This is a genomic window from Pseudomonas sp. ADAK2 TE3594, from assembly GCF_053628675.1.
Map to the genome: position 1 here is coordinate 3,351,533 of NZ_JBRJGV010000001.1, position 115,343 is coordinate 3,466,875.

Consider the following 115,343-nt stretch of genomic DNA (forward strand, 5'->3'; position numbering starts at 1 on the left):
GCGAAAGCAGCTCCAATCGTTCAGGCAGCCTCTAAGCCAGTTGCGGTGCAAGCCAGCCAACCGGTAGCGATGCAGGCTGAGGTTTACGATCTCGACGCATTGATCAAGGCCGTGGCCCACGACCAAGCCCCAATCTCGATGCTCACAGTGGACTGGACAGCGCTCGACGCACTTGTCGCGGACCAAGGCGCCCAGTTCAGCATGGCCGGCGTGAGGCTAGTAAAGGTGGCTGCATGATCAGCAATCACCTCAGCATGATCCATCAGCGCCAACCGTTCGCCAACGAGCTTGCCGCCCAGGTCGCCCTGTATCTGACTATGGGGCGCGAGATCCACGCACCTGAGTCCAACGTCTCGAAGAAGTCGATATCCGAGGGGCGTCGGACGCCCAACTTCCAAAGCGCTGCGGTTAAAGCCGAGACGTCGCAGCAGGTGTCGCGAATTAGAGCTCTGGCCAAAACACTGAATCGAAGTGAGATATGCAAGCAGGAAGGCATATCCATGGGGTTCTTCGAGGTATCGCCAAACGCTACGCAATCGACTTCACTGCGGGCTCCAAGAAGACCTTCGCATCGAACAAAACTGCCCCAGAGTCAGATGCGATGCTGATCATTCGGGTGAAGGAATGCATAGCGAAAAGCGTCAACCGCACGCGGTGCTGCGAAGACCTAGGGATAAGCTCAACGCTGCTCTACCGCCTGATCAAGGATTTCGACATCGATTATCCAAAGCTGAAGCCGGCGTTCCGATGAAGCACCGCCCACAACAACGCAAACGACAAACCTGGCTGGCGATGCCGGCCAGCGGCATAGAAGGGGTTGGCCATGGCCAAGAGTGGACAAGAACGATCGGCGAAGGCCGCCGGGAAACGGATACAGTACGACGAGAAGGAGTTGCGGCACCGGTGCCGGCTTGGTACGCGGCAGAAGCTTGAAGATCTGATGGAATGGACTGAGGATACTGGGCAAGCTTCAGTGATTGAAGGCTTTCTTCGTTAAGTGCATTCACTCGGGACGGAGGGCGCGCGGGAAGCATTGAAAGCGCGCCACAAAATCGTGATTAGCGAAATCGTGGCGCGGGAATCTACACCAGAGGCCAGCGGCAAGCCTTAAGGCTTGCTGTCAAGGACGCTTAGAACTGTGTTTCGCGGGTGCGCTGCCATATGAGATAGCCGAAACTAGTGCATCCGTTTGTTACCCTTGAGTCAACGTCAAGCGAAAAACAAGTCGTGACAACTCCTCAGGGTAGCAACTCAAGCGGCACGATAAGGTGTGGAGGATTTTTCAACACGAATCTCATGTTTCAGCGATTTTTCCCTACCTACTTGGGCCACAAACTCCTTCATAGACTGGAACGCCATTTCTTGATACTTCATTGGTCCTACCTGAATTGAGGTGACACACTCCAACGGCATACCTACCTCAATGTAGGGAATTAACAAATCACCTCTTGCGCGGTATTTGGTATCACGGGTCTCAGCTGCACGATCGTCGAGAAGCAACCTCCACTCTTTTTCTTCTTGGAACCCTGGATGCTTAAATGTTGCAACCACCTTGATCAAGTCCATATACCCCTCTGTTCCGCGATACTCCACACGCCCAGCAAGATCACGTATATCTCTGCCTATGCTGCGCATGGCATCCACAATAGGGGGAAACGTTATTTCCCGAGCCTTCGCCAGACCGTATTGACAGCGAGTCAGATGCTGATCCCACTGTTCACTATCAATTTCAATGGCGTAGGCACCGTAGGCTCGCCATTGACTCAAAAGGTCACCCTCTTCGCTGAACGATAGGGAGTAACTAGGATGGCCTCACTCTGCTCTCCGGAGGCCAGCTACACCGTTAAGTTTTTGGTCACTCTAGACCCCGTAGGACAAGGGTTTTGGGTATGGGTGGGATCGGACATTTACAAGTCTGAGTCCTCACCTATTGCCGAAACCTGGATCAATATTCGGGCAAATTCCAGCCAACCAGACTCCTCCGATGGCGTAGCAAAATTTGGAGAGCACTGGATAATCACCGATGGCCCGACCATGAACAAAACAGTGGACATTCATCACGCCTCGGCAGGCTGGATGTTCATAGAACCCGTTCAAGGAACAAAGTCCGCTTGCGACCTGATATTTGACTCCATCAATGGTATTTTTGGCCAATGATCCGACATCGCAGTTTCATTTACGCATCGATACTCCTATGCACTGCTTGCGCAAAAACAGCCAGCATCCCGCCAGCCGACCTGACGCTGTCGTCTTTTGGGCTTGGATCGAATAATCTTTACACAATCATTTTCACGTCAAACATCGATCTACTGAACGCCTTCAACACCTACGAAAACGCCAACCAGTTAACGCCTATGTTGACCTGTTCTCTAGATCATGACTTGGACTTCTCGGTGGATCACTCCATCAACGTAAAAGCAGAGGGACGAGTGACCTCGAAAAACGAAAGCAAAAACAACTATACTTTTCTAGCAGATCTTGTTTTTTATCATACCAATGTGAATGGAACCCAACTCGATCAAAATAGCTATGACGTAATCAAGCCGCTAATTGCAGCCCAAACATCAATTCCTTGCAAGGTCCGCATAACAGCATATGGATACAAAGCCTATTACACCAATACCTTACTTATCCCATCTACACTCATGATGGATCAGATGAGTAAATAAGCACTCGCCTCCGCTGCGCAAGCATCGACATCTGACGATGCTCAACGCAACTGCGCCCTGCTGACCGTACAAATCAAACCTCCCTGCAATACCATGACTACGCGTACAGAACACCTTCGACCTCATTCAGACCGCTCAACATGAGGGTGAACGCTGCCTGTGGATAACCCCACCCCACTTCAACGAATCACGCCAACTGACTGGACCGGCAAGAGTCGTTACTGTGGTTTGGTAAAAATCCACCAGCCCACACCTTGACCCATAGCGTTCCTTGGTTATACGCGGAACACAAAAGACCTGAAGGTTTAGCCAATCCGCCGCATCGACCAGTTGAATCCACAGCCCAAAGCGGCCACTGATAAGGCACCTCAGCCCTTCAACGACCAGAGTGCTGTTCCAGTATTGCGCAGGCTTCGGTGGTAAAGATGTATCTCTTGTCTGGTTGAAAAAGGATGACACCTTCATCACATAGGCGTTTGAGCACTTCACGCACACAAATGAACGACAACTCGGCCGCGAATGATTCCAGGTAGGCATGCACGTCGCGCGCATTGATGGAACGTCCATCTCTGGCGGCGACCAGCAAGGCATCGATAACTTTCAAGCGGATCAAGCTGGTGCGCAGTCCGTAGTAACACAGCAGCTCACGGATATGTTTATTAGTGCCGCGATCTGACTCGGACGCTCGTTGAGTTGCCGTCGTCTGGAATTGCAATTGCGTAACGTGGGGGGCCGATGCTGAGTGGTTGTACATGCGAATACTCCTTTTCAGAAATGTACGGTTTGCGAAGATTCGTCGAGTCCAAGTCTCCAGACTTAGAGGCAAGACTGTTTTGTTTGGGCTTTCTTGCCCGACATAACGGCGCCCGCAAAAGGTAACGTGGGCGCTGAATCCACGTTACCGCGTTCCATCGTCTGCCATGGGCTCGGTGAGGATGACACGGCGACTACGCAACCGATTTGCCGCGGACAAGACCCAGACAAAGAACACCGGCACCCACAAGACCCCGAGCACTGTCGCCGCCAGCATACCGCCGATCACGCCTGTGCCGATCGATCGCTGGCTGGCGGCACCTGCACCGGTGGCGATCGCCAGAGGCACCACGCCGAGAATGAAGGCCAGGGACGTCATGACAATCGGACGAAAACGCAGACGCGCGGCCTGAGCCGCCGCTTGCGTAAGGCTCGCGCCCTGAACGTGAAGTGCCTTGGCAAACTCGACGATGAGGATTGCATTCTTCGCCGCCAGTCCAATGATCGTGATCAGCCCCACCTTGAAATAGACATCATTGGGCAGGCCCATGACCGTCACCGCGGCTACCGAACCGAACATGCCGACAGGCACGATCAACAGCACGGCAAAGGGAATCGTCCAGCTTTCATACAGCGCCACCAGGACCAGCAGCACCACGATCAACGATAACCCCACCAGCAGCGGCACCTGATCGCTGGCCTGTTGTTCCTGAAGTGACAGCCCGGCCCACTCAAGGCTGAAGCCGGCTGGTAACTGACGGGCGATTTTCTGCAGTTCTTCCATGGCTTGGCCGGTGCTGTAACCCGGCGCGGCATCACCGGAAAAACGCAACGACGCCGAGCCGTTGTAGCGCCCGATCTGCAATGGCCCGACCTGCCACTCGAAACGACTGAAGGCTTCCAGTGGCACCAATCGGTTCTGTCGGTTGGGCACTTGCAGGCGCAGCAGCGCTTCAGGCGTCTGGCGACTGATGCTGTCCGCCTGAACGATCACCCGCTGCATCCGTCCCTGATTGGCAAACTCATTGATTTGTTCCGAGCCCAGCGCCGAGGACAACGCTGAGCTGATCACATCAAAACTCACACCGAGGGCTTCGGCCTTTTCGCGGTCGATGCTGACAGTGATCTGCGGCGCATCCGCCAGGCCATCCTCCATCAGGTAATCGATCACCGGCGACGCCTTGGCCGCCTCCAGCAATTGGGTTCGGGCCTTCAGCAGCGCTTCGTGCCCCTGCCCTGCCAGATCCTGCAACCGTAACTCGAAACCGTTCGAGGTGCCGAGGCCGTCCACCGGCGGCGGCACCACGCTGAACAGCGTGCCGTCAGCAGCGTTCTCAAAAGCCTCATTCGCGCGCCGGGCCACCGCGTCGCTGGCCTGGCCATCGCCGCGAACCGACCAGTCCTTGAGGCTGGTAAACGACAACGCCGCGTTAGCCCCGACCCCGGAAAAACTGAACCCCATGATGGCTAGCACCTGATCCGTGGCGGGTTGCGCCAGGGCATAGTGCTCCCACGCTTGCACCGTCACATCCGTGCGCGAAGCCGAAGCCGCAGGTGGTAGCTGGATATCCGTGATGATGTAGCCCTGATCCTCGGACGGCATGAATGAGGATGGCAATCGGTGATAGGCAAAAGCGAGTACCAGCAACAATATAAGGTACAGGCCCATGCTGCGAGTGCTGCGCCGGACCCAGCTCGAACTGAACCGCTCGTAGCGCCGGGCCAAGGCATCGAAGCGTCGATTGAAGCCGTTCGCCCAGCGGTTGGGCCGTAGCTCTTTTGTCGGGTCGAAGGGTTTTAGCAAGGTGGCACACAGGGCCGGCGTCAGGGTCAACGCCAGGAACCCGGAGAACAGAATCGACACCGACAGCGCCATGGAAAACTGCTGGTAGATCACCCCCACCGAACCGCCCATGAACGCCAACGGCAGGAATACCGCCGCCAGCACCAGGGTGATGCCGACAATCGCCCCGCTGATCTGCTGCATCGCTTTGCGGGTCGCGTCTTTGGGCGACAGGCGCTCCTGGGTGATCAAGCGCTCGACGTTCTCTACCACGACAATGGCGTCGTCCACCAGAATGCCAATGGCCAGCACCATGCCGAACAGGGTCATCATGTTGATCGAAAACCCTAGCGGCGCCATCACCGCGAGGGTGCCCAGCAGGCAGACCGGCACCACGATGGCCGGAATCAGTGTGTAACGCAGGTTCTGCAAAAACAGCAGCATCACCAGGAACACCAGCACCATGGCTTCGATCAGGGTGTAGATGACTTGCTTGATCGCTACATCGACAAAGTATGAGGTGTCATAAGGCACGCTCAGCGCCATGTTCGCTGGCAGCGTGCTCGACAGTTGATCCAGCCGGGTCTTGATCGCCGCCGCCGTTTGCAGCGCGTTGGCACCGGGCGCCAATTGCACCGACATGGCCGCCGCAGGTTTGCCGTTCAGACGAGCATCGAAGCGGTAGTCCTGACGGCCCAGTTCGACTCGGGCCACATCGTGAATCCTGACACTGGAACCGTCGTCATTGGCCCGCAGCACAATGTTGCCGAACGCCTCCACGGATTCGAGCTGCCCCTGCACCATGACGGTGGCGGTAATGTGCTGCTCGGCAGGCCCCGGACGTTCACCCATGCTGCCGGCGGGCACTTGCACGTTCTGCCCGGCGATGGCCTTGCTTACATCGGCCATCGACAGGTTGTAACCCACTAGCCGGGCAGGGTCGACCCAGATACGCATCGCCCGTTCGGCGGTGTACATCTGCACCCGCCCTACCCCGGCCACGCGACGAATCTCGTTATTGATGCCCCGCGCGGCGTAGTCTGCCAACCCGATCGAATCCTGCTGCCCATCGGTGTAGGACAAGGCATAGATCATCAGAAAGTTGGCACGTACCTGTTCCACTTTCAGGCCTTGCTCGATCACCGCTTGGGGCAAGCGCCCGACGACCCGTTGCAAGCGATTCTGGACGTCGACCTGCGCCATGTCGGGATCGATCCCTGGCTTGAAGGTGATGGTGGTTTCGGCGCTGCCATTGGCACTGCTGGACTCGTAATACAACAAATCCTTCAGGCCGTTGAGCTCCTCCTCGATCAGACTGGTAATGTTCTGATTGATGATCTGCGCCGAGGCACCGGGATAGCTGGCGCTGACACTGATTTGCGGCGGCGCGACGTCCGGGTATTGGCTGACCGGCAAGGTGCCCAGGGTCAGCGCTCCCGCCAGCGCAATGAACAACGCGATGACCCAGGCGAAGTTCGGACGATCAATAAAGAAATCGGGCATCGGTAAGATCCTGGCTGCCAACCGTGAGCATCATGCCCTCAGTTACGGGCCTGCTGTTCGGCCAAGGTGATGATGTTGACCTTGGTGCCGGCACTGAGTTTGTCGGCGCGCTCGACCACCACTTGCTCACCGGCCGCCAGTCCCTGGGTGATCTGCCAGTCGGAACCGAGCATCGCACCGGTGCTGACCACCCGTTCGCGCACCACACCCTGGACATCCACCAGCATCAACCGGGCCTGACCGTCTGCACCGCGTTGCACCGCTTGCTGCGGCACGAACAACGCTTGCGGATCGATCCCCGCCGGCGCCACGACCCGCACGTACATGCCTGGCAGCAAAACGCTGTCCGGGTTAGGAAACTCGCCGCGCAAGGTGACTTGCCCGGTGCTTCGATCCACGGAGATATCGGAGAACATCAACTTGCCTTGTCGGGTTTGCGCCGCGCTACCGACCGTCACCGTTACCTCGGCTGCACCCGTACCGGTCAGGGTCAAGCGACCACTGGCCACAGCTTGTTGCAAGGCGACGACTTGATCGACGGACTGGGTGAAGTCAGCATAAATCGGGTCCAGTTGTTGAATCCGCGCCATTTGCGTGGCTTCGTCCTGGCCTACCAGTGCGCCCTCGCTGACCAGGGCGCGGCCGATACGACCACCGATCGGTGCTCGCACCTGACAGTAACCAAGGTTGAGTCGGGCAGTCGCCACATCGGCTTGAGCAGCCAGACGGTTGGCCTTGGCACTCTTGAGATCAGCGACCGCGTCGTCGAATACCTGCGGGCTGACGGCGTTGATGTCCACCAGTTGTTGGTAGCGCTGCACATGAGCGTTGGCGCGATAGACATCCGCCTCGGCTTTGGCCAAGGCGCCTTCGACCCGCATCAAGGCGGCCTTGAGCGGCGCCGGGTCGATGCTGAAGAGCAGTTGGCCAGCCTTGACGTCGCTGCCCTCTTCAAAATGGCGGGTCAACACAACACCGGCAATTCGTGCGCGCACCTCGGCGATGCGCACCGGTTCGATTCGGCCAGGCAAGTCTGAGGTCATGGCAAACGGTCGGGGTTGCACGGTGAGCGTCTTGACCTGCGGCGTCGATGTACTGTGTTCAGCGGGCTGATCCTGTGCTCCACAGCCGTTCAATGCCAATACGGTCGCCAGCACCCACGCCGGTTTCATCGTCGCTACAGCCTTGCGCATTATCAGTCCCTGTTCAAAAAAACGGGTTTGCCGTTCCATGTCGGCAAACCCTGTGCATCGGCAGATCATTAATGCGTGGAGCGCTCATTGATCGAGCTCGCTGCCTGGAACAGGATTTGCGCGACGAAATCGATTTCCTGTTCGGTGATGATCAGCGGCGGCAAGAAGCGTACGGTCGCACCGTGGCGGCCGCCGAGCTCGACGATCAAACCGTGCTTCAGGCAAGCCTGCTGGAAGGCCTTGGCCCGGACCGCGTCTACCGGCGGGTGCCCCTGGACGTCGAGGGCGCCTTGCGGGTCGACGATTTCCATGCCGAGCATCAAACCACGACCGCGAACATCGCCAATCCAGGCGAATTCGCTTTGCAGCATCTGTAATTGCTTACGCAGATGCGCGCCAGCGGTTTCGGCGTGTGCCACCAAGCCTTGATCGCGAATGAAACGCAAGGTCGCGGTACCCGCGGCCATTGCCAGTTGATTGCCACGGAACGTGCCGGCATGGGCACCCGGCTGCCAGACATCCAGCGAATCGTTGTAGACCATGACCGACAGCGGCAGACCGCCACCGATGGCTTTGGACAGGGTAATGACGTCAGGCGTGATACCCGATTGCTCGAAGCCGAACATCCGGCCGCTGCGGGCGATGCCACACTGGATCTCGTCGACGATCAACGGAATGCCGTGGGCCGTGGTCAAACGGCGCAGCTCCTGTAGCCAGCGGTCCGGCGCGGCAATTACCCCGCCCTCGCCCTGGATCGGCTCCAGAATCATTGCCGCCGGTGCGGTGACACCGCTTTCCGGGTCGTTGAGCAAATGTTCGAGGTAACGCACGTTCAACGTCACACCCTGATCACCGGCCACACCGAACGGGCAACGGTAATCGTGGGGGAATGGCAGGCGCTGAACACCTGGCATAAGGGCACCGAGAGCATTTTTCGGTGACAGGTTACCGCTGATGGAAAGCGTCCCCAGCGTCATGCCGTGGTAAGCCCCTTCAAACGCCAGCACCGAGTGCCGTCCGGTGGCGGTTCGGGTCAGTTTGAGCGCCGCTTCAACCGCATCAGCCCCGCTTGGACCGCAAAACTGGATGCGTGCATTACGAGCGAATTCTGTGGGTAAACAGCCAAATATTTCTTGTACGAATGCATCCTTCACCGGCGTCATGAGATCCAGCGTGTGCATCGGCACACCCGCAGCCATGACTTGGGTTATGGCTTCGATAATCACCGGGTGATTGTGACCCAGCGCCAGCGTACCGGCACCGGCCAGGCAATCGACAAACACCTGCCCACGACTGTCCTGCACGTAAATGCCATAAGCTCGCTCGAGTACCAGCGGAATACGCCGCGGGTAACTGCGGGCATTGGATTCCTGCTGTTGCTGGCGTTCCAGCATTGGCGTCGGATCCAGGCAGTAAGGGCTCGACAGACCGGTGTGCAACAGGCGTAGCTGTTGCGCGTCACCCGCCGTGACATTCGAAAAAGCACTCATGATTTCCTCCATGGAGGCTGTGTTTGGAAGGGAACAGGGCTGCCTGAAAACGAACGCATCAGGCAACGACAGCCGTGAAACCGGACGCGAGGAACCTGCTTCCCCGCGCCCCTGGGTTTACATGTCGTAACGCAGAACCAGACCCACCGTGCGCGGTGCACCGACATCGATGATGTCGCCGCCGCGGTTGTTGGTGATGTATTCCTTGTCGAAGGCGTTTTTCACGTAACCGGATACGGCGACGTTCTTGGTGAGCTTGTACTCGGCGTTGAAGTTGGCCAGCCAGTAAGCGTCGCTCTTGCGCTCATCAGTGACTTGACCCGCGTCATCGAACTCGTACTCCGACGGCGAGGTGCTCTGGTAAATGACGTCGGTGTTCAGGGTCAACCGGTCATTCCAGCGATAGGTACCGCCCAGCGACATCTTGTACTTGGGCGAATAGAGGAAGGCCTCGCCACTCATGTCCCTGCCATCGCCTGTGACGAAGTCCTTGTACTTGCCATCGGTAACGGAGGCACCAGCCATCAGGGTCAGCTGTTCGGTGAAGTCCTTCTCGACGGAGACTTCCAGGCCCTTGATGTCACTGCGCCCGGCGTTGAACACGTGAACAAATTGGGTGTTCGTATCCAGCACACTGACCTGCTGGTCTTTCCAGTCGGTGTAGTACAGGTTGGCGCGGGTACGCAGGGTCTGGTCGAAGAACGAGCCGCGGTAGGACAGCTCGTAGTTGGTGGTGTATTCAGGATCGTAAGCTTGGTGACCGGTACCGGTACGAACGTTGACGCCACCGCCGCGATAGCCTTTCTGCACCATAAAGCCTACGTACTGATTGGCAGCCAGTTCATAGTCGATACCCAGCTTCGGCAATACGGCATCGAACGACTTGCTGGTTTTGCCCGAGGTGGAGAAGTCGTCCTGTTCGATATCGGTGTCGTTCGTCTCGTGGTCGTAGCGCAGCCCGGTGATCAGTGTCCAGCGCGGGGCGAACGTCCAGTTGATTTCACCGAACACCGCCTTGTTTTCTATCTTCGTATCGCCCTTGACGGTACCGACCAGTTCGTTGTCAAACAACAACCGGTCGTGGAAGTTGTTGGTGTTGTGGCCGTAGTAGACACCCATGAAGCTCTTCACCGTGTCACCGGTGTAGTTCAGGCGCAGCTCCTGACTGAACAGGTCACCATCCTGCTTGCGCAGAACGACCTGGTTGGCATCGGCGGTCTGGTCGAAGTCCAGGCGGGAGTCATAGTCCGAACGGGTATTGGCGGTGAGGCTGGTAATGGACCAGTTGTCGTCCAGGCGGTAATCCACCTTGGCGCTGACGGTGTCTTGTTCGAGTTTGTCGAAAGCCTTGGTGTCGGACGACACGTCGTAATAGCGGGCCTTGCCGTTTTCGCGCATGACCGAGTTGTCGCCCTTGCGGCTTTCACCGTGGGCGTAAGTCAGCAGCACATCCAGATCGTCGTTCGGCAGGATCAGCAGCTTGCCACGGGCATTGTAGGTGCGGGTCGGGTTGGCGTCATTATCGAGTGCGATGTTGTCGATGTAACCGTCACCGTCCTGGTAATCCACGGCGATACGACCGGCGATCTTGTCATCGACGATCGCGCCACCACCGGCAAGCGCCCCTCCGCTCTCACCGTAGTTGCCCATGTTGCCCTGCAATGAAAGGCTCGGCTCGAAAGTCGGGTTCTTGGTCTGGATGACGACCGCACCGGCCAGCGAGTTGCGGCCCTGGGTAGTGGACTGCGGACCGAGGAACACTTCGACCTGCTCGACGTCCCACAGCGGCATCGGGCTTAGGGTCAGTGCGCGGTTCGGTTGCACGGCACCGTCGACGAACACCGAAACCGCACCGTTGAGCGTGGCCGGGCCCTGGTCTTCGAAACCGGATACCGGCACGCCTCGAATACCCCAGTTTTCGTTGCCGGACTGGTTGTAGACACCCGGCGTACGGGCGAACACATCAACCAGGTCGTGGTCCTCTTTCTCGCGCAGTTGCTTGCCGGTCACAACAACGACACTCGACTGGGTTTTCTCCAGGGAGCGGTTGATTTTTTCACCCGTCACCGTGATCGGAGCGATCTCCATTGTGTTCGACTGCTCGGCCGCCCATGCGCTGTTAGCCAGGCACACCGCCGACCCCACAGCCAACGCAATTGTGTTCTTTTTGAAATTCACGCCCCGCTCCCATGCGACAGATATTTGTTGTTTTTCCGGCCGGTCAAATGCTCATTCGGGCCAGCGGAGCGGAGTCTAATTCAAAAAAAAAATTAAAGGAATAAGATTGATAATCCATCTCATTAACAACTAAGATGCTGCCGTGTATCAGAGCGAATACATTCCAGTCGAACTCTGCGCCGGCGACCTCTGCCCTGTTTTCAAGGTCTGCCCAAGCCGCCCCGACTGGTCGAACAAAGATAAAAGGATGTGTAAAGGATGACCTCAATCGAACACCTGAGCGGGCGTTCCGAGTCTTTCTCCATTGCTCCAGCGGATGGCAACGAGCAGTCGTTACCCGTGTTGGTGCAGGCGACGCCGGGACAGTCGATTCATGATCTCGACGCGTCGGTTCGCGACACGTTGCCCCAGGCACTGTCCACTATTGGCGGCGTGCTGTTTCGAGGGTTCACTGTCGCCACACCTATCGACTTCAAGCGCTTCGCCGCCAGTTTCGGCGCACCGCTGGCCAGTTACGAATTCGGCTCCACACCACGCAGCAAAGTCTTCGCCGGGGTCTATAGCTCTACCGAATACCCGGCCCATCAATTCATTCCCTTGCACAACGAGCAGGCCTACACCCGGCCGTGGCCTTCGCGCATCTGGTTCCATTGCATCAAGGCCAGTGAAACCGGTGGCGAAACGCCGATTGCCGACAGTCGCCTGATCTACCAGCGCATGCCCGCCGAGATCCGCGAACTGTTCGCCAGTCGCGAGTTGCTCTATGTACGTAACTACAGCGGCGCGCTGGATCTGCCGTGGCAGAAAGTGTTCAACACCGAGGATCGCGCCCAGGTTGAACGCTACTGCCGGGACAACGACATCGAGTGGGAATGGAAAGCCGACGGCGACCTGCGCACCCGCCAGCGTTGCGCGGCCGTTTTGCAGCATCCCGATACCGGTGAGTGGGTCTGGTTCAATCAGGCGCACTTGTTTCATGTCTCGGCCATCGAGCCGGGCGTGCGCGCCAGCCTGCTCGCCGCAGTGGGTGAAGAAAACCTGCCCCGCCATGTTTACTTCGGCGACGGCTCGGCCATTCCCGACGAGGTGCTCGACACCGTACGCGAGGTCTATCGCCAGACCGCCATCAGCTTTCCCTGGCAACCCGGCGACATCCTGATGCTCGACAATCGACTGGTCGCACACGGCCGCAATCCTTACACCGGTGACCGCAAAGTCATCGTTGCCATGGCGTGAATACCACCATGTTCTCATTCAATCACTGGATCGAAGTGCTGGAGGCCAATGCCCAGCACTTCCCGCAGCGTGCTGCCCTGCACTTCTTGCCGGACGGCGTCGAGATCGGCGAAACCCTGACCTTTGCCCAATTGCACGAACAGAGCCAGTCGCTGGCGGCCGCGCTGCAATCGTGCTATGCGCCGGGTGATCGGGTGCTGTTGATGTTGCCCAGCAGCCTCGACTACGCCCGTGCATTTTGTGCCTGTTTGTATGCCGGAATGATCGCCGTGCCGTTGTTTCCGCCACCGTCGCGCAAACCGCGCCACCTGGATCGCGTGCGCAACGTGGTGGTGGATGCGCAGCCGGCGTTGATTTTGGCACCAGCGGATCATTGCCCGGGTTTGATGGAACTGGTGGAAGGCAAGGTCGATGTGTCGACCGTTCAGGACCTGGGTCTGCCACCGGCCAGTGAATGGAAACGTCCGGATGTCGATGGGGCAACCGTGGCTTTTCTGCAATACACCTCGGGTTCCACCGGTACACCCAAAGGCGTTGAAGTGCGTCAGCGCAACCTGATCGCCAACGTCGAACTGATGCGCCAGGCATACGGTTTCGATGAGCATGGCGGCATGGTCAATTGGTTGCCGCTGTACCACGACATGGGTTTGATCGGTGGCATGCTGGCCCCGCTATACAGCGGCATGCCTTGCTACCTGATGGCGTCGCAGACATTCGTCAATGCACCCTCGACCTGGCTTCAGGCGCTGAGCCGCTACCGCGCCACCGCCAGTTTTGCCCCCAATTTCGCCTATGCCCTGTGCAATCGGGTAGTCAGCGATAACCTGATTGCCCAGCTCGACTTGAGTGCCTGGCAACACGCAATCAACGGCGCCGAGCCGATCCACCCCGGCACCCTCGAAGCCTTTGCCCAGCGCTTTGCTGCTTGCGGCCTTAACCCTTTGGCCATCAGCCCCGGTTATGGCCAGGCCGAAGCCACGCTGTGCGTCAGCGCCACGCCAGCCGACGCGCTGCCGGTGGTGCTTCGCCTGGATAAAGCAGTGCTGGAAACCGGTCGTGTTGCTCTGGCGGCCACCGATGCCGCCGCCGTGGAATTCGTCGCCTGCGGTTACCCGCAGGCCTTGCACAGCATTGCCATTGCCGATCCTCAGAGTCACGAGCGCTGCGCCGACGACCGCATTGGCGAAGTCTGGCTGAGGGGCCCGAGCAACGCCGAAGCCTATTGGAAAAACCCTGAAGCCAGTCGCGAAGCCTTTGAGGCGCAGATTGTCGGCGAGCCGGGGCATTACCTGCGTTCCGGCGACCTGGGCTTCATGCACGAAGGTCAGGTGGTGATCTGCGGGCGTCTCAAGGACTTGCTGATTCTCAACGGACGCAACCTGTACCCCCACGACATCGAATTCGCCATTACCGATTCCGAGCCGGGCATTCGTACCGGGCGCATCGCCGCGTTTTCGGAAATGGACCCGCTGCTGGGCCGCGAGAAACTGGTGATCGTCGCTGAGCCGCAACGCAAGTTCGTCGACCCGGCGCATCACCCGGCGCTGTTTGCGTCGATGCAAAACGCCGTCCGCGAAGCCGTCGACTGCGGCATCGATCAGATTGTGTTGGTGGAGGCCGGCACCATCCCGATGACCACCAGCGGCAAGATCGCACGTCAAGGCGCGCGCAAACAACTGGCCGCCGGCACATTGAGCATCATCGCCCAGAGCGGTGGGCAGACAGCACCAAACAGCGAAACCATTGCCCTCAATCAACTGAAGCACCTCGTGGGCACGCCGCAACGGGCGCAAACCGCGTGCCGCCAATGGCTTGAGCAAACCTTGCGCGAGGTCAATCCGTACCTCACGGCAGACTTCAAACTCAGCCTGATCGGCCTGGGCCTGGACTCCATCAGCGTGGCCGACTTCGCCGCCCGCCTGCACAAGGATCTGGGCTGGAACCTCGACACCCAAAGCCTGTTCGGTGACCAGACACTGGCCGAATGGGCGCTGGCCTTGCAGGTATACCTGAGCGATTCGGTCCCGGCGCCCAGCGTCTCAAGCACCCGTGCAAACGTCAGCCAAAGTCGCCAATCCTTCGCCCAAAGCCGCCTGTGGTTCTTGCGCCAGCTGAACCCGCACGACACCCGACACAACCTGGTGCTGCACCTGAGCCTGCAAGGTCCGCTCAACGTCGAAACCCTGGCGCTACGGCTGAACACACTGGTTAACCGTCACAGCATATTGCGTACGGTGTACCGCGACGGAGTCAATGGCCCGCAGCAACAGGTGTTGCCCGCCAGCGCCGTGCCACTGAACTGGCACGACCTGCGCAACCAGAGCGAGCAGCAGCAACAGCAAGCACTCCACGATTGTCTGGCCAATGAACACGCCACGCCGGTCGAACTGGAAACCGGCCCGCTGCTGCGCGCGCAACTGCTCAGCCGCAACGACGAGCGACACGACCTGCTGCTGACCCTGCATCACATCGCGTTCGACGGCCGCTCGGCGCAAGTGTTGCTGGCGGAACTGGCCGGTGTCACCGACACCGACCAACCCGTGCAGTACCTGGATTTCGCCCACTGGGAAGCCGGGCACTGGAGCGCACAACGTATTGCCGCCGAACAGGACTTCTGGCGTGAGCATCTGGCGCATGTACCGCAAACCCTCGACCTGGGTGGCAACGGCCAGACTCAAGGCGAGCACAGCCTGAACTTCACCGTGCCTCAGGCCACCTGCGAACACCTCGCAGCCATGGCCCGCGAGCAAGGCATGACGCTGTTCATGCTGTTGCTTTCCAGCTATCAACTGGTGCTCAAGCAATTGGGTGGCCAGGAGCAATTTCTGCTGGGCACCGATGTCAGCGGCCGGCCGTTGGCGGAACACAACGACGTCATCGGTTTCTTCGTCAACCAATTGACCCTGCGCTGCGACCTGCACGGTGAGCCGACCCTGGCCGGTTTCCTTGAGCGGGTGCGCGATGAAGCACGACTGACCTATGCCCATCAGGGCCTGCCTTTCGATCTGGTGGTGTCGGCACTGGCACCGGAGCGCCGCCCCGGGCACTCGCCGCTGTTCCAGGTCAAGCTCAACTATCAACCGTCGCGGGTAACACCGACCGATATCGCCGGTGCGCACATGACCGCACTGGACGTGGCGCAGGCACCGGGCGATTTCCACCTGGTGCTCGATCTGGTGCACGGTCCCGAAGGCATCGACGCGACCCTCAAATATCGCGGCGACTGCTTCGATCAGGATCGCGCCCTGCGCCTGCAACACCTGTGGACACGGCTGTTGGGCGAAATCCAAAACCTGCTGGACGAACCGCTGCCGGCACTGACCGAACGCCTCCACGCATGGGACCAAACGTTCCAGCGCGAACGCCAACAGTCCCAAGCCCTGGCCGGGCGCAGCCAGCTGATGCAAACCAAACGTCGCTCCTTGACCCTTTAACCGAGTTGGATGCCTTTATGTCTATCGTGCCCCCATCGTCTCGCGCCCTCGGCGCTGTGCGCCGCAAAGCCATGAACGTCTCGGAACAGCAACTGGTCAGCGAGCGTTTACTTAGCCCTGACCACGCGTTGCCGCTGGTGATCGAACCGGCGGTAAGCGGCGTCGACCTGGTTGCCTGGGCAACCCGGGAACGTGAAAGCCTGGAGAAGAAACTGCTGCAATACGGCGCCCTGCTGTTTCGCGGTTTCTCCGTATTGTCCGTGGAGCAATTCGATCAGGTGATCGCCGCCCTCTCCCCCGGCGCGCTGGAATACATGTTCCGCGCCTCGCCGCGCACCCGGGTTGGCGGCAACATCTATACCTCGACCGACTACCCGGCCGACCAGATGATTTTTCCGCACAACGAACACTCCTATTCGCCGCGCTTCCCACTGCGTCTGTTCTTCTACTGCCATATCCCGTCCGAAACCGGCGGCGAAACGCCGATCGGCTCGACGCGTGCCGTGAAGGCGAGCATCAGCCCCGAGATCGAAGCACGTTTCCGTGAAAAAGGTGTGCTGTATGTGCGCAACTATGGCGACGGCTTCGGTCTGCCGTGGCAGACCGTGTTCCAGTCCGAAGACCGCAGCGAAGTGGAAGCCTACTGCGCCAGCGTCGGCATCGAAGTGGAATGGAAAGAAAACAACCGCTTGCGCACCCGCCAGCGCGGGCCGGCAGTGGTGCGTCACCCGCGTACCGGTGAAGAAGTCTGGTTCAACCACGCGACCTTCTTCCACATCAGCACCCTGCCCCCGGCGATCCGCGATTCGCTGCAAGGCAACTTCAACGACCTCGACCTGCCCACCAACACCTTTTATGGCGACGGCGAACCGATCGAACCGCAAGTACTGGAATCCCTGCGAGCAGCCTACCTCGACTCGCTGGTGCGGTTCAGTTGGCAGCAGGGCGACGTGTTGTTCATCGACAACATGCTCGCGGTACACGGTCGTGAACCCTTCACCGGCAAGCGCGCAATCATGACCGGCATGGCCGAAGCCCTGCTGCAGAGTGACGTTGCCGTCTGACTTTCAGCGGGTGCACCCATTGCTCGCCAGGCTTGCCTGACATCTGTCCGGCGAGCCTCGGCGCTGCGGTCGCGGCCCGGTTTCAAGCCCCATTTTTAGTCGAGTTGAACATGAGCGGACTTCAAGGTTTTCGTATTTCGCCGCAACAGGCATCGGTTTACCCGCACATTAACGACGCGGTCGAACACCCGTTCAGTTGCCATTTGCAGTGGTCGTTATCGCGGCCGGTGGATGTCGACGCGCTGAACAGCCGTCTACTGGCATTGATGGCCGACAGTGAAATCCTGCGCACGCGCCTGACGCCGGTGCCGGGCCTGCGCCACCCGGTGCAAGTGATTCACGACAACTGCGCACTGGCCGTGACCGTTCAGGACTTGCGTCAACACAGCTGCGCCGAACAGGACATCGAGCTGACCCGTCTTGTCACGCAGGCCCGCGACTGGACCAATCCGCTCGCCGTGACACTGGTGCAACTGTCGAACGCACAATCGGTGCTGGATCTGGCCGCCGCCAGCAGCCACTTCGACCTCGCCAGCCTGAAACTGCTGGCGGGCGTATTGCTGCAAGACACCCAACCCGACCTGTCCGAAGCGCTGCAATACGCCGATTACGCCGAGTGGCGCTGGAGCCTGACGGAAGACGAACCGGACCATCCGGGCGTGAACTTCTGGAAACCTGTGAGCGAAACCGAACAGCCGACCTTGCAGCTGTCGCTTGAATCCACCATCGGCAGCGGATTCGCGCCGGCACACGCGGAGATCGCAGTGCCCACCGATCTCGCCCGTCATCCGTCCCTGACCTCAAACCTGATGTTGACAGCATGGGCCGCTGTACTCGGACGACTCGCCGGCCAGCAGCAGGTCCCGATCACATTGATCCACGAAAGCCGTGGCCCGGAACTGGAAAACGCCTTGGGCTTGTTTGAGCAGTGCCTGCCGGTAAGCATCGATCTGGATGCTCAGACGACCCTGCTGGAGCAAAGTCAGCACGTTGGCGCGATGATCGAACGCACGGCTGGCTGGCAGGACTACTACACCCAGGATCTGACGGGCGGTTACGCCTTCGCCTGGCGCTCGGGTGATACCCAAGAGCGTCATGCCAGCGCAGTAATGAGCCCGGTAAAGGCTTGCCTGGACGTCCGTCAATTGCCCGACAGCCTGCGCGTTCAAGTGGTTTACGACCGCCACACGTTAAGCAACGAAGCGGCAGCCTGTCTCGCCGAACAATGGCTGCAACTGCTGTTGGGCGCGCTGGCCGAACCGCAACAAGCCTGGGCTCATCTGCCACTGGGCGGACCGCTTCAGGCACAGATTATCGATGCCCAACCGAGCTTGCCGTCGATTGAACCGGTGACCCTGGTCGAGCTGATTGCCCGTCAGGTTCAGCAGCAGCCGAACGCTGTCGCGCTCAGCGACAAGGACGGCGACCTGAGCTACACCCAGCTCGATGCCTGCGCGACTTGCCTGGCCCATCAACTGGTGGCGGCCGGAATCGGTCCGGGCGTACCCGTCGGCATTCTGTTCGCCCGCAGCAACGCCGCCATCGTCGCCATGCTTGCGGTATTGAAGGCTGGTGGCGCTTACGTGCCGGTGGATCCGACCTACCCGGCGGATCGTCGCGCCTACATGCTCGCCGACAGTGCCATTGCACACATCGTGGTCAGCGCCGAGCTGGCCGACAGCGTGCCCGCCAGCCTGCAACGTTTCGTGCTGGATGACCTGACGGCGTCCAACACCAACGACTTGCCGCCTCTGCCGATGCCCGGTGCAGACGACTTGGCCTATCTGATTTACACCTCCGGTTCCACCGGCGCACCGAAAGCCGTGGAAATCAGCCACGGTGCACTGAGTTTCTCGACCCAAGTGCGCATGGCCGCTTATGAAGCGCCTGTACGCGCCTACTTGCTGTTGTCTTCATTTGCTTTTGACAGCTCGGTCGCCGGGATTTTCTGGACCCTGGCTCAGGGCGGGCGTCTGGTATTGCCGGCGACAGGCGAAGAGCTGGAGATGGCCCGTCTGGCGCAGTTGATTGCCCAGCATCGGGTCAGCCACGGTCTGTCGCTGCCGTCGCTCTATCAAGCACTGCTCGACCAACTGCAGCGCGCCGGGGCTGTCGACAGCCTTGAGTGCTGGATTGTCGCCGGTGAAGCCTGCCCGCCATCGTTGATCGCCCAGCACGGCAAGACCTTGCCGCACGCGCGGCTGGTCAATGAATACGGGCCCACCGAAGCCACGGTCTGGGCCACTTATGAAGTGCTGGACCCGAGCCGGACATTGACCATTGGCCGGCCGATTGCCGGCATGGACCTGCGCGTACTGAATGAACACGGCGTCACCAGTGGCATCGGTGAACCGGGCGAAATCGTCCTCGCCGGCCCAACGCTGGCGCGGGGTTATCGCAACAAGCCCGAAGAAACCGCCAAGGCCTTCGTCACCCTGGCCGATGGCACCCGCGCCTACCGCACCGGCGACCTGGCCTGCTGGCTGGCGGATGGGCGCCTGGCGTTCCTGGGCCGCAAGGACCATCAGGTCAAGTTGCGCGGCTACCGCATCGAACTCGGGGAAATCGAGCGTCAACTGTGCAGCCATAGCGATGTGCGCGAAGCCGCAGTCATCGTGCAGGAGCACGCCGCCGGCAAGCGTCTGCTGGCCTACATTCTGGCGGCGCATGGCTACGCGCCGGACTCGGAAGCGATCAAGCGCTTTCTCGGTGAACGCCTGCCGTCGTACATGGTGCCGGCCCGGGTGCTGACCCTGGCGACCTTCCCGCGCACGCCCAACGGCAAGCTCGATATTCGCCAATTGCCCGACCCGGACCAGTTCGACGAAGGCGCCCACGTAGAACCGCGCAATGCGCTGGAAACCACCCTGCAAGCGATCGTCGCCAAGGTCTTGAAGCTGTCGACCGTGAGCGTCACCGAGAACTTCTTTGCCATCGGCGGCGACTCGATCCTGAGCCTGCAAGTGGTGGCCCAAGCCCATGAGCAAGGCATCGCGCTCTCCGCCAAACATGTGTTCGAGCGCCAGACCATTGCCGCCATGGCCGAAGTCGCACAGCCGCTGGCCGCCGTCGCCGCTGAACCGCAAGCCGACAGCACCGAGTTCAGCGCTTCGGGTATGTCCGATGACGAAATGCAAGCGCTGATGGCTGAACTGAACGAGGCCGACCTGTGACCGGTTTCCCTCGCCGCCGCGCCATCGCCGTTGCCCCTTTTTTTGCAGGACGCTTTCAATGACCACCGAAAAAACCACCGCCAATCCGATTGAAGATATCTACCCGCTGTCGCCGTTGCAGCAAGGGATGCTGTTCCACTCCCTGCTGCACGAAGATTCCGGCGTGTACCTGATGCAGGATCGCTACCGCATCGGCGGTGCCATTGATGAAGTGGCGTTCCTTGAATCCTGGCGCCAGGTGGTGGCGCTGCACCCTTCCCTGCGCGCCAGTTTCCAGTGGAAAACCCAGAAGCAACCGGTGCAAGTGATCCATCGCGAGGTCAAGGTGCCGCTGGACACCCTTGACCTGCGCGGGCTCGCCCCACACGAACAGGAAGCGCGGATCCGCACATTGCTGGAAGACGAGCAGAAAGTCGGTTTCAATCTGTCGAAGCCACCACTGATTCGCTTTCGCCTGGTGCGATTGGCCGATGAGTCCTACGAATTCATTCGCAGTTTCCACCACATCCTGATGGACGCCTGGTGCATTTCCCTGGTGACCGTGGACTTCCTCAAAGTCTACGAGGCGCTGTGCAACGACCGCACGCCTGCGCTCAAGAGCCCGCGCCCGTTCCGCGATTATATCCAGTGGCTGCAACGCCAGGACGCCGGCAAGGCCGAGCAGTTCTGGCGCGGTCAGCTGCAAGGGCTGAATGCACCGACGCCACTGACCGTGGACAACGGCGTGGCCCGCGACCGCTACACCGACGCGGTGTTGGTGGACGATCAACTGATTCAGCTGACCGAACCAGAAACCCAGGCTCTGGCGGCATTCTGCCGTAGCCGCCGGATCACGCCGAACACCTTCTTCCAGGGTGTCTGGTCACTGTTGTTGTCACGTTACAGCGGTCAACGGGACGTGCTGTTCGGCGTCACCGTCGCCGGTCGCCCGGCAGAGCTGACCGGGGTGGCGGAGATGATCGGCTTGTTCATTAACACCTTGCCGCTACGGGTGTCGGTGGATCCCGAAGCATCGCTTGACCAGTGGCTGAGTGCGCTGCAAGGGCTGAACGTCGACATGCGCGACTTCGAGCACACGCCCCTGACCGACATTCAGGGCTGGAGCGATTTCCCCCGAGGCGAAACCCTGTTCGACAGCATTCTGGTGTTCGAAAACGCCCCGATCGACGAGCAGATTCTGGAAGGCGGTTTCCAGTTCAGCCTCGAAGGCATGGACCACAGCGTGCACACCCACTACGGCTTGACCGTGGTGATCCTGCCCGGCGAGCAGTTGGGCATTCGCGTGTCCTACGACCGCGAGCGTTTCGAGGCGCCGACCGTGCAGCGCTTGCTCGGCCATATCGCCAGCCTGGTGCGCAGCATGCTTGCCGCACCGGAGGCGTTGCTGGGCAGTTTCGAACTGCTGGCTGCCGATGAGCGTCAGCAACTGCTGGGTGAGTGGGCGGTCAATCCCCACGACTTCCCACTGGATCACAGCTACGCCGAACTGTTTGCCGCCCAGGTCGCCCAACGCGGCGGGCAGATTGCCGCGATCTGCGACGGTGAGTCCCTGACCTATGCTGAACTGGATCAGCGGTCCACTCGCCTGGCCCACGCCTTGCGCGAAGCCGGTGCCGGTGAAGATCAACTGGTTGCGCTGGTGGCCCCGCGTGGTCTGGCGCTGTTGACCATGATGATTGCCGTGTTCAAGGCCGGCGCCGCGATGCTGCCGCTTGAAGTCAATCATCCGCCGGAACGCCTGCGGGAAATCCTCAGTCTGTCCCGCGCCCCCTTGCTGGTGGCCAGTGAAGGGTGCAGCGCGCTGCTCGATCAGTTGCTCAGCGGCCTCGATCAGGCGCCGAAGGCCTTGTTCGCCGAAGCCTGCTGGACCGGTGGCAACGATGCGCCGCTGCCGTTGGCGGGCGGCCCGGACAGCCTGGCCTATGTGCTGTTCACCTCGGGTTCGACCGGTACGCCCAAAGGCGTGATGATCGAACAGCGGGGCATGCTCAATAACATCTTCGGCAAAGTGCCGGCGCTGGGGTTGAGCGCCGAAGACCGGATTCCACAAACCGCTTCGGTGGCGTTCGATATTTCCGTCTGGCAATTCCTTGCCGCGCCCGTACTGGGCGCCACGGTGCATATCCTGCCGGACGACGTGGCGCATGACCCACAACGCCTGCTGCAAGTGATCGCCAGCGAACGCCTCAGTGTGCTGGAAATCGTCCCGAGCCTGATGCGCACACTGCTTGCGCTGTGCCCGTGCGATCTGCAACTGCCCGACCTGCGCTGGGTGCTGCCCACCGGCGAAGCCTTGCCGCCGACCGTGGCCCGGGACTGGTTTGCGCGTTTCCCCGACATCGCACTGATGAACGCCTACGGCCCGGCCGAATGCGCCGACGACGTGGCCTTCCAGCCGATCTTCGAAGCGCCGGACGCTAACGTCAGCCATATGCCCATCGGTCAGCCGACCGCCAACAACCGCTTGTACGTGCTGGATGAAGCCCTGCGGCCGGTGCCGATTGGCGTGGCGGGGGAAATCTGTGTCGGTGGCGTCGGTGTCGGCCGCGGCTACCTGCACGATCCGCAGCGCACCGCTGATGCGTTCATCGACCATCCGCAGCTGGAAGGTCGCCTGTACCGCACCGGCGACCTCGGGCGCTGGCGTGCCGATGGCGTGATCGAATACCTCGGCCGCCGCGACCAGCAGGTGAAATTGCGTGGCCACCGGATCGAACTGACGGAAATCGAACACCGCCTGGCGCAACACCCGAACGTGCGCGAAGCCGCCGTGCTGCTGCGCGAAAACAACGTGGGCGAAGCCTGGCTGGTGGCCTACTGGTCGGCCCATGACGAGACGTTGGGCAACGACGGGCTAACCGAACACCTGCGCGCACAACTACCGCCGTACATGGTGCCGGCCGCGTTCGTGTGCCTGGAGCGCTTGCCGCTGAACAACAACGGCAAGGTCGATCGCAAGGCCCTGGCCGCCCAGGAATTGAGCTGGCAGGCCGACACTCAGGAAAGCATCGCACCGCGAAATGAGCTGGAAGCCGCCGTGGCGAAAATCTGGGCTGAGGTTCTGGGTCGCGACACCGTTGGCGTGGAAGACAACTTTTTCACCCTTGGCGGTCACTCACTGCTGGCCACCCAAATCGTTGCGCGCCTGCGCGGCCATTTCAAACTCGACCTGCCGTTGCGGGTGCTGTTCGAACAACCGACGGTGGCACTGCTGGCCGTCGCCATCGCCGCGCGCCAGGCTGACGCCGCCGCACCACAAGCCGTCGCAATCAGCGTGCCAAAGGCCCTGGTCCGTCCAGCGCTGCTACCGTTGTCGTTCTCGCAACAGCGCCTGTGGTTCATCGAGCAACTGACGCCGGGCACGACGCTGTTCAACATCCCCTTCGCCCTGCACCTCAAAGGTGAACTCAACGTCGCAGCGCTGCATGCGAGCTTGAATGACTTGCTGGTGCGTCATGAAATCCTGCGTACCGGCATCCGCAGTACGGATGGCGTGCCCAGCCAGCACATCAGCGAATCGCTGAACATTGCATTGCCGTTCGATGATTTGTCGGGCCTGGGCGCCACTGCTCGTGAAGGTGCGCAGTTCAATGCCCTGCAAGAAACCTTTGAGCAACCGTTCGACCTGACTTCACCGCCGCTGCTGCGGGCGCGTCTGCTACGTGTGGCGCCGGGTGAACACGTGCTGGGTATCGCCCTGCATCACCTGGTCTCTGACGCATGGTCGGCCACTATCGCCCTGCGCGAGCTGGCCCTGGGTTACGAAGCCCGTTGCAACGGCGCCCCCGCCCAACTCCCGGCCTTGCCGGTGCAGTACGCCGACTTTGCCCTGTGGCAGCGCGAACACCTGCAAGGTGCCGAGCTCAAGCGCCAGCTCGATTACTGGACCACCACGCTGGATCGTCGCAACAGCGAAGGCAGTCCGCTGCTGGCACTGCCGACCGACCATCCACGGCCGTCGATGCAAACTTACCGTGCCGGGATCGTACAGCGTGAACTCAGTGCCGACCTCAGTGGCCGGGTGCAAGCCTTCGCCAGTCGCCTGGGCACCACGCCGTTCACCGTGTTGTTCGCCGGCTTCGCGGTGCTGATGCACCGTTTGAGTGGCGATGCCACGGTGCTGATCGGCACCCCGGTCACGCACCGCGAACAACCGGGCACCGAAGGCCTGCTCGGCATTTTGCTGAACAACCTGGCGATCCGTGCCGACTTTGAACCGCAAGCGGATTTCACCGCGCTGGTGGGGCAGGTGGCCAAGCGTTTGCGCGAAGGTTTGCAGCATCAAGACCTGCCATTCGAGCAATTGGTCGACAGCCTGCAACTGCCCCGCAGCCTCAGTCATGCGCCGCTGTATCAAGTGATGGTCGCGCAACAATTGGCCATGGAATCGCGCTTGCGCTTCCCGGGGCTGGAATTCGAAGCCCTCGACACACCGCTCAAGCATTCCGAATGCGATCTGGATTTGCACGTGCTGTGCCCGGCCAATGCGCCGATTCAACTGGAGTTGATGTTCGCCCTGGACCTGTTCGCCGCCGACAGCGCCCGCCAGACCCTCGCTCGCCTGGAGCACTTGCTCGAACAAATGCTCGCCGAGCCGCAACGCCCGGTGGCCGCCCTGCCGCTGCTGATGGCGGCGGAATGGCAGCGCACCGTGGTCGAGTGGAACCGCACCGAGATGGAGGTGCCACAGCACCTGACCTTTGCCCAGCTGTTTGAACAGCAAGCCGAACGCACACCGGAGCGTGACGCGCTGTATTTCGAAGGTCGCAGCCTGAGCTACGCCGAACTGAACCGCCGGGCCAACCAGGTGGCGCATTACCTGCGCGGTCGTGGCGTGGTCGCCAATCGTCCGGTGGCGCTGTGTGTCGAGCGTTCGCTGGAGCTGTTGATCGGTTTGCTGGGCATTCTCAAATCGGGCGGCGCCTACGTGCCGCTGGACCCGACCTACCCGGTGGATCGTCTGGCGTACATGCTCGAAGACGCGCAACCGGCGTTGTTCCTCGGCCAGCAGGGCTTGCTGGAACAGTTGGGCGCCGAACTGCCGCGTCTGCGGCTGGACAGTGACGCGGCTCTGTTCGCCGATCAGCCGGACAGCAACCTCACGCCACTGGCCGGTCCCGATGACCTGGCCTACATCATGTACACCTCCGGCTCGACCGGTAAGCCCAAGGGCACGCTGGTGACCAACGGCTCGGTGGTCAACCTGGCGTGGGCGCGCATCCATGGCTTGTATCGCCGCTATACCGATCAGCCGATGCGCACCAGTTTCAACTACTCGTTTGCCTTCGACAGTTCGGTGGCCGAGCTCATCTTGCTGCTCGACGGCCATAGCCTGTACCTGACGCCGGAAGACGTGCGCTACGACCCCGAGGCCCTGGCGCAGTTTTTCCGTGAAACCCGCCTGGATGCTTTCGAGTGCACCCCGGCGCAGCTCAAGGCCCTGCTCGAAAGTGACGGCGTGCGCCGCGGCGAAGTGTATTTGCCGCGCTTCGTGCTGTTTGGTGGCGATGCGGTGGATGCGCAGCTTTGGCAGCGCCTGCCGTCGATTGCCGGCAGCCGCTTCTTCAACACGTACGGCCCGACCGAATGCACGGTGGATGCGACCGGTTGCGCCGTCGACGATTTCCCGCAACGCCCGATCATCGGGCGGCCAATCGCCAACGTGCGCACGTACGTACTCGATGCCTTCCTCAACCCGATGCCGGTCGGCGTGCCGGGGGAACTGCACATCGGCGGTGCCGGCGTGACCCTGGGCTACCTCAACCGAGCCGAACAGACCGCGAAGGTGTTCATCGAAGACCCGTTCTCGCCGCTGGCAGGTGCACGGATGTACAAATCCGGCGACCTGGTGCGCTGGCTGCCTGACGGCCAACTCGAATACCTGGGGCGCATGGACCATCAGGTGAAAATCCGTGGTTTCCGCGTCGAGCTGGGTGAAATCGAAGCCCTGATCGGCGCCCAACCGGGTGTGCGTCAGGCGGTAGTGCTGGCCCGTGAAGACGTGCCCGGCGACAAGCGTCTGGTGGCTTACGTCACCTGCGACCAGCAGGCCGACATCAACGCCTGGCGCAAAACCATCGGCGCCGCCCTGCCCGACTACATGGTGCCGTCAGCGTTTGTGCTGCTCGATGAATTGCCGCTGACCGACAACGGCAAACTCAACCGCAAGGCCCTGCCTGCCCCGGATATCCAGGCTGAACCCGATGCCCAGGACCCGCCGCGCACCCTCGCCGAACAGCAACTCGCCGCCCTGTGGTCCGAGCTGCTGAACGTGCCGCTGACCCAGATCGGTCGTGACAGTCACTTCTTCTACCTCGGCGGTCATTCGCTGCTGGCTGCGGTGCTGTTTGCCCGATTGCGTCAACAGTTCGCCACTGTTCCACCGCTGCGTGCAGTGTTCGAACACTCGACGCTCGACGCGCTGGCGGCCCTGTTGGGTGAACCGCTGCAAGCCCCCGAGGCGACCTTCGTCCCGGTGGCACGTCCGGCCCGTTTGCCGTTGTCGTTCGAACAGCAACGCTTGTGGTTCCTCGAACAATTGAGTGCTGGCGGTGGCGAATACAACGTGGTCAGCGCCGTGCAGTTCGACGGCGAGCTGAACACCCAAGCCTTGCAATCCGCCTTGAACAGCGTGGTTCAACGCCACGAAATCCTGCGCAGCCGTATTGTGCGTGAGACCACTGGCGAGTTGGCGCTGATCATCGAACCGCAGGTCAACCTCACCTTGCGCGTGACGGCACTGGACGCGGCCACCGACGACAGCTGGCAACAGTTGACCGACGAAGCGATCCACGCCGAAACCGGGCAGCGTTTCGACCTTGCCACCCAAGTGCCGATCCGCGCCACGCTGATTCAACGCAGCGGCCGCGCCCAGGCGTTGCTGTTACTGACCGTGCATCACTGCGCCACCGACGATGCCTCCAGCCAGAACTTGCTGGATGAGCTGGCGCAGTTCTATACCGCGCAATGCCAAGGCACCGTCGCCACACTGCCGAACCTGGCGTTGCAATACCCGGATTACGCGCTGTGGCAGCGTGAATCAGGGCAACAGGCGCTGTTCCACAGTCAACTCGAGTACTGGCTCTCGCAACTGGAAGACGGCAATTACCTGTTGGACCTGCCCACCGAACAGGGACGGCCTAACCAGCTCGATCCCGTTGCCGGCGCGGTACAACTGCAGTTGCCGCCAGAACTGGTGGGACGCTTGCGGCAGTTCGCCCAGCAACGCGGCGCCACCCTGTACATGCTGATGCTCAGTGCGGCGCAGCTGTTGTTGGGGCGTTATGCCAACCAGCGCGACGTGCGATTCGGCAGCCCGGTCGCCCAGCGTCCGCTGGCCGAACTGCAGCCGCTGATCGGTTGCTTCGTTAACACCCTGGTGATGCGCGCCGATCTCGATCCCGCGCTGGATTTCGAAGGGTTGTTGAGCCAGGTGCGTAATAACGTGCTGGACGCGCAGCAGCATCAGGACGTGCCGTTCGATCAGGTCGTCGAACACCTGGCGCCAGAACGCAGCCTCGTTCAGACACCGTTGTTCCAGGTGCTGTTCGTGATGCAGAACGCCGACACTTCGGCCAGTCACTGGCCACAATTGCAGGTCCGCGAACGAGCGGTAACCGCTCAGGCGACCAAGTTCGATCTGAACTGGGAAGTGCATGACGGCGAGGTGCTGTCGGTGTTGCTCGAATACCGTAGCGCGCTGTTCAGCGAAACCACGGCCCGCCGTTGGTTGGCGCAATGGCAACAATTGCTCGAAACCATGCTCGATGCTCCCCAGGCCCGCCTTGGCGACTGGTCACCGTTGACAGTGCCGGAGCGTCAACGCCAATTGGTCGAGTGGAACGCGACCGAACGTCCTTACAGCGGCCCGACCAATCTGCACACGGCCCTGACCCAGCAAGCGACCCTCAGCCCCAACGCCCCGGCGCTGGTGTTCGAAGGCCAGCGCCTGAGTTATGCCGAACTCGATCAGCGTGCGCAAACCGTCGCCAAAGCCTTGCGCGCGGCCGGTATTGGCAGCGGCGCCATCGTTCCGGTGTGCATGGAGCGCTCCGTGGAAATGGTCGTGGCCTTGCTCGGCATCGTGCATGCCGGCGCGGCGTGGTTGCCGCTGGATCCGGAATTGCCGGCGGCGCGTTTGGCGTATCTGATTGAAGATGCCGACGCCCAGGTCACCCTGACTCAAGCGCAGTGGCTGGCGCGTTTGCCGGCCGGGCACAACGCCTGGACCCTGGATGCGTTGCCAAAAGCAGAAAGCGCTGAACCGATCAGCGTCAGCCCGAGCGACCTGGCCTACGTGCTCTACACCTCCGGTTCCACCGGCCAACCGAAAGGCGTGATGAACGAACACGGCGCCTTGATGAACCGTCTGCACTGGATGCAGGACGCTTTCCCGATTGGCCCGAACGACCGCGTGTTGCAGAAAACCCCATACAGCTTCGACGTGTCGGTGTGGGAATTCTTCTGGCCGCTGATCACCGGCGCCACCCTGGTGGTCGCCCGTCCGGACGGCCATCGTGACCCGGCGTACCTCAGCCAATTGATCCAGCAAGAGCAGGTCACCACCCTGCACTTCGTACCGTCGATGCTGCGTGCGTTTGTCGAAGAACCAAGCCTGGTCAACTGCCGCAGCCTGCGCCAGGTGTTTGCCAGCGGTGAAGCCCTGCCGGTGGATCTGGTGCGGCGTTTCATGAGCCAACACCCGGCGGCGCTGGTCAACCTCTATGGCCCGACCGAAGCGGCGATTGACGTCTCGGTATGGCGTTGCTCGGTGGATGATCTGATCGTGCCGATCGGTAAACCGATCGCCAACCTGCGCCTGTACATCCTCGACGAGGCCATGCAGCCACTGCCGATCGGCAGCATCGGCGAGTTGTACATCGGCGGTGTCGGCGTAGCGCGCGGTTACCTGAAACGTGCGGACCTGACCGAGGAACGTTTCCTCGCCAGCCCGTTCATCGACGGTGATCGCCTGTACCGCACCGGCGACCGTTGCCGCTTCCTTGCCGATGGCAACATCGAATACCTCGGCCGTCTCGACCATCAGGTGAAACTACGTGGCCAACGGATCGAACTGGGGGAGATCGACGCTGAACTGCTGGCGCAGGCCGGCGTTCGCGACGCGGCCACGTTGCTGCTTGATCAGCGTCTGGTGAGCTTCTGGTGCGGTGACGCCGAAGAAGCCTCGCTGCGTGCGGCATTGAGCGACAACTTGCCGTCGCACATGCTGCCAAGCCTGTGGGTGCAACTCGACAGCTTGCCGCTCAACAGCAACGGCAAACTCGATCGCAAGGCGCTGGCCGCCCTGCCATTGCCGGAAACCAAAAGCGACCAGCCACGCAGAGCGCCGCGCAACACCACTGAAACCGTGCTGTGCGAGTTGTTCAGCGAAGTACTGGAATGCCCGTTGGTGGGGATCGACGATCATTTCTTCCACCTCGGCGGCCATTCCTTGCTGGCCACGCGACTGGTCGCCCGGGTCCGTGAACGCCTCGGCGCCAGCCTGCCGCTGGCGCTGGTGTTCGCCCAGCCGACGGTGGCGGCATTGGCCGGTCATCTGCGCGCAGCGATGCCGGGTGAACTGATCACCGCGCAGCCGCGTCCGGCACAGTTGCCGCTGGGCCTGGCGCAGCAACGGTTCTGGATGCTCAGCCGTCTGGTGCCGGATTCGCGTGAATACCACATGCCGTTCGCCCTGACCTTGCGTGGCGAGCTTCAGGTGCAGGCCTTGCGCGAGGCGTTCGAGCAAGTCAGCGAGCGCCATCTGGTATTGCGCAGCCGCATCGTCGAAGTTGAAGGCGAGCCGCAGTTGCTGATCGACAATCAGGGCCCGGCGCTCGCGGTCACTTCGGTCACCACACAAAACTGGGCGGCGGCGTGCGCCGATGCTCAGAACGAGCTGATGGCACCGTTCAACCTCGCCGCTGCCGCACCCTGGCGTGCGCAGCTGTTGCAACGTCAAGGCAGCGACGAAAGCCTGTTGCTGGTGTGCCTGCATCACAGCGCCACCGACGGTTGGGCGATGCAGTTGCTGATCGACGAATTGGCCCAGGCCTACAGCGCCGGCCTGAACGAACAGTCGCCGGCCTGGACCGCCCTGGACGTCGACTATGTCGACTTCGCCCTGTGGCAGCAGCATCCGGACACTCAGTCTCGACGCAATGACAGCCTCAATTACTGGAAAAATCACCTCGGCCAGGACGACTACCAACTCGACCTACCCCTGGACCATCCACGCGGTGCCGAAGCGGATCGTCGCGCCCAACTGCTGACGGTCAGCCTCGGCGCCCAGCGGGCTGAAGCAATCCGTCAGTTCGCCCGTCAACGCGGCAGCACCACCTATGTGGTACTGGCCACAGCCTTGAGTGCCTTGCTTGCGCGCTACAGCGGTCAGCGTGATATTCGCCTCGGCACCCCGGCCGATCAGCGCGATCAGCCGCAAACACAGGCACTGCTGGCGTGTCTGGTGAATACGTTGGTGATCCGCAGCGAAGTCGATCAACAGGCCCCGGCCGAGCAGTTGCTGGCCAGCCTTGAAGCCGACTTGCGCGCCGCCCAGGCCCATGCCGACCTGCCGTTCGCCACATTGGTCGGCGCCGTGGCCCAGCGTCGCGACCTGAACCGCACGCCGCTGTTCCAGGTGATGTTCTCCCTCAACCACGGCCGCATGGACAGCAGCCAATGGCCGGGCCTGAACATCGAAGAGCAGACACTGCCGGTGATCGACGCCAAGTTCGAACAGAGCTGGGAAGTCCAGGACGATGGCAGCGACATGATCCTCGCGCTGGAATACCAAGCGGCGCTGTTTGACCCATTGACGATGCAGCGCTGGAGCGCGCAATGGTGTGCCCTGCTGGACGCATTGGTGGCAACACCGACACGGATGCTGGTCGAGTTGTTCCCACAACAACAGGATCAGCAGCAACTGGATCGCTGGAACGCGACCGAACGTCATTACAGCGGCCCGACCAATCTGCACACGGCCCTGACCCAGCAAGCGGCCCTGAGCCCCAACGCCCCGGCGCTGGTGTTCGAAGGCCAGCGCCTGAGTTATGCCGAGCTCGATCAACGCGCGCAAACCGTCGCCAAAGCCTTGCGCGCTGCCGGTATTGGCAGCGGCGCCATCGTCCCGGTGTGCATGGAGCGCTCCGTGGAAATGGTCGTGGCCTTGCTCGGCATCGTGCATGCCGGCGCGGCGTGGTTGCCGCTGGATCCGGAACTGCCGGCGGCGCGTTTGGCGTTTCTGATTGCAGATGCCGACGCCCAGGTCACCCTGACTCAAGCGCAGTGGCTGGCGCGTCTGCCGACCGGGCACAACGCCTGGACGCTGGATGCGTTGCCAAAAGCGGAAAGCGGTGAACCGATCAGCGTCAGCCCAAGCGACCTGGCCTACGTGCTCTACACCTCCGGTTCCACCGGTCAACCGAAAGGCGTGATGAACGAACACGGCGCCTTGATGAACCGCCTGCACTGGATGCAGGACGCTTTCCCGATTGGCCCGAACGACCGCGTGTTGCAGAAAACCCCATACAGCTTCGACGTGTCGGTGTGGGAATTCTTCTGGCCGCTGATCACCGGCGCCACCCTGGTGGTCGCCCGTCCGGACGGCCATCGTGACCCGGCGTACCTCAGCCAATTGATCCAGCAAGAGCAGGTCACCACCCTGCACTTCGTACCGTCGATGCTGCGCGCCTTTGTCGAAGAGCCGAGTCTGGTCGACTGCCGCAGCCTGCGTCAGGTGTTTGCCAGCGGCGAAGCGCTGCCGGTGGATCTGGTGCGGCGTTTCATGAGCCAACACCCGGCGGCACTGGTCAACCTCTACGGCCCGACCGAAGCGGCGATTGACGTCTCGGTATGGCGTTGCTCGGTGGACGATCTGATCGTGCCGATCGGTAAACCGATCGCCAACCTGCGCCTGTACATTCTCGACGAAGCCATGCAGCCACTGCCGATCGGCAGCATCGGCGAGTTGTACATCGGCGGGGTCGGTGTGGCGCGCGGTTACCTGAAACGTGCGGACCTGACCGAGGAACGTTTCCTCGCCAGCCCGTTCATTGATGGCGATCGCCTGTACCGCACCGGCGACCGCTGCCGCTTCCTCGCCGATGGCAACATCGAATACCTCGGCCGTCTCGACCATCAGGTGAAGCTGCGCGGTCAGCGGATCGAACTGGGGGAAATCGATGCGGCGCTGTTGAACCAGCCTGGTATTACCGGTGCCTGCACCCTGGTGATCGACAACCGCTTGGTGGCGTTCTACAGCAGCAGCGCCGCGCAATCGGAGCTGGGCGCGCTGCTCAGCGCCGAGTTGCCGGCGTACATGGTGCCGGCGGTGTGGGTTCAAGTGCCGGCCCTGCCCCTGACCACCAACGGCAAGATCGACCGCAAGGCCCTGGCCAACCGGCCACTGCCGCAGACTCAGGAAGACCACGTCGCACCGCGCAACGAACTGGAAGACCTGCTCTGCCAGTTGTTCGGTGAACTGCTTGGCGAAGCCTTGACCGGTGGCCGTGAAGTCGGGACTTCGGACAGCTTCTTCGCCTTGGGCGGTGACTCGATTCTCGGTCTGAAACTGATCTCGCGACTGCGTGAACAGGGTTATTCGCTCACGCCTAAAGACCTGTTCCGTTCGCCGACCCCGGCGGCATTGGCTCAAGTGGCCAGTCCGTTGCTGACCCTGGCCGAACAAGGCGATGTGACCGGTGCGATGCCGCTGATGCCGTTGCATCAGTGGTTCTTCGACCAACAACAGCCGCAGGCCGCGCACTGGAACCAATCGGTGCTGGCCGACAGCGACCGGCGTCTACAGCCAGACCTCGTGCAGGCGACCCTTGACCGTCTGGTCGCCCACCACGATGCATTGCGCTTGCGTTTCACTGAGGTTGACGGGCAATGGCAGGCGCAGATCGCGCCGGTTGAGCCGGCACCATTGACGTGCTGCGAACACCTGGAGCAACTGCAACAGGTCGCGCAAAGCCTGGACCTGCAACGCGGCCCGCTGTTCGCCGCGGCGTTGCTCGAAGGCGAGCCGCAACGTTTGTATCTGGTCGCGCATCACCTGGTCGTCGACGCGGTGTCATGGACGCCGCTGCTGGAAGATTTCCAGCAGCTGTATCAAGGGCTGGAGCGTGGCGAGAATCCGCGTCTGCCGGCAAAAACCACCTCCTACCGGCAATGGGCCGAGCACCTGCACGCCCATGCCGCTACGGTCAGCGCCGAACAGCGCTACTGGAACGCCCAGACCACTGCGAACAGGGCACCGGTGGCCACGGTTGCCGAGCGGCAGACGCTGTCCGCCCGTTGGGACACCGCACGCACTCATCAATGGCTGACCGAGTCCCACGCCGCTTACCGTACGCAACCGGAAGAACTGCTGATCGCTGCCCTCGCCGCCACCCTGGCGGAAGCCGAAAGCCGCGTCGACATCGTGGTCGATCTGGAGCGTCATGGTCGTGATGCGCCATTCGAAGGCCTGGATGTCAGCCGCACCGTCGGTTGGTTCACCACCCTGTTCCCGTTGCGAGTGAACGCAAGCGGGCCACCCGGCGATCGAGTGCGCAACGCCAAGGAAGCCTTGCGCGCCGTGCCGGGTCAGGGCCTCGGCCACGGGTTGCTGCGTCAGCGCGGCGAGTTGCCGTCGGGCCGTGGCGATGTGTTGTTCAACTACCTGGGGCATGAGCAAACGCCACAGGGCTGGTTGCGCGCCAGCACCTTGACCCCACCGCCGGAAGTGGCGTTGGCCAACCGGGTGACCCACGGCCGTGAAGTGGTGGCCTGGCTGGAAGACGGTGTGCTGCGTGTCGAATGGCACAGCGTCACCCCGGCCGCCGACAGCCGCTTGCCCGCTCGCCTGCTGGAACACCTGCAAGCACTGGTCGGGCATTGCCTCGACCCGCAGGCCGGGACGCTGATGCCGTCGGACTTCCCGCTGGCCAAAGGCATGAACCAGGCGACCCTCGACACCCTGCTCAAACGCCTGGGGCCGAAGAAGTGAGCCCCGGCCTCGACCTGAATTTGACTTCGGAGTGCGCCGCTCGCGGCGCACGTGCCTCTACGATTTTCTGGATTGAACACTGCTGCCATGCATGACCAAATCGAAAACATCTATTCGCTAACGCCACTGCAAAAAGGCCTGCTGTACCACGAGGCCTATGCGCCCGAGTCGCGGGTCTACTACCAGCAAATGAGCATCGGCCTGGCCGGTGAGCTCGACCTCGACGCGTTCCGCCAGGCCTGGATTGCGCTGATGCAGCGCCACGCGGTGTTGCGCACGGCGTTTCTCTGGGAAGAGCTGGACGACGCTTATCAGGTCATCCTCAAGGAGGTCGATCTGCCGCTGCGCGAAGTTGATTTGCGCGGTAACCCGCAAGGGCTGGCGGCCCTGGCGGCGGAAGATCACGCACAAGCGTTCGAACTGGGCGCCGCGCCGCTGATGCGTTTGACCCTGGCGCGACTCGACGATGTGAACGGTCAAGCGCAGTGGTCGCTGGTGTGGACACACCATCACCTGTTGCTCGACGGCTGGAGCGTCGGTTCGCTGCTGGCCGACTGGCGCGATCTGTATCGCGCGGCGCGTCGCGGGCAAAACGCGGCATTGGAAGCGGTGCGACCGTTTCAGGATTACGTGGCCTACCTCAGCGAACGCCCCTGCGCCGATGAGTTCTGGCGCAGTCGCCTGGCGGATTTCGCCAACACCACCCGCGTGCCCGAGTCGGACCCGCGTGGCCTGCTCGCCGACCCCGTGGACGCGCACCTGCCCTGCACCGAACACCAGCGCGTGCTGGATGCCGCAACGACTGCGCGCCTGAGCGGCTTCGCCCGTGACAACAACCTGACCGTCAATACCCTGCTGCAAGCGGCTTACGCTTATTTGCTGGGTCGCCATAACGGCAGCGACGAGGCCCTGATCGGCGTCACCGTGGCCGGGCGCCCGCAGCGCCTGAGCGGTGTCGAGCGCATGGTCGGTCTGTTCATCAACACCTTGCCGCTGCGGGTGCGCTGGGACGAGGCGCCGACCGTTGGCCAATGGCTGGCGGGCATCCAGGACTGGAACGCCGAAATGCGCGAGCATGAACACACGCCGCTCGCCAGTCTGCGGGCCTTGACCGCGCTGCCGCCCGGTGGCGAGTTGTTCGAAGCGATCATGGTGTTCGAAAACTTCCCGTTCCCCCGGGAGCTGGATCAGATCGACGACGGCCTCGTCGGGCTGCCGGACGCTGAACACAGCGCGCCGTTGCGCCACACCGGCGGGCGCAACAACTACCCGATGTCGCTGATCGCTTCGATGGAAAGCGACAGTTTGCACCTGCACTTGGTGCATCAGCGCAAACGCTTGTCCGATGCGGCCGGCACTCGCCTGATGGAGCAGTTGGTAACGCTGCTCGACGAACTGAGCCGCGACGCCAACCGGCCGCTGGCCGAGGTGCCGATGTGCCCGATGCAGGAACTGAACCTGACCCGCACCTGGGGCAACGGCGCGACCCTTGCAGTGCCGGATGCTGCGCTGCATGAACTGATCGCCGCTCAGGCCCGTCGCCATCCCGAGCGTGAAGCCGTGCGCGACGCCCATGGCGCATTGAGCTACGGCGAGCTGCTTGAAGCCTCGACCGGACTGGCCAACGCCTTGCGCCAGCGCGGTGTGCAACACGGTGATCGCGTCGCGCTGGCCCTGCCCCGTTGCAACGACGCAGTGATCTCGCTGCTGGCGGTCATGCAGGCCGGCGCTTGCTTCCTGCCCCTGGACCTGGGCCAACCGGCCTCGCGCCTGGGTGCGCTGATGGCCAGTGCCGATGTGGATTTCATCATTGGCACGCCGACCTTCGACACCGCCTCTGCGCAGGTGATCGAGGTCTCGGCCCGCGCCACCGGGATTGACCTGCCCGCAGTGGATCAACAGGCCTGCGCCTATGTGATCTACACCTCAGGCTCCACCGGGACGCCAAAAGGTGTGCGCCTGTCCCATCGCGCCATCGTCGCTTATGTCAGCGGCATTCTGGCCGAACTGGGTTGTGCCGAGGCTGAACAACCGTGGCGCCATGCGCTGCTATCGACCTTCGCCGCGGACCTCGGTTACACCCAGTTGTTCGGTGCGCTGGTCAGCGGTGGCAGCTTGCTGCTGGTGGACGACGACACCCGCGCCGACCCGAATGCCCTGGCCCAATGCTTTGCCGACTTCACCCCGGACCTGGTCAAGCTCACGCCCAACCACCTGCACGGTCTGCTCGCCGCGCATCCTGACGTGCGTCTGCTACCGCGCCGCGCCTTGTTGCTCGGTGGCGAAGCGCTGCACGGCTCGCTGCTGGACACTGTCCGTGCGCTGCGCCCGGAACTCGCGGTCTACAACCACTACGGCCCGACCGAAAGCGCCGTCGGCATTTGCCTGTCGCGCATCGACCAGCCATTGGCCGGCGTACAACCGCTGGGTCATCCGCAACCGAACCGGCAACTGCGGGTACTCGACAGCCACGGCCACCCCGTGCCAGTCGGTGTGCCGGGTGAATTGTGGGTCGGTGGCGAAGGCCTGGCCATCGACTACCTGGGTGATCCGGTGCAAACCGCCGCACGCTTCAAGGCCGTTGCCGATCTGCCCCGCGCCTACCGCACCGGCGACCGTGTGCGCTGGCTGGAATCCGGCGAACTGGCGTTCCTGGGGCGCGTCGACAACCAGGTCAAATTGCGCGGCTACCGCATTGAACTGGGCGAAGTCGAAGCGCAAATCAAACGCCTGTCGAGCAACATTCAGCAAGTGCTGGTCCGTGTCGTGCAACCGGCCAACGAGACGCCGCGCCTGATTGCCTGGCTGGTGGCCAGCACCTCGATGTCGGCGGACAAACTGCGTTATGACCTGGCCCTGCGCGTACCGGATTACATGGTGCCGGCAGACTTCATCGCCCTGGATGCCATCCCGCTGAACGCTAACGGCAAACCGGACATCGCCCGCCTGCCATTGCCCGATGCACCGACCAGCCAGGACAATTACGAAGCCCCGCGCGATGCGGTGGAAATCACCTTCGCCGAGATCTGGCAGGATGTGTTGCGAGTCGAGCGCGTGGGCATTCATGACAACTTTTTTGCGTTGGGCGGCGACTCGATTCTCAACCTGCAAATTATCGCCCGCGCCCACCAGCGCGGCATGAAGCTGACGCCCAAGCAGTTGTTCGAAAACCGCACCATCGCTGAAATTTCCGCGGTGATCAGCCAAGGCGCGAACTACAGCCGCGACACCACCAGCGCTGCGCGCAATGTACCGCTGACCGCAGGTCAACACGCCCGTCTCGAAGCCGGCCCGTTGGCGGCGAACTGGCGCTGCGTGGCGCTGAATACGCCGATCAGCCTCGAAGTGCTGAACCGCGCCGTGCAGGCTCTGCAACAGCAACACCGTGCACTGCAACTGGGCCTGACCCAACAGGCGGACGGCAGTTGGGCGCAAACCCTGCCGAGCACACCGAAACCGGTCAGCGCCAGCCGTCAGCCGTTCGACACTGACAACCTGAACGCACTGGCCGAAAACGTCCTTGCCACACTGGATCACGCAGCAGGTGAAGGCTGGCACGCGTGCCTGTCGGAACAGGGCGACGCGGTGTTGTTGGTCGCCCATGCACTGCGCCTGGATGCAGCTTCCTGGGCGTTGTTGATGACTGACCTGGCGCTGGCCGTGGCTCAAGCACAGTACGATCGTACGATTGAATTGCCGCGTCACGGTGGCCATCTCGATGAATGGGCCGACCATCAAAACCTTTGTGCCCGCGATGAAGACGGGCTGGAATCGGCCTGGGAATACTGGCTGCAATACGCCGGAGAAACCCTGCCGTCCGTTCCACAACCCGATGACCTGAGCACTGCGAGCCGCGTACAGATTTCGGCGCCACTCAGCGCTCGTCTGAACCTGCTGCAACGCCGCAGCCACGCGCCTTGGGCATCGCTGGTGGCCACCGCTGTCGCGGCGCAACTGGCGCAGCAAAGTGCCGAACAAGACGTTTGGCTGACCCTGGATCGCGGTCGCTGCGAGCGCGCACGTTTGCCGCTCAGCAGCGCCCTGAGCCGTACCGACTTCAACCCGGCGACGGTTGTCGGTGCGCTGAGCCACGCGGTTCCGCTGCGTCTGAACGTGACACCCGGCGCCAACGCCGCGCAATGGCTTGCACAGGTCGACGCGCAACTGGCTGCCGCCCCGCACACCGGTGACGACTACGGCGTGCTGCGTTATCTCGCTGACAACGATTACTTGCGCGAACCGCTGCTGAGCCTGCCGCAGCCGACCGTGCATATTGTCATGGCCGGCGAATGGCTAGCCCCTGAGGGGCCGTTGGGCGAGGTCATCGCCGCCAGCGCGCCAATCGATGGCGCCGGGCTGACCCTGTCCGTGAGCCTGCAACACGGTCAACTGCAAATCGATTGCCGTGGCCGAGGTGCAGAACACTGGGCCGAGGCGCTGGAGCAGCGACTGACCCTGCTGGCCGCCGACGCCGAGCAAGCCATCCCGGGTGCCCACGCGTTCCCGTTGTGCCGCGCCGCCGGCCACGACCTTACGGCCTTGGGTGCTAACTTCGACTGGGCCGGCATCGACGACTTGCTGCCCCTGTCACCGATGCAGGAAGGCATGTTGCTGCACACCCTGCTACGTCCCAACAGCGGCATCTACCTGATGCAGCAACGTTATCGCTGGGACGGCGAACTCGACCGCAGCGCCATCGAATTCGCCTGGGCCCGGCAACTGGCCCGGCACCCGATGCTGCGCACCGGTTTTTGGTGGCAGGACGGTAAGGCTGCGCTGCAATGTGTCTATCACGACACCGACCCGGCCTTCGCCTGGTACGACTGGCGTCACCTCGACGAAGCGAGTCGCCAACGTCAGCTGGACGCTGTGCTGGACGCCGAATGTCGGCAGGGTTTCGACATGCGTCGCCCGCCGCTGACCTTCCTTCGGGTATTCCAGGTGGCTGATCAGGAGTTCCTGATCGTGCGCAGCTTCCACCACATCCTGACCGATGCCTGGTGCTTCGGCCTGTTGATGGCCGACCTGTTCGCCCATTACCAGGCTCGCGTACTCGGCCAGCCTGTGGCGCGTCCGTTGCTGCCCTCGTTCAGCAATTACATCCATTGGCTGCAATGTCAGGACACGTCCATCACGGAACAATTCTGGACCCGCGAACTGGCCGGTTTCAGCGCGCCGACGCCGTTGGTGGTGGATCGTCCGGCCGTGACCGAGCAAGCGGTCGAAGCGGTGGCCAACCTGGACGTCACCCTGTCGATTGCCGACACCCGCGCCCTGACCGCGTTGTGCCAACAACACCAGCTTACGCCCAACACCTGGATTCAGGGTGCCTGGGCCTTGCTGTTGTCCCGCTATAGCGGCAGCGATGACGTGCTGTTCGGCGTTACGGTGTCGGGACGTCCGACCGATTTGCCGGGCGTGGAAGACATCGTCGGGTTGTTCATCAACAGCCTGCCGCTGCGGGTCAAGGTTGACGACTCGCAAACCGTGGTGCCGTGGCTGCAAGCATTGTTCGCGCACAACTACGAGCTGCGCGCCTACGAACATGCACCGCTGGTGGACATTCAGCGCTGGAGTGAAATCGAGCACGGTCGCTCGCTGTTCGACAGCCTGGTGGTGTTCGAAAACGCGCCGTTCGACGCTGGTCTGTCGGACCGTCAGGTCGACTTCAACGTCGACATCTACGAAGACCGGGTGCACACCAACTACCCGATGACCGTGGTGCTCTACCCCGGTGATCGTCTGGGCATTCGCCTGACTTACGACGCCGCGCGTTTCGACACCGACACCGTACAGCGCATGCTCGGCCATTTGCGTCAGTTGCTCACGCAAATGGTTGCCCAGCCTGACGCGCCACTGGCCTCGCTGTCGTTGTTGACGCCGGATGAACGCCAGACCCTGCTGGTGGACTGGAACCGCAGTGAACTGGACTTCCCGCTGGATCAAACCTACGCCGAACTGTTCGCCCGGCACGTGGCGGAGCATCCGCAGCGTATCGCTGCCGTGTGCGGCGCCGACAGCCTGAGCTACGCCGAACTGGATCAACGCTCGAATCGCCTGGCCCGTGCGCTGATCGAAACCGGCGCCGGTCGCGACACGCTGGTGGCACTGGCCGCTGAACGCGGGCTGCCATTGCTGAGCATGATGATCGCCGTACTCAAGGCTGGCGCGGCGTACCTGCCGCTGGACATCAAGCACCCGCCGCAGCGCCTGAGCGAGGTTCTCGAACTGTCCGGGGCGACGATTCTGTTGACCAGTGACAGTGCCGACTCGGTCATCGACCCGGCACTGGCCGCGAGCACCGCGACCCCGCGCCGCCTGCGCACCGAAGCCCTATGGCTGGCGGGCGATGCAACGCCACCGAACGTGGCGGGCAGCCCTGATGATCTGGCCTACGTGATCTTCACCTCAGGCTCCACCGGCACGCCGAAAGGCGCGATGGTCGAGCAACGGGGCATGCTCAACAACATCTTCGGCAAGGTGCCGACGCTGGGCCTGTCGAGCGCAGACCGGATTGCCCAGACCGCCTCCCCGGCGTTCGACATTTCGGTCTGGCAGTTCCTCGCCGCCCCCATCCTTGGTGCCACCGTGCACATTCTGCCGGACCTGATCGCCCACGATCCCGAGCGGCTGCTGCAAGCGCTGGAGAACCAGCAACTGTCGGTACTCGAAGCCGTGCCGACGATGATCCGCGCCCTGCTCGACCTCGCCAGCACCGACACGCAACTGTCGGCGCTGCGCTGGTTGCTGCCGACCGGCGAAGCCCTGCCTCCAGCGCTGGCCCAGGCCTGGCTCACTCGCTTTGCCCATGTGCCGCTGATGAACGCCTATGGTCCGGCGGAATGCTCGGACGACGTGGCGTTCCACCCGCTGACCGCTGTGCCTGAAGAAGGCGGCAACGCCATGCCGATTGGCCGGCCGACCGCCAACAATCATCTGTACCTGGTGGATGCCGCGTTGCGGCCAGTGCCAGTGGGTGTACCGGGGGAAATCTGCGTGGGTGGCGTCGGCGTCGGTCGTGGTTACCTGAACGATCCAGAGAAAACCCAGGCTGCGTTCGTCGCACATCCATTCGAACCCGGCGCGCGCTTCTACCGCACCGGTGACCTGGGACGCTGGCGTGCAGACGGAGTGATCGAGTTTCTCGGTCGCCGTGATCAGCAGGTGAAAATCCGTGGTCACCGCATCGAATTGGGGGAAATCGAAGATCACCTGGGACGTCATCCCGCCGTGCAAGCCGTGGCCGTGATCGTCAACGCCGACCAGCGTGGCGATTTGCAACTGGTCGCCTACTGGACCGGCGATGACACACCTTTAGCGCTACTTCGCGAATGGCTGAGCCAACGCTTGCCGTCGTACATGGTGCCGGCGCATTGGCAACAGCTGGACGCGCTGCCGCAGAACGCCAACGGCAAGGTCGATCGCAAACTGCTGACCGCACGTGCGCTGGACAGTAGCGACCTGAGCGAACAACGATCGCTGAGCAGCGACACCGAGCAGCAACTGGGCGCGATCTGGGCACAGATTCTCAACGTGGCAACGATCGGTGCCGACGACAATTTCTTCACCCTCGGCGGACACTCGTTACTGGCGACGCTGGTGGTCTCGCGGATTCGCAGCCAACTCGCGGTGGACTTGCCACTGCGTGCAGTCTTCGATCACCCGGTATTGGAAAACCTGGCCCGCGCCATCGACAGCGCCCGCTTGCAGGCGGTACCTTTGGCCCTGCCCGCAATCACTGCGGCAGACCGTTCGCAACCGCTGCCGTTGTCGTTTGCTCAACAGCGGCTGTGGTTCCTTGAGCAACTGAACCCTGGCTCCAGCGGTTTCAACATTCCGTTCGCCTTGACCTTGACCGGGGCGCTGAATGTCGAAGCCTTGCGCCTGGCGTTCGAACAATTGATCGCCCGCCATGAAGTATTGCGCAGCACCGTGCACAGCGATCACGGTGAACCCTGGCAGCGGATTGAAGCGGCGCAGGCGTTTGCCTTGCCGGTCACCGATCTGCAAGCGGTCTCGGCGCAGGAACAGGAGCCGGCCATCCAGGCGCAATTGGCCGAGGTCTTCGGCCAACCGTTCGACCTGACGCAGGCGCCATTGATTCGCGCGCGGTTGCTGCAACTGGATGCGCAGACTCATGTGTTGGCCATTGCCATGCACCACATCGCGGTGGATGCCTGGTCCATTGCGCAACTGGTCGACCAACTGGCCACGGACTACATCAGTTTCGGCACCACGGCTGCCCGCATCGACACCCCGGCCCTGCAATACGCCGACTTCGCCGTGTGGCAACGCTCGCACCTGCCGGGCCCGGTCTGGCAGCAACAACTGGCCTACTGGCGCCAACAGTTGCAAGCCAGCCCGGCGCCGCTGTTGCTGCCGGGAGCCCAGACCCGCGAACACGGCGGGTGCGCGCGTCATCGCCGTCGCCTGCCGGCGTCGCTGGCCCGGGCCATCGGCGAGTTGGCCACGGCTCGCGAGGCTTCGCCATTCATGGTGTTGCACAGCGCGCTGAACGTGTTGCTGCATCAGCAAACCGGACGCGAAGACCTGTTGGTCGGCACCGACATCGCCAACCGTCATCAGCAACAGACCGAAGACATGGTCGGCTTCTTCGTCAACCAGTTGGTGCTGCGTTGCCGTGTCACGCCGCAGCAGACGTTCGATCAGTTGCTGAGCGATGCCCGCCGCGTAGCGCTGGATGCCTTTGCCCATCAGGACTTGCCGTTCGACGCCTTGGTAGCTGACCTGCTGCCACAGCGGGACGCCCGTTACACGCCGTTCTTCCAGGTCAAACTGGTGGTGCAGAACACCCGCCAGCAGGACCTGCATTTGCCGGGTCTGGCGATCAGCGAGCGGGAACTTGAACCGCAAGCGTCGGATGTGGACCTGCTGATCAACGTCGTGGATGACGGCGAAGGCCTGCTGGTGGTGTACGACTACGACACCGGGCGTTACGCCAGTGCCTACATCGAACTGCTCGACAGCCTGTTCGTCTGCCTGCTGGAACAACTCGTGCTGAACGCTGACACCAGCGTCGCCCAGTTGTTGGTGCCACTCAATCAACTGCAACAGACCCGCCGCGACCAGGCTCAAGCCGCGCTGCGTGAAGCCGGCAGCGCGCGCCAGAGCACCCTGGGCCAGGCCCGTCGCCGCAGCGTCGTGAAGGATGCCGAACAATGATGGTCATCGGTCAATCGACGCTCATGTCCCACTTTTTTGTACAGGTCTCAGCATGACTCAGACTCACGAAGACACGCCATTCGAAGGCTTCGAACTGTCACCGCAACAGGCACACTTGTGGCGCCTGCAACAAAACCGTCTGGCGACCACCCAGCGGGCCACACTGCGCATTCGCAGCGAACAACCACTGGACAGCGCACGGCTGAAAAACAGTTTGCTGGCCTTGATGCAGCGCCACGAGATCCTGCGTACCCGTTATCAACAACTGCCGGGCCTGTCGTTGCCGATGCAGGTGATCGGCGATTCAACCGCTGATTGGCAGGCGTTGAGCATCGAACTGCAGGTGGACGCCCGGTCGGCAACGTTGCACCTGCCGGCCTTGCACCTGGACAGCACCAGCCTGGGCTACCTCGGCGAAGAATGGGCGCTGGGCTATGTGCAACCAGCACCGCAAGAGCCGCCGCTGCAATACGCCGACTATGCGGCGTGGCGCCTGGAGTCGGTGGACGACCAGGGTCGACAGTTCTGGGATGAGCAGTTCAATGCGATGGTTACCGACGTGCCTTTGCCTTGGCAGCGGCAGAATCCGGCTATCGGGATTGTCGAAATGGCGCGGATGCAACTGTCGTTCGACGACTCCACCCTGCAACGCCTCGATCAGCAAGCGGCCAGCCTCGGCGTCAGCACCGGCACGGTCGTGCTCGCCGCCTGGGTCGCTGTGTGGCAACGCTACAGCGAAGCCGAACGCCTGACGCTGGCCTACGAAAACCAGACGCGTCCGGACGTGTTGGGGGATGCCCTCGGCCTGTTTTCCGAGCCGCTGCCGCTGACGCTCGACACTGCGCCCGAGCTGTCGTTTGCCGCGTTATGCCGGCAACTGAGCGAGCGCGTTGGCCTGCTCAACGATGCCCGGGACAGCTACCCGAGCCACTTGAGTAATGTGCCGTCGTTGTCCGGCGTGGGTTATCGCGAACTCGCGGTCGTGCCGCACAGTACGCTGAACGATGCCGGTTGGCAGATCGAACAGGCTGACAGTGTCAGCGCTGATTGTGCGTTGCTGTTGCAATACCACCCGCGTTCGGCCAGTGGTTTGTCGCTGCATTTTGACGCTGCGCTCTACACGCCCGCCCATGTCGAACTCCTCGCCGAGCAGTTGCTGAGCGTGATCGAGCACAGCTTGCGTGAACCGGCCGCCAGCCTGAGCCGACTGACAACGTGCAGCGCCGCCGAGCAACGACGGGTGACCGGCGCATTGGCCACTTCGCCGACCCTGAGCCCGGCGCAAGAACAGCTCTATGACGCCACTTTCGCCCTGCCCAACCTGGCGGCCTGCTTTGCCCAGAGCTCTGCCTCCAACACTCAGCGCCCGGCGGTCTCGGGCCCAAGCGGCACCTTGAGTCATGCCGAGCTGGATCAGCGCGTCACGGCCCTCACTCAGCAATTGCTTGCCCAAGGCCTGGAACCCGGTGCGCGGATTGCGCATTTCCTGCCGCGTGACATCGATGCGGTGGTGGCGCTGGTCGCCATCCTGCGTGCCGGCGCTTGCTACGTGCCGATCGACCCGGCCTATCCCACCGAGCGCATCGAACATATTCTGCGCGACAGCCAGGCCCGTCTGGTGCTGACCCATCACGCTCGCGTGCAAGATCTGCCGGCGGACTGGCAACCGAAGGCATTGGCGATTGATCAGGCGCTGCCTGTAGTGCCGTTGCGGGAAGAGCCGACCGTCTCGCGGGATCAACCGGCCTACCTGATTTACACCTCGGGCAGTACCGGGCAGCCCAAGGGTGTGGTCATCAGCCATGCCAACGCCCTGCATTCGCTGGCGGCGCGGCTGGCGGGGTATCCGCGGCCGGTGCAACGCTTCCTGCTGCTGTCGTCGTTCGCTTTCGACAGCTCCATCGCCGGGCTGTTCTGGAGCCTGGCCCAGGGCGGTTGCCTGCACCTGGCCAGCGAAACCGAACAGAAAGATCCACTGCAACTGGCGCGGTTGATCCGCAGCCACGGCGTATCGCACCTGCTGGCGCTGCCTTCGTTGTACGCCTTGATCCTGGACGAGTTGGGCGACAGCCCGAGCCCGCTGAGCACCGCGATTGTCGCCGGTGAAAGCTGCCCGCCCGCGCTGGTGGACAACCACTATCGCCGCCAACCCGACGCGCAGCTCTACAACGAATACGGTCCGACAGAAGCTTCGGTGTGGAGCACTGTCGCCCTCTGTCGTCCCGATCCGGGTTCCGTGCCCATCGGTCGTGCCATCGCTCATACCCGGGTGTATTTGCTCGACAGCGACGGCGCCCCCGTGGCCCGAGGGTTCAAAGGTGAAATTCACATTGCCGGACCGGGGCTGTCCGAAGGTTATCTGGGCCTGTCGCAGATGACCGCCGAGAAATTCATCCGGGCCAGTCATCCATCCCTCGACGGCCAACGCCTGTATCGCACCGGCGATTTCGCCTGGCAGGACCTGGACGGACAACTACTGTTCCTCGGGCGCACCGACTCACAGATCAAACTGCGCGGTTACCGTATCGAGTTGGGCGAAATCGAAACCGCGCTATGCAACGTCAGCGGCGCCAAACTGGCGGTGGTCTTGTTGGACACCACTCAGACCGAACCGAGCTTGCGGGCGTTCATCGAATCGGCCAATCAACTTCAGGCCAGTGTCGTGCGCGAATCCCTCGGGACGCTATTGCCGGCGCACATGATTCCCGCCGACATCCAGTGGCTGGCGCAACTGCCACGCACCGCCAACGGCAAGGTCGACCATCGTGCCTTGCTGGCCCGTGCGCCAAATCGCAGTCTCGCGGCTTACGCAGCGCCCGAAGGGCATATCGAGCAGGTGCTCGCGGCGGTGTGGCAAGAGTTGCTGGAGGCCGAAGTGATCGGTCGTCACGACGACTTTTTCGCCCTCGGCGGCCATTCGCTGCTGGTGGTGCGCATGACTGCCCGGTTGCGCGCCACGCTAGGCATTGAAGTGCCGGTCAACGTGATCTTCCAGCACCCGACGCTGATCGGCCTTGCTGAACAAATTACCCGGCCCCACGACCAGGCGGCGATCATTGCCTTGCAGGCTGGCGAAACTGGACAGACACCGTTGTTCTGCCTGCACCAACCATCGGGCGGGGTTCACCATTACATGCCGATGGTCGCCGCGTTGCCGAAGGCGCTGCCAGTGTTCGGCGTTCCGCTGCCCGAGTCGCTACGCAGTCAGGACCTCGTTGCATTAGCCCGCGAATACTTGCCACAGATCCGCCAGATTCAGGCTCAGGGTCCGTATCGCCTGGCCGGTTGGTCGATGGGCGGCTTGCTCGCGCTGGAGCTGACCCGGCAACTGGAGGCCCAAGGGCAAACGATTGAGTGGTTGGGGTTGTTCGACAGCACGTTCCACGCCGAGGATGAAACGCTGGCGTGGGATGCGCTGCAGGCCATCGTTCAGCAAGAATTGAGCAGCGACAGTCGCCAGCGACTCACCGCGCAATGTCTGACGGAACTGCGCACGGCCACGGCCGAACTGAGTCGCGTGGAGCAATTGCGTTTCGCCCTGCTGCAATGGGCGAGCGCCAACGGCCTGGGGCTCAATGCACCGCTGACCTATGTCGAGCAAACCTTGAATGTGATGGCCGACGCGCGTCGTTGGGTCAGCGGCTATTCGGTGCCCGTCGTGCAGGCCACCCTGCAACTCTGGTGGGCCGAGCAGACGCTTGTCGAGCGCCCGACTCTGCCGGCGCAATGGGACGCGATCAGTCAGCGAACCTGTCATCATCCGGTCGCCGCCGATCACGACACGATCCTCGGGCAGTCCGCCTTCCATGAACAACTCAACAAGTCGCTGGCCATGGCCTCGACGGAAACCGTCGCATGAACCTGATTCTCTATCTCTACCGCCAATCGGCACGCCTGCTGGCTCTGGCCTCGATCACTGGCGCACTGGGCGGTCTGGCCAGTGCGGGGCTGGTGATTCTGATCAACCGTGGGCTGGCCAACCCGCAGCAATTGCCGGAACTGGCCCTGGGGTTTTTCGGGCTGTGTATCGGCATGCTGCTGAGCAAACTCTGTTCGGAACTGTCGCTGCTGCACCTGACCCAAAGCGCGATTTTCCAGATGCGCATCGACTTGTCGCGCAAGCTGCTCGCGACTCCGCTCAAACGCCTGCAAGGCATGGGCAAACACCGCTTGCTGGTAATCCTCACCGAAGACGTGCACACGTTTACCGCTGCGTTCGAGTGGGTGCCGCTGCTGTTCGTCAACGCCGTGGTGACCCTGGCGTGCTTTGCCTATCTGGCCTGGTTGTCGTGGTCGTTGCTGGCGATTCTGGCATTGTTTCTGATGGTCGGCCTGGTGGCGTTTCACTTGGCCGAACGCGGGCCGTTGAGCCATCTGGAACGGGTGCGCCAGCAAAAAGATGTGCTCTACCAACATTTTCGCAGCCTGATCGAAGGCAGCAAGGAATTGCAGCTGAACAACGCCCGCGGCGAAGCCTTTGTCGAACGAGTCATCCGTCCGGGTGCTGACGAGTTTCGTGTGCGTTTCCTGCGCGGTATGGCCGGGTATTCGGTGGTGGCCAACCTCGGCACACTGCTGTTTTACCTCAACCTCGGCGTGCTGCTGTTCATCGTTCCGTTCTGGCTACCGCAACCGATCACCGTGCTGACCAGTTTCACCGTGACGTTGCTGTACCTGGTACGGCCGATCTCCGACCTGATGATCGCCCTGCCCTCGCTGCGTCAAGCCAGCATTGCACTGAACCGCATTCGCCAACTGGACGCGGAGCTGAGCACCGAAGCCCAGATAGCTGCGCCGCTCGGCAATGTGTTCGCCAGTGAAGGCCCGATGCGCCTGTTGCTCAACGGCGTGTGCCACCGTTATCCCGGCGAGCACGAGGATCATCCCTTCATGCTCGGGCCGGTGGACCTGACGCTGGAACAGGGTGAGCTGGTGTTTGTGGTGGGTGGCAATGGCAGTGGCAAGACCACCCTGTCGATGCTGATGCTGGGCTTGTATGCACCGGAAACCGGTTGTGTGGTGCTCAACGGCGTGGAAGTGGATGACGACAACCGCGAGCAATACCGTCAGCACTTTGCCGCGGTGTTCGCTGACTTCCACCTGTTCGAACATTTGTTGGGCGACGACGGACCGGACGCCGAATATCGCACCGCCGAAGCGACGCGTTATGTGAAAGCGTTGGGGTTAGGACACAAAGTCAGCATTGTCGATGACCGTTTTTCCACCGTGGAACTGTCCACGGGTCAACGCAAGCGATTGGCGCTGGTGTCGGCGTATCTGGATGACAAGCCGTTTTATCTGTTCGATGAATGGGCTGCCGACCAGGATCCGACCTTCAAGCGGGTGTTCTACATGGAGTTGTTGCCGGAACTGAAAGCCCGGGGCAAAACCGTGATCGTGATCACCCACGATGACGCTTACTTCCAGCAGGCCGACCGGGTGCTGAAAGTAGAGAACGGCCGTCTCACCCAGGTCGAAGCCCATGCGGCTTATGCCTGATGAGGCGCTGTGATGTCAGCGCCCGGCACCAGCGGACAGTTGTCGCAGTACGGGCGCGCATCACCGAGCTGGTGGTGCAGGCAACACACTTTGCGCATCAGTAATGGCACGCCGCTCGGGCCGGGGGCCAGTTGCAGGAAGCCGTACAGCGGATTGCGCGTGCCATCGGCCCAGTGCCGCTCCCGGAACAGCCTCTCGCGCCATTGCGGCGCGTGCGGCATCTGGAAGTAATCGAGCGCGACATCGATGGCCGCCGCCACGTTGTTCCACAGCAAGCGCTGGGCCACCCGCCCGGCGCTTGCCAGTGCCTGCACCAAAGGCGCCATGTCGTCAGTCAGCAGTTTTTGCGCGAAGGCCAACGGGTCGTTCAACGGCAGTACTTCGCCGGCAGCAAATACCTGAGCCACGGGCATGCCGTTTTCCAGCGCCACATGGGGATCATGCACGATACAACGCAGATGCTGCGCAGCGGCGGCCAGCGGCAAGGCCAGCGTCACGCAGATCAAATCCATCGACCATTGCGACACCAGTGCAGCCCGAGGTGCAGCGGGATAGTAGTGGGCGTAAAGGCCTAACAACTCAGTACAGGTTTGCGGATCGCGAAACTCAATCAACCCACGGCCTTCGACGTGGCTGCTCAGTCGGCAGGTGCTGCGCAGAAAGGCGCCATCGAAACGAAACAACTGATCGAGCAGGGTTTCGTCGAGCATTCGGACGGTGGTTTGAAGAGACGTCATGAGGCTTCGTAACTGAGTTTGAGAACTGTTAACCTACCACGTTTTTTGAATTCCGAAGACTCAACACGGCGGGTCAACCCCCGAGTTTGCCAGGCAGGACGCTCTGATGTTCATCCAAGATATGAAGTTGCTGGCCGCGCCTTACTGGTCGGCTCAAGGCCGTCGCCGCGCCTGGCTGACCCTCGCCCTGGCCATGCTGGCGGTGGCCGGGATCATTGCGATCCAGGTGCGCTGGAACGAGTGGAGCCTGGGCTTTTACAACTCGTTGCAAAGTCTGGACGCCGCCGCGTTCGGTTATCACGTCGTGGAGTTGCTGGTGCTCGACGTCGCCTTCATCGCCTGCACCATGGCCAAGTTCCAGGTGCAGCAGCGCTTGCTGATCAGCTGGCGAGAAAAACTCACCCAGGCCTTTCTCGGCAAGTGGCTCGACAGCCAACGCTACTACCGCAGCCGCTTTCACAGCGTGACCTACGACAACCCCGATCAGCGCATTGCCGAGGACTGCAAGATCTTCGTCGAGCAGACCCTGGACCTTGGCCTGAACCTGCTACAGGCGATCATTCTGGTGGTGCTGTTCAGCATGATCATGTGGCGCATTTCCGGCACGCTGGAGTTCGAAGTCGCCGGACATGCCGTCGCCATCCCTGGCTACATGTTGTGGCTGGCATTGATTTACGCGGTGATCGGCAGTGGTATTGCGCACTGGATCGGCAAACCGCTGATCGGGCTGAATTTTATGCAGCAACGCCGTGAGGCGGATTTTCGTTTCGGCCTGACGCGTTTGCGCGAAGACGCAGAAAATGTAGCCCTTTCCCGTGGCCAGGGTTGGGAAAGCAAGCAATTGTTGGGACAGTTGGGACTCCTGTTGAGCAACTACTCGAGGCTGGTCCGCTCGAAAAAACACCTGCTGGGGATTAATGCGGCGTATGAGCGATTCGCCTTTACCTTGCCGCTGCTGCTGGTGTCACCGCGCTTCTTCTCGCGAGAAATTCAACTGGGGCAACTGACCCAGATCGCTTCGGCATTCGGCGAAATACAGGCCTCACTGTCGTTTCTGATTCGCAGCTACCCGCAAATCGCCGAATGGCGTGCGACCAAGACTCGCTTGTGCAGTTTCTGGCGTGAACTCGAGGCATTGCCCGCCCCGGTCGACCCCGTCACCCGTCGTACTCCCGGCCTGCGGTTGCATGACTTTGCACCGCTTAACGAGCACGGTTTACCGCTGTTCGAGCCGCTGACGCTGACCTTGGCTCCCGGCGAACGACTGTTGCTGCGTGGACCTTCCGGCGCGGGCAAAACCACCCTGCTCCGCTCGCTTGCGGGGTTGTGGCCACGGCACCAGGGCAGCGTCGAACTGGACCGCGAGGGTCTACTTATCTTGCCGCAGAGGCCTTATCTGCCCAATGGTTCGTTGCATGAACTGTTGCATCAAACCGGCGAGACCGGTGCTATCGAAATCGACGAAGCACGCCTGGAAGCCGTGCTCAAACTGACAGAGTTGCAGCACTTGCCGTTGCACAGCACCGATGACTGGAGCCGGCGTTTGAGCCCCGGCGAGCAACAGCGCCTGGCCATGGCCCGCGCCTTGCTGATTCGGCCACCCTTGCTGTTCCTCGACGAAGCCACTTCGGGCCTCGACGACAGTGCCGAGCGACGGTTGTACGAAGCGCTGGCGGCAACCGACATTACGCTGGTCAGCATCGGCCATCGCGAAAGCCTCGGTGCGTACCACACCTGCGTGATCGATGTGGTGCCAGTGGCTTTGCCCTCCGCGCCCAAACCAATTCCCTCCACCACTCTGGAATTCTGAGATTATTGATATCGTTGCCAAAAAAGTGCCTGGCGTTTTTCGAGCCTGACTGCGTGCCTGCCCTGCGTTCAACACGCTCAGGCGAACAGGACTACACCTTCCAACAGATCCAGGAGCACCAGATCAGCATCATCGGACCACGTGTTATGGTGGGCGACGTATTCACGCTGAAGCTGATGAAGCAATGCCCTGAAGAAGGGTTGATCAATGCCAAAGAAACATCAGGAAAACAAAGCAGCGACTGCTGCTGACATTGAGCGCTCTATCCAGGCGCTGAACAAAATGGCTGAACGCCTCTGGGGCGATGGCCGGGAAGCTGAGGCGAAAGCCCTCCTCGATGCCTTGGATGCGTTAAACCGGGCGCTGGATCGGATCAGGATTGGAGAGAGCCGCAGGGTTCTTCATTGAGCGATCTGCCACGCATAGCAGCAGAGCTGCTTTTGTGCGCTGAAAGCTACTATCAGCGCTACTTGCAGAAATATCAGTTCTGCTAATACTCTTGTCGCCATGAAAACACGCCGCCCCCTTACCCCTGAAGAAGTCGCCGAGAGCACCAGGCTCAAGGCTATTTACGACCAGCGAAAGTTTGCTGCCAAAGCGGCTGGATCAAATCTCACTCAAGCGGATGTGGCTGAGGCTTGTGGCTGGTCTGGCCAAAGCGCCTTCAGTCAGTACGCAACCGGCAAGGTTCCACTGAACGTCGAGGCACTCCTGAAACTGGCGAAAGCCTTGCGCTTCGATGCCAGCGAAGTGAGCCCACGCCTGATGTCGACCATTGCCAGCGTCCAGTCTTCCGAGCGCATTCAGCCAAGCGTAATGATGTCGGACATCCAGCCTTGGGATGACGACACTCCCCTGGATGACGATGAGGTCTACGTTCCCTTCCTGCGCGAAGTGGAACTGGCGGCCGGATCAGGCCGTTTCGTGATTGAGGAAAGCGACAGTGCCCGGCTGCGCTTTTTCAAGAAGGACCTTCGCCATAACGGCGTTCAGTTCAGCAACGCGAAGTGCGTGGTTGTCAGCGGCAACAGCATGCTGCCAGTGCTGCGTGACGGCGCAACCGTAGGCATTAACGTCGGCAAGAGTTCACTGGGCGATATCGTTGACGGCGACATGTACGCCATCAACCACAACGGTCAGCTGCGGGTGAAGCAGGTTTACCGCCTACCGACAGGCATCCGCCTGCGCAGCTTCAATCGTGACGAGCACCCGGATGAGGACTACACCTTTGCAGAAATCCAGGAACAGCAAATCGTGATCCTGGGCCACGTGTTCTGGTGGGGAATGTTTGCTAGGTAGTCCTCCCCTACACAAGCGCCAGAAACGGCGCAAAGACAGAATGAAGAAAGTAGCCTCCGTTTGTTGTTGAAGACTACAGAACGCTCGGCATCCGCCTACAGTACAGGAAGGAGCCGCGGTGTTTGCGGACTGCACCAAAAATGAACGGAGTCCAATATGACCTTCTCAGCATCGAACCCAGCTACGCGCAAGTTATCGGTAGCTCTCGCTTTCGTGTTGTCAGCAACCCTCGCTGGTTGCGCCACCAACAAGGACTTTTACGCCAAAGGGGGAAGCCGAGCTGATGGCGTCGTTGATATGGCGTATGACTTCCAGCAGTTTGAGACCCCTGTGGTTCGAATCGAGCAAGCCCAGAGTATCGCTAAATCAAAATGCGCGATGTGGGGTTACACGGATGCAGAGGCATTTGGAGGAAAAACCCAGCACTGCAACCAGATGAATGGCTACGGGACCTGCATTGCAGGTCAGATGGTTGTCCAATACCAATGCTTGGGCAACATCAACACCTCCAGCCCTTCCACTACACCGGCCGCGACCGCACCCGTTGCCGATGCAGCAGCAACTTCTGCTTCAGGCGGGCCACTCAGCAAGGATCAGTGGAAGCTGCAGCAAATTCAGCAATTGAACAAATCTGCACCGTCGTATGAGGAGTACCAAAAGCGGTACCGGGCCATCATGGAGCAATAATAAACCTTCCCCTTCAACGCGCATTTGAAATGTCGGCGACCCGACTTCAGGCGCAGAACGACACTCTGCAGGATCCGTCATCGATTAGAAGCCCGCCAAGCGCGGGCTTTTTTGTGCCTTTCAAAAACATTATTAGCAGCGCTATTTACTTTAAATATCAGCACTGCTACTTTTAATTGCAAGTCAAGACAACACCGACCCAGCAACGAAAGCATCACTTCTGCCCATTCATCGAGTGGGCAGTGGGATGTAGGCCTACATCAAAAGCGCAAGGCTCAACGGAGCAAAAGGTGACATCAATGAATTAAGGAAAATGACCATGACCGTAGACATCAGCAACTACACAATCGCTACACCGCTTCCTATCTCCGAGACCAACCCCATCGCACTTGAGCTCATCGGCTGGCGGGCACTGCTTGAATGTCCGGAAGTCATTTCGATGCTTCCAGATGGCTCGCTGCAAATGACGGCACCGACACTCGGCGCTTCGAGCAAAAGCACGCAGCGGACGCGCTGTGAGTGGAAGGAGCCGGGTTATTGGCTGTTCGCCAGCGCTGCTGACCATTGGAACCGACAAGAAATGCGGCTGACGAAGGTCAACTCGCTGCAGAAGGTCGTGATCAGCCAGATTCATGTGCAGGGTTCAGAGCGACCACCGGTAAAGGTGTTCTGGAACAAAGGCCGGATCACCATGGGGTTCCGGTCGAGTTATCTTCAAGAAGACCCAGTGAACACGACGGTTCTGGAAGACGTGCCGCTCGGTGCACTGTTCAAAATCAACATTCACGCCAATTCGAGCGGCGCTGTCTCCGTTTCGGCGAGCTGCAACGGCGTCAAATCGACCTCCGCAATCATGCGCCTCGACAACACCTGGGACACGAAAACACTGGCCTTCCACGGCGGCGTGTACAACCAGATCGATTACTCCGACACCACCGACCCCGAAGACGGTTCGGTGTGCATCATCAGCGACCTTTCCATCACCCACGCTTGATATTAAATCGGACCCTGTAGGAGCCAGGCTTGCCGGCGAAGACGTCCTTAAGAGCGCCTTCGCCGGCAAGTCGGATCGCCGCACCGCTGGCTCCCACGAAAAGCGGATCAACTCATTGCGGGCAGTTTGGAAGTCATCCCCCCCTTGTCTGTAGTAATGACCGCATCAAGGCCCCAGTCACCAGGCAGATGCCATATCGAGCGACTTCCCTCCCCCATCACGATCCTGCAGCTAAGCTCCTAACGGCTGAACAGACTAGGAGTCGCCACTCATGCTCAATAAAAATCCTTTCCCAAGCGTTGGGGCACCAGACCATCCAACCCTGTCGACATGGGACGATCAAAACGCCGCAACATCCATCGATGGCGACGCGTTTACCGCCCCGCCCGCCTTGACCAACGCCGAACTGGTTCACTTGCGTGTCCGGGTGATTGCCCTGGAAAACCTGGTCATCGCGCTGCTGGCAGAAGGTTCGGAACGTCAGCTCGCCATTGCCCGGGACATGGCCGACTACATTTCCCCCAGACCCGGTTTTACCCAGCATCCCTTGACCGTTCATGCGGCGGCACAGATGACCCACAGCGTCGAGCGCGCCCAGCGATTTCGCCAGCGTGACGAGCCATCGGTTTAATTGGACGCTGGGGATGACAGGCCAAGGATCACGCGACACCGGTCCTGTGCGGCGCGATCAGCCAGGCTATCGGACACAAGTTCGACTTCGCGCCATTCATCGATAATACTCAACAATCGAAAAGTGCCTGCCAATAGTCAAAACAATACCCCGGCATCAGGGGATTTCAGAACGTGTAGTAATGGGTTCAAGCTTATGAAAGATATTTATCTGCTGATCGAGCATGGAATGGATCAGGGTGAAGTTTATGTACTTGGCTGGTTCGATGATGAGAAAAGGGCCAAGGAAGTGGCCGAGGAGAAGGAATGGGAGGTGTACCGCGCCAGCTTGAAAACTGAGCATCCCTGGTCAAATCACAAACCGCTGTCGCCAGACCAGACTAAATATCGTCGTTTCTGGATCAAAGAGATTTCCAGATTTGATCATGTCCCGGTACCCAGGTCCCCGGCGGTTCATTGACCCCCATCCGACTTCGGCTGCTCAACAACTGAATTGTCAATTTACCTTCCAACGGTGACCTCCCGGACGTACGCCTGACAAGCAGCCAGCGCAATCAGTCCTCGGTCGCCGGTGTCGGTGTCGGTGATTCCGATAATTCCAAATCCACGGTGGCAGAAGCCGGCCACTGCTGAAGCCGAACTCTTTCACCGGAATAAAAACCCGCTCAGTGGCGGGCATATGGCTCCGTGCTATCGGAGCGCGCTCTACGATCGTGACAAAGGATGGAACCGTGGCAAAAACAAATATCGAGCGCTTCGCGCTAGTATTTCTGGTTTTCTGCACAGCATCGGCAAACGCAGAAAACTTTAAAGTTTCCCCCAAAAGCGAAGCGTTGTACTTCAAAGCATTACCCTACCTTGAAGAGATCGACAAAGAAGACAATGAGTTCTTCAAAAAACATCATCAACGCGCTGCTGAAGTGAAACCTTCCGAGGAGCAAAAAAAACAATATAGAGAACGATTGCAATCACTTCTCAACGAAGGAATCCCCCTGATCAAACAGTCAGCGGATGAGGGCAACCCAGCTGCACAGTACCGCCTGGCCTGGATATCCTCGCGCTTTGATCCTCGCGACCAGGTTGCCAATAAAGTCTGTGCGCTGCTGAAAACCAGCCTGAGTCATGGCTTTACCCCAGCCGGCCTGCAGATGATCTCGTATTGCTTTGATTATGTCGAAACAGCTGAATTCCGATCGCTGATCGATGCCTTACCCAATGCTGAGAACCTATATGGCAAGTACTACCCGCAGCCGACGATGCTACCGAGCTGCGATAGACTGCACGGCTCCCAAGACAACGATGTAATCGTCTCGCTCGATGAAAAAGGTATTCGCGCCAACCTCTACATGTCTGTCGCTACTCAAATGTCGAGGCAGAGTCTAAAACAGGAAAATCTTCGCTATCTCCAAAAAGCCGCCCAGTATGGATGTAACACCGCAATAGAAAGGCTTAAGACTTCGACCGGCAGTTGAAAAATAACGTCTTGAATAAAAATCAGAAATTGCGGTGTGTCAGGCAGACTGCATCTGTCGGACTCACGACTGCTACGCAGCCGAACGCAGCCTCGCAGGCTCGGCAGCTGCTACATAGATTGCGTCGTGGCTGAAATTGCTTAACTGACTGGCCGGGTTCAGATATTGGCGTGTCGGGGGATCGTGAAGCTGACCGGCTTCGCGATATGTCAGATCGCCTCATGGATCGCCCTGAAACTATTGTCTAAGCTCAGGATTAAGCATGAGGGCTCAGCCATGTGCGGACGACTTTCGCAGTATCGAGGCATTCACGAGTTCGTGGCGGCGCTGAGTATGCCCAACGCCCTGGTCAACAATGCTGGCGATCAGCCGCTTGAGCTCTACAACGCCGCGCCGTCGACTCAGCTCGCCCTGTTCCACGAGGAAAGCGGCATGCTGCACGCCGACAAGGTTCGTTGGGGCTGGCGACCGCACTGGGCCAGGGATCATGCGACACCGATCAACGCCAGGGTTGAGAAAGTCGCCCACGACCCATTCTTCAAGGAAATATGGCCGCACCGGGCAATCATTGCCATCGACAACTGGTTTGAATGGGTTTACGAGGGCGGTCCGAAGAAACAGCCTTACCTGATCCGTCGCAAGGATCGCGCGCCGATCCTGTGCGCCGCAATTGGTCAGTATCCAAGGTACGAAAAGGAGCCGGACGAGCATGACGGCTTCGTGATCATCACCGCGGACAGTGAAGGCGGCATGGTGGATATTCACGACCGTCGGCCAGTGACGCTCAGCCCCGAACTGGCCCGGGAATGGATTGATCCCTACACGCCCAAGGAGCGCGCCGAACAGATACTCCTGCAGCAAAGCGAACCTTGCGACGTCTTCGAATGGTTCAAAGTGGACATGGCCGTGGGCAATGTGAGGAACCAGGGCTCAGAACTGATAGAGCCTATCGACGGCCTGAGCACATGACTCGCCCCCGGACTCACCCCGCCTATACGAATCCCCAGTGACGCCCCGCCAACATGACGAGCGGGGATAAAACAATCTGAACCCGCACGTCCCCTCCAAGTCGAAAAAATTGGCAGCCCTTAATTACTGAAGCATCACTTTAAAGGAGTCTCTTCATGAAGATTTCGGAAGTTATGACGAAAGATGTTTTAACAGCCAAGCCAAGCCAGACGATCCAGGAGGCCGCGAACATGATGGCCAGGATCGATAGCGGCGCCATCATGGTTGAGGAGCAAGAGCGTCTGGTTGGCATGATCACGGACCGGGATATAACCATTAGAGCCGTAGCCGAAGGACTCACCGGCAAAACCCCTATCAGCAAAATAATGACTGGCGGTATCCGCTATTGCTTTGAGGATGAAGACATAGAGCATGTGGCAAAGAACATGGCGGACGTGCAACTGCGTCGCCTGCCCGTGCTCAACCGAGACAAGCGTCTGGTTGGCGTCGTATCGCTGGGAAACATTGCCAGCACTCGATCTCAATCCGCCGCTGCGACGGTTTTACACGGAGTGGCACAGGCTCATCATTAACCGGGCCGCTTAAGCGTTCATCAGGATTAAAGCTCGCATGGATCTGGCACGCTCGCCTGGCCTGGAATCCCGTTCGAAACCCGGTTTCAGGGTCAGGCGAATCGTTCTGCACACATCCACCGCAACTGTCTCGCAGAGATACCCTTCCCATACCCAGTGCGTTATTCGCTGGGGCGCATGCTTATTACGCGACACATCAGTTGGGCTCGACGAGCAGGTCTTTGTCCTCCGCGCCTAGCGCCGGCTCTTGATCTTCCAACTGGTCGGTTTCACGCTTCTTTTTCAGTCGGGCTCGAGTGCGCTCGGTGTCATAGGTCCTTCCGTCGGCCAAGGCATTCAGGGTTGTTGAAATCCGATAGAAACCACCGCACGGCTCACAATAAATACGCAAGCCACCGCCGAACGAAAGATCTTCCAGCGCATTAGTGTTTCCACAAAGCGGACAGCTCATAGCCACCTCCTGATCATTCAGTTAGCCGCTTTCAGCCCGCCATAAATGCTGACAACCTGGGTAGGTGTGATGACGAATAGCGGGGACATGTTGATATCGACAGGGGCTATCCATGGAGGTTGCTTGTTTTTTTGTCGATAGATCGAGCATTACCTGCGTGAGCCCCTGCAGGAGCTGCCAAAGGCTGCTCCTGCAGAGTCTGCGTCAGCATCGGGGACGGATTCTAATTCGAAGTCAGTGGCTGCCTGGAACGAGTCGGCGCGATGCCCGACCTCTCCTCGGTGTCGCGATGCAATAAGGCAACGTGGTAGTCATAGGTGGATATCAACGGCACCGGCTCATCGATTCGGGACATCTCAAGCCATCGTCTTGTGCGTTCGATGTCAAAGAACTCGTTCTTGAATTTCATTTTCGCCACAAGGTTCGCCGAGACTTTGTAGCGTCCACATCCGGCCGAGCATTTGACTTCTGACCAGTCTCCAGCCGCGTGAACAGCATTAGAGGCAGCCTGACAGATTAGGCACTTCATGTTCGATCTCCGTATCCATGAATTACCAACTGTAGACGATCCGCGACCAAGGAGCGCTCACTTGGCACAAAGATAAGCACATCAAAAAGTGAAGAGCCCAGCGCAATGGCTGGGCTCCGGTTATCTTCTGTTTTCCAGCATCTTATCGGCGAGTGCTTTGGCCCTTTGGATTAACAGATTCTGCCTGTCTTCGTGGGTGGCTTCTCCTACCACCGGTGCCGTCAGATTGCTTTCCGCAATCAACGCGGCACAGAAGTATTGATCCCAAACAACGCTTTGCTCCGACTCCTGTCTATTCATTTGGTCGGCGATCATATGCGGCTCCTTTTGGTGAGGTAGCCTCTTTAGTTTACGCCCGAATCGTAGGCTACCCGCGTCGCGAAGGATGATCGGCACCTCATTGCAATCCGTTCACTGGCGACAAGTCGTTTCCTCAACTAGGATTTTTAGCGCACAGGACTTCGCCCACTGTGTTGTCGGGCGACTCATCAAAGGAGAGATAGATGACATCTACTCGAATTTCCGAGCAAACCTATCGTGGATGGTCCAACCCCATCTTGCTCGAACTCAAGGAGAGAGAACATCAGTTAAGCCCTTCGGCACGCCAGGCCCTGCAAAATGTCCTGGTAGAAAGGAGGCTTCTTGACACTGGCAACCCATCCGGCAGCGATCGGCGCAAGGCTGATCCAGCCGGGTAACGACAGGCATCAATAACGTTTGTCCATCACGCTCACCATCGACGCTGCTGGCTCTCTGCCGGCAGCGCGCTCATAAGCCATTCCAAAATCCAGACAAAAAAAAAGCCCAGGCAGCTGATGGACGCCTGGGCTTTAAAAATGCATAAACCGTGGTGGTGAACGCGGGGCAATATTACCCAATCGCGCGACTTGTAACAAGATATTCTGATTCACTATCCAGTTACTAAATCTCCTAACTCATTAAATGTCCACACTATTTTTAAGTCATCTACTGACTATTCCACTCCCGATGCCATCGATTGCAGCGGAAAAAGCCCCCCGCGCATCGCGCACCAGCTCACGCCATTCGGCGTTGTTGATGAGCCGGGCACCCTCCATTTCATCCGCCGCTTTCAGCAATTTGTCGTAGTGTTCTTCACAATCCATCCCGGCCTCCGGCTCTCTCAAGAGCCGGTACCAGGCATCGAGGGCTGCCTTTTTTCGATCATCATTCATAGCCAAACTCCCGGGGACGGTTTGCTCTTGGAAGTTATTTCAGGAATGACCATTCCTGGATTCCGACATACGGCTGCGACATACGACACGGGTCTATACAGGGGCTTCGCCCTGCCCCGGCTCGGCCCCCGAGCCGGAATCGGGATACGACCTCGCATTCAGGTACGTCATCCATCGCTCGTACGCTTCATGCTGCCATTTCGTGACCCGCTCCCATTCCGTGCCGCTCAACTGATGGGCCGAGATCAGTTTCATCATTTCCGTGGTTGCCGCATCCAGGTCAACGATCAGCTCATGCGCATGGTGTCTGAAATCATCGGTAATCGTCATTTGAGATGGCCTCCCCAGCAAATGAATCATTACCTCAATACGACAGCAGAGCTGTTCATTCGCGTTAATGTTCCCGACCAACGGAAGCACCTTGCCTTCCTACCCCTTCACGCAGACCACCTGTCGCAAGGTGTGCAGCACTTCCACCAAATCACGCTGGGCGTACATGACTTTGTCGATGTCCTTGTAAGCCATCGGAATCTCATCGATGACCGCCGCATCCTTGCGGCACTCCACATGAGCGGTCGCGCGGATCTGGTCTGCGACAGTGAAGGTATTTTTGGCTTTGGTGCGGCTCATGGTCCGACCGGCACCGTGGCTGCAGGAACAGAACGATTGCTCGTTGCCGAGCCCCCGAACGATGAAGCTTTTGGCGCCCATGGAGCCGGGAATGATCCCCAGTTCGCCCTTCTTCGCCGACACCGCGCCCTTGCGGGTGACCAGCACGTCTTCGCCGAAGTGCCGCTCTTTCTGCACGTAATTGTGGTGACAGTTCACAGCCTCCAGCGCGACCTCGAAGGGTTTGCGGATCACTTGCCGCGCGGCCTGAATCACCGCCTGCATCATCAACGCGCGGTTCTGCCGGGCGAAGTCCTGAGCCCAGCCCACCGCTTCGACGTAGTCATCGAAATGCCGGCTGCCTTCCTTGAAATAGGCCAGATCGCGGTCCGGCAGATTGGCGATGTGCTGGCGCATGTCCGCCTGGGCCAATTGAATGAACAGGGTCCCGATGGCATTGCCAACGCCGCGAGAACCGCTGTGCAGCATGAACCAGACGCGGTTGGCCTCGTCCAGGCAGACCTCGATGAAGTGATTACCGGTGCCGAGGGTGCCCAGGTGATGACGATTGTTGGTGCTGGCGAGTTTCGGGTATTTGTCGGTGATCGCCTTGAACCGTGAGCTCAGCGCCGCCCAGGCTTGATCGGCCTGCTGTGGAACGTGATTCCAGGCGCCTTCATCGCGGCGGCCACGGCTCAACGTGCGGCCATGGGGCACGGCCTTTTCGATGGCGCTGCGCAGGCCGTGCAGGTTGTCTGGCAAGTCGGCGGCGGTCAGTGACGTGCGCGCGGCAATCATGCCGCAGCCGATGTCCACCCCCACCGCCGCCGGAATGATCGCGCCCACGGTGGGGATCACACTGCCGATGGTGGACCCTTTGCCCAGATGCACATCCGGCATCACCGCCAGGTGCTTGAAGATGAACGGCATCTTCGCGGTATTGATCAATTGCTGCCGGGCTTCGCTTTCGACCGGCACACCCTCGGTCCAGAGTTTGATCGGCTTGCCGTTGGCGACTTCCAGCAGTTGGTAGACAGGTTGTTGCATGATTTCGACTCTCTTGCGATCAGACGAACATAACGCTCCAGACAGGTAAATGGGATTACTATTTCGTAGCGGGGAATTGCAGGAGGTCATCATGTGGCTTAACGAATATGAACAGCAACTTCGGCGTGACCTGCAAGGCGTGGCGTCGGACCTGAGGTGGTCGGCGGTAGAACTTTTGCGCATCGCCGATCAGTTGCGCCAGGCCGGCAATGACGTGGACGCAGAGGCAACACTAAGGCTGTGCGCGTTGTTCCAGGGCGATGAAGAGCGACTGGCGGGCTATGCTGAAGAAGTAAAAGCAAAATCCATCACTCGAACGAAAGTTCACTAGAGAGCGCTGTCATGAACAAGCCTCTATGCGCGCTGATCGCCGTGCTGGCGGCGTCAGGTGGCTGCAACACGGAATCACACGTTTATCGAGACCAACCGCTGGTCGCCAAGGTCGAGACCGGCATGAGTAAGGATCAAGTCCAGCAGATTGGCGGTCAGCCTGTATCGATAACACCGCGCACGGTGGAACCGGGCACCTGCTTTGACTACAAGCTGACGCAGGCCGGCCATCAGCAACCGTACAATGTCAGCTTCGATGGCACGGGCAAGGTCGACCACAAAAGTTTCATGACCTGCGCGCAATGGAGTCGAGCCCAACAAAAAGCCAGAGAATATTCCCCCTCCACGGGCGGGATGGGCGGCGGTTACTGACCTGTAGCAGCTGCCGAACGCAGCCTCTCAGGCTCGGCAGCTGCTGCAACGCGCTACTTGTCTGATTTGTGGCTACGCGACGCTTTACCCGACCGGGCTCTGTAGGCGGGAAGCGAAGCCGCATAGGCCAGTGCTTCCTCTCTGCTGCCAAAGGCTCCCAGCCGGTCACCTTTGGTGCACACCCGCCAGGGGCCATTGTTCACGCTGAGTACGTCGTAGCCGTTCATGTGCATTTTGGTCAGCATCGGAACGCTCATAGTCACCTCCATTTCGGCAGTGATAGTCCTGAATCGACTCAATTACCTTACACCCGACCTTCACTGAAGTGCCAGCCAGACGTCGCGTCAGGATTCCGGCATTTCATTGCACTTTCAGCTGCGCTGTCGACTCCAACCCTTGAAGCAGACACTTCTGCGGATGTCGGTCTGAATATTGCATTTTTATGACTGTTTTGTGACAAACGGCAGTCGAGTAACCCATGAAAGTACGTGCAACCGTCATTTGCGAGCAGGATCGGCATATTCTCCTGGTGCGCAAACCCAAGTGTCGCTGGACCTTGCCAGGCGGAAAAATCGAGCCTGGCGAAACCGCTGCGGGCGCGGCCATGCGAGAGCTCTACGAGGAAACAGGGCTTGAGGTCGATGACATGCTGTACCTGATGGAATGGGAAACGACCAGCACCCGGCACCATGTTTACGAGGCGTCGGTCGTAAACATCGCAGAGGCTCGGCCACAGAATGAAATCCATGACTGCATCTGGCATCCGCTGGACGCCGTCCAGAACCTGAAAACAAGCGACGCCACGCTCAGAATCGTCAAAGCGTTTCAGCGCCGCTTGTAGGTCGCAGCCTCTCTAGGCTTTGGCCAATGCCGTCGCGGCCTTGTCGATGAACCCGGCAATCTCGGCCGGCATCGAAGCCAGCGACGCATGGCTGGCGTTCAGGGTCAGAATCTCCCTGGCGTTCAGTCGCACCGCCATTGATTGCTGGTTTTGCGGCGCGATCATCCGGTCGTAGGCAGAGACCTGATACCACGACGGTTTATTCTTCCACGCCACTGTGTTGATGGTGTCGCCAAACGTGCTGGCCAGCGGTGCTTTCTGGGTAATGCCCATGACCAACCCGTCGATGGCGGGCAGATCCTGACAGAAGCTTTCGTGGTAAAGCTCAGGCTTGACCCACAAATAGCCATCGCTGTCGGGGGCCAGGTTCGCGGCCGCCGCCGGTGGATGCTGTTGCGTAATGCTCGCGGGACTTTCGCCGACGTCCGGGGCAAACGCGGCGATGTACACCAGCCCGACGACATTCGGTTGATCGCCAGCCTCGGTGATCACCGCGCCGCCATAGGAATGCCCCACCAGCAATACCGGTCCCGACACCTGCGCCACCATTTTGCGGGTGCGCATCACGTCGTCGGCCAGGGAGGTCAGCGGTATTTCGACCGCGCGGATGTTCGTGTAGCCCTTGTGGATCAGTTCGGCGATGACCTTGTTCCAGTGGGCGGCACCGCCCCAAAAACCGTGGACCAGCACAATGGTGGGTTTGTCGCTCATCAGGATGACTCCCGTTCATGGAGGGTGTGTTGCAAACCTGTCAGCCCAGATCCCCGCCACCGACCGGCATGACCATCCCGGTGATGTAGGAGGCTTCGTCGCTGGCCAGAAACAGGATAGCGCTTGCCTGCTCATCCAGCGTGCCATAGCGCTTCATCAAACTGCTGTCGAGGGTCTGGTCGACAATCTGCTGGTACCAGAGCTTTTCCTGAGCGCTTTGTTCCGCGGCATTGCGCGGGATCAGCCGCGGCGGCGCCTCGGTACCACCGGGGGCGGTCGCGTTGACCCGCACGCCACGACCGGCCGTTTCGAACGCCAGGCATGCGGTCAGCGCATTGACCCCGCCCTTCGCCGCACCGTACGGCACGCGATTGACACTACGGGTGGCAATGGACGAAACGTTGACGATGGCGCCGCTGCCTTGTTCGAGCATGAACGGCAGTGCGGCATGGCAACACCACAGCGTCGGGAACAACGAACGGCGGACTTCGGCTTCGATCTGCTGCTCTTCATAGTGCTCGAAAGGCTTGGTCCAGATCGTGCCGCCGACGTTATTGACCAGCACATCGAGGCGATCAAAACGTTCGACAGCGGTGCGCATTACGCGACTGCATTCGCTGTACTGCTCAAGGTCGGCGGTCAGGGCAAGTACCTGGCTGCTCTGCCCCAGTTCCTTCTGGAGTTCGAACACCAGATCGGAGCGGTCGACCAGAATCAACCGCGCACCTTCGGCGGCCATGCGTTCAGCCACGCGCCGGCCGATGCCCTGGGCGGCACCGGTAATCAGCGCGACTTTTTCGTGGAATCTGTTCATGTGTACCTCGTGACGAAGTTTGCCGGTCAGTTAGTTCTGTGGGAGCGTGGCTTGCCCGCGATGAACGATGACACGTAATGCCTGTAAAACCGCGGTGCATTCTTCGCGGGCAAGCCACGCTCCCACAGGATTTTCATCGCTCCCCCCAGCACGGCTCAGGCCGCGCTGGCGGCAAATTTCTCGTAGTAGAAGTTCACCGGCGCAATGCCTTGTTCGCGAATGAACTGGCTGACTGCCTCGACCATCGGCGGCGGGCCGCACAGGTAGACGTCGACGTCGCCCTCGTTCAAATGCCGTGGCTCGATGTGTTGGGTCACGTAGCCCTTGAGCGGGTGCCGGCTGTCGGGATTGGCCACGCAGGCACTGAAGCTGAAGTTCGCAATTCGCGCGGCGAAGGCCTCCAGCCGATCGAGTTCCACCAGGTCAAAATCGTTGGTTACGCCGTAGATCAAATGCAGCGGATGCTCACTGCCCTGCTCGGCGATTTTTTCCAGCATCGCGGTAAACGGCGCCAGGCCGGTACCACCCGCCAACAGCAGCAACGGACGGCGGATGTCGCGCAAATAGAAGCTGCCCAACGGTCCGGCCAGGCTCATGCTGTCGCCGGCCTTGGCCATGCCGGTCAGGAAACTGCTCATCAAGCCGCCGGGTACGTTGCGAATCAGAAAGCTGACTTCGCCGTCGCGCTGCAACGAGCTGAACGAGTAAGCGCGGGTCTGCTCACTGCCGGGCACCCCGAGGTTCACATACTGCCCCGGCAGGAACGCCAGTTTGCTCAGGGCTTCGCCCTTGATCGACAGCGCGATGGTGCTGTCGGACAACTGGCGTACGGCGCTGATGGTTGCGTCGTAACTGGCCTGACGGGTGCGGCAGACATCCGATGAAACCGGCACCCGCACCACGCAATCGCTCTGCGCGCGCATCTGGCAGGTCAGGACAAAACCCTGCTGCGCTTCGTCGGCGCTGAGGGCGTCTTCGATGTAGTCCTCGCCCAAATCATAGCGGCCAGCCTCGGCGAAGCATTTGCAGGTGCCGCAGGCGCCGTCGCGGCAGTCCAGGGGAATATTGATGCCCTGGCGATACGCGGCATCGGCCACGGTTTCGCCGGCGTTGGCGTCGATGAATCGGGTGACGCCGTCTTCGAAATTGAATGCAATGGAATGAGTCATGACGGCCGCCTCAGAGGTGGTAGACATCGATGACCTGGCGAACGTAGTCGTTCTTCAGGATCACTTTCTTGGCCTTGATCAACGGGTTCTCACCGCGCACATCGAGGGTGTAGAAGCTGCTGCCGAAATAGCTGTCGACGGTCTTGTAGCGAAAGCTCAGGGTGTGCCAGTTGAAGCGCACCTTGCACAGCCCGTCAGCCTGTTCGAGCAGCTCGATGTTGCTGAGGTTGTGCGAGGTGCGGGTGTCCGGCACGCTGGCGCTGGAGCGTTCGGTCTTGATGCGGAAGATGCGGTCTTCCAGGCCGGTGCGGTTGCCGTACCAGATCAGCGAGATTTCCCGCTGCGGGTCTTCAGTCAGCTCGTCGTTGTCGTCCCAGGACGGCATCCAGAATGTCGCGTCCGGCGCATACAACTCCAGCCAGTCGTCCCATTGTTTGTCGTCGAGGTAGCGTGCTTCGCGGTAGAGAAAGTCGCGCACCGCGTCATAGGTAATGGTCATTGCACGGCCTCCACTGCAATCAGTTCGGACTGCTCAACGGCCAACGCCTTGAGCATCGTTTGCTGCCAATACTTGTGTTGCAGCACGAACAGGCCTTCGTCTTCGGTACGCACGCCGCTGAGCAGCGGATGCAGGTCGATCTCTTTGGCCGCGTCATCGGCGCCTTCCACCCAATGTTCGGCACCACGGGACATGTCGTTCCAGGCGGTAACGCTGCCCTGGTAACCCGTCTGGCAGGAGCGAAACTCTTCCAGATCGTCCGGGGTCGCCATGCCGCTGACGTTGAAGAAGTCCTCGTACTGACGAATCCGGCTCGACCGGGCGTGGTCGCTTTCGCCTTTGGGGGCGATGCAGTAAATGGTGATTTCGGTGCGGTTGACCGAGATCGGCCGGGCGATGCGGATCTGCGAACTGAACTGGTCCATCAGGTACACGTTCGGGTACAGGCACAGGTTGCGCGAATTCTCGATCATCCAGTCGGCGCGAGCCTTGCCGAAATCCCGGGCCAACTCGTCACGACGTTCGTACAGCGGACGGTCCTCGGGGTTGGCCCAACGGGTCCAGAGCAACATGTGGCCCTTGTCGAAGGAATAGAAACCGCCGCCCTGCTTGGCCCAACTGCCGGCGCTCATGGTCGGGTTGCAATCACCGGCCTCGCGCTGTTTGCGTTGGTTCTGGGTCGCGGCGTAGTTCCAGTGCACCGAGCTGACGTGATAACCGTCGGCACCGTTTTCGGCGGTGAGTTTCCAGTTGCCTTCGTAGATGTAGCTGGAGGAACCGCGCAGCACTTCCAGGCCATCGGCGGACTGGTCGACGATCATGTCGATGATCTTCGCCGACTCGCCCAGATGCTCAACCAGCGGCACCACATCGGCCTTGAGGCTGCCGAACAGGAAACCGCGATAAGACTCGAAACGCGCGACTTTGGTCAGGTCGTGGGAGCCTTCGCAATTGAAGCTCGCCGGGTAGCCGGCCGCAGCCGGGTCCTTGACCTTGAGCAGCTTGCCGGAGTTGTTGAAGGTCCAGCCGTGGAATGGGCAGGTGTACGTGCTCTTGTTGCCGGTCTTGTGCCGGCAGAGCATCGCTCCACGGTGGCTGCACGCATTGATAAAGGCGTTCAGTTCACCGTCCTTGTTGCGCGCGATGAAGATCGACTGACGCCCCATGGTGGTGGTGTAGAAATCGTTGTTGTTGGGGATCTGGCTTTCATGCGCGAGGTACAGCCAGTTGCCTTCAAAGATGTGTTCCATCTCGAGGTCGAACAGCCGCGGATCGGTGAACATCTCGCGCTTGCAGCGATAGATGCCCTGCTCAGGGTCGTCTTCAAGCAGGGAGTGAAGGTATTCGGGTCGCAGGGTCATGGCCGCCGCCTCCATTGTTTTTGTTCAGGCAGGGCCATGCTAGGACGAGAGGATGGGACGGACTATCCGCGGGGTGCAGACCTGTATCCGTTTACTGCAATCCGTTAGTGCTGATGCCCGATCGTTCCCACGCTCTGCGTGGGAATGCAGCGCGGGACGCTCTGCGTCCCAAAAGCGGACGCGGAGCGTCCGTTGAGGCATTCCCACGCGGGAGCGTGGGAACGATCAAATCCGTTTTGTGCAGAGTGATTTTTTGTAGGAGCCAGGCTTGCCGGCGAAAGCGTCTTCAAGGGCGCCTTCGCCGGCAAGCCTGGCTCCTACAGGTCAGGTCAATGACGGCGCTTGAGGGTGTCGGAAGGCAATTCGCCGAACTGTTTGCGGTAGCTGTCGGAGAACCGGCCCAGGTGCAGAAAGCCGTAATCCATGGCCACTTCCGTGACGTTGCGCACGTTGCAGGTCGGGTCGCTCAGGTTGGCATGAATACGTTCGAGCTTTTTCTGCCGGATGTAGTTTTTCGGCGTGTCCCCCGCGTTGCGTTCGAACAACCCATACAGCGACCGCAGGCTCATCCGCGCCTGGCGCGCCAGTTCTTCGCTGTCGATGTCCTGCTTGAGGTTACACGCGATGTAATCGACCAGCGCCTCGAACGTGGCCGAGGGTGAGCCGGGATCGGTGCGGACGACGTTGGTCTTCATCAGGCCGAGCATCTTGCTGACCACGATTTGCGCATAGTGCTCCTGCACGCGCGGAATCTGTTCGGTGGCTTCCGCCTCCTGGCAAATCATCGCCAGCAGACCGACGAAACCTTCCAGTTCGTTGAGCTGATAACGGTTCTCCAGGAACCGCACGCCCTGCCCCGGATACCGCCAGCGCTGCTCTTCGCACACCGACTCCAACAGCCGGGCGGGGACTTTCAGGATGAACTTTTCGCAATCACTGGAATAGGTCAGATCCACTGGATCGTCAGGGTTGATCAGCAGCAACTCGCCGGGAGCGAAGTAATGTTCCTGGCCATGGCCACGCCACAGGCAGTTGCCGCGCAGCAACACTTGCAAGTGATAGATGCTGTCCAGCGCATGGGACATAACCCGCACGCTGGCGCCGTAACTGATGCGGCACAGGTCGAGGCTGGCGAATTTGCGATGATCGAGGCTGGCCAGCGGCCGGCCGGCCCTGGGCATCCGGAGGCAATGGTTGCCGACATGCTGATTGACGTAGCCCGACACCGCGTAGGGGTCGGCATGGTCGAAGACTCTGCTGCGATGACTCAACAATTGCGCTTGCATCATCGGTTCACTCTCATTGTTGTTATCGGTTGCGTCAGGCCATTCCAGGGCAGTGGTTGTAACGGTGTGTCAGTTAACCGACCTGTGGGAGCGAGCCCTGCTCGCGAAAGGGCCATCAGCTTCAACATCAACGTTGACTGACACTCCGCTTTCGCGAGCAGGCTCGATCCCACAAAGGTTCGGCTGGTCGAGGGTATCAGCCCTCGAGCGCGCGAACCCGTTCGTGGCGCTGCTGCTCCTCAGGCTGGGCAGACGTCTGCAGCGTGAAGTCAAAATCGATTTCGGCAAAGCGCCCGCTCACACCGTGGGCCGCCGCACGCTGCGGATCGTCACTGAAGGTGATTTTGGCAATCAGCTCATCACGGGTGGCGTAGGCGAAATCGTCATGCAGGTACTGATCGCCGTCGAGGTTGATCTGGGTGGTCAGGTGACGATGATCCGGCGCGGAGATGAAGAAGTGAATGTGCGCCGGCCGCTGGCCATGACGGCCCAGTTGATCGAGCAGTTGCTGAGTCGGACCGTCCGGCGGGCAACCATAACCCGACGGCACGATGCTGCGAAAACGGTAACGGCCCTCGGCATCGGTGACGATACGACGACGCAGGTTGAATTCCGATTGAGCGGTATCGAAGTACGAATAAGTGCCGCCGGTGTTGGCGTGCCAGACATCCACCACCGCGCCGGCCAGCGGTTCGCCGGCGGTGTTGCGCACTTGGCCCTGCATGAACAGCACCACACCCGGATCGACGCCATCGTCCAGCCGCGCTTCGCCTTCCGACAGTGGCGCACCGGCCACGTACAGCGGCCCTTCGATGGTCCGTGGTGTGCCGCCGGCCTTGCCGGCCTGTTCATCTTCGGCATCCATCAGCAGGTCGAGGTAATGCTCCAGACCGAGCCCGGCCACCACCAACCCGGCCTCTTGACGCGCACCCAGCACGTTGAGGTAGTTGACGGCTTTCCAGAACTCTTCCGGGGTCACGGCCAGGTCTTCGATGATGTTCACCGAATCGCGCAGGATCCGGTAAATCAGCGCCTTGACCCGCGGATCGCCGGCTTCGTTATGCAGACCGCTGGCGTCTTCGAGAAACTTCTGGGCACTGGCAGTGTGGGAAATCTTGACGTTCATGGTGGTTCCTCATCTTGTAATTATTAGCGTAGCGAACTGAACAGGCTGGGTTCAGCGGTCATCCTCGCGAATGGAAGAAGGATGCCGGCACAGCGCGTTGACCTCGATGGCCATGTACGGGTACAGCGGCAATTGCATCAGCAGGTCGTGCAGTTCCTGAACGCTGTCGACATCGAACACGCTGTAATTGGCATAGAGCCCGGCGATGCGCCACAGATGGCGCCACTTGCCTTGCTCTTGCAGGCGCTGGGCCAGGGCTTTTTCGTCGGCCTTGAGCTGAGCGACGCGTTCGGGGTTCATGTCGACCGGTAAATTCACCGTCATTTTTACGTGAAACAGCATGATGCCCTCCTCAGGCTTGATGAACGGCAGTGGATGTGGTCCTGGATACTTTGTCCCGACGGAAAAACGCCAGGCGCTCTTCATCCAGAACCAGGCCCAATCCCGGTGTCTGCGGGACGTGCAGTTGGAAATCGCGGTAGACCAATGGCTCGCTGAGGATGTCTTCGGTGAGCAGCAGCGGACCGAACAACTCGGTATCCCAGCTCAGTGTGTTGAGCGTGACGAAGGCATGGGCCGAGGCCAGCGTGCCGATGCCGCCTTCGAGCATGGTGCCGCCGTACAGGCCAATACCGGCCGCCTCGGCAATCGCGGCGGTTCGCAACACGGCGCGTGGGCCGCCGTTCTTGGCGATTTTCAGGGCGAATACCGAAGCCGCGCCCTCACGCGCCAGGTTGAAAGCATCTTCCACGCATTCGATGGATTCATCGGCCATGATCGGCGCCGGGCTCATGGCATTCAGGCGCACCATGCCGGCGCGGTTATTGCGCGAGATCGGTTGTTCGATCAGGTCGATGCCGTTGGTTCCGAGGATCCGGCAAGCGCGCAGCGCGACTGCTTCATCCCAGGCCTGATTGACATCGACCCGCACGCTGGCGCGATCGCCCAGCGCCTTTTTGATCGCAATGACGTGGGCCAGGTCGCGGTTGACCTCGCCTGCGCCGATTTTCAGCTTGAAGATCCGATGGCGACGCAGGTCGAGCATTTTTTCCGCTTCGGCGATGTCCTTGGCGGTGTCGCCGCTGGCCAGGGTCCAGGCCACCGGCAGCGCATCACGAACACGGCCGCCCAGCAGCTCGCTGACCGGCAGGCCCAGGCGCTTGCCCTGGGCGTCGAGCAAGGCGCTTTCGATACCTGATTTGGCGAAGGTGTTGCCACGAATGCTGCGCTCCAGGCGCAACATCACAGCATTCACATTGCTGCCGTCCTGGCCAATCAAGAGTGGCGCAAAGTGCTTGTCGATGTTGGTCTTGATGCTGTCCGGGCTTTCGTTGCCATAGGCCAGACCGCCAATGGTGGTCGACTCACCGACACCTTCAATGCCGTCGGCACAACGCACACGAATGATCACCAGGGTCTGGTTCTGCATCGTATGCATCGCCAGCTTGTGCGGGCGAATGGTCGGCAGATCGACGATGATCGTCTCGATCGATTCAATGGCAGTTGCACGCATGTCGATACCCGTCAGGTTCTTAAAGTTCTGGAACGGATTCTCATACGGCTTTTTCCAGGCGGCCAATATAGAATTGGTCTGGCTCGATACCTTAAAGGTATTCAACAGATCCACGTCCGGAGGCCTCATGGAACTGCGTCACCTGCGGTATTTTCAGGTGTTGGCTCAAACCCTCAACTTCACCCGCGCCGCCGAACTGCTGCACATCGCCCAACCGCCGCTGAGCCGGCAGATCCAGCAACTGGAAGACGAACTCGGGGTGCTTCTGCTGGAGCGCGGCCGACCGCTGAAGCTGACGGACGCCGGGCGGTTTTTCCATGAACACTCCACCGCCCTGCTCGAACAACTGGGCAAGGTGTGCGACAACACACGACGGATCGGTTTGGGCGAAAAGACCTGGCTGGGCATCGGCTTTGCGCCCTCGACCCTCTATGGCGTGCTGCCGGAACTGATTCGCCGACTGCGCAGCGGCGAGCCGCTGGCGCTGGAGTTGGGGCTCTCGGAAATGACCACGTTGCAACAGGTGCAAGCGCTCAAGGCCGGGCGCATTGATATTGGCTTCGGGCGCATCCGCATCGACGACCCGGCCATCCTCCAGACCGTGCTCACCGAAGATCGACTGGTCGCCGCCCTGCCCGCCGGCCATCCGCTCCTTGCAAGGCCCATCAGCCTTCGTGAACTGGCGAAGGAACCCTTTGTGCTCTACCCCGGCAACCCGCGCCCCAGTTATGCCGATCATGTGATCGCGTTGTTTGAATCCTATGGCGTGCACATCAACGTGGCGCAATGGACCAACGAACTGCAAACGGCGATCGGTCTGGTGGGGGCGGGAATCGGGGTGACGTTGGTGCCGGCCTCAGTGCAGTTGCTGCACCGCGACGATATTGGCTTCACCCCGGTGCTGGAAGACAACGCCACCTCGCCGATCATCCTCAGCAGGCGCGTGGGCGATGTATCGCCGGGGTTGAATCATTGTTTGCAGATGATCGATGAACTGCTGCCGCGCGAAGGTTCGTAAATCAAGCCATGACTCCGGCAAACGCTCGGCGCCCGGCGCGCATTTCGGTGCGAAGTTCGCCGATCAGGTTGGAAATATCGCGGACACTGGTCAGCTCGTCGGGCGATACGCCGGTAATCAATAGCTCAATCCGACCGGTGCTGTGATCGAAGACCTTGATCCGCAATGTTTCATCGCGATTCACGGTGCATTCGCAGGACAACGGTTTGAAACCTGACTCCACAATGCTGCAAAGCTGGGGAACTGGAACCATGGCGAGCACCCTCGGGAACGGTTTTCCGATTGGATCCCACTCAGCGTAGATCAACTTCAATAAACCCGCGCCAGCGAACGCTAGCAATTAATGTTAGCTACTTCTCACTTTGAACTGTTATCGCCCGACATCGCTCAGTGAGCATCCCCGTCCCACAACCAGTTCCAGATCCCTGGCAACTCAACCGCCTCTGAACTGTCACGGACAGTACGCGCCATGGCCGCCCGCTGCAGCGCTGCCGTATCGTCGTAAAACGGTTTCTGCGCCGTGGCCATTCCCGTGGCACGGGCGCTGTCCAGCAGGATTTGCAGGTATTCGCGGGTATGCCGGGCGGTGTAGCGATTCAGGTCGTGAAAGGTCACCACTACCGGAATCACCCCGTCCACCGTCGGTAACTCGCCGAGGGCGATGCGTTCGCGGACTTCGGACAGCTGCCGCAGCATATTGGCCCGCCGACGAGGGCTGGCGTTGAAGCCCCAGATCTTGCCGTCATTGGCGCTCAGGTCGGTCAGCAGTACGTGCATGCCGTGCTGTTGATAGGCCGCAAAGGTGCGCTTGTCATAGTTCCAGAACGGCGGGCGCAGCAGGGTCGGCAAGGCGCCAGTGATCGCGGCAATATCTGCGCTGCCATCAGTGAGCGACTGCTCCAGTTCTTCCGGGTCCAGCGAACGATGGTTGGTGTGCCGGCGCGTGGCCGTGTGGAAGCCCAGCAGGTGACCTTCGGCGTGTTCGCGACGCATGATCTGTCGACCCGCTTCACTGCCGCCGGCGCGTGAGTCACGGGTCTGCACGAAGAACACCGCTTTGATGTCGGGTTGCAGCGGATTGCGCGCGAGGCTGTCGAGCACGGTGACCGTCGGGTTGTAAAAACCGGACGCGCTGGGCCCGTCGTCGAAGGTCAGCAGAAAACGGATCGGCGCTTGCTCGCGCAAACGCTGTTGCGTCTGCGGCGTCATATCAATGGGCGCGGCGATGCAGCCAAACAGACCGACTGCGATGGCGAACGCGGAGAGAACCTTGACCAGCTGCTTCATGTTTTGCCTTGGACCAGACCTTGCGGTCATCACGTTTAATGGCAAAAACCCCTCGCCCATTCATCCCTCGACCGGCTCGCAGATCGCTGCAAGCCGAGGTTGGATAAGGGTACACAGTGTTTGGTTCCAGCGCCCGCTCCCGGACTCGTGTTATGCCTTCAATTTTCGGTTATTGCGCCAGCGCCTGCTGGAACGAGCTGTCGATGATCGGTGCCGTCGCCAGGGCGGCCGGCAGTGCCTTGACCTTGAACAGGAAGTCCGCGGTGCTTTGCAGATCCGCAGCAGCCTGTTGATCCACCGGGCCGACGGTCATGTGCGCCTGGCGCAGCCAATGGCGCGACACGTTCTGATCAAGGTTGGCCTTTTTCGCCCAGAGATCGGCGTACTCGTCAGTGTGAGTGTCGACCCAGGCCCGGGCCTTTTTCAGGCGCACCAGGAAGTCGGCAATGGCTTCGCGTTTGCTGTCGATCGAAGGCGTCGAAGCGGCGATGGCGCTCAGGCCGGGCATCAGGTTTTTGGCGGTAAGAATCGGCCGGGCGCCGGAGAACAGAATCTGCTGGGAAATGTAGGGTTCCCAGACCGGAAACGCATCGATGCTGCCTTGGGGTAACGCGGCAGCGGCGTCGATTGGCATCAGTTTGATGAAGTCGACGTAGTTATCCGGCAAATCGGCTTGTTCCAGGGCGCGCAGGGTCAGCTGCTGGCTCCAGGCGCCGGGCCAGTAAGCGACTTTCTTGCCCTTGAGGTCGGCGATGGTTTTCACCGGCGAGTCCTTGGGCACCAGCAAGGCGATGGTGTCCGGGTTCTGCCGCGACACGCCGATCAGCTTGACCGGTGCCTGTTTGGCGGCCAGAAACAGAAACCCCGAATCACCGAGAAAACCCAGGTCCAACGCGCCGGTATTCAGCGCTTCGGCCAGCGGTGCAGCGGCCTGGAAGTGCTTCCAGTCAACGGTATAGGGCGCTCCTTGCAGCACACCCGAGGCCTCCACCGACGCGCGAATGTTGTAGTAGTTCTGATCGCCGACGTGCAACACCACGGGGTCGGCACCGTAGCTCAAAGGCGCGGCAAACAGGGCGCTGGCCAACAGACCGCGCAAGTATCGGGACAGGTTCATCAGGGGCTCCTGGAGGGCTATTTTTATAGACCATAACGCTCTTGTAAAACCCTGATTAAATTCTATTTATGCATAAGCTCATGACCGGGAACAGTCGGTGTTTACCCAGCAACAGTGAATCAACAGACTGTTTTCCCCGGTGCACCCTGATACCCCATCATCCGCCTCCAACCCTTGATAAACCGGCAATTCCAGGACATGGCACAGAGCCTGCAATATTCCTTTAACGCAGGACGCACTCAAGAAAAATGATTTTTCGGAAATAAGAATCTCGCCGCCTTGCCAGGAGCTGTCCCATGAAACCGATCTTCCGTTTTCCCAACGTCAGGCACCTGCTCAGCGCCTGCGCACTGGCCCTATGCCTGCCGACCTTCGCCCAGGCGGCTGAAACGCCACCGGCCGAAGTGCATCTGGACTATGCCTACTACTCGCCGGTCAGCCTGGTGCTCAAACACTTCGGCTTTCTGGAAAAGGCCCTGCCACAGACCAAAGTCAGCTGGGTGTTGAGCCAGGGCAGCAACCGTTCGCTGGAATACCTCAACAGCGGCGGTGTCGACTTCGCCTCGTCCGCCAGCCTCGCCGCCGTGCTCAGCCGGGCCAACGGCAGTCCGATCAAATCGGTTTACGTATACAGCCGCGCCGAATGGACGGCGTTGGTGGTGCGCAAGGATTCGCCGTACAAAACCGTGGCCGACCTCAAAGGCAAGAAAATCGCCGCGACCAAAGGCACCGACCCGTACCTGTTCACCCTGCGCAGCCTGCAACAGGCCGGCCTGACCAAGGACGATGTGGAGCTGGTGCACTTGCAACACCCGGACGGTCGCACCGCATTGGAGAAAGGTGACGTCGACGCCTGGGCCGGACTGGATCCGCACATGGCCGCGAGCGAAGTCCAGGCCGGTTCGCGCTTGCTGTACCGCAACACCAATTTCAACAGTTATGGCGTGGTCAGCGTCACCGACAGCTACGCCAAAGAACATCCGAACACCATTGAAACGGTGCTGAATGCCTACGAAAAAGCTCGCGACTGGGCGGTGAAAAATCCTGACGAGCTGGCGAAGTTGCTCGCCACCGAGTCCGGGCTGCCGCTGGAAGTGGCCCGGCTGCAACTGTCGCGCACCGACCTGAGCAGCCCGCAACTGACCGCCAGGGATGTGATCGCCTCAAAGGCTGCCGCACCGATTCTGGTCTCCGAAGAACTGGTTCGCCGTGGGGTGAATGTCGATCAAGTGATCGATCAGCTGATCGATTCCGGCTTCAAACAAACCGTGGCGCGTCAATAAAGACCAAAAGATCGCAGCCTGGCAGCTCCAGGGAGAGGCGTACACCGTGGATTCATGGTTGTGCCCGATCAATGTAGGAGCTACCGAAGGCTGCGATCTTTTGATCTTGCTTCAAATCAGCCGTCACTGGAGAACACCCATGACCAGCAACAGCAAAGACCTGCCCGCCAGCCTGACGTTGCCCGCGCCACGCCGCCTCAGCAACGCTTGGCCATTGCGCCTCAAGGGCCTGGCCCTGCCAGTATTGATCGTCCTCGTGCTGGAATTCGTCGTGCGCATTGGATGGCTGCCGTCCTACCAAATGCCCGCGCCGAGCGAAATCGCGCTGACCTTGAGGGACCTGGCCGAAGGCGCGCTGTGGAAACACATCAGCGCTAGCCTGCTGCGGGTGCTGCTGGGATTCGCCATTGGCGCCGGTCTGGCGCTGGTGTTCGCTGCGTGGGTCGGTTTGAGCCGCGAAGCCGAAGCCTGGCTGGAGCCGACTTTCGCCGGTCTGCGCTCAATCCCGAGCCTGGCTTGGGTGCCGCTGTTGCTGCTATGGCTGGGCATCGACGAGACCTCGAAAATCGTCCTGATCGCCATTGGCGCTTTTTTTCCGGTGTACCTCAACGGCGTCGCGGCGATTCGCAACATCGATCGCAAACTGGTGGAAGTCGGGCAGATGTATGGCTTCAGCCGGCGTCGATTGGTGCGGCGGATTCTGTTACCCGCTGCCCTGCCCGGCCTGTTCACTGGCTTGCGCAGCGGCATGAGCCTGGCCTGGATGTTTCTGGTGGCCGCCGAGCTGATCGCCGCGACCAAAGGCCTGGGGTATTTACTCAGCGACGGGCGCGAAACCTCACGCCCGGACATCGTGCTCGCCGCGATCATCGTCTTGGCGCTGCTGGGCAAACTCAGCGACGGCATCCTCGCAGGCTGTGAGAAACGCTTCCTGGCCTGGCGCGACACCTTCAACGGCCAAAGCACAGGGGATTGAGCCATGACCGAACACCTGCTGGACATTCGCGTCGAGCGCAAAACCTTCGCCGCCACCACCGTCCTGAAAAACATCCATCTGCAATTGCAGCCCCGGGAAACCGTCAGCCTGCTCGGCCCCAGCGGCTGCGGCAAAAGCACCTTGCTGCGGATTGTCGCCGGCCTGGAAAAAGACTTTCAGGGCGAACTGCGCAACAACGCCGGCGAAGTCGCCTTCGTGTTTCAGGAACCGCGATTGATGCCGTGGCTGACGGTCGAGCAAAACATCGGTTTCAGCGCCGACAGCGATTACGACAAGGCTTGGGTCGCCCAACTGATCGAAGAAGTCGGCCTCGGCGGTTTCGCCCAGGCCCTGCCCAAAGCCCTCTCCGGCGGCATGGCGCAACGGGTCGCGATTGCCCGCGGCCTCTACTCGCGGCCGCAGGTTTTGCTGCTGGACGAGCCCTTCAGCGCGGTGGACGCTTTCACCCGGATGAAACTCCAGGATCTGTTGCTGCAACTGGCCGAGCGCCACGCCATCGCCCTGCTGCTGGTGACCCACGATGTCGATGAAGCGCTGTACCTCAGCGATCGCGTGCTGGTGATGGACAACCGCCCCAGCAGCATTCGTCAGGAACTGGCGGTGGAACTGGCGCATCCCCGGGACCGCCGCGATCCATTGCTGGCGCGTCTGAAGGCGTTGTCATTGACCGAATTGCAGCGGGCGCATGTCATTTGATGATGCCCTCCTCCTGGAAGCTGCACCTGTGGGAGCGAGCCTGCTCGCGATGGCGGTGTAACAGCCGACATTGATGTTGAATGTTATGGCCTCATCGCGAGCAGGCTCGCTCCCACAGGGTGTTGAACCATCGGAAATGAAAAAGCCCCGCTATCCATCGCGGGGCTTTGGGGTATGTACAAGCCGATCAGGGCTTCAACGGGCGCTCCTGGTCGCGGTCCGACAGTTCTTTACCGTCGTCGGGATGCTTCCAGTCAGGCGTCGAACGCCTCTGCTGCTCGAGCTCTTCCTCCGTCGGTTCATCGATGTCCTCATCCGGGTCCGGATGCTTTGGTTCAGTGGCCATGCTCACCTCTCTTCCTGAAGGGATCTCCTTTAAGCGTAGAACAGTTTCAGATGGGACGACTCAGAGCCACCACCGCAGCAAAAAGAAGAACCCCATGCTCAACAACATGCTGAGCAAGGTGTTGCGGGTGTAAAGCACCAGGCCCACGGCCACCAGCGAACTGATCAGGTACGGGTTGTCCCACTGCAGGTTCAACTGCTTGTCGGGCATGAACACGATGGGCCCGCAGATCGCTGTGAGCATGCCCGGCACCGCAAAACCGAGGAATTGCCGGGCATTGCTGCTCAAGCGCACCGGCAGCCGAGGCTCGAGAAATACGTAGCGGTTCAGGAACACCAGCAGGCCCATCCCGATAATCACAGCCCAGACCATCATGTGCGCCCCACATAGAATTTGTTGCAGATAAAGCCTGCGGTCATGCCCGCCAACCCCGACAACACCAGGGCCGAGCCCCATTGCCAATAGCTGAACAGCACCGAACAGAACAGTGAAACCGCCACGCAGACCACCGTCGGAACGTTGCGCACCACCGGCGTGATCAAGGCGATAAAGGTCGCCGCGATGGAGAAGTCCAGCCCCAGGTGTTCAAGGCCCGGAATGCTGCTGCCCAGCACAATGCCCGCCAGGGTGAAGAGGTTCCACGCGATGTAAAACGTCAGGCCCACACCCAGGGCATACCAACGATTGAACTGCTGTTTGTCATGCTGACTGGTCAGGGCGAACAACTCGTCGGTGAGCAAAAAGCCCAACCCCACACGCCAGCGGCCCGGCAACGGGGAAATCACCGAACGCATGCTCATTCCATAAAGCAAATGCTGGGAGGTCAGCAACAACGTGGTCAACAGGATCGAAAAGACCCCGGCGCCGCCCTTGAGCATGCCGATGGCGACCAATTGAGCCGCGCCGGCAAACACGATGCTCGACAGCCCTTGGCCTTGCAGCGGTGTGAGATTGGCCTCGATGGCCATGGAACCGGCCAGCAACCCCCAAGGCGCGGTCGCCAGGGACAACGGCATGATGGCCGCGGCACCGCGAAGGAATGCACTGCGCGGCATGAGTGAGTTGGACATATCGCTCTACAACCAAGGAAAGACCCCAGACTGTGCCAGCAGTCGCGGTGGATGGCTTGAACAATCTTGCGCACTTGCAAGCGACCGGTGCTGATTTTCGAGATTGACAAACATCGCGCCGACTTTTAAAACTGAGCTCCTCATTCAGGGTGTAAGCAACCATGTCCGCAACCTTCAACCTCAATACTGTCGTCATTGGCTTGAATGCCAAGGCGCAAGGTTGCGTTGCGCACGCCCCTAAATCGAAGAAACAGTCGCTCATGTGACCGGGGCGCGCTGTCCCGTCAGATGAGCTGACAGGACATTGAGCGCGGCGGAAACTCCCTCCTTCTTGCTGACTTCCTTCTACGCTTCTGACGGTGACGAAATCGGTCAACCTTCAGGAGAAAGTGCATGTCATCGTTTCAAGGTATCTGGGTTCCCATCGTTACGCCGTTTCACGATGGCGCGATTGACTTCGCCGGGTTGCGGCGGCTGGTCAGTCATCTGCTGGAAAAAGGCGTCGATGGCATTGTGGTCTGCGGCACCACCGGGGAAGCCGCGGCGCTGGGCAAACATGAGCAACTGGCAGTGCTCGATGCGGTGCTGGAACAGGTTCCGCCAGAACGTGTGGTCATGGGTCTGACCGGCAACAACCTTGCCGAGTTGCTGCAATTTCAAAGCGAAATCCTCAAACGTCCCCTGGCGGGTTTGCTGGTTCCACCGCCGTACTACATCCGCCCTTCCCAGGCCGGCCTCGAAGCTTTTTTCAAGACTGTCGCCGATGCGTCCAGCGTCCCGGTGATTCTCTACGACATTCCCTATCGCACCGGCATCGCCTTCGAACAGGCGACCTTGCTGCGGATCGTCGCCCACGAGCGGATCGTCGCAATCAAGGACTGCGGCGGTAATCCAGCCACCACTCTTGCGCTGCTCTCCAGCGGCAAAGTCGACGTGCTGTGCGGTGAAGACCACCAGATCTTCGGCGCATTATGTCTGGGAGCCAAAGGCGCGATTGCCGCCTCGGCCCATGTTCATCCCGAGCTGTTCGTGACGCTGTATCAACAGATCCGCGATAGCCGGTTAGCGGCCGGCCGAACGACCTTCTTCCAGTTGCTGCCGCTGATTCACAGTCTGTTCATCGAGCCCAATCCCGCCCCGGTGAAAACCGCCCTGGCCCTTGAAGGATTGATCCACGACGAGTTGCGCGCGCCGATGCAACGCAGCAGCGAAGCCACGGCGGTGCGCTTGAAAGAAGTACTGGCAGTGCTCGAAAACAGCAATCGATAGAGCACACGCACCCAGCCCGAGTACCATGGAGCGATTCACATAACGCGTCAGGGAATCGACATGCTTTACCGAATCGCCGCCGACGGGCTGGTGCTGTCTCACTTGCTGTTCATTCTGTTCGTGCTGTTCGGCGGGTTGCTGGTGCTCAAATGGCATCGCCTGGCCTGGTGGCACCTGCCCGCCGCCGCGTGGGGCGTGATCGTGGAGGTCTTCCACCTGACGTGCCCACTGACCGAATGGGAAAACCTCATGCGCCATGCAGCCGGGCAAACCGGCTACGGCGGCGGTTTTATTGAACATTACGTGTGGCCGATTATTTATCCGGCCGGGCTGACACCCACGATTCAGCTGGGGCTGGGCAGCGTGGTGCTGGCGATCAACGTGCTGATCTACCTGCGACTGATCCGGTTATGGAGATTGCGGCACCCGACTCGTTCAGGGCAGTAACCGGTCTGGTTGAGTTCAGTTGGCAATGACGCTCATGTTCCGGCCACTGGCCTTGGCCACATACAGCGCCTTGTCTGCTGCGCCGATCAAGTCTTCGGGCTGGCTCTGCGCCGTCTGGTTGTAGGCACAAACCCCAATACTGACCGTGACGAGGCCTTCGGGGCTGCCGCTATGCTTGATGTCCGTTTGCTGAACCGCGCGACGGATCTTTTCCGCCACCAGAAACGCCCCCACATAATCGGTGCCGGGCAGCACCACCGTAAACTCCTCACCACCGAAGCGGGCAGCAAGATCGCCGGGGCGCTGGATGTTGTCGGTGATGACGATGCTGATCTTGCGCAAACACTCATCGCCCGCCAAATGACCGTAGTGATCATTGAAACTCTTGAAATGATCGACATCGATCATCAGCAACGCAAGGCTGGTATGGGTCCGCCTGGCACGGCCCATTTCCGCCAGGATGAACAAATCGAACTGACGCCGGTTGGAAAGCCCGGTCAGTGCATCCTCCAGAGCCAGCAACTTGAGGCTTTGGTTGATCTCAATGAGTTTTTCCTGAGCCTCCAGCAATTCGCTCTGAACATGATTCTGCTGCTTCATGACGCGGATCAGGCGATAGCCGAGAACGCCCAGAAACCCCAGCAGCAATGAGACGATCCCCGCACTGAGGATTGACTCCCGCAGCCAGCTGGCCAGGACTTCTTTTTTGTCGAGCGCGGCAAAAACGATAAGCGGATAACCCTCCACCCGCCGAAATCCCACCACCCGCTCCACCCCGTCCACGTAGGATTTGACGACTGCCGTACCGGAATCGCCCTTGGGCAACAGCTGGGTAAACAGCGGTCCCTTGGCGACGCTGGTGCCGATATCGGTTTCCTTGAACGGTCGGCGAACGACGATGGTGGCGTCGTCGGCGATCAAATTGACCACCCCGTTACTGCCCATGTCGATGCTGTTGTACAGGTCCAGGAAATGGTTGAGATAGATCGAAGCCACCACCACGCCGGCAAACCGGCCATCGGCGTGATTGATCCGGCGTGACACGGTCATGATCCACTCACCGGTCGAGCGACTTTTTATCGCCGGACCGATATGAGGACCGCGATCGGGATGATCACGGTGGTAGATGAAATATTCACGGTCGGAATTATTGGCATTGGGCGGTATGACGTTAATGGCGTTGGCGAGCCAGCGTCCTTCTTCGTCGAATACGAATAACCCATGGATCTGCGCCAGCTCACTGCGCTGGGCGTGGAGCAAACGTTGCAGCCTGGGCATTTTCGCCGGTTCCATGCCGTCGACTTCAAGGCGATCCACCAGGTCAAACAGCAGCGTGTCGGCCTGTTTGATCGATGCTCGCGCCTGCGAGGCCAGGGTTTGCGCCAGGTTGGACATCTCCACTTCGCTGCCGCGCAAATGATACTGGCGCGCATTCCAGCCTTCACCGATCACAATGGCCGTCATGGACAGGCACACCGCAACGAGCAGGGAGACTGCGTATCGAACCTTGAGTCTCGACTCAACCTGCTCAGGTACCCAAGGCGTGGCGAGCCGGGTGCTTTCAATACGATCTTTGACGAACGGATGCCCCATGACGCTCCCTTAATCCCTTATGACATGGCGAATTTTCCCGTTCGCCCTTTTAGCGCCAGCCAGCCGTGGCTGGCGCTCGGACCACTATGACTCATCAACGAATACGATAGGTGATTTGCGCGAAAATGCTCATCGCCCGCAATGACAGGGCTACACCCGCGTCTGTTTCACCGCCTCAAGCCAGGCCGGGTTCAATTGCGTCTGTTCGGTCTCGAGGCCCAGCGCTTCCATCCGCGCCTTGTGCTGGTCCATCTCACGGGTCAGCTGGCTATGGTCGCTGGAGTTGCCGTCCAACTGGTGCATCTGGCTCAGCCCCAAGTGATAAAAACGCAGCAGCTTCATGGCGTCCGGATCGCCCTTCTCCACTGCTGCCGTCACCTGGTGCATGACGTTGGTGATGCTCATCAGGCTGCGTTTGAGCTGCCAACCGTACACCGCTGGCGCCATCCATTCCTGGGTCCAGAACTTGCCGCGCATCAGCGCCGCCATCAGCAACAACGCGGCAAACACGCCGCCCACGTTGAAACGCAGATTGTCACCGCCGGGCTCACCGAACAGCGCCACCGCCGCCGTGGACAGCACCATCGCCAGCGCCAGGAACATCAGGGCGATGATTACCGTGCTGCGTCGCGTCTGGCGTCGATAGGTTTCGGCATTCATTGGCTGGATTTCGAACATCGCGACGGGGTTCCTTGCATCAATGGTAAAAGGCTCTGTGGCAAAAAGACTGCGGGGCATTATCGCCTCCCCGAAGGATTTAGCTATGCTGGGGCTCCTTTTCATCTTTTCATCGTCAAACGGGGAACATGGCGATACAGCGCAGTTCATGCCATCTTCTCCATGGATACACACTATTCGGATGCCATGCGCCTGCCGGCGGGTGACATCGTTTTAAGGATCATTGAATGACCCAACGACATGTAATCAACGCCTCGGTCAGCCCTAAAGGCAGCCTGGAAACACTGTCCCAACGTGAAGTACAGCAACTGAGCGAAGCCGGAACCGGCCTCACCTACACCCTTTTCCGCCAGTGCGCCCTGGCCATCCTCAATACCGGCGCCCACGTCGATAACGCCAAGACCATCCTGGAAGCCTACAAAGACTTCGAAATCCGCATTCACCAGCAAGACCGTGGCGTGCGCCTGGAACTGCTGAACGCCCCGGCCGACGCCTTCGTCGACGGCGAAATGATCGCAAGCACCCGGGAAATGCTCTTCAGCGCCCTGCGCGACATCGTCTACACCGAAAACGAACTCGACGCCTTGAGCATCGACCTGAGCACCTCCCAGGGCATCAGCGACTACGTCTTCCACCTGCTGCGCAACGCCCGCACCCTGCGCCCCGGCGTCGAACCGAAAATCGTGGTGTGCTGGGGCGGCCACTCGATCAACACCGAAGAATACAAATACACCAAGAAAGTCGGCCATGAACTCGGCCTGCGCAGCCTGGACATCTGTACCGGCTGCGGCCCGGGCGTGATGAAAGGCCCGATGAAAGGCGCAACCATCGCCCACGCCAAGCAGCGCATCCACGGCGGCCGCTACCTCGGCTTGACCGAACCCGGGATCATCGCCGCCGAAGCGCCGAACCCGATCGTCAACGAACTGGTGATCTTGCCGGACATCGAGAAACGTCTGGAAGCGTTCGTGCGCGTCGGCCACGGCATCATCATTTTCCCGGGTGGCGCGGGCACGGCCGAAGAATTCCTGTACCTGCTCGGCATTTTGATGCACCCGGACAATGAAAGCCTGCCCTTCCCCGTGGTCCTCACCGGGCCGAAAAGCGCCGCGCCGTACCTGGAGCAGTTGCACGCCTTCGTCGGTGCCACCCTTGGTGAAGCCGCGCAGCAGCACTACGAGATCATCATCGACGACCCGGCTGAAGTGGCGCGGCAAATGACTCAGGGCCTCAAAGAGGTCAAACAGTTCCGCCGCGAGCGCAACGACGCGTTCCATTTCAATTGGCTGCTGAAGATCGACGAAGGCTTCCAGCGCCCGTTCGACCCGACCCACGCCAACATGGCCAACCTGCAACTGAGCCGCAACCTGCCCTCCCACGAACTGGCCGCCAACCTGCGCCGCGCGTTCTCCGGCATCGTCGCCGGGAACGTCAAGGACAAGGGCATTCGCCTGATCGAAGAACACGGGCCGTACCAGATCCGTGGCGATGCCGCCGTCATGCAGCCGCTGGACAAACTGCTCAAAGCCTTCGTCGCCCAGCACCGGATGAAACTGCCGGGTGGCGCGGAGTATGTGCCGTGTTATCAGGTGGTGGCGTAACCATATTGATGTGAGCTTTAACATCACCCCTGTGGGAGCGGGCTTGCTCGCTCCCACACTTTGACAAGAAACCCCGCATGATGCGGGGTTTTGATCGTTCCCACGCTCTGCGTGGGAATGCCTCAACGGACGCTCTGCGTTCGGCTCTGGAAGGGACGCGGAGCGTCCCGGGCTGCATTCCCACGCAGAGCATGGGAACGATCATCCTCGCTAACCTCGTGGATCGAGGTTATCCAGCACCCGATTCACCGCCAGCTCCCCGAGCATGACCACCGATTGAATCCCCAACATCATGTTGCGATGTGGCATGTCCATCAATCCGGCGAACTCACTGAGCATCATGCTCGCTGACGCCAGAGATTCGCAGGCGTTGACCAGTAGAGTTTCGTTATCGACCTCGGCGACGACATGGTAAATGGTGCTGGGTTTGCGCTTGGTGTCTTTGGGGATGGGCGGCTTGAGGTAGTAATCGAGGGCGCGGTCGGCGGCTTCGTTGAGCTTTTTCGAATCGAGGGATTCGTAGGGGGATGTTGGATCGGTTTCCGGGGGATTGGGTGTGTCTTTGAACATGGTAATACTCCTTGATTAGTGGAGCCGCCACGGTTCGCTGCGAAACGAAGATAGGTGGCAGCTGTACGCAGGTTCGCAGACCGGGAATCAAGGAACCCGGCAGACCCGAAGATCTCCCGCGCACAGCCGCCATAACGCAATTCAGCGAACGAAAAACGTCATCTGAAAAGGAACGGTGGCGCTGTGCGCCTTGATTGACCCGGGCTGCGAAACCCGATCGCTGATTCGTCAGCGACCCGGAAACGATAGAGCCCGGCCTCAAGGCGCACAAGCCGGCGGATTCTGGCGTAGTCGTAGGCAACGGCGCAAGGATGTGTAGCCTGGGTGAGTATCTGGAAGTGTCGTTTAAACAGTGCTTGTTTAGTGGTCTGACACCGGGCCTTGTAGCGGCTGTACCGGCCTCATCGCGGGCAAGCCCGCTCCCACAGGTATCTGCTTTGTCCAAAAAATGTGGGAACGACACCGATCACTGTGGGAGCGGGCTTGCCCGCGATGAGGCCCGAAAAAACACCGTCCAACTTTCAGTCAATCCACCAATCGCGCCGCAAGCGCCTTGGCCTGGCTCGCCACGTCGGTCACCGCCGTACTCTCCCACCACATCCCGCGCAACGGTGGGCCCATGCCGAACAAACGGCTGGCGACCTGCCCATCGGCGCTTAGCACCGCGCCGTCATCCGCGGCGGCAATCCCCAGCGCCAATGGCCCCGGCCGCACCAGCCCGCGCGCCAATAGCTGCTGCGGCAATGGCCGCGCCACTCGCCGCCAGTCGTATTCGATGCCGCTGGAATTGATCAGCGCCGCGCCGTGCACCACGCAGGTTTGCGCCTCGCCGCGCCGGCGGATGCGAATGCTGACCTCCCCGTTCAACGAAGGCTCCAACCCTTTGAACGATGCAGCCTGAATCCGCAACCGCCCTTCCCCATGCAGCCGCGCCACCAACTCGGCACTCAACGGCGGCGAGCGATGGTGATGGCTTTCCCACCACGGCCGCACATGCCGCACGAACTGCCGACGCTGCACATCCGTCGCCTGACTCCACAACCGCCCGATGTGCGCCCGCACGGTGTCAAGCGGTGCTTGCCAGTCGATGCCCTGGGCGATGGCGTCGCGACAATGCCGACGCAGTTCGCGCATCAGCTGACGCGGCGTGCGAATGCTGTGATCCTCGGCCAGGAAATCCGCCCAGGCCGGAGGCTGTCGCCGCACATGGGGCAGCAGACCATGACGGGAAAACACTTCGATCGGCCCGCGATGCCCCGCCTGTTCCAGCGACACCACGGCATCGACCATGGTCAGGCCCGAGCCGATGATCAGCACCGTCGACTGCGGATCGAGCTGACGCATGGCGGTCACATCCCAGGGATCGAGCGCCGCTGCGTTCAAGCCGCTGGATTCGGTTTGCGGCGTACGCGCAGCGGGGAACATGCCAGTGGCCAGCACCGCATAGGCGCCCTGCAAACGTTGGCCGTCACTCAAGGTCAGCAATACAGCGTTGCCCCGGGTTTGCAGGTCGACCACCTCGGCCCGTACATGCTCCACCGTCGAGCCGTACCGCGCGCCCACCACCTGCGCCTCGGCCAAACGCTGCTGCACATAAACGCCAAACAGCCCGCGCGGCGCAAACAACTCGCTGATCGGCACATGCTGCTGATCCGACTCCGGCCAACCACCCGCCGCGATGTACTCGGTCAACCATTGGGTCAAATCATCAGCGTTGTCGGGATCGACGCTCATTCGCGCCGCGTTGCCGTTGAGCGTATGGCCCAACTCGACCGCGCTGTACGCCTCGCCCCGACCGAGTTCGGCGCGGGGTTCGATCACCAGCACCTGACGCTTGCCCGGCAAGCGCAGCAACTGCGCCGCCAGCATCGCGCCGCTGAGGCCGCCGCCGATGATCAGGATGTCCGCGTGGCGGGTGACGTCGGTCGCCTGTCCGCTTGGGGTGTCAGTCATGGCGTTCTCATTGATCAGTGTTTACCTAAATAGAAGTCGTGCAGATCGCCCCGTGCCAGTAACTCATCGGCGGTGCCGGACAGCACCACGCGACCCGTGTCGAGGACGTAGGCCTTTGAGGCGTACTTGAGTGCCACGTTAATATTTTGCTCGGCAATCAGGAAGCTCACCTGCTCGTCTCGATTGAGTTGCGCCACGATTTCGAAAATCTCCTGGACGATAATAGGCGCCAAACCCATGGAAGGTTCATCAAGCAGTACCAAAGTAGGACGTGTCATCAACGCCCGGCCGATGGCGACCATTTGCTGTTCGCCACCGGAAGTCAGCCCGGCCTGAGTCTTGCGCTTGGTTTTCAGGCGTGGAAACCAGGCGTAGATGCGCTCCAGATCCGCCGCCAGGTCCTTGCGGCTCAGACCGCGAACGAAGCCGCCGCTGCGCAGGTTGTCCTCCACCGTCAGTTGCGCGAATACGTGCCGGCCCTCCAGCACATGCACCATGCCCTGACGCACGCGAACGCTCGGATCGACCCCTGCAGTATCGCGCCCGAGAAAGGCAATCGAGCCTCGGCTGACCTCCGCGCGCTCGGCCCGCACCAGTCCGGAAATCGCCTTGAGCGTGGTGCTTTTGCCCGCACCGTTGGCCCCGAGCAACGCGACGATGCCGCCCTTGGGCACCGTCAGCGACACCCCGGCCACGGCCAGGATCGCCCCGTCGTAGATCACCTCGATGTCTTTGACTTGCAACAGGTCACTGGCGGCAATGTCGCTGGCGGCTTGGCTCATAGGTTACTCATCCCCGGTGCAGGTGCGTGGCGTCAGGCCTTTTTCCTTGGCGAACGCGGCGGATTTTTCATCGATCAATGGCCGCAGCAAGGCGCGGTCGGCGGGAATCCAGTCGCTGATCAGCGTCCAGTTGGTGCCGTCCCACTGCTGCACCCGCGCCGAACCGCCACCCTCATGATCCTTGCAAGACAGCTTGAGGTTCTGCATCAGGCCAAAGTAGCCAATATCCTTGAGTCGAGCATCGTCGATGTTCAGGTGTTCCAGCCCCCAACGCCCTTCTTCGCCATTAAGCGGCCGCTTGCCGAATTTGCCTTGGGCGGTGCGAATCGCTTCCACCATCACGGCCGCGTTCACCAGCCCGGAGTTGTAATAGACGCTGCCGAAATTCTTCAGGTCCTTGAGGTCGCTTTTACCCTTGTCGAGGATGGCTTGCTTGAGGCGTTTATGGATCTCGAAATCGGTGCCTGCCGGGTATGGCGTCAGCGCCAGATACCCTTTGGCGGCGGCGCCCGCGGGCAATACGTCTTCGCTGGAACTGGCCCAGATGTCGCCGACGATGTGGTCCACCGGGAAGCCGAAACGCGCCGCCGTCTTGACCGCCACCGGCGTCGACACGCCCCAGGTGCGCAGGAACACCCAGTCCGGGTTGGCCTGGCGCACTTGCCGCCATTGCGACGATTGCTCGTTGCCCGGATCGGCCACCGGGATCTGGATGTTTTCGAAACCGTATTTCTCCGCCAGCAATTTCAACGGACCGAGGGTTTCCCGACCGTAAGCAGAATCGTGATAAACCGTGGCGATCTTCTTCCCCTTGAGTTTGTCGAACCCGCCCTCGCGCTGGGCGATGTAGTTGATCAGGCTCGAGGCCTCGCTGTAGAAAGTCAGCATCACCGGAAAGTTATAGGGGAACACCGTGCCGTCGGTGGCTTCGGTGCGACCGTAACCGAGGGTGATCAGCGGGATCTTGTCGACCTCCGCCCGCTCGCTCAGCGCATACGCCGCCGGTGCGCCGTTGGGTGAATAGATCGCCACCGGGGCGCCATCCAGGCCTTTCTTGAAGCGCTCATAGCACTCGATGCCCTTCTCCGCCGTCCACTCGGTTTCGCATTCCTGCCAGACCAGTTTGACGCCGTTGATCCCGCCTTCCACATCGTTGATGTAGTTCAGGTAATCGAGCATGCCGGCCCACACTTGCACACCGCTGGAGGCGTAAGCGCCGACGCGATAAGTGGCCAACGGGAAGAACTGCTGATCCGGCAAGGCCTGAACCATCGGCACCGCGCTGCCGAAAATCGCCAGCGTCAGAGCGGCGCCGGCCAACGAACGTTTCAAGGATGCACGCATGTTGTCTCTCTACCAGGTGGGGGAATTCAGAAACGCAGCGGCCAGTGACTCAGCCGTTCACGAAGGTTGCTCAAGAGGCGAATCAGGCCTTCCGGTTCCTTGATCAGAAACAGGATGATCAGCACGCCGAAGATGATTTTTTGCAGGTTCTGCAACTGGCCGGCGTCCACCGAACCACCAAACAAGGCTTGCCCGGCGTGGCTGAGCAGGATCGGCAGGAGGCTGATGAATGCCGCGCCGACGAAGTTGCCGGCGATGCTGCCCATGCCACCGATAATGATGATGAACAGGATCTGGAACGACCGGTTGATATCGAAGCTGCTGGCACTGGCCGTGCCCAGATAAGCAAAGGCCCACAGCGCCCCGGCGACGCCGAGGTAAAACGAGCTGACGGCGAACGCCAGGTGTTTGTAGCGCACCACCGGAATGCCGACGACGGCGGCGGCAGTGTCCATGTCGCGGATCGCCATCCAGTTGCGGCCGATCTGGCTTTTCACCAGGTTCACCGCGACCCAGGTCAACAGCAGCACCGTGGTCAGGGTCAGCAGATAGCGGCCCAATGGGGTGTTCAGGTCATAGCCAAACAGGGCCAGTTTCGGCGCGGAAATGGTCCCGGACGAACCGTAGTTGTAGAACCAGGGGAATTTGACGAACAGCCACTCCAGGAAAAACTGCGCGGCCAATGTGGTGACCATCAGGTAAAAGCCCTTGATCCGCGAACTCGGCAAGCCAAAGACAAACCCCACTACCGCGCTGATCAGCCCGCCGCCGAGCAGCGCCACCGGCAAGCCCAACTCAGGCAAACGCAGCAGAAAGCCGTAGGTGGCAAAGGCGCCGACCGCCATGAACCCGGCCGCGCCGACCGAAGTCTGGCCGGTGTAGCCGGTGAGCAGATTGAGGCCAAGCCCGGCCAGGGACAGCACCAGGAACGGGATCAGAATCGCGTTCAGCCAATAGTCGTTGCCGGTCAGCGGCACAACCAGGAAGGCGATCAACAACAGCGCAATCAAACCAATCGGCACACGGCGCTGGATCAACACCGCCGGCGCGGTTTCGCGGGTAAGGGAAATCGACATGGGTTCAGACTCGCTCGATGGCGCGCTCGCCGAACAGGCCGGCGGGACGGATGTACAGGAAGGCCAAAGCCAGGACGTAAGCGAACCACGGGGTAATGCCACCGTCGATCAGCGGGCCGATGTACACCTCGGCGAGGTTCTCCGCCGCACCGACGATCAACCCGCCGACAATCGCCCCGCCAATCGAGGTGAAGCCGCCGATGATCAACACCGGCAAGGCCTTGAGCACCACCAGCGACAGCGAGAACTGCATACCTTGGCGCGCGCCCCACAACAACCCCGCCACCAGCCCGACTATGCCGGCCACCGCCCAGACGATCTGCCAGATGCGATTGAGGTTGATGCCGATCGACAGCGCGGCGGTGGTGTCATCCGCCACCGCGCGCAGGGATACGCCAATGCGGGTTTTGTTGAACAGCAGCGCCAGTACCGTCACCAGCACGATGGCGGCCGCCGCGGCAATCAGGTCGAACTGGCTGACCATCATCCCGCCGATGAACAGCGGCACGTCATCGATGCCCAGATCCAGCGCCCGCACTTGCGAGCCCATCAAGCCCTGAGCCAGGCCTTCGATGATGAACGACAACCCGAGGGTGGCCATGAACAGGGTGATCTGCGAGCGATTGACCAGTGGCCGCAACACCAGCCGTTCGATCAACAGCGCGCCGACGATCATCACCACAACGGTCAGCAACAGCGCCAAGGCGAACGGCACGCCTTGATCGTGCAGGCTGACAAAGGTCAGCGCGGCGAATAGCAGCATTGCGCCCTGAGCGAAATTGAACACGCCGCTGGCCTTGTAGATCAGCACGAAGCCGATCGCGACCAGCGAGTACATGGTTCCGGCGAGCAAGCCACCGAGCAGGGTTTCGAAGAAGAATGTCATCAGTGCACCACTCCCAGATACGCTGCGATGACTTCCGGATTGGCCTGCACTTCGGCGGGTGTACCGTCACCGACCTTGCGCCCGTAATCGAGCACCACCACGTGGTCGGACAGGCCCATCACCACGCTCATGTCGTGTTCGATCAATACCACCGTGGTGCCGAGGTCGCGGTTGATGTCGGCGATGAAACGGGCCATTTCCTGCTTCTCTTCGGCGTTCATCCCGGCCATCGGCTCATCGAGCAGCAACAGGTTGGGGCCGGCGATCAAGGCACGGCCCAGCTCCACACGTTTTTGCAGGCCATAGGACAGCTTGCCCACCGGCACATCGCGATGGGCTTGCAGTTCGAGGAATTCGAGAATGGCCTGGGCCTGCCGGCGGAAGTCTTCAGCCTCACGCCGGGCTCTTGGCAGGTTCAGCGCCTGCTCAATGAAACGGCTGCGCAGGTGCCGTGACAGGCCGGTGAGGATGTTGTCGATCACGCTCATTTTCTTGAACAATGCGTTGTTCTGGAACGTGCGGCCGATGCCCCGGCGTGCGGCGCTCAACGGGTCGATGCGCTTGAACGGCTGTTGCTCGAACACAATCGAACCGGCATCGAAGCGGTACACGCCGTTCAGCACGTTGAGCAGCGAACTCTTGCCCGCGCCGTTGGGGCCGATCAGCGCGCAGATCTCGCCCCAGCGCACGTCGAACGACAGTTCATTAATCGCCTTCACGCCTTTGAAGGACAGGGAAATACCGCTGACTTGCAGAATGGAGTCGGTCGAGCTCATGCGATGTCCCGTTTGAATTCAGCGAGCCAGGTCGACTCGGGTTGAGCATCGGAAATGCGGATGGCTTGCCAGATGAAATGCAGGTTGTGGAAGCCCAACAGGCGGCGAACGCGGTTTTTGATCAAGCGTTGCAGGCCTTTTTCGGGATGGGCGATGGCCCAATCGCAGAGACGTCGGCGCCAAGTGCCGTGGGGTGCGAGGCGGCTGTCGATTTCTTCCGCGAGCAGTTGCAGGCGTTCGGCGGACAGCAGCAGCCCGGACGGCGCGACTTCACGACGGTCGCGGCTGGCGCTGCCGGGGCTTTCCGGGAAGGCCAGGGATTGGCCGCTGATCAGCCATTGTTCCAGCAGCACCGTCAGGCCGTGCTGCCACTGGGTGCCCTCTTCGCTCCACAGTTGCGCATTTTGATTCCAGCGGTTGAGGCGTTGCGCAGGGTCCACCGGGCCGAGCAACTCGGCGAAATCCAGCAGAGCCTGGCCTTGGTTGATCCAGAGTTGCTGCGTCTGTCGCCCCTGAACGAATGCGTGGGTCGGACGGCTGCGCCACAGGGCTTTGTGCAGGGTTTCGGGGTCGAGGTTGTCCGGCAGCGTCAGCAATTCGGCGCCGATGTGCCGGGCGGCCAGTGCGAGCAGCAACAGATTCGGTTCGAACGCACCGCTCAAGGCCAGGCGCGAGTCTTCGGTAAAACCCTGCTGCCGCAAGCCATCGGCCAACCGCTCGACATCGCGCAAGGCATCGATCCAGCGCCAGACGAACCACTGGCCGTGGCGCTTGTGGCGCAGCGCCGGTTGCAACGGACTGACCTGCGCCCAGTGCTGCAGCTGCTCCAGGGCCTGGGGCAGCTCCACCCGCCACTCGGTGGTGTCCGCGATGGGCGGACGCTTGAGTTCATGCACGCTCATTGGCTTACCTCTTATCCATGGACAAAAAGCGTGCGGTGGTCCGCCGGGCTGAAGAATTAACGCAATCTCTAAAACACCGCCGCCCCTTGTAGGAGCGAGGCTTGCCCGCGAAGGCGGTGTGACAGACAACATCAATGTTGAATGTACTGACCTCATCGCGAGCAGGCTCGCTCCCACCTTGGATCTTCGCCCGGCGCTGTATTTGTGTACGACCTCAATTACCTGTAGGAGCGAGGCTTGCCCGCGAAAGCGGTGTAACTGGCGATATCAATGTTGAATGTGCCGGCCTCTTCGCGGGCAAGCCACGCTCCCACAGGGTCTTGTGTCCTCCACAAATCGCCGGCGCCACGCTCCCGCAGGGTTTGGTGTCTTCCACAAATATCGCCGGCGAAACGAAACCTGTGGGAGCGTGGCTTGCCCGCGATGGCATCTAGGCAGACGCCACTTTCTTCTCCTGCTGACGCAACCCCGCCAGGTCTCGATAACCGGCCCCCGGATGTATCTGCGGCAATCGCGCCCCCTCACCAAACAACTTCTCGCGCAAGGTCCCCGGCGCATAGTCGGTCTTGTACGCCCCACGCTTCTGCAACTCCGGCACCAGCAACTCCACAGCATCGATAAAGGTTTCGTGGGTCAGCGCATACGCCAGGTTGAAACCGTCAACATCGGTCTCCTCGACCCACTCCTGCAGCAAGTCGGCAACGGTCTCGGGGCTGCCGACAAACAGCGGTCCGAAACCACCGATCCCGACCCAATCGGCCAGCTCGTTCGGCGTCCAGACCTTGTTCGGGTCCGCCGTGGAAAACGCCTCCACCGCCGACTGAATGGCATTGGTGTGCACGTGCTTGAGCGGTTCATCCGGTTTGAACTGGCTGAAGTCGATCCCGGTCCAGCCCGAGATCAACGCCATGGCACCCTCATAACTGACCCAGGTTTTGTATTCTTCAAACTTGGCTTTGGCCTTGGCGTCGGTCTCGCCGAGGATCACGGTTTGCAGGTTGAAGATCAGGATTTTCGACGGATCACGCCCCGCCTCCGCCGCCCGGCGACGGATGTCGGCCACGGTTTTCTTCAGCAGCACTTTCGACGGCGCGGCGACAAACACGCATTCGGCATGTTCGGCGGCAAACTGCTTGCCGCGACTCGAGGCGCCGGCCTGATACAGCACAGGCGTGCGTTGCGGCGAGGGTTCACAGAGGTGAATCCCAGGCACCTGAAAGTGTTTGCCGACGTGCCGGATCTCGTGGATTTTGCTCGGGTCGCTGAAGATCCGCCGCTCACGATCCCGCAGAATCGCGCCCTCTTCCCAGCTGCCTTCCCACAGCTTGTAGCAAACCTCCAGGTACTCTTCGGCGAAGTCATAACGGGCGTCATGTTCGGTCTGGGCTTTCTGGCCGAGGTTCTTCGCACCGCTTTCCAGGTACGACGTAACAATGTTCCAACCGGCGCGGCCCTTGGTCAGGTGATCGAGGGTCGACAGGCGCCGGGCGAACGGGTACGGGTGCTCGAAGGACAGCGACGCGGTCAGGCCGAACCCCAGATGCTCGGTGACCAGCGCCATCGGCGGGATCAGTTGCAATGGATCATTGACCGGCACCTGCGCCGCCTGACGAATCGCCGCGTCACCGCTGCCGTTGTAGACGTCATAAATGCCCAGCACATCGGCAATGAACAAACCGTCGAACTTGCCGCGCTCAAGGATTTTCGCCAGATCGGTCCAGTACTCGAGGTCCTTGTACTGCCAGGATCGATCCCGCGGATGCGCCCACAAACCCGGCGACTGGTGGCCGACGCAGTTCATGTCAAAGGCGTTGAGACGAATTTCACGGGCCATCAACCAATACTCCGCACGCTGGGTGGATGGATGCCGTTGAGGCGGAAGTTGCCAATGAGGTGGAGTTTCCAACGCAGCGGATCATCCAGCGATCCAGGCAACACGGTGCGTTGGCCGGTGAGTTCGAATTCGGCATTGCTGACGGCATTTAAAGCATCAGCGCTGGCGAGGTGCGACTCGGCGATGGCGACGCTGATTTCCGTGTCGTCATCAACGCTGTTCAGAAAGTCCTCAGCGCGTTCGAGCAGCGCGGCGGCGACTTCGATGCGGATGTGCAAGTCGCCGAAACGGCTGATGACGAAAGGATCATCCGTGGCTTGGGTCTTTTGCCGGACGAAACGCAGGGTCGCATCGAGCAACGTGCGAGCGTTGTGCAGGTCGTGCTGAGGCTTGGCCAGGGGCTGCCCGGCAACAATCGGTTGGGTCAAAGCGTTCATGGTGGGCTCCTCAGTTCCAGGCGTGGCGCGCAGGCTTCACGCCGTTGAGCAGGTAGTTGCCGATCAAGTGATATTTCCAGCGCGCCGGATCGTGCAGGGTGTGAGTCCGGGCGTTGCGCCAGTGACGGTCGAGGTTGTACTTGCCGAGCACCGAGCGGGTGCCGGCGAGTTCGAAGAGTTTGCTGCTGGTGAGCAAGGCGATTTCGGCAGAGAGGACTTTCGCCTGTGCGACCACCACCGAGGCGCGGGCAACCGTGTCTTCATTGGGTTTGAGCAACGCGGCGTCGATGGCTTGGCCGGCTTTTTTCAGGATCGCTTCGGTGCCATGAACCCGCCATTCGAGGTCGCCGATCGCGGCGATGCTGAACGGGTCCTGCCAGCCGTGATCCTGTTGGCTGTCGATCCATGGTCGGGCCTCACGAGCGTAGCGCTTGGTTTCTTCCAGGGCGCCGACGGCGATGCCGGTGTCCACGGCAGCCTGGATGATTTGCGAAATCGGGCCGTCGGCGGTGGGTTCGTCGAACGCCTTGTGGGCCGGGATCACCGCGCTCAAAGGCACGCTCACCGCGTTCAGGGTCACGCCGCCGCTGGCAGTGGTGCGCTGGCCGAAACCGTCCCAACTGTCGATCACCGTCAACCCGGGATTGTCGCGCTCGATGAAGGCGATGAAAGCCTTGTTCTCTTCATCGACCGCCACCGCCGGCACGATGTGCGCGAACAAGGCGCCGGTGCAGTAGAACTTCTCGCCGTCGATTTGCGCGGTGTCTTCATCGAAACGAATACGGGTTTCAAAGGCACCGGCATTCTTGCTTTTGGATTCAGAGAAGGCGTTGCCGAAGCGATAACCCTGGAGGACTTTGCCGAAGTAATAGCGCTTCTGCGCGTCGGTGGCGGTTTGCAGCAGGATGTCGAGCACGCCCAGATGGTTTTGCGGGATCTGGCCGAGGGACGGGTCGGCAGCGGAAATGATCTTGATCACTTCGGCGACTGTCACGTAGGACACGCCAGCGCCGCCGTATTCCTTGGGAATGGTGATGCCCCATAAACCACTGGCGGAGAACTCGTCGAGTTCGGCAACCGGCAAACGTCGCTCGCGATCACGAGCGCTGGCCTCGATAGCGAAGCGTGCGGCGAGCTTGTGAGCGACGGCAATCGCCTCGGCGTCCGAGTGGATCACATGGGCGGTGCGAGGGGGTTGGGCAGAGACTGTCATGGGCCGACTCCGGGATTCTGGTGAATGCCCCAGAGCTTTTGCAGGAGTCGTGCCTGAATTTAAATTTGTTTTATTTCAATAACTTAATTAACTATCCGAGAAACACTTGCAGCTTCAAAACAGCAAAGTGCTTATCCAGTGTTGGTCGGTAAACAGTCAGATCACCACATTACGCACAAACCGCGCCGCCACTGTCCCGTCATTGCGATAGGAATGCGGCTGGTTGCTGGCGAACATGAAGAACTCACCGGCAGCGATTTGCTGCGGCTGGTCGCCGAGCATCAGGGTCAGGCAGCCTTCAAACACATAGAGCTGTTCGCTCCAGCCTTCCGCATCCGGTTCCGATGGGTAATGTTCGCCCGGTTCGAGGCGCCATTCCCACAGTTCAACTTCGCGGGTGGCGGTGGCTTTCGACAACAGCACCGCTTTACTGCCGGGAATCGTGCCAGCCCATGCCAGTTCGTTGATGCGGCTCGGGTCGCGGGCATCCGGGGCCTGGATCAGATCGCTGAAGGCTACGTCCAGCGCTTCGGCAACGCGGTCGAGGGTGGTCAGGCTGACATTCTTCTCGCCGGCCTCGATGGCCACCAGCATCCGGCGGCTGACCCCGGACTTTTCGGCCAAAGCGGTCTGGCTCATGTCGGCGGCGTGGCGCAGACGTCGGACGTTCTGGCTGACGTGCTGGAGAACCGATGCCCGTTGGGTGGAATCTTTGTGCACTATATTGCTCACTTGATGGTGTTGCGCAGTATACTGCCCAACTTCCGGCGCATTGTGCGTCTCCCTCAGGTAGCGCGCAAGGTCATGACGTCGGTGAACTCCTCCCCTGCTTCCTCCCGTTTCTCACGGTTCAGCAAAGCTGAGTGCGTGTTGGTGCTGATCACCATGGTCTGGGGCGGGACCTTTTTGCTGGTGCAGCATGCAATGACCGTCAGTGGACCGATGTTTTTCGTCGGTCTGCGTTTTGCTGCGGCGGCGAGCATCGTTGCCCTGTTCTCCTGGCGTCATCTGCGCGAACTGACCTTGTTCGAACTCAAGGCCGGGGCGTTTATCGGCGTGGCGATCATGCTCGGTTATGGCCTGCAGACCGTGGGTTTGCAGAGCATTCCCAGCAGTCAGTCGGCGTTTATTACCGCGCTGTATGTGCCGTTCGTGCCGTTGCTGCAATGGCTGGTGCTGGGTCGGCGACCGGGGTTGATGCCGAGCATCGGGATCATGCTGGCCTTTACCGGGTTGATGCTGCTGTCGGGACCTGCCGGCGCTTCGTTCAATTTCAGCCCCGGTGAAATCGCCACATTGATCAGCGCCGTGGCGATTGCGGCAGAGATCATTCTGATCAGCACCTATGCCGGCCAGGTTGACGTGCGCCGGGTGACGGTGGTGCAACTGGCGGTGACTTCGGTGTTGGCGTTTCTGATGGTGGTGCCGACTCAGGAAGTGATTCCGGGGTTCTCCTGGTTGCTGTTGTGCAGCGCATTGGGCCTGGGCGCGGCGAGTGCGGCGATTCAGGTGGCGATGAACTGGGCGCAGAAGAGTGTTTCGCCGACGCGGGCGACGCTGATCTATGCCGGGGAGCCGGTGTGGGCCGGGATTGTCGGACGGATTGCCGGAGAGCGGTTGCCGGCGATTGCGTTGGTGGGCGCGGGGTTGATTGTGGCGGCGGTGATTGTCAGTGAGTTGAAGACTAAGGGTAAGGCGGTAGTGACTGAGGAAGATTTGGAACAAGAAACACAGAGGTAGGCGTGAAGTCTGCGGTGATTGACAGATAGCCTTCGCGAGCAAGCCCGCTCCCACATTGGATCTGTGGTGTGTCGCAATTACGTGTACACCGGCAATCCAATGTGGGAGCGGGCTTGCTCGCGAAGGCGCCGGGAAGGTTGAAACCGGCCTTTCGAAACAATGATAAACAGGAATTTTCCGTTTACTTTGTAGGATTCTGCGACAGCTTGGCGTTTGGTGATCCGGGAGCTGGCACGTATGATGCTTCACAAACTTCCGCAGATTAGAAGCCTATGTCTCTGATAGTTCTACTGCTTCTGCCTTTTATCGGCAGCTGTCTGGCAGCCTTGCTGCCGCACAACGCGCGTAACACCGAATCGCTGTTGGCTGGCCTGGTTGCTCTTATCGGCACCATCCAGGTCGCCCTCTTGTACCCGCAAATCGCCCATGGCGGCGTGATCCGCGAAGAATTCTTCTGGTTACCGAGCCTTGGCCTGAACTTCGTTCTGCGCATGGACGGTTTCGCCTGGCTGTTCTCGATGCTGGTGCTGGGCATCGGCACGCTGGTTTCGCTATACGCCCGCTACTACATGTCACCGGACGATCCGGTGCCGCGTTTCTTCGCGTTTTTCCTGGCGTTCATGGGCGCCATGCTGGGGTTGGTGATTTCCGGCAACCTGATCCAGATCGTGTTTTTCTGGGAACTGACCAGCCTCTTCTCATTCCTGTTGATCGGCTACTGGCACCACCGCGCCGATGCGCGACGTGGCGCCTATATGGCGTTGATGGTCACCGGTGCCGGTGGCTTGTGTTTGCTGGCGGGGGTCATGCTGCTCGGCCATGTGGTCGGCAGCTATGACCTGGACAAGGTCCTGGCCGCCGGCGATCTGATTCGCGCACATGCCCTCTACCCTATTCTGCTGCCCCTGATCCTGATCGGCGCCCTGAGTAAAAGTGCGCAATTCCCCTTCCACTTCTGGCTGCCCCACGCCATGGCGGCGCCGACACCGGTTTCGGCGTATCTGCACTCGGCGACCATGGTCAAGGCCGGGGTCTTCCTGCTCGCACGCCTGTGGCCGTCGCTGTCCGGCAGTGAAGAATGGTTCTACATCGTCAGCGGGGCCGGCGCCTGCACCCTGTTGCTCGGCGCTTACTGCGCGATGTTTCAGAACGACCTCAAGGGCCTGCTGGCCTACTCGACCATCAGCCACCTGGGCCTGATCACTTTGCTGCTGGGCCTGAACAGTCCGCTGGCCGCCGTGGCCGCGGTGTTCCACATTCTCAACCACGCCACCTTCAAAGCCTCGCTGTTCATGGCCGCCGGGATCATCGACCACGAAAGCGGCACCCGGGACATTCGCAAACTCAGCGGCCTGATCAAACTGATCCCGTTCACCGCGACCCTGGCCATGGTCGCCAGCGCGTCCATGGCTGGCGTGCCGCTGCTCAACGGTTTCCTGTCGAAAGAGATGTTTTTTGCCGAAACCGTGTTCATCAACGCCACGGCCTGGATCGAGATGACCCTGCCCATCGTCGCGACCATCGCCGGGACGTTCAGCGTGGCCTATTCCCTGCGCTTCACCGTCGACGTGTTCTTCGGCCCGACCGCCACCGACCTGCCGCACACCCCGCACGAGCCGCCACGCTGGATGCGCGCGCCGGTGGAACTGCTGGTGTTCACCTGTCTGGTGGTGGGGATCTTCCCCGCTCAAGTGGTCGGCCCGTTGCTCGCGGCGGCGGCATTGCCGGTGGTGGGCGGCACGCTGCCCGAGTACAGCCTGGCGATCTGGCACGGCTGGAACGCGCCGATGATCATGAGTCTGATCGCCATGTCCTGCGGCATCACTCTCTATCTGCTGCTGCGCAATCAGCTCAAGCGCGGGCGCTTCACGCACCCGCCGGTGATCAGCCACTTCAACGGCAAGCGCCTGTTCGAGCGCAGCCTGGTGATCATGATGCGCCTGGCCCGTCGTCTGGAGCGGCGGATCAGTACCCGACGCCTGCAAACCCAACTGTTTCTGGTGGTGCTCGCCGCGGTGCTGGCCGGCTTGATCCCGATGCTGCACAGCAGCCTGAGCTGGGGCGACCGGCCGAAGATTCAGGGCTCGATCGTGTTCGTGATTCTCTGGCTGCTGGCGATTGCCTGCGCCCTTGGCGCGGCGTGGCAAGCCAAGTATCACCGGCTCGCGGCCCTGACCATGGTCAGCGTCTGTGGCTTGATGACCTGCGTGACCTTCGTCTGGTTCTCGGCGCCGGATCTGGCCCTGACGCAACTGGCGGTGGAAGTGGTGACCACGGTGTTGATCCTCCTCGGCCTGCGCTGGTTGCCGCGACGGATCGAAGAGGTCTCGCCGTTGCCGAGCAGTCTGCGCAAGGCCCGCATCCGCCGTATCCGCGACTTGCTGCTGTCGATCGCGGTCGGTGGCGGCATGGCATTACTCTCCTACGCGATGCTGACCCGCCAGACACCCAACGATATTTCCTCGTTCTACCTCAGTCGCGCCCTGCCCGAAGGCGGCGGCAGCAACGTGGTCAACGTGATGCTGGTGGACTTCCGTGGCTTCGACACCCTCGGCGAAATCACCGTGCTGGTGGCGGTGGCCCTGGCCGTGTTCGCCCTGTTGCGACGCTTCCGCCCGCCGAAGGAAAGCCTGCAGCTGCCGGCCCAACAGCGCTTGCTGGCACCCGACGTGGTCACCGATCTGGTCAACCCGCGTCACGCCAGCGACACCGCCCTCGGTTTCATGATGGTGCCAGCGGTGCTGGTCCGTCTGCTGCTGCCGATTGCGTTTGTGGTGTCGGTCTACCTGTTCATGCGCGGGCACAATCAACCCGGTGGCGGTTTCGTCGCCGGTCTGGTGATGTCGGTGGCGTTCATCCTGCAATACATGGTCGCCGGCACCCAGTGGGTCGAGGCGCAAATGAGCCTGCGGCCGCTGCGCTGGATGGGCACCGGGCTGCTGTTCGCCACGGTCACCGGGCTCGGGGCGATGGCGGCTGGCTATCCATTCCTCACCACCCACACTTGGCATTTCACATTGCCGTTGCTGGGCGACATTCACATCGCCAGCGCGCTGTTCTTTGACATTGGTGTGTACGCCGTGGTGGTCGGCTCGACGCTGTTGATCCTCACCGCCCTCGCCCACCAATCGGTACGTGGTCATAAAACCAGCGCGCAACCCAAGCCCGTGGCCAAAGCGGCTGCCACGCAAGGAGCCATCTGATGGAAGAAGTCATCGCAATCGCCATCGGTGTGCTGGCCGCGTCCGGCGTGTGGCTGGTGCTGCGGCCACGGACATTCCAGGTGGTCATGGGCCTGTGCCTGCTGTCCTACGGCGTCAACCTGTTCATCTTCAGTATGGGCAGCCTGTTCATCGGCAAGGAGCCGAACATCAAGGACGGCGTGCCTCAGGATTTGCTGCACTACACCGACCCGCTGCCGCAAGCGTTGGTGCTGACCGCGATCGTCATCAGCTTCGCCATGACCGCGCTGTTCCTGGTGGTGCTGCTCGCCTCCCGGGGCCTGACCGGTACCGACCATGTGGATGGCCGGGAGCCTAAAGAATGAATCCGATGGCGCACCTGATCGCTGCACCGATTCTGCTACCGCTGCTGACCGCCGCGGTAATGCTGATGCTGGGCGAGAAGCACCGTCCGTTAAAGGCCAAAATCAATCTGTTCTCCAGCCTGCTGGGGCTGGGCATTGCCGTGATGCTGCTGCAATGGACCCAAACCACCGGCGTGCCCGGTTCCATCGGTGTGTACCTGCCGGGCAACTGGCAGGTGCCGTTCGGCATTGTGCTGGTAGTCGATCGTCTGTCGGCGCTGATGCTGGTGCTGACCGGAATCATCGGCGTCAGCGCGTTGCTGTTCGCCATGGCCCGCTGGGACGGTGCCGGTTCGAGTTTCCACGCGCTGTTCCAGATTCAGTTGATGGGCCTGTACGGCGCCTTCCTGACGGCAGACCTGTTCAACCTGTTCGTGTTTTTCGAAGTGCTGCTGGCTGCCTCTTACGGACTGATGCTGCACGGTTCGGGCCGGGCGCGGGTGTCGTCGGGGCTGCATTACATCTCGATCAACCTGCTGGCCTCGTCGCTGTTTCTGATTGGCGCGGCGCTGATCTACGGCGTTACTGGCACGCTGAACATGGCCGACCTGGCGCTGAAAATCCCGCTGGTGCCGGAAGCCGATCGCGGCTTGCTGCATGCTGGCGCGGCGATTCTGGCGGTGGCGTTCCTGGCCAAGGCCGGGATGTGGCCGCTGAATTTCTGGCTGGTGCCGGCCTACTCCGCAGCCAGCGCGCCGGTGGCGGCGATGTTCGCGATCATGACCAAGGTCGGCGTTTACACCTTGCTGCGCCTGTGGACGCTGCTGTTTTCCGGGCAGGCCGGCGCATCCGCGTACTTCGGTGGCGACTGGCTGATCTACGGCGGCATGGCGACCATCGTCTGCGCCGCCGTGGCGATCCTCGCCGCGCAACGCCTGGAACGCATGGCCAGCCTGAGCATTCTGGTGTCGGCAGGCATTCTGTTGTCGGCCATCGGTTTCGCCCAGCCGAACCTGATCGGCGCGGCGCTGTTCTATCTGGTCAGCTCGACCCTGGCCTTGAGCGCACTGTTCCTGCTGGCCGAATTGATCGAGCGCTCGCGTTCGGCCAACGAAATGCCGCTGTTCGATGACGGCGAGCTGCTTCCACGACCCCTGGAATCCTTGCAGCCGCCCAAAGGCTTCAACCTCGATGACGACCGCAAAGCCGTGGTCGGACAGGTGATTCCCTGGACCATGGCGTTCCTCGGCTTGAGCTTCATCGCCTGCGCCCTGCTGATCATCGGCATGCCGCCGCTTTCCGGGTTTATCGGCAAACTCAGCCTGCTCAGCGCTTTGCTCAATCCGCTGGGGCTGGGTAATGGCAGCGACGAACCGATATCGAATGGCGCGTGGGGATTGCTCGCCCTGTTGATCCTGTCCGGGCTGGCCTCGCTGATCGCTTTCTCGCGTTTGGGCATCCAGCGTTTCTGGACCCCGCAAGAGCGGCCGTCGCCCTTGCTGCGGCGCTTGGAATGCGTGCCGATTGTCATTCTGCTGGGGCTGAGCATTGCGCTGACGTTCAAGGCTGAACCGCTGTTGCGCTACACCCAAGCGGCGGCCGATGCATTGAACAACCCGCAGCAATACGTGATGGCGGTGCTCGAAACCCGTGTAATTCCAGGCCCGCAAGCCAAGACAGCGCTGCTGGAGGTGCGGCCATGAAGCGCCTGTTTCCTGCACCCTGGTTGTCGTTGGCGCTGTGGCTGCTGTGGCTGGTGTTGAACCTGTCGATGAGCCCCGGCAATCTACTGCTGGGCGCCATGCTGGGGTTCTGCGCGCCGTTGATGATGCGCAAGCTGCGGCCGCTGCCGATCCGCATTCGTCGGCCTGGGGTGATCCTGCGTTTGTTCTTGCTGGTCGGGCGCGACGTGATCGTGTCCAACCTCGCCGTGGCCTGGGGCGTACTCAACGCAGGCCGTCGTGCGCCCCGCTCGCGGTTCATCAAGGTGCCGCTGGACTTGCGCGATGCCAACGGCCTGGCGGCGCTGTCGATGATCTGTACGGTGGTCCCCGGCACGGTCTGGTCGGAATTGGCGCTCGATCGCAGCATTCTGTTGCTGCACGTCTTCGATCTGGATGACGAAAGCCAATTCATCCAGCACTTCAAGACGACCTACGAGCGCCCCTTGATGGAGATCTTCGAATGAGCGCATTGCTGTCGAACGCGATCCTGCTGAGCCTGTTCATCTTCTCGATGGCGATGATTCTGACCCTGATCCGGCTGTTCAAGGGCCCGTCGGCCCAGGATCGGGTTCTGGCCCTGGATTACCTGTACATCATCGCCATGCTGATGATGCTTGCGCTGGGCATTCGTTATGCCAGTGACACTTACTTCGAGGCGGCGCTGCTGATCGCCCTGTTCGGCTTCGTCGGCTCGTTTGCCCTGGCCAAATTCCTGCTGCGTGGCGAGGTGATCGAATGAGGCCTGAACTGTCTTTGTGGGTGGAAATAGCGGTGGCAATTCTGCTGGTGCTGAGCAGCCTGTTTACGCTGATCGGTGCGGTCGGGCTGTTGCGGATGAAGGATTATTTCCAGCGCATGCACCCGCCGGCGCTGGCCTCGACCTTGGGCGCGTGGTGCGTGGCATTGGCTTCGATCATTTACTTTTCGGCGCTCAACTCGGCGCCGGTGCTGCATGCCTGGCTGATCCCGATTCTGTTGTCGATCACCGTGCCGGTGACCACGCTGCTGCTGGCCCGGGCGGCGTTGTTTCGCAAGCGCATGGCGGGGGATGATGTGCCGGCTGAGGTGAGTAGTCGGCGGACCGAAAGTGGGAGTTGAATCCAGAGGTTTGTGTTGATTGATCAGGCCTCATCGCGGGCAAGCCCGCTCCCACAGTGACGGATGTCGTACATACATTTTGTATCCGGCACTGAACCTGTGGGAGCGGGCTTGCCCGCGATAGCAACAGATCAGACAACACAGTAAGTCCGGTCGGCTCAAATCCAGGCCACTGCCAGCAATCCAGCCCCCAACACCACACACAACGGTGAATACGCCCACGTATCCAGCCGGGCAAACCTCGAGCCCTTCTCCTGCTTGAAGAACCCCACCAAATTCGAATCGCCGATCGCCCGGGCGAACATCAGCATCGCGATCGCGCTGATCACCCATTGCAGCGACCAGTGATGCACCGTGGGCAGATACAGCCCGACCCGCAGGCACACCAGCATCGCGATCAGCAGTAAACCCACAGCCACCAGCAACGTCGCAAAGCCCGACGGCTTGAACGCAGGCCTTGATGCCTCACCGCCCTCCCCGGGCACGCGCGGCACCGCCGCCTCGCTGCCCCACTTGCCACCCGCCGCCCAATACAGGTGGACCAGGCTGATCAACAAAAAGATTGCAGCAATCCATTGCGCGACCAATAGGCTCATATTCAGACATCCAGTGTGAAATGTCGCAGCAGGATGAACTTCCTTGCGCGTTTTTGTAAGGGTATTCGTCATTGACGGTCTTATCGCGAGCAGGCTCGCTCCCACATTTGATCGCATTCCCCTGTGGGAGCGAGCCTGCTCGCGATAGCGGCAGAAGGCACACCACAGCGTGCCAAGCCATCCGCTTATTTCAATTCAGCAGAAACTTTGTCCGCCACATCCTTCGGTACCCAGGCCCGCCACACGTCCGGGTGCGCCTTCATGAACGCCTCCGCCGCTTGACGTGGCGGGGTGTGTTTTTCGCTCATGTCAGCCAAGGCCATGTTCAAAGCTTCGATCGGTAAATCGACCTTGGTGAAGAACTCGGCAATCTGCGGGTACTGTTTCTGAAATGGCGTGGACACGCCGATGGACAGCTTCGAGGGCAGCGAGCGAGTCGGTTTCGGATTGGGGTTGTCGGCGTCAGTCAGGGTTTTCCAGGCTTCGGCGTCGAACGGTGGCTCTTGCAACTGAATCAGCTTGAAGCGACCGAGCAACGGTGTCGGGGACCAGTAATAGAACAGGACCGGCTTGCCGCGACGAATCGACGAACTGATCTCTGCGTCCAGTGCCGCCCCCGAACCACTGCGAAAGTTCACGTAGCTGTCGTCCAGCCCATAGGCCTTGAGCTTCTGCTTGTTGACCACTTCCGACGTCCAGCCGATCGGGCTGTTGAGAAAACGCCCCTTGCCCGGGGTTTCCGGGTCTTTGAACACGTCCTTGTAGCGTGGCAGATCGCTGACACTGCGCAGGCCCGGCGCCAGCGGCTTGATGCCCTTGGCCGGATCGCCCTTGATCACGTACTCCGGCACCCACCAGCCCTCGGTGGCGCCTTTGACCGTGTCGCCCAGGCTCGCCACTTTGCCCTCGGCCTCAGCCTTGACCCAGACCGGGCTGCGACCGGCCCATTCTTCGCCAATGACCTGAATGTCATTGTTGGCCAATGCGGTCTCCAGGGTAATGGTCGTCCCCGGCAAGGTGTCGGTCGGCAAGCCGTAGCCCTTCTCGACGATGATCCGCAGGATATCGGTGATCAGGCTGCCGCTTTCCCAGTTCAGGTCGGCGAAATGGATCGGCGCCTGGGCAGCGAACACCGGAACGGGTGAAGCCAATAAACCGAACGTGGCCAGGGTAGCGGCCAGTAACCGTCGAAATCCCTTCATGCTTTAGCACCTCGTGCTGTTCACAGCAATAGCAGGATGGCCTGACAAAGAAGACCGCAAGCCTCTGGATACTCAGTCAATTGACTGTAGTAGAGGTTCCTGCTTTCGAGGGGACTGGATTACTTTTCGCAAGGTTCCTGCAAGCGCGCAAGCTCTCTTCTGACCATGCTGGCGTACGCCGCCGGACGCAACAGGTAGATCTGTGACGCCACCCAATTCAGCCAGCCCCCCTGCAGAACGGCCTTTTGAGCCAACAGGCGCTGCGCCTCGGCGTGGGCACTGGCCTGGTTCTGTTCGTGGAAATCGGCGCGGGTCAGGGTCATTACTCGCTGGCCTTGAAGGTCACCAGTTCGCCCTTGCGCCACTTGGCGGCCTTGGCAGTCACGGCTTTCAGGGTTTTGGTCAGGCCTTCCTGCAATTGTTGATGGGCCGCAAACACCATCACCACGCTATGACCTTCCTTGAACACAATGCCGTGGCCGTCTGCGGTGGTCACGAACGCGTAATCCCCCAGCCCGTACACCGTCAGCTTGATTTCGCGGAACTTGATGTCCAGCTTGCCGCCTTCGCGGCTGGGCAATACGGAGGCGCTGAAATGATCGCCGACCTTGAGTTTAAGCCCTGGTTTGTCATCCACCACCAGCGCTGATTCAGTGTCGAGCTCGGCAATGTAAATGCCTTCAGCGTTCTGTTCGGTGATGTAGACGAAACGTGACTGGAACTGTTTAACCAGCTTTGCGCGCAAATCACCCAGTACGAACAAAGCATGCATATCGAGATTACTTACTGCCAAGGAAACATCCCCACATCTGAAAATGACGCCGTACGCGGGAAACGCGCACAGCAGAAAAAAGCGGCAATGCCGAGGTGTAGCCAAATGACCCGGGTCGAATCCTGGAATGAGCAGAGGGCCCATTCATCGCGAGGTTTGAGAAGATTACTGGAACATCCCTCACGTCGTCTTGCCTGGCGGTCGTCAGATGTTGAAGGAAAACGCCCTTCTGACGGCCAGATAAAACCGGATTACCAACTTTAGGGAAAATTCTCTTTAAAAAAAGCACTTTTCCGACATATCGCCAGTAAAAAATTGCTTTAGATGGGCATCAATCGCCAACCATTGATGGCGATTCTAGAGCAGCCATGCTCACCGAGACTACCCATAACAACGTACACACGTCGGTAAAACCACGAAAAGGACTTCATATGTGCACACTGACTCACTTCGCCCAGCCTCATACTCGGCACACAAACGGCTCGTCACCTCTGCATTCGATGGTGCTTTGCCAGCAAGACTTCCTGCCCGAAGAGCGTCTACTTCCGCGTTTTCAGGTGGTATTAGCCGGAAACGCCTTTTTTCACATCAGGGAAATATCCACCGGACGTGTAAGAGGTTTCCGCGGCAATCATAACGAAGCCTGCGCCCTTGCCCGTTCACTCGAGGCACGCAGCTGAGGCACCTGCCGCTTTCACTTCTATAGACGTTTCGTCATGCCGGCGACTTAACTCAGCCGCCGGCAGGCAACTACTGCCATACTGCCCGACCAATGAAACCCGTCCACAGGGCGGACGGCGTTCAACACAACAACTATTTCCAAGGGAAGACTGCTACGTGACGGAATTTGATATCGGTGAATTTTTTATCCGGGGCGAAGCCAGAGAGGTCGAAGGCGAATTCCAGGCGGTCATTATCATGCGCGCCAAACCGCCGTTGACCACTGTGACGTATCACCAGGTCGAAAAGGATCGCTGGTTCAAGACCGCGGATGTCGCGGCCGTCGCCGCCCAGGAAGCCGCGAAAGCCCTGAAGCTTGCCGTCGATGACGGGGCATTGAAAGCCTGAGATCGGAGGGGGGGAAGAGAGAGGTTTGCGGCGTGCCACCCTTGCACAGATAGCACGCCTTCATTCGATAACCGGTCAGATCAGTTTGCGCTTGACCGCTTCATCCAGCGTGTTTTGGGTCAGGTGCTTGAGCACCGCGTCCCCACGTTCATTGAACGGCAAGCCGACAACCAGCAAAATCTGCATCCAGGTACGCGTGCTCTCCTGTTTGACGATTTTGCCCAACACGTTGCCTTCGCGATCCTTGAACACCGTTTCCAGCGTGAAGGTGTTGCTGAACGTTGTCGGAATCACGAAGAACGTGAAGCCGGTCAGCCAGGCACTCGCGATATTCCCCTGCTCGTTGTTAGTCAAAGTACTCGTCACGTACAGGTTCGAGTCGACCTTGTCCGTGGTCACGCTTTTGAACTGCCCGGACTCCTTGAAGGTTTCCAGCATGTGCTGTTCCACCAGCGCCGGATTGCCGACGCCACCCGACAGTTCGCCGTTGAATTGCTGCTGGGTGGTCACGTGCAGATAAGCGCTGGGCTTGTCCTGCCTGGCCTGCGCTGGCGGCCATTCGCCCACCGGCGCCAATTCATGCTGGGAATAAGAAATGCAGCCTGTCAGGGTGCTGCTGATCAACAGCAGCAAAGTCAGAAGGTATTTATTCATGGGCGGCCAGTTCCTTTGAAGGTGTACGCAACTGAGGGGTGGCACTGGCCAGCAATTGAGCGATCAGGGCACGCAACTGGGAACCGCCCAGACGCGGATTGAGATAGTCGGCGTTCCACATGCCTACATTTTTGTCGAGCTTGACTTGCTCGACCGATCTGGCCAGTTGCTTACCCTGACGGTCTTCGATGATCAGCTCGCCCGCGAGGTCATACTTATCGATATAAATCGGCCCATCGACCCAGATCCAGATAGTCAACGTCACCAGCGCGCCAGGGATGTACGCCGGATGCATGGTGCGTTTGCCTGCCAGTGAGGTCAGGTTGAATTTGAGCACCACGTCGTCTTCGCCCACCTTGGCCGGGAACGCCACAATGCGCTTGAAGTAGTCGCTCTTATCGACATAGGCGCTGACCTGCTCGGTCAGTTGCCGGCTGCCGTTGACACGCACCTTGTCATCCAGGTCCGGGGCAGAAATCACCACGTCGCGGATCTCGGCACTACGATCGAGGGTGGACGGTGCGGGGCTCAAGGGCTCGCCAATGGGCCCCAGCGGCGTGAAAGACACACAACCAGTCAACGACAGGCCAAGTGCGACAGCCATCAGATAAACAAGACGCTTCACTGCTTACATCCTTTTCATGCGGGATCGGGGGCGGGTCGGCTCGAAAGACATCGCGCGAGGAATGGGCAGATCAGCACCGCAAGGGGCTAAACCCGGAACAACGACATCCCTGTACGGATTCTTTGAATGACAGCTTGGTGACGCCAAAAAAAGCGATGGCATCGTAAGTGCTGGAACAGCAACAGGCAATAGCCTAGTGCCATCATTGGTGGCGAAATCGCAGAAAGCTGCTAAACCCTATCGAACTCTTGAATCCCGCAAGGAGACAAAGATGGATTCCCCCACACATGATTTGAAAGGCTTGTTCGATCAACTCGGCCTGGACTCCAGCGAAAAGGCCATCGACGATTTCATCGCCTGTCATTCGCCCTTGGCCGATGACAAAAAGCTCATCGATGCCGAATTCTGGACCCCGCAACAAGCCGGCTTCCTCAAGGAACAACTGCGTGAAGACGCCGACTGGGCCCATGTGGTCGACGACCTGAACCTGCGCATGCACCAGATCCACTAGCCAGATTCACTCTGTAGGAGCGAGGCTTGCCCGCGAAGGCGGTGTGCCATTCAACACTGATGCCGACTGACACACCGCCTTCGCGGGCAAGCCTCGCTCCTACAGGTAATGCTGTTCACTTAAGCTCAGCGAGGACTTTGCGGCTTGTATCCCAGGCGCAAACCACCCCAATGCCGGCCCTTGAGCATGATCGGCACCGAGAGATCGTGCATCAGTTCACCTGTATCGCGGGTGTAGGTCTGCAACAACACGGGCTGCTGATGGCTGCCACAGCGAATCCCGGTACGGTCGGCAAACTTGCGCTTGGTGCGGTTGTGCAGGGTATCGACCTGCACGTCACCGGTCAGCGGCTGACTGAACACGGTGTTGTGGGTCGGCACATAACCCTGCTGCGTGCAGGCGATGGCGAACACCAGGCCCTCATGACGCGGCAACAACGGCTCTTGAATCGCCGGCAATACCTGATCGGTGTAGCGATCGAAGCGGGTCTGGTACTTGGCCGGGCTGGTGTTGGGGATCGCCTGGTAATTGCGATCAAACAGGTCATCGAGGCTGATCCGGCCCTGATCGATATCCGCTTCGAAGCGTGCCGCAATCTGACTCGCCCCTTCGCGGGCCAGGTCGTAAATTCGCTGGTGATAGTCATCCAGCCCGACTTCGGCCAGGCGTTCGCTGATGGTTTCGGCCTGCCCTTCCATCTGCACCGCTGCCTGGGCGAGCCGCTGAGTCTGCTGGTCGCTGATCGCCAGATCGCTGCGCATCTGTTCGATGGCGTGGAACAGACTGTCGAGTTGTTCGCGGTTGGTGTCTGCGCCCTGAGCGATTTCCCCGACCTGCCTTTCGACGCCGGCGGCCAGGCGCGCGATGTTTTCCAGGTGCTGCCCGGTGTGCTCGACTTGCGCAACACCGGTATTCAGATCGCTCGCCAGTTGACGAATCTGCTCCACCACTTGCGCGGTGCGTTGCTGAATGTCGGCGACCATCTCCCCGACTTCACCGGTCGCCGTTGCCGTGCGCGCGGCCAGCCCGCGAACCTCATCGGCCACCACCGCAAAACCGCGACCGTGCTCGCCGGCCCGCGCCGCTTCGATAGCCGCGTTCAGCGCCAACAAATTGGTCTGGCTGGCGATGGACTGGATCACCAGCGTGACCCGCTGGATATCGTCGCTACGCAGGCTCAGGGCTTCGATCAGCTCGCGGCTGCTGCTGGCACGCTGACTGAGTTGATGCATGCGCGCAATGGACTCGACCAATTCCGTGCGCCCTGCCGCGCTGCTCTGATGAGCTTCACTGGCTGCGCTCAAGGCTTCTCGACTGAGTTTCGACGTAGCGTGTTCGGTGGTGATCATCACTTCGGCGCTGCTGACAATCTGCGCCGCGGCGTTGAGTTGCGATTGCAGTTTGTCCGCCAGTTGCTTGACCGAATAGGCCACGCCGGCGGCCGACAAGGCGTTATGACTGGTGGTGTAGGAGAGATCACGAGTCAATCCGGCGATGGCGCTGGAGCTGTCCGCAGCGGTCGCCTCAGGGAGAGTGCGCGATCGCAGGCGCGGCAGCCAGATAATCAGCACGGCCAATGGCAGGCCAAGGTAAAGCGACCAGCCAGCCAATGCCATGCCGCACAGCAATAGCATCAGGGCGATGCTTTGCAGGGTCGGCGTCAGCCAAAGGTTTTTCGGCAAAAGTACTGGTGCAGGCATTGCCTCAACCAGAGATCCGTCCCTCGTCATCTTCGTCACCCCACGCGTCTTCTAGTTGTTGTGATCGCATTAAACGCCACTACAAAGCCATTATCTATGGTCCGTTAGTAGTGGGGGGTTGAAGCAGATCAATAGAAGTGCGTGAAAATTTTTTGGGCGACAAAAAGCTTCGCGGGCAAGCTTCGCTCCTACAGGTCATATCCGTAGGAGCGAAGCTTGCCCGCGATGGGGGCGCTACTGAATCAGGCCTGACGCTGGTGCTTGTCGATCTGTTCGTGACGCTCTTGAGCTTCGATGCAGTACTTGGTGGTCGGGCTGATCAGCAGGCGTTTCAGGCCGATGGCCTCGCCGCTGTCATCGCACCAGCCGAAGCTGTCTTCCTTGATGCGTTCCAGGGCCTGTTCCAACTGAGGCAGCATGCGCTGGTCGCGATCGATCGCGTTCACCAGCCAGGTGCGCTCTTCTTCGACGGAAGCCGCGTCAGCCGGATCGGCCGGGGTGTCCAGGCTCTCGATGGCGATGCGATTCTGCTCGATGCGCTCATGGGTTTCGACTTTCATGTTCTGCAACAGCTCGGAGAAAAAAGCATGTTGCTCGGCATTCATGTAGTCATCCGCCGGCATGGCCAGCAACTTGTCCTTTGTCATTGATATCTCTATAAAAAAACGTGCATTAAGGCGAATTAGGGAGCGATCCGTTGAACCTGAAGCGGTCATTGGAAAGGCGCCGTTTATTCCAAGCGCCACCCGGCACTCAATTTACGAGGGGCGGCAGTCTAAGGCCGACTTGAGGCCTCAGCAACTGAAAAGACAGCAAATCTGTCCGACAAAGTCCTGAAAGTGCGCTACGGCGGGCTTTGAGGCGCTTATCGGAGTGCGTTTATAGCAAGAAATTCAGTCAAGCGGCTGTATATAGAAGACAAACGGCTGCGCCACGCGGGTCAGGCGTGGCGCATTTTCGCGTTTCGTCCGGCTTCAGCGCTTGAGTTTGCGCTTGTTGCGGTACTGGTCGATGACCACCGCCACCACAATAATCAGCCCCTTGATGATGTCTTGAATATAAGCATCAACACCGACAAAGGTAAAGCCGCTGGCCATGACCCCGAGGATCAACGCGCCGATCACAGTGCCGGTGATCCGCCCTACGCCACCGGCCAGGCTGGTGCCGCCGATGACCGCCGCGGCAATCGCGTCCAGTTCATAAGACATGCCCATCCCGGCCTGCCCGGTCGCGGCCCGTGCCGACGCCACCACCCCGGCCAGCCCCGCAAGCAACCCGGCGATGCTGTAGACGATCACCAGATGCCGCTTGACGTTGATCCCGGAGGTGCGCGCCGCCTGCATGTTGCCGCCGATGGCGTAGGTGTACTTGCCGTACTTGGTGTAGCGCAGGGCGATGTGAAAGATCACCGCCACCACCAGAAAGATGATCACCGGCATCGCGCCGTGTCCGATGGCCGTGTAGGAATCCGAGAGCATGCTCACCGGCTGACCTTCGGTGTAGTAGCGCGCCAGACCGCGGGCCGAGACCATCATGCCGAGGGTGGCAATGAATGGCGGAATCCCGGTGATCGCAATGATGCTGCCGTTGATCGCCCCCGCCAGCAATCCCACCCCGAGCCCGACGATCACTGGAATCCACACCGGCAAGTCAGTCAGGGACGGAAACACCGCCCGGGCAAAGTCCGAGGTCTGGGCCAGGCTGGCGGCAATCATCGCCGACAACGCCAGCACCGAACCGGAGGACAGGTCGATACCGGTGGTGATGATGACCTGGGTCACCCCGATCGCCAGCAGGCCGATGATCGACACTTGCAGGATCATCAGCACCAGACGCTGAGAGTTCATCAGGAAGCTCTGGTCCCGCACGATCCAGCCGAACATTTCGAAGACCAGGCCGATGCCGATCAGCACCAGGAAGATACTCAACTCGGTCGGAAAGCGCCGGCGACTCTTGACCGGTGCCACTGCAGGCTTGTTTTCCAGTATCGCGTTCATAACCACTCACCCTTCTATTGCGTCGCGACGGCGGCCATGGCCACCGCCAGCATCCATTAGTGAACCGCGGACATGCCCGAGGCCAGTTGCATCACCCGTTCCTGGGTCGCTTCGCTGCGGTCGAGGGTGCCCATCAGGTCGCCCTCGTGCATGACCATGACCCGGTCGCTCATCCCCAGTACTTCCGGCAGTTCCGAGGAAATCATGATCACCGCCATGCCTTCGCTGGCGAGGTAGGAAATAAGCCGGTAGATCTCGGCCTTGGCGCCGACATCGATGCCCCGGGTCGGCTCGTCGAGAATCAGGATGCGCGGATTGGTCATCAGCCAGCGCGCCAGCAAGGCCTTCTGCTGATTACCACCGGACAGCGTGTCGATGCATTGCTCCAGCGAAGGGGTTTTCACCCGCAGCTTCTTGCACATGTCTTCACACAACGCCCGCAGGGCTTTTTGCTGGATGAAGCCGTTGCCGACGTAATGGGGCAAGACTGCCATTTCCATGTTTTCCAGCACCGACAGGCACGGGAACAGGCCGCTGAGCTTGCGATCTTCGGTCAACAGCGCGAAGCCCTTCTCGATCGCCATGTGCGGATCGCTGATGCGCACCACCTCGCCGTCGAGGCGGATTTCACCACCGTCGCTTGGGGTGATGCCGAAAATCGCTTCGGCGACATTGGTCCGCCCCGACCCCATCAAGCCGGCGATGCCAAGGATCTCTCCGGCATGCAGGTCGAAGGAGACGTCCTTGAAAATGCCGTCCAGCTTGAGGTCGCGTACCGACAGC

96 protein-coding genes (2 of these 96 running past the window's edge) are annotated in these 115,343 nt (G+C 60.5%); 44 read left to right on the forward strand and 52 right to left on the reverse strand.

From position 1 onward, the window contains the following. On the forward strand, positions 1-237 hold the end of the coding sequence (locus AB7M22_RS14810) for a hypothetical protein (protein ID WP_454188883.1). It extends 258 nt beyond the left edge of the window; only the last 237 of its 495 coding nucleotides appear in the window; its start codon lies off the left edge, out of view; its stop codon occupies positions 235-237. 241 nt (positions 238-478) lie between these two features. Then, positions 479-751 (forward strand): hypothetical protein, encoded by a 273-nt coding sequence (locus AB7M22_RS14815; protein ID WP_454186867.1) that lies wholly within the window; start codon positions 479-481, stop codon positions 749-751. 500 nt (positions 752-1,251) lie between these two features. On the opposite strand, the gene AB7M22_RS14820 is transcribed toward AB7M22_RS14815, so the two are convergent. Next, the gene (locus AB7M22_RS14820) at positions 1,252-1,767 is read right to left on the reverse strand and encodes a DUF2971 domain-containing protein (RefSeq protein WP_454186868.1); all 516 of its coding nucleotides are present in this window, start codon (positions 1,765-1,767) and stop codon (positions 1,252-1,254) included. Positions 1,768-1,806: 39 nt separating this feature from the next. Here AB7M22_RS14820 and AB7M22_RS14825 point away from each other — a divergent pair, with 39 nt between their 5' ends. Together AB7M22_RS14825 and AB7M22_RS14830 are read left to right on the forward strand one after the other, a co-directional pair. Then, positions 1,807-2,157, forward strand: a complete 351-nt coding sequence (locus tag AB7M22_RS14825; protein ID WP_454186869.1) for a hypothetical protein — start codon at positions 1,807-1,809, stop codon at positions 2,155-2,157. Beyond that, positions 2,154-2,669, forward strand: coding sequence for a hypothetical protein (locus AB7M22_RS14830; protein WP_454186870.1), 516 nt, complete (start codon positions 2,154-2,156; stop codon positions 2,667-2,669). Before AB7M22_RS14825 ends, AB7M22_RS14830 begins: the two co-directional genes overlap by 4 nt. Before the next feature lie 376 nt (positions 2,670-3,045). Here the strand turns inward: AB7M22_RS14830 and AB7M22_RS14835 are convergent, their stop codons facing one another. From AB7M22_RS14835 to AB7M22_RS14855, 5 genes are all read right to left on the reverse strand, one after another. Continuing rightward, positions 3,046-3,423 (reverse strand): fe2+ zn2+ uptake regulation protein, encoded by a 378-nt coding sequence (locus AB7M22_RS14835; protein WP_454186871.1) that lies wholly within the window; start codon positions 3,421-3,423, stop codon positions 3,046-3,048. A 144-nt stretch (positions 3,424-3,567) separates the two neighbouring features. After that, positions 3,568-6,708: a multidrug efflux RND transporter permease subunit gene (locus AB7M22_RS14840; RefSeq protein ID WP_454186872.1), complete on the reverse strand. Its 3,141-nt coding sequence runs from the start codon at positions 6,706-6,708 to the stop codon at positions 3,568-3,570. A 38-nt stretch (positions 6,709-6,746) separates the two neighbouring features. Further along, positions 6,747-7,901, reverse strand: coding sequence for an efflux RND transporter periplasmic adaptor subunit (locus AB7M22_RS14845; protein WP_454186873.1), 1,155 nt, complete (start codon positions 7,899-7,901; stop codon positions 6,747-6,749). A gap of 68 nt (positions 7,902-7,969) precedes the next feature. Continuing rightward, a complete protein-coding gene (locus AB7M22_RS14850) occupies positions 7,970-9,391 on the reverse strand; it encodes a diaminobutyrate--2-oxoglutarate transaminase (protein ID WP_454186874.1) in 1,422 nt (473 codons plus the stop codon). Positions 9,392-9,508: 117 nt separating this feature from the next. Continuing rightward, positions 9,509-11,569, reverse strand: coding sequence for a TonB-dependent receptor (locus tag AB7M22_RS14855; RefSeq protein WP_454186875.1), 2,061 nt, complete (start codon positions 11,567-11,569; stop codon positions 9,509-9,511). Positions 11,570-11,827: 258 nt separating this feature from the next. On the opposite strand from AB7M22_RS14855, the gene AB7M22_RS14860 reads away from it, so the two are divergent. The 8 genes from AB7M22_RS14860 (at position 11,828) to AB7M22_RS14895 (ending at position 49,151) form a co-directional block, all read left to right on the forward strand. Beyond that, complete coding sequence (locus tag AB7M22_RS14860; RefSeq protein WP_454186876.1) at positions 11,828-12,805, forward strand: TauD/TfdA family dioxygenase; 978 nt, start codon at positions 11,828-11,830, stop codon at positions 12,803-12,805. A gap of 8 nt (positions 12,806-12,813) precedes the next feature. Continuing rightward, positions 12,814-16,239: a condensation domain-containing protein gene (locus tag AB7M22_RS14865; protein WP_454186877.1), complete on the forward strand. Its 3,426-nt coding sequence runs from the start codon at positions 12,814-12,816 to the stop codon at positions 16,237-16,239. Positions 16,240-16,256: 17 nt separating this feature from the next. Continuing rightward, positions 16,257-17,303, forward strand: coding sequence for a TauD/TfdA family dioxygenase (locus tag AB7M22_RS14870; protein ID WP_454186878.1), 1,047 nt, complete (start codon positions 16,257-16,259; stop codon positions 17,301-17,303). A 110-nt stretch (positions 17,304-17,413) separates the two neighbouring features. Continuing rightward, a complete protein-coding gene (locus tag AB7M22_RS14875) occupies positions 17,414-20,476 on the forward strand; it encodes a non-ribosomal peptide synthetase (protein WP_454186879.1) in 3,063 nt (1,020 codons plus the stop codon). A 58-nt stretch (positions 20,477-20,534) separates the two neighbouring features. Further along, positions 20,535-34,469 carry a non-ribosomal peptide synthase/polyketide synthase gene (locus tag AB7M22_RS14880; RefSeq protein ID WP_454186880.1) on the forward strand — a complete coding sequence of 4,645 codons (13,935 nt, stop codon included), beginning with the start codon at positions 20,535-20,537 and terminating at the stop codon, positions 34,467-34,469. A gap of 87 nt (positions 34,470-34,556) precedes the next feature. After that, positions 34,557-43,652, forward strand: a complete 9,096-nt coding sequence (locus tag AB7M22_RS14885; RefSeq protein WP_454186881.1) for an amino acid adenylation domain-containing protein — start codon at positions 34,557-34,559, stop codon at positions 43,650-43,652. Between the two features lie 52 nt (positions 43,653-43,704). Beyond that, complete coding sequence (locus tag AB7M22_RS14890; RefSeq protein ID WP_454186882.1) at positions 43,705-47,511, forward strand: non-ribosomal peptide synthetase; 3,807 nt, start codon at positions 43,705-43,707, stop codon at positions 47,509-47,511. Further along, complete coding sequence (locus AB7M22_RS14895; protein WP_454186883.1) at positions 47,508-49,151, forward strand: cyclic peptide export ABC transporter; 1,644 nt, start codon at positions 47,508-47,510, stop codon at positions 49,149-49,151. Before AB7M22_RS14890 ends, AB7M22_RS14895 begins: the two co-directional genes overlap by 4 nt. Here AB7M22_RS14895 and fhuF read toward each other — a convergent pair. Next, entirely contained in the window at positions 49,142-49,888 is a 747-nt protein-coding gene (fhuF, locus tag AB7M22_RS14900; protein WP_454186884.1) for a siderophore-iron reductase FhuF, read from the reverse strand. The two genes, AB7M22_RS14895 and fhuF, sit on opposite strands and share 10 nt — an antisense overlap. Positions 49,889-49,994: 106 nt before the next feature. Here fhuF and AB7M22_RS14905 point away from each other — a divergent pair, with 106 nt between their 5' ends. The 11 genes from AB7M22_RS14905 (at position 49,995) to AB7M22_RS14955 (ending at position 58,321) form a co-directional block, all read left to right on the forward strand. Continuing rightward, entirely contained in the window at positions 49,995-51,698 is a 1,704-nt protein-coding gene (locus AB7M22_RS14905) for an ABC transporter ATP-binding protein/permease (RefSeq protein ID WP_454186885.1), read from the forward strand. A gap of 53 nt (positions 51,699-51,751) precedes the next feature. Further along, positions 51,752-51,949: a hypothetical protein gene (locus AB7M22_RS14910; protein WP_454186886.1), complete on the forward strand. Its 198-nt coding sequence runs from the start codon at positions 51,752-51,754 to the stop codon at positions 51,947-51,949. Further along, positions 51,906-52,106 (forward strand): hypothetical protein, encoded by a 201-nt coding sequence (locus AB7M22_RS14915; protein WP_109754737.1) that lies wholly within the window; start codon positions 51,906-51,908, stop codon positions 52,104-52,106. Before AB7M22_RS14910 ends, AB7M22_RS14915 begins: the two co-directional genes overlap by 44 nt. A gap of 99 nt (positions 52,107-52,205) precedes the next feature. Continuing rightward, entirely contained in the window at positions 52,206-52,997 is a 792-nt protein-coding gene (locus AB7M22_RS14920; RefSeq protein WP_454186887.1) for a LexA family transcriptional regulator, read from the forward strand. Between the two features lie 156 nt (positions 52,998-53,153). Continuing rightward, on the forward strand, positions 53,154-53,684 hold the full coding sequence (gene yecR, locus AB7M22_RS14925; protein WP_008067063.1) for a YecR family lipoprotein: 531 nt from the start codon (positions 53,154-53,156) through the stop codon (positions 53,682-53,684). A gap of 319 nt (positions 53,685-54,003) precedes the next feature. Beyond that, positions 54,004-54,678 (forward strand): polysaccharide lyase family 7 protein, encoded by a 675-nt coding sequence (locus tag AB7M22_RS14930; protein WP_454186888.1) that lies wholly within the window; start codon positions 54,004-54,006, stop codon positions 54,676-54,678. 271 nt (positions 54,679-54,949) lie between these two features. Continuing rightward, the gene (locus AB7M22_RS14935; RefSeq protein ID WP_454186889.1) at positions 54,950-55,309 is read left to right on the forward strand and encodes a hypothetical protein; all 360 of its coding nucleotides are present in this window, start codon (positions 54,950-54,952) and stop codon (positions 55,307-55,309) included. Positions 55,310-55,504: 195 nt separating this feature from the next. Next, the gene (locus AB7M22_RS14940) at positions 55,505-55,768 is read left to right on the forward strand and encodes a hypothetical protein (protein WP_454186890.1); all 264 of its coding nucleotides are present in this window, start codon (positions 55,505-55,507) and stop codon (positions 55,766-55,768) included. 271 nt (positions 55,769-56,039) lie between these two features. Beyond that, positions 56,040-56,780 (forward strand): hypothetical protein, encoded by a 741-nt coding sequence (locus AB7M22_RS14945; RefSeq protein ID WP_454186891.1) that lies wholly within the window; start codon positions 56,040-56,042, stop codon positions 56,778-56,780. A gap of 276 nt (positions 56,781-57,056) precedes the next feature. Continuing rightward, positions 57,057-57,749: an SOS response-associated peptidase family protein gene (locus AB7M22_RS14950; protein ID WP_454188817.1), complete on the forward strand. Its 693-nt coding sequence runs from the start codon at positions 57,057-57,059 to the stop codon at positions 57,747-57,749. A gap of 155 nt (positions 57,750-57,904) precedes the next feature. Next, on the forward strand, positions 57,905-58,321 hold the full coding sequence (locus AB7M22_RS14955) for a CBS domain-containing protein (RefSeq protein ID WP_454186892.1): 417 nt from the start codon (positions 57,905-57,907) through the stop codon (positions 58,319-58,321). A gap of 196 nt (positions 58,322-58,517) precedes the next feature. Here AB7M22_RS14955 and AB7M22_RS14960 read toward each other — a convergent pair whose 3' ends face one another. Continuing rightward, a complete protein-coding gene (locus AB7M22_RS14960) occupies positions 58,518-58,772 on the reverse strand; it encodes a hypothetical protein (RefSeq protein ID WP_454186893.1) in 255 nt (84 codons plus the stop codon). A 649-nt stretch (positions 58,773-59,421) separates the two neighbouring features. Then, a complete protein-coding gene (locus AB7M22_RS14965) occupies positions 59,422-59,616 on the reverse strand; it encodes a hypothetical protein (protein ID WP_008012342.1) in 195 nt (64 codons plus the stop codon). A gap of 188 nt (positions 59,617-59,804) precedes the next feature. Between AB7M22_RS14965 and AB7M22_RS14970 the strand changes: the two genes are divergently transcribed. Next, the gene (locus AB7M22_RS14970) at positions 59,805-59,999 is read left to right on the forward strand and encodes a hypothetical protein (protein WP_008074997.1); all 195 of its coding nucleotides are present in this window, start codon (positions 59,805-59,807) and stop codon (positions 59,997-59,999) included. A 264-nt stretch (positions 60,000-60,263) separates the two neighbouring features. On the opposite strand, the gene AB7M22_RS14975 is transcribed toward AB7M22_RS14970, so the two are convergent. The 3 genes from AB7M22_RS14975 to AB7M22_RS14985 all read right to left on the reverse strand — a co-directional run bounded on the left by AB7M22_RS14975 (position 60,264) and on the right by AB7M22_RS14985 (position 62,150). Next, on the reverse strand, positions 60,264-60,494 hold the full coding sequence (locus AB7M22_RS14975; protein WP_454186894.1) for a hypothetical protein: 231 nt from the start codon (positions 60,492-60,494) through the stop codon (positions 60,264-60,266). A gap of 93 nt (positions 60,495-60,587) precedes the next feature. Further along, positions 60,588-60,824 (reverse strand): hypothetical protein, encoded by a 237-nt coding sequence (locus AB7M22_RS14980; RefSeq protein ID WP_454186895.1) that lies wholly within the window; start codon positions 60,822-60,824, stop codon positions 60,588-60,590. 99 nt (positions 60,825-60,923) lie between these two features. Further along, on the reverse strand, positions 60,924-62,150 hold the full coding sequence (locus AB7M22_RS14985; protein WP_008012350.1) for an RtcB family protein: 1,227 nt from the start codon (positions 62,148-62,150) through the stop codon (positions 60,924-60,926). A 91-nt stretch (positions 62,151-62,241) separates the two neighbouring features. On the opposite strand from AB7M22_RS14985, the gene AB7M22_RS14990 reads away from it, so the two are divergent. Both AB7M22_RS14990 and osmE read left to right on the forward strand, forming a co-directional pair. Then, positions 62,242-62,481, forward strand: a complete 240-nt coding sequence (locus AB7M22_RS14990) for a hypothetical protein (protein WP_008012353.1) — start codon at positions 62,242-62,244, stop codon at positions 62,479-62,481. 11 nt (positions 62,482-62,492) lie between these two features. Then, on the forward strand, positions 62,493-62,852 hold the full coding sequence (gene osmE, locus AB7M22_RS14995; RefSeq protein ID WP_008012357.1) for an osmotically-inducible lipoprotein OsmE: 360 nt from the start codon (positions 62,493-62,495) through the stop codon (positions 62,850-62,852). Between the two features lie 53 nt (positions 62,853-62,905). On the opposite strand, the gene AB7M22_RS15000 is transcribed toward osmE, so the two are convergent. Further along, positions 62,906-63,109 carry an SPOR domain-containing protein gene (locus tag AB7M22_RS15000; protein ID WP_007895567.1) on the reverse strand — a complete coding sequence of 68 codons (204 nt, stop codon included), beginning with the start codon at positions 63,107-63,109 and terminating at the stop codon, positions 62,906-62,908. Positions 63,110-63,330: 221 nt separating this feature from the next. Here AB7M22_RS15000 and AB7M22_RS15005 point away from each other — a divergent pair, with 221 nt between their 5' ends. Beyond that, positions 63,331-63,693, forward strand: coding sequence for an NUDIX hydrolase (locus AB7M22_RS15005; RefSeq protein WP_454186896.1), 363 nt, complete (start codon positions 63,331-63,333; stop codon positions 63,691-63,693). 12 nt (positions 63,694-63,705) lie between these two features. Here the strand turns inward: AB7M22_RS15005 and AB7M22_RS15010 are convergent, their stop codons facing one another. The 9 genes from AB7M22_RS15010 to AB7M22_RS15050 all read right to left on the reverse strand — a co-directional run bounded on the left by AB7M22_RS15010 (position 63,706) and on the right by AB7M22_RS15050 (position 72,172). Next, complete coding sequence (locus tag AB7M22_RS15010; protein WP_454186897.1) at positions 63,706-64,404, reverse strand: alpha/beta hydrolase; 699 nt, start codon at positions 64,402-64,404, stop codon at positions 63,706-63,708. Between the two features lie 40 nt (positions 64,405-64,444). Further along, positions 64,445-65,218, reverse strand: a complete 774-nt coding sequence (locus AB7M22_RS15015) for a 1,6-dihydroxycyclohexa-2,4-diene-1-carboxylate dehydrogenase (RefSeq protein WP_454186898.1) — start codon at positions 65,216-65,218, stop codon at positions 64,445-64,447. Positions 65,219-65,373: 155 nt separating this feature from the next. Further along, entirely contained in the window at positions 65,374-66,387 is a 1,014-nt protein-coding gene (benC, locus tag AB7M22_RS15020) for a benzoate 1,2-dioxygenase electron transfer component BenC (RefSeq protein ID WP_454186899.1), read from the reverse strand. A gap of 10 nt (positions 66,388-66,397) precedes the next feature. Then, entirely contained in the window at positions 66,398-66,886 is a 489-nt protein-coding gene (gene benB, locus AB7M22_RS15025; RefSeq protein ID WP_007895555.1) for a benzoate 1,2-dioxygenase small subunit, read from the reverse strand. Next, positions 66,883-68,247 carry a benzoate 1,2-dioxygenase large subunit gene (gene benA, locus AB7M22_RS15030; RefSeq protein ID WP_454186900.1) on the reverse strand — a complete coding sequence of 455 codons (1,365 nt, stop codon included), beginning with the start codon at positions 68,245-68,247 and terminating at the stop codon, positions 66,883-66,885. The genes benB and benA overlap by 4 nt, the downstream gene beginning before the upstream one ends. A gap of 329 nt (positions 68,248-68,576) precedes the next feature. Beyond that, entirely contained in the window at positions 68,577-69,536 is a 960-nt protein-coding gene (locus tag AB7M22_RS15035; RefSeq protein ID WP_454186901.1) for an AraC family transcriptional regulator, read from the reverse strand. 193 nt (positions 69,537-69,729) lie between these two features. Then, positions 69,730-70,659: a catechol 1,2-dioxygenase gene (gene catA, locus AB7M22_RS15040; protein ID WP_454186902.1), complete on the reverse strand. Its 930-nt coding sequence runs from the start codon at positions 70,657-70,659 to the stop codon at positions 69,730-69,732. 51 nt (positions 70,660-70,710) lie between these two features. Next, positions 70,711-71,001, reverse strand: coding sequence for a muconolactone Delta-isomerase (gene catC / locus AB7M22_RS15045; protein ID WP_454186903.1), 291 nt, complete (start codon positions 70,999-71,001; stop codon positions 70,711-70,713). A gap of 10 nt (positions 71,002-71,011) precedes the next feature. Next, positions 71,012-72,172: a muconate cycloisomerase family protein gene (locus AB7M22_RS15050; protein WP_454188818.1), complete on the reverse strand. Its 1,161-nt coding sequence runs from the start codon at positions 72,170-72,172 to the stop codon at positions 71,012-71,014. 127 nt (positions 72,173-72,299) lie between these two features. On the opposite strand from AB7M22_RS15050, the gene AB7M22_RS15055 reads away from it, so the two are divergent. Then, positions 72,300-73,190, forward strand: coding sequence for a LysR family transcriptional regulator (locus AB7M22_RS15055; RefSeq protein WP_008012375.1), 891 nt, complete (start codon positions 72,300-72,302; stop codon positions 73,188-73,190). A 1-nt stretch (position 73,191) separates the two neighbouring features. Here the strand turns inward: AB7M22_RS15055 and AB7M22_RS15060 are convergent, their stop codons facing one another. The 3 genes from AB7M22_RS15060 to AB7M22_RS15070 form a co-directional block, all read right to left on the reverse strand. Next, on the reverse strand, positions 73,192-73,443 hold the full coding sequence (locus tag AB7M22_RS15060; RefSeq protein WP_038982798.1) for a DUF1652 domain-containing protein: 252 nt from the start codon (positions 73,441-73,443) through the stop codon (positions 73,192-73,194). Positions 73,444-73,577: 134 nt separating this feature from the next. After that, on the reverse strand, positions 73,578-74,477 hold the full coding sequence (locus tag AB7M22_RS15065; RefSeq protein ID WP_454186904.1) for a polysaccharide deacetylase family protein: 900 nt from the start codon (positions 74,475-74,477) through the stop codon (positions 73,578-73,580). A gap of 169 nt (positions 74,478-74,646) precedes the next feature. Then, positions 74,647-75,594 (reverse strand): ABC transporter substrate-binding protein, encoded by a 948-nt coding sequence (locus AB7M22_RS15070; RefSeq protein ID WP_454186905.1) that lies wholly within the window; start codon positions 75,592-75,594, stop codon positions 74,647-74,649. Between the two features lie 296 nt (positions 75,595-75,890). On the opposite strand from AB7M22_RS15070, the gene AB7M22_RS15075 reads away from it, so the two are divergent. The 3 genes from AB7M22_RS15075 to AB7M22_RS15085 all read left to right on the forward strand — a co-directional run bounded on the left by AB7M22_RS15075 (position 75,891) and on the right by AB7M22_RS15085 (position 78,570). After that, positions 75,891-76,877: an aliphatic sulfonate ABC transporter substrate-binding protein gene (locus AB7M22_RS15075; protein ID WP_454186906.1), complete on the forward strand. Its 987-nt coding sequence runs from the start codon at positions 75,891-75,893 to the stop codon at positions 76,875-76,877. A gap of 139 nt (positions 76,878-77,016) precedes the next feature. Next, the gene (locus AB7M22_RS15080) at positions 77,017-77,853 is read left to right on the forward strand and encodes an ABC transporter permease (RefSeq protein ID WP_454186907.1); all 837 of its coding nucleotides are present in this window, start codon (positions 77,017-77,019) and stop codon (positions 77,851-77,853) included. A 3-nt stretch (positions 77,854-77,856) separates the two neighbouring features. Then, complete coding sequence (locus AB7M22_RS15085) at positions 77,857-78,570, forward strand: ABC transporter ATP-binding protein (RefSeq protein ID WP_007895520.1); 714 nt, start codon at positions 77,857-77,859, stop codon at positions 78,568-78,570. A 187-nt stretch (positions 78,571-78,757) separates the two neighbouring features. Here the strand turns inward: AB7M22_RS15085 and AB7M22_RS15090 are convergent, their stop codons facing one another. From AB7M22_RS15090 to AB7M22_RS15100, 3 genes are read right to left on the reverse strand one after another with little or no spacing between them, the layout of a single operon-like run. After that, positions 78,758-78,916: a hypothetical protein gene (locus tag AB7M22_RS15090; protein ID WP_454186908.1), complete on the reverse strand. Its 159-nt coding sequence runs from the start codon at positions 78,914-78,916 to the stop codon at positions 78,758-78,760. Between the two features lie 60 nt (positions 78,917-78,976). Next, positions 78,977-79,288: an AzlD domain-containing protein gene (locus tag AB7M22_RS15095; RefSeq protein ID WP_162830927.1), complete on the reverse strand. Its 312-nt coding sequence runs from the start codon at positions 79,286-79,288 to the stop codon at positions 78,977-78,979. Further along, positions 79,288-79,986, reverse strand: coding sequence for an AzlC family ABC transporter permease (locus AB7M22_RS15100; protein WP_007895507.1), 699 nt, complete (start codon positions 79,984-79,986; stop codon positions 79,288-79,290). The genes AB7M22_RS15095 and AB7M22_RS15100 overlap by 1 nt, the downstream gene beginning before the upstream one ends. Positions 79,987-80,379: 393 nt before the next feature. On the opposite strand from AB7M22_RS15100, the gene dapA reads away from it, so the two are divergent. Further along, a complete protein-coding gene (gene dapA, locus AB7M22_RS15105) occupies positions 80,380-81,255 on the forward strand; it encodes a 4-hydroxy-tetrahydrodipicolinate synthase (protein ID WP_454186909.1) in 876 nt (291 codons plus the stop codon). 60 nt (positions 81,256-81,315) lie between these two features. After that, positions 81,316-81,702, forward strand: coding sequence for a DUF2784 domain-containing protein (locus tag AB7M22_RS15110; protein ID WP_008009099.1), 387 nt, complete (start codon positions 81,316-81,318; stop codon positions 81,700-81,702). 15 nt (positions 81,703-81,717) lie between these two features. Here AB7M22_RS15110 and AB7M22_RS15115 read toward each other — a convergent pair whose 3' ends face one another. Both AB7M22_RS15115 and AB7M22_RS15120 read right to left on the reverse strand, forming a co-directional pair. Then, on the reverse strand, positions 81,718-83,295 hold the full coding sequence (locus tag AB7M22_RS15115) for a sensor domain-containing diguanylate cyclase (protein WP_454186910.1): 1,578 nt from the start codon (positions 83,293-83,295) through the stop codon (positions 81,718-81,720). Between the two features lie 150 nt (positions 83,296-83,445). Beyond that, positions 83,446-83,973 (reverse strand): DUF3087 domain-containing protein, encoded by a 528-nt coding sequence (locus tag AB7M22_RS15120; protein ID WP_454186911.1) that lies wholly within the window; start codon positions 83,971-83,973, stop codon positions 83,446-83,448. Between the two features lie 227 nt (positions 83,974-84,200). Between AB7M22_RS15120 and ppnN the strand changes: the two genes are divergently transcribed. Further along, positions 84,201-85,574: a nucleotide 5'-monophosphate nucleosidase PpnN gene (gene ppnN, locus AB7M22_RS15125; protein WP_008075186.1), complete on the forward strand. Its 1,374-nt coding sequence runs from the start codon at positions 84,201-84,203 to the stop codon at positions 85,572-85,574. Positions 85,575-85,784: 210 nt separating this feature from the next. On the opposite strand, the gene AB7M22_RS15130 is transcribed toward ppnN, so the two are convergent. From AB7M22_RS15130 to AB7M22_RS15185, 12 genes are all read right to left on the reverse strand, one after another. Further along, positions 85,785-86,144 (reverse strand): DUF6124 family protein, encoded by a 360-nt coding sequence (locus AB7M22_RS15130; protein ID WP_454186912.1) that lies wholly within the window; start codon positions 86,142-86,144, stop codon positions 85,785-85,787. Positions 86,145-86,669: 525 nt separating this feature from the next. Beyond that, positions 86,670-88,097 carry an FAD/NAD(P)-binding protein gene (locus AB7M22_RS15135; RefSeq protein ID WP_454186913.1) on the reverse strand — a complete coding sequence of 476 codons (1,428 nt, stop codon included), beginning with the start codon at positions 88,095-88,097 and terminating at the stop codon, positions 86,670-86,672. A gap of 14 nt (positions 88,098-88,111) precedes the next feature. After that, complete coding sequence (locus AB7M22_RS15140; protein WP_454186914.1) at positions 88,112-88,879, reverse strand: ABC transporter ATP-binding protein; 768 nt, start codon at positions 88,877-88,879, stop codon at positions 88,112-88,114. A 3-nt stretch (positions 88,880-88,882) separates the two neighbouring features. Next, a complete protein-coding gene (locus AB7M22_RS15145; protein ID WP_454186915.1) occupies positions 88,883-90,223 on the reverse strand; it encodes an ABC transporter substrate-binding protein in 1,341 nt (446 codons plus the stop codon). Between the two features lie 26 nt (positions 90,224-90,249). Then, positions 90,250-91,299 carry a branched-chain amino acid ABC transporter permease gene (locus AB7M22_RS15150; RefSeq protein ID WP_454186916.1) on the reverse strand — a complete coding sequence of 350 codons (1,050 nt, stop codon included), beginning with the start codon at positions 91,297-91,299 and terminating at the stop codon, positions 90,250-90,252. Between the two features lie 4 nt (positions 91,300-91,303). Next, positions 91,304-92,185: a branched-chain amino acid ABC transporter permease gene (locus AB7M22_RS15155; protein WP_454186917.1), complete on the reverse strand. Its 882-nt coding sequence runs from the start codon at positions 92,183-92,185 to the stop codon at positions 91,304-91,306. Then, on the reverse strand, positions 92,185-92,961 hold the full coding sequence (locus AB7M22_RS15160) for an ABC transporter ATP-binding protein (protein ID WP_454186918.1): 777 nt from the start codon (positions 92,959-92,961) through the stop codon (positions 92,185-92,187). Before AB7M22_RS15160 ends, AB7M22_RS15155 begins: the two co-directional genes overlap by 1 nt. Further along, positions 92,958-93,863, reverse strand: coding sequence for an AMP-binding protein (locus tag AB7M22_RS15165; protein WP_454186919.1), 906 nt, complete (start codon positions 93,861-93,863; stop codon positions 92,958-92,960). The genes AB7M22_RS15160 and AB7M22_RS15165 overlap by 4 nt, the downstream gene beginning before the upstream one ends. Positions 93,864-94,293: 430 nt before the next feature. Beyond that, positions 94,294-95,697 (reverse strand): LLM class flavin-dependent oxidoreductase, encoded by a 1,404-nt coding sequence (locus AB7M22_RS15170; RefSeq protein ID WP_454186920.1) that lies wholly within the window; start codon positions 95,695-95,697, stop codon positions 94,294-94,296. Next, positions 95,697-96,134 (reverse strand): acyl-CoA dehydrogenase, encoded by a 438-nt coding sequence (locus AB7M22_RS15175; RefSeq protein WP_454186921.1) that lies wholly within the window; start codon positions 96,132-96,134, stop codon positions 95,697-95,699. Before AB7M22_RS15175 ends, AB7M22_RS15170 begins: the two co-directional genes overlap by 1 nt. Before the next feature lie 10 nt (positions 96,135-96,144). Then, the gene (locus AB7M22_RS15180; protein ID WP_454186922.1) at positions 96,145-97,347 is read right to left on the reverse strand and encodes an SfnB family sulfur acquisition oxidoreductase; all 1,203 of its coding nucleotides are present in this window, start codon (positions 97,345-97,347) and stop codon (positions 96,145-96,147) included. A 156-nt stretch (positions 97,348-97,503) separates the two neighbouring features. After that, positions 97,504-98,067, reverse strand: a complete 564-nt coding sequence (locus tag AB7M22_RS15185) for a helix-turn-helix domain-containing protein (RefSeq protein ID WP_454186923.1) — start codon at positions 98,065-98,067, stop codon at positions 97,504-97,506. Between the two features lie 15 nt (positions 98,068-98,082). On the opposite strand from AB7M22_RS15185, the gene AB7M22_RS15190 reads away from it, so the two are divergent. The 7 genes from AB7M22_RS15190 (at position 98,083) to AB7M22_RS15220 (ending at position 105,435) form a co-directional block, all read left to right on the forward strand. Continuing rightward, positions 98,083-99,087: a DMT family transporter gene (locus tag AB7M22_RS15190; protein ID WP_217858546.1), complete on the forward strand. Its 1,005-nt coding sequence runs from the start codon at positions 98,083-98,085 to the stop codon at positions 99,085-99,087. A 272-nt stretch (positions 99,088-99,359) separates the two neighbouring features. Next, positions 99,360-102,290 (forward strand): monovalent cation/H+ antiporter subunit A, encoded by a 2,931-nt coding sequence (locus tag AB7M22_RS15195; RefSeq protein ID WP_454186924.1) that lies wholly within the window; start codon positions 99,360-99,362, stop codon positions 102,288-102,290. Then, positions 102,290-102,634, forward strand: a complete 345-nt coding sequence (locus AB7M22_RS15200; RefSeq protein ID WP_008029186.1) for a Na+/H+ antiporter subunit C — start codon at positions 102,290-102,292, stop codon at positions 102,632-102,634. Before AB7M22_RS15195 ends, AB7M22_RS15200 begins: the two co-directional genes overlap by 1 nt. Next, positions 102,631-104,316: a monovalent cation/H+ antiporter subunit D gene (locus tag AB7M22_RS15205; RefSeq protein WP_454186925.1), complete on the forward strand. Its 1,686-nt coding sequence runs from the start codon at positions 102,631-102,633 to the stop codon at positions 104,314-104,316. The genes AB7M22_RS15200 and AB7M22_RS15205 overlap by 4 nt, the downstream gene beginning before the upstream one ends. After that, entirely contained in the window at positions 104,313-104,801 is a 489-nt protein-coding gene (locus AB7M22_RS15210) for a Na+/H+ antiporter subunit E (RefSeq protein ID WP_007895416.1), read from the forward strand. Before AB7M22_RS15205 ends, AB7M22_RS15210 begins: the two co-directional genes overlap by 4 nt. Continuing rightward, positions 104,798-105,076 (forward strand): K+/H+ antiporter subunit F, encoded by a 279-nt coding sequence (locus AB7M22_RS15215; RefSeq protein WP_008012107.1) that lies wholly within the window; start codon positions 104,798-104,800, stop codon positions 105,074-105,076. Before AB7M22_RS15210 ends, AB7M22_RS15215 begins: the two co-directional genes overlap by 4 nt. Further along, a complete protein-coding gene (locus AB7M22_RS15220; protein WP_008012109.1) occupies positions 105,073-105,435 on the forward strand; it encodes a Na+/H+ antiporter subunit G in 363 nt (120 codons plus the stop codon). Before AB7M22_RS15215 ends, AB7M22_RS15220 begins: the two co-directional genes overlap by 4 nt. A gap of 158 nt (positions 105,436-105,593) precedes the next feature. Here the strand turns inward: AB7M22_RS15220 and AB7M22_RS15225 are convergent, their stop codons facing one another. The 4 genes from AB7M22_RS15225 to AB7M22_RS15240 all read right to left on the reverse strand — a co-directional run bounded on the left by AB7M22_RS15225 (position 105,594) and on the right by AB7M22_RS15240 (position 108,026). Further along, positions 105,594-106,031 carry a DUF3995 domain-containing protein gene (locus AB7M22_RS15225; protein ID WP_048397043.1) on the reverse strand — a complete coding sequence of 146 codons (438 nt, stop codon included), beginning with the start codon at positions 106,029-106,031 and terminating at the stop codon, positions 105,594-105,596. Positions 106,032-106,216: 185 nt separating this feature from the next. Beyond that, entirely contained in the window at positions 106,217-107,233 is a 1,017-nt protein-coding gene (locus tag AB7M22_RS15230; protein ID WP_454186926.1) for an ABC transporter substrate-binding protein, read from the reverse strand. A 119-nt stretch (positions 107,234-107,352) separates the two neighbouring features. Beyond that, positions 107,353-107,556 (reverse strand): hypothetical protein, encoded by a 204-nt coding sequence (locus AB7M22_RS15235; protein ID WP_008012114.1) that lies wholly within the window; start codon positions 107,554-107,556, stop codon positions 107,353-107,355. Then, complete coding sequence (locus AB7M22_RS15240) at positions 107,556-108,026, reverse strand: hypothetical protein (RefSeq protein WP_007907879.1); 471 nt, start codon at positions 108,024-108,026, stop codon at positions 107,556-107,558. Before AB7M22_RS15240 ends, AB7M22_RS15235 begins: the two co-directional genes overlap by 1 nt. A gap of 410 nt (positions 108,027-108,436) precedes the next feature. Between AB7M22_RS15240 and AB7M22_RS15245 the strand changes: the two genes are divergently transcribed. Both AB7M22_RS15245 and AB7M22_RS15250 read left to right on the forward strand, forming a co-directional pair. Continuing rightward, the gene (locus AB7M22_RS15245; RefSeq protein WP_454188820.1) at positions 108,437-108,685 is read left to right on the forward strand and encodes a hypothetical protein; all 249 of its coding nucleotides are present in this window, start codon (positions 108,437-108,439) and stop codon (positions 108,683-108,685) included. Between the two features lie 157 nt (positions 108,686-108,842). Further along, positions 108,843-109,073, forward strand: coding sequence for a hypothetical protein (locus tag AB7M22_RS15250; RefSeq protein WP_008012117.1), 231 nt, complete (start codon positions 108,843-108,845; stop codon positions 109,071-109,073). 75 nt (positions 109,074-109,148) lie between these two features. Here the strand turns inward: AB7M22_RS15250 and AB7M22_RS15255 are convergent, their stop codons facing one another. Together AB7M22_RS15255 and AB7M22_RS15260 are read right to left on the reverse strand one after the other, a co-directional pair. Further along, complete coding sequence (locus AB7M22_RS15255) at positions 109,149-109,727, reverse strand: hypothetical protein (RefSeq protein WP_007907882.1); 579 nt, start codon at positions 109,725-109,727, stop codon at positions 109,149-109,151. Beyond that, positions 109,720-110,352, reverse strand: a complete 633-nt coding sequence (locus tag AB7M22_RS15260; protein WP_454186927.1) for a hypothetical protein — start codon at positions 110,350-110,352, stop codon at positions 109,720-109,722. The genes AB7M22_RS15255 and AB7M22_RS15260 overlap by 8 nt, the downstream gene beginning before the upstream one ends. Positions 110,353-110,623: 271 nt before the next feature. Between AB7M22_RS15260 and AB7M22_RS15265 the strand changes: the two genes are divergently transcribed. Beyond that, positions 110,624-110,863, forward strand: a complete 240-nt coding sequence (locus tag AB7M22_RS15265) for a DUF2789 domain-containing protein (RefSeq protein ID WP_008012122.1) — start codon at positions 110,624-110,626, stop codon at positions 110,861-110,863. A gap of 125 nt (positions 110,864-110,988) precedes the next feature. On the opposite strand, the gene AB7M22_RS15270 is transcribed toward AB7M22_RS15265, so the two are convergent. The 4 genes from AB7M22_RS15270 to AB7M22_RS15285 form a co-directional block, all read right to left on the reverse strand. Continuing rightward, positions 110,989-112,593, reverse strand: a complete 1,605-nt coding sequence (locus AB7M22_RS15270) for a methyl-accepting chemotaxis protein (protein ID WP_454186928.1) — start codon at positions 112,591-112,593, stop codon at positions 110,989-110,991. Positions 112,594-112,805: 212 nt separating this feature from the next. Beyond that, a complete protein-coding gene (locus AB7M22_RS15275; RefSeq protein ID WP_007907888.1) occupies positions 112,806-113,210 on the reverse strand; it encodes a TraR/DksA family transcriptional regulator in 405 nt (134 codons plus the stop codon). A 327-nt stretch (positions 113,211-113,537) separates the two neighbouring features. Further along, on the reverse strand, positions 113,538-114,560 hold the full coding sequence (locus AB7M22_RS15280; protein ID WP_008012126.1) for an ABC transporter permease: 1,023 nt from the start codon (positions 114,558-114,560) through the stop codon (positions 113,538-113,540). Between the two features lie 56 nt (positions 114,561-114,616). Beyond that, a protein-coding gene (locus tag AB7M22_RS15285) for a sugar ABC transporter ATP-binding protein (protein WP_454186929.1) crosses the window boundary here: on the reverse strand, positions 114,617-115,343 show its final stretch. 839 nt of this gene lie beyond the right edge of the window; the window shows 727 of its 1,566 coding nt (coding positions 840-1,566); the start codon falls outside the window, past its right edge — the gene reads right to left on this strand; the stop codon is at positions 114,617-114,619.

Coding starts and splice junctions, on each gene's coding strand:
- AB7M22_RS15150 (WP_454186916.1), bottom strand. CDS start 91,299: ATGTCGATTTCCCTTACCCGCGAAACCGCGCCGGCGGTGTTGATCCAG.
- AB7M22_RS15110 (WP_008009099.1), top strand. CDS start 81,316: ATGCTTTACCGAATCGCCGCCGACGGGCTGGTGCTGTCTCACTTGCTG.
- AB7M22_RS14915 (WP_109754737.1), top strand. CDS start 51,906: ATGCCAAAGAAACATCAGGAAAACAAAGCAGCGACTGCTGCTGACATT.
- AB7M22_RS15180 (WP_454186922.1), bottom strand. CDS start 97,347: ATGACAGTCTCTGCCCAACCCCCTCGCACCGCCCATGTGATCCACTCG.
- AB7M22_RS15035 (WP_454186901.1), bottom strand. CDS start 69,536: ATGATGCAAGCGCAATTGTTGAGTCATCGCAGCAGAGTCTTCGACCAT.
- AB7M22_RS15275 (WP_007907888.1), bottom strand. CDS start 113,210: ATGACAAAGGACAAGTTGCTGGCCATGCCGGCGGATGACTACATGAAT.
- catA (WP_454186902.1), bottom strand. CDS start 70,659: ATGAACGTCAAGATTTCCCACACTGCCAGTGCCCAGAAGTTTCTCGAA.
- AB7M22_RS15010 (WP_454186897.1), bottom strand. CDS start 64,404: ATGAGCGACAAACCCACCATTGTGCTGGTCCACGGTTTTTGGGGCGGT.
- AB7M22_RS15005 (WP_454186896.1), top strand. CDS start 63,331: ATGAAAGTACGTGCAACCGTCATTTGCGAGCAGGATCGGCATATTCTC.
- AB7M22_RS15170 (WP_454186920.1), bottom strand. CDS start 95,697: ATGGCCCGTGAAATTCGTCTCAACGCCTTTGACATGAACTGCGTCGGC.
- AB7M22_RS15205 (WP_454186925.1), top strand. CDS start 102,631: ATGAATCCGATGGCGCACCTGATCGCTGCACCGATTCTGCTACCGCTG.
- AB7M22_RS15140 (WP_454186914.1), bottom strand. CDS start 88,879: ATGAGCCAAGCCGCCAGCGACATTGCCGCCAGTGACCTGTTGCAAGTC.
- AB7M22_RS14845 (WP_454186873.1), bottom strand. CDS start 7,901: ATGCGCAAGGCTGTAGCGACGATGAAACCGGCGTGGGTGCTGGCGACC.
- AB7M22_RS15075 (WP_454186906.1), top strand. CDS start 75,891: ATGAAACCGATCTTCCGTTTTCCCAACGTCAGGCACCTGCTCAGCGCC.
- AB7M22_RS14920 (WP_454186887.1), top strand. CDS start 52,206: ATGAAAACACGCCGCCCCCTTACCCCTGAAGAAGTCGCCGAGAGCACC.
- AB7M22_RS14990 (WP_008012353.1), top strand. CDS start 62,242: ATGTGGCTTAACGAATATGAACAGCAACTTCGGCGTGACCTGCAAGGC.
- AB7M22_RS15095 (WP_162830927.1), bottom strand. CDS start 79,288: ATGGTCTGGGCTGTGATTATCGGGATGGGCCTGCTGGTGTTCCTGAAC.
- benC (WP_454186899.1), bottom strand. CDS start 66,387: ATGACTCATTCCATTGCATTCAATTTCGAAGACGGCGTCACCCGATTC.
- benA (WP_454186900.1), bottom strand. CDS start 68,247: ATGACCCTGCGACCCGAATACCTTCACTCCCTGCTTGAAGACGACCCT.
- AB7M22_RS15235 (WP_008012114.1), bottom strand. CDS start 107,556: ATGACCCTGACCCGCGCCGATTTCCACGAACAGAACCAGGCCAGTGCC.
- catC (WP_454186903.1), bottom strand. CDS start 71,001: ATGCTGTTTCACGTAAAAATGACGGTGAATTTACCGGTCGACATGAAC.
- AB7M22_RS15090 (WP_454186908.1), bottom strand. CDS start 78,916: ATGGCCACTGAACCAAAGCATCCGGACCCGGATGAGGACATCGATGAA.
- AB7M22_RS14980 (WP_454186895.1), bottom strand. CDS start 60,824: ATGACGATTACCGATGATTTCAGACACCATGCGCATGAGCTGATCGTT.
- AB7M22_RS14830 (WP_454186870.1), top strand. CDS start 2,154: ATGATCCGACATCGCAGTTTCATTTACGCATCGATACTCCTATGCACT.
- benB (WP_007895555.1), bottom strand. CDS start 66,886: ATGACCATTACCTATGACGCGGTGCGCGACTTTCTCTACCGCGAAGCA.
- AB7M22_RS15120 (WP_454186911.1), bottom strand. CDS start 83,973: ATGTTCGAAATCCAGCCAATGAATGCCGAAACCTATCGACGCCAGACG.
- AB7M22_RS15225 (WP_048397043.1), bottom strand. CDS start 106,031: ATGAGCCTATTGGTCGCGCAATGGATTGCTGCAATCTTTTTGTTGATC.
- osmE (WP_008012357.1), top strand. CDS start 62,493: ATGAACAAGCCTCTATGCGCGCTGATCGCCGTGCTGGCGGCGTCAGGT.
- AB7M22_RS15270 (WP_454186928.1), bottom strand. CDS start 112,593: ATGACGAGGGACGGATCTCTGGTTGAGGCAATGCCTGCACCAGTACTT.
- AB7M22_RS14880 (WP_454186880.1), top strand. CDS start 20,535: ATGACCACCGAAAAAACCACCGCCAATCCGATTGAAGATATCTACCCG.
- AB7M22_RS14935 (WP_454186889.1), top strand. CDS start 54,950: ATGCTCAATAAAAATCCTTTCCCAAGCGTTGGGGCACCAGACCATCCA.
- AB7M22_RS15280 (WP_008012126.1), bottom strand. CDS start 114,560: ATGAACGCGATACTGGAAAACAAGCCTGCAGTGGCACCGGTCAAGAGT.
- AB7M22_RS14865 (WP_454186877.1), top strand. CDS start 12,814: ATGTTCTCATTCAATCACTGGATCGAAGTGCTGGAGGCCAATGCCCAG.
- AB7M22_RS15215 (WP_008012107.1), top strand. CDS start 104,798: ATGAGCGCATTGCTGTCGAACGCGATCCTGCTGAGCCTGTTCATCTTC.
- AB7M22_RS14835 (WP_454186871.1), bottom strand. CDS start 3,423: ATGTACAACCACTCAGCATCGGCCCCCCACGTTACGCAATTGCAATTC.
- dapA (WP_454186909.1), top strand. CDS start 80,380: ATGTCATCGTTTCAAGGTATCTGGGTTCCCATCGTTACGCCGTTTCAC.
- AB7M22_RS15245 (WP_454188820.1), top strand. CDS start 108,437: ATGTGCACACTGACTCACTTCGCCCAGCCTCATACTCGGCACACAAAC.
- AB7M22_RS15060 (WP_038982798.1), bottom strand. CDS start 73,443: ATGGTTCCAGTTCCCCAGCTTTGCAGCATTGTGGAGTCAGGTTTCAAA.
- AB7M22_RS15115 (WP_454186910.1), bottom strand. CDS start 83,295: ATGGGGCATCCGTTCGTCAAAGATCGTATTGAAAGCACCCGGCTCGCC.
- AB7M22_RS15015 (WP_454186898.1), bottom strand. CDS start 65,218: ATGAACAGATTCCACGAAAAAGTCGCGCTGATTACCGGTGCCGCCCAG.
- AB7M22_RS14870 (WP_454186878.1), top strand. CDS start 16,257: ATGTCTATCGTGCCCCCATCGTCTCGCGCCCTCGGCGCTGTGCGCCGC.
- AB7M22_RS15085 (WP_007895520.1), top strand. CDS start 77,857: ATGACCGAACACCTGCTGGACATTCGCGTCGAGCGCAAAACCTTCGCC.
- AB7M22_RS15200 (WP_008029186.1), top strand. CDS start 102,290: ATGGAAGAAGTCATCGCAATCGCCATCGGTGTGCTGGCCGCGTCCGGC.
- AB7M22_RS15000 (WP_007895567.1), bottom strand. CDS start 63,109: ATGAGCGTTCCGATGCTGACCAAAATGCACATGAACGGCTACGACGTA.
- AB7M22_RS14860 (WP_454186876.1), top strand. CDS start 11,828: ATGACCTCAATCGAACACCTGAGCGGGCGTTCCGAGTCTTTCTCCATT.
- AB7M22_RS15265 (WP_008012122.1), top strand. CDS start 110,624: ATGGATTCCCCCACACATGATTTGAAAGGCTTGTTCGATCAACTCGGC.
- AB7M22_RS15100 (WP_007895507.1), bottom strand. CDS start 79,986: ATGTCCAACTCACTCATGCCGCGCAGTGCATTCCTTCGCGGTGCCGCG.
- AB7M22_RS14940 (WP_454186890.1), top strand. CDS start 55,505: ATGAAAGATATTTATCTGCTGATCGAGCATGGAATGGATCAGGGTGAA.
- AB7M22_RS15195 (WP_454186924.1), top strand. CDS start 99,360: ATGTCTCTGATAGTTCTACTGCTTCTGCCTTTTATCGGCAGCTGTCTG.
- AB7M22_RS14930 (WP_454186888.1), top strand. CDS start 54,004: ATGACCGTAGACATCAGCAACTACACAATCGCTACACCGCTTCCTATC.
- AB7M22_RS15230 (WP_454186926.1), bottom strand. CDS start 107,233: ATGAAGGGATTTCGACGGTTACTGGCCGCTACCCTGGCCACGTTCGGT.
- AB7M22_RS14895 (WP_454186883.1), top strand. CDS start 47,508: ATGAACCTGATTCTCTATCTCTACCGCCAATCGGCACGCCTGCTGGCT.
- AB7M22_RS15080 (WP_454186907.1), top strand. CDS start 77,017: ATGACCAGCAACAGCAAAGACCTGCCCGCCAGCCTGACGTTGCCCGCG.
- AB7M22_RS14975 (WP_454186894.1), bottom strand. CDS start 60,494: ATGAATGATGATCGAAAAAAGGCAGCCCTCGATGCCTGGTACCGGCTC.
- AB7M22_RS14815 (WP_454186867.1), top strand. CDS start 479: ATGCAAGCAGGAAGGCATATCCATGGGGTTCTTCGAGGTATCGCCAAA.
- yecR (WP_008067063.1), top strand. CDS start 53,154: ATGACCTTCTCAGCATCGAACCCAGCTACGCGCAAGTTATCGGTAGCT.
- AB7M22_RS14840 (WP_454186872.1), bottom strand. CDS start 6,708: ATGCCCGATTTCTTTATTGATCGTCCGAACTTCGCCTGGGTCATCGCG.
- AB7M22_RS14850 (WP_454186874.1), bottom strand. CDS start 9,391: ATGAGTGCTTTTTCGAATGTCACGGCGGGTGACGCGCAACAGCTACGC.
- fhuF (WP_454186884.1), bottom strand. CDS start 49,888: ATGACGTCTCTTCAAACCACCGTCCGAATGCTCGACGAAACCCTGCTC.
- AB7M22_RS14825 (WP_454186869.1), top strand. CDS start 1,807: ATGGCCTCACTCTGCTCTCCGGAGGCCAGCTACACCGTTAAGTTTTTG.
- ppnN (WP_008075186.1), top strand. CDS start 84,201: ATGACCCAACGACATGTAATCAACGCCTCGGTCAGCCCTAAAGGCAGC.
- AB7M22_RS14965 (WP_008012342.1), bottom strand. CDS start 59,616: ATGATCGCCGACCAAATGAATAGACAGGAGTCGGAGCAAAGCGTTGTT.
- AB7M22_RS14905 (WP_454186885.1), top strand. CDS start 49,995: ATGTTCATCCAAGATATGAAGTTGCTGGCCGCGCCTTACTGGTCGGCT.
- AB7M22_RS15145 (WP_454186915.1), bottom strand. CDS start 90,223: ATGCGTGCATCCTTGAAACGTTCGTTGGCCGGCGCCGCTCTGACGCTG.
- AB7M22_RS15130 (WP_454186912.1), bottom strand. CDS start 86,144: ATGTTCAAAGACACACCCAATCCCCCGGAAACCGATCCAACATCCCCC.
- AB7M22_RS14890 (WP_454186882.1), top strand. CDS start 43,705: ATGACTCAGACTCACGAAGACACGCCATTCGAAGGCTTCGAACTGTCA.
- AB7M22_RS15070 (WP_454186905.1), bottom strand. CDS start 75,594: ATGAACCTGTCCCGATACTTGCGCGGTCTGTTGGCCAGCGCCCTGTTT.
- AB7M22_RS14885 (WP_454186881.1), top strand. CDS start 34,557: ATGCATGACCAAATCGAAAACATCTATTCGCTAACGCCACTGCAAAAA.
- AB7M22_RS15050 (WP_454188818.1), bottom strand. CDS start 72,172: ATGCGTGCAACTGCCATTGAATCGATCGAGACGATCATCGTCGATCTG.
- AB7M22_RS15190 (WP_217858546.1), top strand. CDS start 98,083: ATGGTGTTGCGCAGTATACTGCCCAACTTCCGGCGCATTGTGCGTCTC.
- AB7M22_RS14970 (WP_008074997.1), top strand. CDS start 59,805: ATGACATCTACTCGAATTTCCGAGCAAACCTATCGTGGATGGTCCAAC.
- AB7M22_RS15210 (WP_007895416.1), top strand. CDS start 104,313: ATGAAGCGCCTGTTTCCTGCACCCTGGTTGTCGTTGGCGCTGTGGCTG.
- AB7M22_RS15255 (WP_007907882.1), bottom strand. CDS start 109,727: ATGAATAAATACCTTCTGACTTTGCTGCTGTTGATCAGCAGCACCCTG.
- AB7M22_RS15160 (WP_454186918.1), bottom strand. CDS start 92,961: ATGAGCTCGACCGACTCCATTCTGCAAGTCAGCGGTATTTCCCTGTCC.
- AB7M22_RS14985 (WP_008012350.1), bottom strand. CDS start 62,150: ATGCAACAACCTGTCTACCAACTGCTGGAAGTCGCCAACGGCAAGCCG.
- AB7M22_RS15175 (WP_454186921.1), bottom strand. CDS start 96,134: ATGAACGCTTTGACCCAACCGATTGTTGCCGGGCAGCCCCTGGCCAAG.
- AB7M22_RS15065 (WP_454186904.1), bottom strand. CDS start 74,477: ATGAAGCAGCTGGTCAAGGTTCTCTCCGCGTTCGCCATCGCAGTCGGT.
- AB7M22_RS15165 (WP_454186919.1), bottom strand. CDS start 93,863: ATGAGCGTGCATGAACTCAAGCGTCCGCCCATCGCGGACACCACCGAG.
- AB7M22_RS14960 (WP_454186893.1), bottom strand. CDS start 58,772: ATGAGCTGTCCGCTTTGTGGAAACACTAATGCGCTGGAAGATCTTTCG.
- AB7M22_RS15155 (WP_454186917.1), bottom strand. CDS start 92,185: ATGACATTCTTCTTCGAAACCCTGCTCGGTGGCTTGCTCGCCGGAACC.
- AB7M22_RS15135 (WP_454186913.1), bottom strand. CDS start 88,097: ATGACTGACACCCCAAGCGGACAGGCGACCGACGTCACCCGCCACGCG.
- AB7M22_RS14875 (WP_454186879.1), top strand. CDS start 17,414: ATGAGCGGACTTCAAGGTTTTCGTATTTCGCCGCAACAGGCATCGGTT.
- AB7M22_RS14955 (WP_454186892.1), top strand. CDS start 57,905: ATGAAGATTTCGGAAGTTATGACGAAAGATGTTTTAACAGCCAAGCCA.
- AB7M22_RS15220 (WP_008012109.1), top strand. CDS start 105,073: ATGAGGCCTGAACTGTCTTTGTGGGTGGAAATAGCGGTGGCAATTCTG.
- AB7M22_RS14950 (WP_454188817.1), top strand. CDS start 57,057: ATGTGCGGACGACTTTCGCAGTATCGAGGCATTCACGAGTTCGTGGCG.
- AB7M22_RS15055 (WP_008012375.1), top strand. CDS start 72,300: ATGGAACTGCGTCACCTGCGGTATTTTCAGGTGTTGGCTCAAACCCTC.